Raw genomic sequence first — 115343 nt, 5'->3', positions numbered from 1 at the left:
GGATCAGAGTGCGGCGGTCGATCATCATCGGGCTCCGTTCCGGAGGTTCTCCAAGGAAGAACGATCGTTCTTTCTGCTTCGGTAGAGTGCCGCCCCGCCGCGTGGGAGCGCAAGAGGCGGACGCATCATTTCTGGATGGTCCTGATGGTCAAACGCCCCTGATGTGCGGCGACTTGGTGTGCGTCACCTGTTTGACCGGTGACGCACGGCTGTGCCACAGTCGTCTGGCACGCCCACGGAGGTCGTTGGACCGGAGTGCGCGTGGGATCTCCTGCGAGGCGCAGATCGGTCGCAGGCCGGCACTTCGATACGCGCGGAGGGCTTCACATGGTCAACAGGCGTACGTTCGGCAAGGCTCTCGGCCTGGGTGCCGGTGGCGCCGTCGCCGGAACACTGGTGGGGCCGTCGGGAGCGGCGCATGCCTCGGCCGTGACGGGGCAGCGGGCCGCCGCACCCGCGTCCGCCGCGTCCGCCACCGCGCCCACGGCCGTCGCGTCCGCCGCCGCGCCCGTGGCCGGACCCCGCGGGCACACCGCGTTCCCCCCGCTCAAGAAGGTCAGGGCCGGTCTGCTGGAGATCGGCTACGCCGAGTTGGGGCCGGCCCACGGAGCGCCGGTCATCTGCCTGCACGGCTGGCCGTACGACATCCACAGCTTCGTCGACGTCGCGCCCCTGCTGGCGGCGGAGGGCCACCGAGTGATCGTTCCCTATCTGCGCGGCCACGGCACGACGCGCTTCGTGTCGTCCCGGACCTTCAGGAACGGCCAGCAGTCGGCCCTCGCCCTCGACGTCATCGCCCTGATGGACGCGCTGGGGCTGGAGAAGGCGGTGCTCGCCGGATTCGACTGGGGAGCCCGGACCGCCGACGTCATCGCGGCGCTGTGGCCCGAGCGCTGCAAGGCCCTGGTGTCGGTGGGCGGCTACCTCGTCATCGATCGTGAGGCGAACCTCCAGCCGCTGGCGCCGGCGACCGAGCACGCCTGGTGGTACCAGTACTACTTCTCCACGGAGCGAGGCCGGATCGCCATGGAGGACAAGGCCAAGCGGCACGACCTGACGCGACTGGTCTGGGACACCGTGTCGCCGACATGGGACTTCGACGACGCCACCTTCGAGCGCACGGCTGCCGCCTTCGGCAACCCCGACTACGCCGCCATCGTGATCCACAACTACCGCTGGCGGCTGAGCCTCGCCGAGGGCGAACGGCGCTACGAGCCGTACGAGAAGCGGCTCGCCGCCCGCCCGGTCATCGCCGTGCCGACGGTGACGCTCGACGCCGAGCGCGACCCGTTCACGGTTCCGGGCGACGGGTCCGCGTACCGGGACAGATTCGCGGGCCCGTACGACCACCGCACTCTGAAGGGCATCGGTCACAACGTGCCGCAGGAGGCACCCGGGGCGTTCGCCCGAGCCGTCATCGACGCGAACCGTCTCTGACAGAGCATCAACTCCGGTACCGAGGAAGCGGGAGGCTGACGATGGAAGACCGCACCACACAGGACAGCGGCTCGGCGATGCGCCACGCGCGGTTCGGCGCGCTGCCCGAGCGGATCGCCTACGAGGACATGGTCGAGGTGAAGGAAGCCTCGCCGAGGGACCCGGCGCGAGGCGCCCATGACCCCGAAGGGGTGCGGAATCTCCTGGCCTGCCTGGCATGGGACCTCGGGCTCTGAAGCGCGCCCTCCTCCGCCGGGAGGGCCGCCGGCCTTCGCGTCGGCGGCGGTGGAGAAAAGGAGTTCGGGCGGCCGCGCGGAGCCTGATATGTTTGCCGCGGCAGTGATCCTTTGTAGAGGAGTTCAGACATGGCGGGTGACGACGACATCTCCGGGTGATACCCGGATGTGATCGACCACCGGCAGGCGCACCCTTGGCGGCGCCGCCGTCGTGGCCATCTTGTCGTCCCCTTTTCCCTGTCTCAGGCGCAGTGCCCTTCGCGCGGCGGTTTCCCCGTGGAGCGCCCTGCCCTCTTTTCCTCACGAGGTCATCCCCATGTCCGACGCTTCCGTCATCTGCTCCCAGCTGTCCTTCTCCTGGCCCGACGACACCCCGGTCTTCGACGGCCTGTCCTTCACCGTCGGCGCCGGCCGTACGGGCCTGGTGGCCCCCAACGGCTCCGGCAAGAGCACCCTGCTGAAGCTGATCGCCGGTGAACTGCGACCCACGACCGGCTCGTTGACCGTGAACGGCACGATCGGCTACCTCCCGCAGACCCTCCCCTTGACCGGTGAGCCGACGGTGGCCGAGGTCCTGGGCGTCGACGCGGTGATCCGCGCCATCGACGCCGTCGAGTCCGGCGACGTGAGTGAGGAGCACTTCACGGCCATCGGCGACGACTGGGACATCGAAGAGCGCACCCGCGCCCAACTCGACCGGCTCGGCCTCGCCCACCTCACTCTCGACCGGACCCTGGACACGCTCAGCGGCGGCCAGATCGTCAGCCTCGGTCTGGCGGCACAGCTGCTCAAGCGCCCCGACGTGCTGCTGCTGGACGAACCGACCAACAACCTCGACCTCGAAGCCCGCCACAAGCTCTACGACGTGCTCGCGGACTGGAACGGCAGCCTGCTGCTCGTGAGCCACGACCGCGCCCTGCTGGACCGCATGGAGCGCATCGCCGAACTCGACCGCGGTGAACTGCGACTGTACGGAGGCGACTTCACCCAGTACGAGCAGGCCGTGCGGGCCGAGCAGGACGTCGCGGAGAAGAACGTACGCAACGCCGAACAGGAGCTGAAGCGGGAGAAGCGCGAGATGCAGCAGGCCCGCGAACGGGCCGAGCGCCGCGCGAGCAACGCCGCCCGCAACCTCAAGAACGCCGGCCTGCCCCGCATCTTCGCCGGGAACATGAAGCGCGGCGCCCAGGAATCCGCCGGCCGGGCGGGCCAGATGCACGCCACCCGCGTCCACGAAGCACAGGCCCGGCTCGACGAGGCGGGACGCGGCCTGCGGGACGAGCAGCGGCTCGTCCTGGAACTGCCCGACACCGACGTCCCCGCCGGACGCACCGTCATCCTGGGCGAGCGGATGCAGATCCGCCACGGCGAGCGGAACCTGTTCGCGGGGGACGGCGTCGACCTCACGATCCGCGGTCCCGAGCGCATCGCGCTCACCGGCCCCAACGGCGCGGGCAAGACCACCCTGTTGCGGCTGATCTCCGGTGAACTCACCCCGGACGGCGGCGACATCAAGCGTGTCGACGGGCGGATCGCCACTCTGTCGCAGCGCCTGGACCTGCTCGACCCCGACCGTACCGTGGCCGAGAACTTCGCGGTGTTCGCCCCGCACCGGCCGGAGGCGGAACGGATGAACCTCCTCGCGCGCTTCCTGTTCCGCGGCCCCCGGGCGCACCTGCCCGTGCGCGTACTCTCCGGCGGCGAACGCCTGCGCGCCACCCTGGCCTGCGTCCTGTGCGCCGAACCGGCCCCGCAGCTGCTGCTGCTGGACGAGCCGACGAACAACCTCGACCTGGTCGGCGCAGGCCAGCTGGAGAGCGCCCTGAAGTGCTACCGCGGCGCGTTCGTGGTGGTCAGCCACGACGAGCGCTTCCTCGAACGGATCGGCGTCGACCGGTGGCTGCGGGTCGCCGACGGTGAACTGGCGGAGACGGGAGCACCGCACGCATGAGGCGCTGACATGTCGACCGTGCCCACGCCCGAGGTGCCGCACCCGGTGGGCTCGGAATCGACCACGTTGGACGGATCACCATGTATCGCCCTGCCCTGCTCGCACACGACCCCGGCTGACGATCCTTGCGAGCATCATGGTCACCCGTCAGGATGGTGACGTGAACCTGGATCATGCCTTTGTGTGCGGCCATCCGGCCCTGGACTTCGCGGCCACGCTCCGGGCACGCCGCACGGTGCGATTCGAGATGTTCGCGGCACCGGACCGCCTGGACGCGTGGTACGTGGAGTCCGGCACGGTCGACTTCGTCTCGCCCGCCCGGCAGGCCGACGTGGGGCGGGCGACGACCGTACGGGAGGCCGTCTACCAGCTGATCACGGCCCGGCGCCTCGGCGCGGACTTCGACGACGAGGCGTTGGCCGTGCTCAACGACGCGGCCCGCAGGGCTCCCGCGGCACCGCAGCTGACCCACTCCGGCCGCTGGACGGCGGCAACGCAGCGAGAAGCGCTGTCCACCGTCGCCCGGCACGCGGTGGAACTGCTGAGCGGCCCGGACGTCCCCCTGCTCAAGGAGTGCGGCAACCCCGAGTGCACGCGCGTCTACATCGACCGTTCACGCGGCAGACGGCGCCAGTGGTGCGGCATGGAGTCCTGCGGTAACAAGATCAAGGCCGCCGCGTACCGCGCCCGCAGGAAGACCGCCGTCGCCTCCGCGTGAGCGCGGTACCTGCAGCCGGCACGACGGAACAGCCCGGCATCCCACGGGATTTCTAGTCGGCCCTGCGCCGGGCCTGCGGCGCGGCGGTCCGCGGGGCGGCTCCGGAGGCGCCGGCACCGAGCCCGTTCAGGAGCGTGTCGACCACCGTGTCGGCGGCCTGCGCGGGGCTGAGGCCGGTCAGCTCGCGTGAGGCGATGTTCATGAGCTGCGGCAGCACCGCGCTCACCCACCCGTCCGGCAGCCCGGAGCGGAGCAGGCCCTCGTCCGTGGCGCGGCGCAGGAAGTCGGTGAGCTCGCGGACCGAGTGCTCGCGCCGTTGGCGGACGGGCTCGTCGGCCAGCATCCGGCTCAGATCGACCGGCCACGTGCGGTTGACGCCGATGATGCCCTCGACATAGCGGTGCAGGGCGACGGTGACCGGGGCCTCGCGCAGCCGGGCGTCCTCGGTGGCCCGCTCGATGGCCGTCAGGCGCGCCTCGTGGATGGCCGCCAGCAACTCCTCGCGCGAGGCGAAGTTCCGGTAGACGGTGCGCCGGTCCACGCCGGCCTCCGCCGCGATGGCGGTGATGCTCACGGCCGGATCGGCGGCCAGCAGTCGTGCACCGGTCGTCATGACTGCTTCCACGTTGCGTGCTGCGTCGGCTCTCACGTCCCAAGGATAGCCAGATCCGTGCGGAAAGACGGACCTGTTGCCACGTATGCGTGCTTGTTAGGGCATGAACCGCTACATTAGTGTGACAGTTAAGTGGTGAGGGAAGTCCTCGGCTACGGACTCGGGAGAACGCACGTGATCACCTACGGCAAGCTCTTCATCGGCGGTACCTGGACGGATCCGAGCGATCCCCAGCTGCTCGACATCCTGTCCCCGCACGACGAGTCGGTCGTCGGCCGCGCCGCCCAGGCCCGGCCGGCCGACGTGGACCGCGCGGTGGCCATCGCCCGCGCCGCCTTCGACGAGGGCACCTGGCCGAACACCCCGCCGGCCGAGCGGATCGCGGTGCTGCGCCGGCTCACCACCCTGCGCGAGGCCCGGGCGGAGGAGATAGCAGCCGTGATCACCGCGGAGAACGGCTCCGCCGGCTGGTTCACCCGCGCCGGGCAGCCGGGCCTGTCCCGGCAGGCCAATGCCTACCTGAAGGCGGCCGAGGAACTGGCATGGGAGGAGGTCCTGACGCCCACCGACCCCGCGGCCACCGTCCGCAGCGTGGTCCGCCGGGAGGCCATCGGGGTCGTCGCGGCCGTCATCCCCTGGAACTCGCCGTTCTCCGCCTCCATGGCGAAGATCGTTCCAGCGCTGCTGGCCGGCAACACGGTCATCCTGAAGGTCTCGCCGGAGAACTCGCTGAGCATGGGCCTGCTGGCCGACCTGCTGTCCGACTGCGGGCTGCCCGAGGGCACGGTCAGCGTGCTGCCGGCCGACCGCGCTACCAGCGAGTACCTGGTCTCCCACCGCGACGTCGACAAGATCGCGTTCACCGGCTCGACCCGCGCCGGGCGCCGGATCGCCTCGATCGCGGGCGAGCAGCTCAAGCGCGTCAGCCTGGAGCTGGGCGGCAAGTCCGCCGCCGTCCTCCTGCCCGGCGCGGACCTGGAGAAGTTCAAGGCGGGCCTGAAGTTCTCCTCTCTGCTCAACAACGGTGAGGCGTGCATCGCGCACACCCGCATCCTCGCGCCGCGCAGCCGCTACGAGGAGGTCGTCACCGCCGTCAAGGAAGTGGTCGAGTCGCTGAAGGTCGGCGACCCGCGGGACCCGGACACGTTCATCGGCCCGATGATCCGCCGTGACCAGCAGCAGCGGGTGCGGGACTACATCGAGCTCGGCATCGAGGAGGGCGCGCGCCTGGTCACCGGCGGCCCCGAGGTGCCGGCCGGCCTGGAGAGGGGCTACTACGTCACCCCGACCGTCTTCGCCGACGTCGACAACTCGATGCGGATCGCCCAGGAGGAGATCTTCGGCCCGGTGCTGGTCGTCATCGCCTATGAGGACGAGGACGACGCCGTGCGCATCGCCAACGACTCCGAGTACGGCCTGTCCGGCGGCGTGTGGTGCGCGGACGAGGGACACGCCCTGGAGATCGCCCGTCGCATACGGACCGGCACCGTCACGATCAACGGCGCATCCGTCGGCTTCGACGGCCCGTTCGGCGGCTTCAAGGCCAGCGGCTTGGGTCGCGAGTACGGCTTCGCCGGGCTGAACACCTACATCGAGTACAAGACCGTCACCATCTGATGGCCCGTCGCGCCGGTGCCGGTGATGCGCGGTAGGCGGCCGTCGCGATCTGGACGAACGACCGGATCAGCGGGTTCGCGTCGCCCTGCTTCCACGCCGCCACCACGCGGCTCGGCGCCATGTCGGTCAGCGGGACCACGGCCAGTCCCCCGGGCAGGTGGTGGCCGAGCGGGGTCATCCCGACCGTACCGTTCCAGAGCACGGCCTGCAGGCACTCCTGTACGAGGCGCACCACGGGACCCTCGCGAGGCTCGCCGCCGTTCCAGTACGAGCGCCAGAGCGGGTCGGTGCCGTCCGGGAACCGGAACCAGCGCCGGCCGGCCAGGTCGGCCAGCCTCAGGCCCTCGCGGCGGGCCAGCGGATCGTCGGCGCGCAGCACCGCGCCCACCGGGTCGGCGCGCAGCTCGTGCACCGTCAGGCCGGCCTCGTCGAACGGGCCGCGGGTCAGGGCGACGTCGACCAGTCCGGCGCGCAACCCACAGGTCGGATCGGTCAGTTCGGTCTCGCGGACGCGGATCTCGACGCCCGGATGCCGCCGACGGTAGGCGGCGGCCAGCCGCCGTGCGCCCGGGTCGGAGCCGTTGGCCAGGATGCCGACGGTGATGGTCGCGGCGCCGGCCGCCGTGGCCACCCGCACGCGCACCTGGTCGGCGTGGTCGAGCAGGGAGCGCGCCGCGTCCAGGAGTGCCGCTCCGGCCGGGGTGAGCGCGACGCCCACGGCGGAGCGGTGCAGCAGGGTGGCGCCGAGGTCGGTCTCCAGGTGCTTGATCGCGCGGCTCAGCGGCGGCTGGCTCATGTGCAGCCGGGCGGCGGCCCGGCCGAAGTGGAGTTCCTCGGCGACGGCCACGAAGTAGCGCAGCGTGCGTAGCTCCATGGCCAGGGACGATACCCGTGCGGCATCGAGACCGCGGAACGGGTCTTGGACGGCCGCGCGGGCCGGGCTGTCGAATCGGAGCATGACCGAAGAACCGATGCCCGACCCCGCCGTGCAGATCGCCGGCACCCAGGAGATCGCCCCCGACCTGCTGGTGATCCCGAACGACCGGGCCCAACTGGTGCCCAACATCGGCGTCATCGGCGGCACCAGGGCCGTCCTGGTCGTCGAGACGGGGATCGGCACCGCCAACGCGGAGCAGGTCCTGGCCCTCGCCTCCGAGGTGGCCAAGGGCCGCCGGCTGTACCTGACCACCACGCACTTCCATCCCGAGCACGCCTTCGGCGCCCAGGCGTTCGCCGGGCACGCCACCTACCTGGTCAACCGCGCCCAGGCCGACGACCTGACGGCGAAGGGGCCGGGATACCTGGAGATGTTCCGGGGCTTCGGCGGGCCGGTCGCCCGCCGCCTCGACGGCGTCCGGGTGCCCACCCCCGATGTGGTCTACGACGGCGGGTACGACCTGGACCTCGGCGGCCGGACCGTACGGCTGCGGCCCACCGGCCGAGGCCACACCAAGGGCGACCAGGCGGTCGAGGTGCCGGACGCCGGCGTGCTGTTCACCGGGGACCTGGCCGAGACCGGGCAGTTCGCCATCTTCCCGTGGTTCCCGCCGTACGACACGGACGTCTCGGGCGTGCGCTGGCTGGCGGTGATGGACCGGCTCGTCGCCACCGGCCCCCGGGTGGTGGTGCCCGGCCACGGCGACCCCGGCGGCCCGCACGTGCTCGCCGGCGTCCGCGACTACCTGCGCGAGCTGCGCGACGAAACCTGGCGGCGGCGGGACTCCGCGATGGGCGAGGACGAGATCGTCGCCGAGGTCCGGGCCCTGCTGATCGAGCGTCATCCCGAGTGGGCCGGACAGGAGTGGATCGAGCCGGGCGTCGGCTGCCTGTGCACCGAACACGCTGCATGACCCACCTGACCGGCCGGGCGACGGGGACGGGAAGGGGCTGCAGGCCAAGGGCATCCGACCGCCTGGCGCACTGGCCGCCGCTGTTCGCGCGCTCGTGCACTCCGCCGGCGTCGTGGCTGCGATGAGCCACCTGCGCAAGCAGGCCCCGCGACTGAGCCTGCAGGAAGCGAAGTCCTACGTCACGACTGTTCGGGACGGCGCAGAACCACCGGAAGAGCTGGCGAGTCCTACCCGGAAAGGGGCGAAATGGCCGCTTCTGTCCATCGAAACGCTGGCCGGCCCGGCCCAGTAGCCCCTGGCTGAGGGGGAGCCGAGTTGCACCTCCGCCACCGCCTCACGGGGTGTGGATGGTGCGCCCGGTCACCTCACGGGGCCGGATGCGGACCCACAGGTCACGCTTGCCCCCGGCCCAGGGCTGTGCGCCGGGCCGGGCGGTCAGGGAACACACCGTGTCCGGGTCGGTGATGTGCTCGGCCGTTCCGGTGACGAGGACGCTCCAGCCGCGGCGGAGTTGCTCGTCGATGTGGTCGGCCTCGAAGGCGAGCTGATTCCCCTCCGCCGGGGCCGCTGCGCCGTCGGCCTCGGTCCGGTAGACGATGGTGCGGCCGTCGACCAGGAAGTTCACGGGCAGGACGACGGGGGCGGAGCCGGCGGCACCCGGGCGGCCGATCCTGCCGATGCCATGGGTGCCGAGCCGCCGCCAGCACTCGTCCTCGGGGAGCTGCGCCAGCAGGGGGTGCGGGCCGGCCACCCGCTGGCCGGGGGCCGCTTCCTGCGGGCCTTCGGCGAGCTCGTCGTACGGCATCTCGAGCGCGGCGGCCAGGCGCATGAGCGCGGTGGGGTCGAAGTCGCCGCTGAAGCTCTCCAGCCGGCCCAGGTAGGCGACGGACATGCCGGCCCGGTGGGCCAGCTCCTCCCGCGTCAGTCCGAGCTGCCGGCGGCGCACGGCACAGCGGGTGGCCACCGTGTCCTCGGGCGGTTCTCCGGGGACCGCCTCGGGGCTGCCGGGGCCCGGCCCGTCGGTGTGCATCTCCCCACCTCCGCGTCGACGCCCGATAGGCGTGTGGCTTTTGTGCCGTCCCCGTCTCCCAGGGGATCAGAGGCCGGGCACGTGTGCCAGCGCTGCGCCGCCGATCGGGACGGCCGGCAACACCGTCACCGGGTAGGCGTCACCCGGTAGGGGAGGGGACGGCATTCAGCCCCGTGAGCCGCTTCCGTACGGGCCGTAGAGGTCGAGCAGCCGGGTGCGGGAGGCGCGCAGCCGGCGGCCGAGGACCTCGACGACATAGGTGAGGAGGGCGTGGTCGAGCTCGTGGTCCCGCTCGCAGAGTTCCAGCACCTCGGCGGCGTCGAACTCCCATGCCTGCACGGTGCCGTTCGCCTCGGCGCCCAGGTGCCACTGGTGCGGCGGGCACAGCCAGGACCATCCCAGCATCCGCCCGGCGCCCAGCGTCTCGACGACCGCGGCACGGCGTCCAGGCACGCGGATGTCGAGGTTGACGCCGCCCGTACGGATGACCCAGAACCGGTCGGCCCGGCCGCCCTCCTCGAAGATCCTCGTACCCGCGGGGAAGGACACCTCGCGGCCGAGCGCCATGAGCCGTTCGCGGGGGCCGTCGGGGACGGCCGCGAAAACGCCTGTGTCCTTCATGGCGTCTCGTCCTTTCTCTCGGCCTGCCCGCCGAGGGCCTCGCGGGGGAAGCTCTTCCAGGACGGTGGTCCGGCGCTGTGCGCGAAGGCCGTACCGTCGTCACGGCGCTCGATCCGGTGGGAGCCGGCCTCGTGCTCCGCACCCCAGCCGTACGGCAGCTCGCCGGCGGACTCCGACTCCGCCGGCCCGACGGCTTCGTCCCGCACCGTCGGGCCGATCACCTACAGCCTGACCACACCCCTGCCCGGCCGCACGCGGAGCAGGCCGGGCGGGTTGCGCCCGGCCAGGCCGGCGCCGACGTCCGCACGCGGTGAGTGAGCACGCTCTACTGGTGGGGTACCACCGCCACCGGGCATGCGGCCCGGTGCAGAGCCGTGTGGCTGACCCGGCCCAGGTGCAGGCCGAGCCCGTCCTGCCGCCGGGTGGCACCGAGGACCAGCAGGTCGGCGTCCCCGGCCTGCCCGAGCAGCGCCCGGTGCGCCGAACCCTCCACCACCGTACGGACAACGGAAACCTTCGAGCGCTCGGTGACGGCCTCCTCCAGGACGTCGTCCAAGACGGCACGCGCCTGCTCCTCGTACGCCAGGGGGCCGGCGTCCAGCACGCTCAGGACGTCCGTGGGCTGCTGAGGGCTGCGCCAGGCCCGTACGGCCTCCACTTCGCACCCGCGCGTCCCGGCCTCGCGCAGGGCGAAGCGCACGGCGGTGACGGCCTCGTCCGCCTCGCCCACACCGACGACGATCCGGCGGCTCATGCCCTTGATGTTGCGCTCCTCGCCGCGCACGACGACGACCGGGCACCAGGCCCGTCCCGCCACCGCCAGACTCACCGAGCCCAGCAGGAACTCCTTCACGGCCCCTCGCCCGGAGCAGCCGGTCACCACGGCCACCGCGCTGTGCGACTCCTCCAGGAGCGCTTCCACGGCGTCGTAGGGCACGGTGACCGCGTGCACCTGCACGTCGGGGAAGAGCCGCCGGGCGCGCTGCTCGGACGAGACGACGATGTGCTGGGCCGTGACCTCTTCGGCCGGTCGTTCAGCGGTGAACGAAGGCACCGCCCCTTCGTAGCGCTCCCACAGGGAGGCGTGGACCACGCGCAGGGGAATCCGGCAGCGGGCTGCTTCCTCCGCGGCCCAGTCCAGAGCGGCGAGGCTGCCGTCGGAACCGTCGACCCCCACGACCAGGGGATGCTCCATCGTGCTCACCGCCTCACCGCGCCTCACCGCCTCAGCGGTGCTCCGGACCGGTTGTCGGCCCGTTCCGTTGCCGCGGCCTCTGTCTCTTGCCTCTGCCTCTGCCTCCACGATCTCTCACCGTCTCCTTCGTGGCGCGTCAGGGCCTGTCCGGCGCCGGGAGTCCTCCGGAGTGCGGACACTGATTCCACTGAGGAAGATGAGGCGGAAGATGCTGCTGCGACACGGAAGCGGGACACGGTCATGGGCACGGACCCGGGAGACGAGGCCGGCCCTTGCCAGGTGAGCCCCGACAGCGATCTGGGCCGGCGCGTCGCCGGGCGCCGGCAGGAACTGGGCCTGACCCGGGACGACGTCGCCGGCCGCGCCAGGATGGATCCCGGCTATCTGGAGTACGTGGAGTCGCAGGCGGGAGCGGTCTCGCTGGAGGCGCTCACCGGGCTGGCGGACGCTCTCGGGTTGACGGTGTCCGACCTGCTGGGCGCGGGCACCGAGCGGCCTCCCGGGAAGGGCCCCCTGGCGCGCGGCCCGGTTCTGGAACAACTGCCGCCGGCGGAGTGCGAGGAGAAGCTGGCGGCGGGCGGCGTCGGGCGGGTGGTGTTCTCCACCCCGGCGGGTCCGGAGGCCGTGCCCGTCAACTTCCGGCTCGTCGACGACGCGATCGTCTTCCGGACGACTGCCGGTGGAACCCTTGCCGGTGCCGTCGGCAGTGACGTCGCCTTCGAGGTCGACCGGATCGACGACGCGCGCAGCGAGGGATGGAGCATCCTGGCCAGGGGCGTGGCCCAACCGGTCGTCGACCCGGAGGAACAACGGCGCCTGCGGGACACCGCCGACCCGCATCCTTGGGCGGGCGGCGGGCGGGACACCTGGGTACGCATCCCGCTCGGCACGGTCACCGGGCGCCGCATCCGCAGCGGTCTGTAGCCACGCCGTAGCGTTGGGCGACTCACAGGAGGCGATGGTGGCCGACAGCGACCGTCCGCAGCGCTTGCCGCGCCCGGTGTACGAGCGGGAACTGCTGCGGCTCCAAGTGGAGCTGGTCAAGCTCCAGGAATGGGTGCGGGCCGAGGGGCGCCGGGTCGTCGTCGTCTTCGAAGGGCGCGACGCGGCCGGCAAAGGCAGCGCGATCAAGCGGGTCACCGAGCACCTGAACCCACGCGTCGCCCGGATCGCCGCACTGCCTGTCCCGACCGAGCGGGAACGTACTCAGTGGTACTTCCAGCGCTACGTCGCCCACCTGCCCGCTGCGGGTGAGATCGTCCTGTTCGACCGCAGCTGGTACAACCGCGCCGGGGTCGAGCACGTCATGGGCTTCTGCACCGAGGAGGAGCACCGGCGCTTCCTCGACCAGTGCCCCGTCTTCGAACGGCTCCTGGTGGACGACGGGATCCTGCTGCGCAAGTACTGGTTCTCGGTGAGCGATACCGTGCAGGAACAGAGGTTCCGCAACCGTCTGGGGGACCCGACGCGCCGCTGGAAGCTGTCGGCGATGGACCTGGAGTCGATCACCCATTGGGAGGAGTACTCCCGGGCGAAGGACGAGATGTTCACGCACACCGATACTCCCGAGGCACCCTGGTACGTGGTCGAGAGCGACGACAAGCGTGCGGCCCGCATCAACATGATCGCCCACCTGTTGTCGACGGTGCCGTACCACGACGTTCCCGAGCCCCCTCTCGAACTGCCGCCCCGCCCGCTGTCCACCGGATACCGGCGGCCTCCCCGGGACCGGCAGACCCATGTGCCCGATCACGCGGCCGACCTCACCCGGTAGACGCTGTCGCGGCGTGGGATTCGGCGGTGGTCTTCAGGTCGCGCAGCCACGCTTCGAGGCCCTGCCGCAGGATCTCGGTCGCGGCGGGGACGTTCGCGTCGACCTGAGGGCCGGTGTGGGTCTCCTCCGTGCTCACGCGGATGCCGTTCCCGACCTTGGTGAAGTTCCAGACGTGGACGCCGTCGATGTGCAGTCCCTCGCCGACCGCGGGGCCGGTCCAGCGGATGCAGGAGCCGGGTTCGACCTGGCGGACGGTCGAGGTGATGTCCAGGCTGGTGGCGGGGGTGTGGGGGTTGGGGGGTACCGGCGTCGTCCAGTGGAACGCGGAGCCCGGACGGAACGGGCCGTGGTCGAGGCGTTCCGCGGTCGTGACGGCAGCCTGCCAGGACGGCCAGCGCTCGACGTCGGTCTGCACCTTCCAGACGGTGCGCAGCGGCGCGTGGATCACGGTCTGCGTTCTGTAGCGCACGCGCGCGTCGGGATCCACCCCCTTCCCCCGGCAGGTGAGGGACGGGCTGGGGTGGTGGGCGGTGGCCTCGGCGGGCACGGCGGCGGTGCCGAGGGCTGTGAGCGAGACCGGGACGGCCAACAGAGCGGCGCGGATGCTGGTGCTGCGGATGCCTGGCACGGCGGATCTCCTTGTCGGTCGGTGGGCGAGCGTGGTCCGGTGGGTGGGCGTCACAGATCAAGCGAGGGTCTCTCGTCTTCTCCGTGCTGACGAGGACGCGGAGTTGCGTCGAACGGATTGCGTCGAACCGGTCATCTTGTGACGGGCAGCGTGCCTTTCTCCGCCTCCCGGGGAAGTCAGTGCGAGCGCAGAGCACAGAGCGCCGAGTGCAGAGCGCCGAGCACGAGCAGAGAGGGACCCGGCATGAGCGATGACTTCGTCCTGGACGTCACCAGGATCCGTGACGAGGCGAGGCGCAAGATGGAGGCGGGCCCCGTCACCGGCACCTATGGCGTCGACAAGGAACAGGTCATCGGCATCCTGAACGACGTGATCGCCACAGAGGTGGTGTGCTGGCTGCGCTACACCCGTCACGCCATTTCGGCGACCGGCATCGACCGGGCACAGGTGGCGGCGGAATTCACCGAGCACGCCGCGCAGGAGATGCAGCACGCCATGCGGGCGGCCGAAAGGGTCTCGCAACTGGGCGGCGAACCCGACTTCGACCCGGCGACCCTGGTGCAGCGGGCCCATACCGACTACACGACCCCGTCCCCGAACGACCTGACGACGATGCTCGAACACAATCTGCTCGCCGAACGGATCGTCATCTCCAGCTATCAGGAGATCGTCCGTTGGCTGTCGGACCGCGACCCCACCACGCGCCGCCTGCTGGAGTCGATCCTTGAGGAGGAAGAGGAGCACGCCGACGATCTCCTCGACCTGATCGGCAGCTAGGCCCCAGGCCCCGCCGTCAGGCGGCCGGCGCGCCCGGGAGCCGTTGGACGGCGACCATGGCGGCGTCGTCGCCGAGGGATCCGCCGCAGTGGGCCAGGAGGTCCTCGCACAGATGCCGCAGGAGGGCCTGGGGCCCGTGCCCCGACCAGGCCGCCATCCGTTCGGACAACGGGTAGAACGACCCGCTGTCGTCGCGAGCCTCGATGACGCCGTCCGTGTACAGCAGCACGACGTCGCCGGGCTCGAACCCGTAGGACTCCACGGCGATGTCGGCAGGGGCGAACTCGGCGAGGCCCAGCGGAGGCGCGGGCTGACTCACCTTCAGCGGGGTGACCCGGCCGTCGCGCAGCAGCAGGGGTGGGGGATGCCCGCAGCTGACCAGGTGCAGGGACGGCTCGATGTCGGGGACGTCCAGCACGGCCGCGGTGACGAACGTCTCCCCCTGCTCGGCGTGCTCGTCCCGCGACGTGCCGGGGACACCCAGGTCGGAGGAGACGGCTCCTTCCAGGTCGGCGACCAGGACCGGCAGCTCGGCCTGCCGGTGCGCGGCGGCCCGGAAGGCCCCGAGGACGAGCGCGGCGTCACCGATGGCCTCCAGGCCCTTGCCGCGTACGTCGCCGATGACGAGCCGGGTGCCGTGGGCGGTGCGGGTGACGGCGTACAGGTCGCCGCCGATCTGCGCCTCGGCCTCGGCGGCGAGGTAGACCGAGGCGATGCGCAGGGGGCCGATCTGCTGCGGGAGCGCCCGCAGGAGCACCCCTTGGGTCGCCTCGGCCACCGATCTGAGCTGCGTCATTTCCTTCTCGTGCCGCTCGCGGTGGTGGGCGAAGAGGGTCACGATCGCCGAGATCAGGATCAGGGCGGTGATCTGGAGGGTGTGGTTGAGGTCGGTGAGGCTGGTGCGGGCGAGGGCGACGACGGACTGGGCCGCAACGGCCACCACGCCGACGAATCCCGTCATCCGCGGGCCGCCGAACGATGCCGTGATGGCGGGCGCGGCGACGAGGAAGGGGCCGAGGTGCACCTCGGGCGGGGCCAGGATGTCGACCACGGTGACGACCAGGATGAGGAGAAGCGGTACCGCCACCAGGGCACGGCTTCGCTGCCGGGGCCGTCGGTGAGCCCCGGGGAGTCGCCGAGGGTCCATGGTCCTTGCTTACACCACGTATGAGCGGAAAACGTGCCGCCATGCCCGGGACCGGGCCCCACCCGGCCACCGGCGTTCGAACGGACCACGATGCCGTCGCCCACGAACACCCGGCCGGCGCCGGGGGCGTCTGTAGCCTGTTGTCGTTGCGCCCGGGGCCGAAGGGGTGGGGATGACGGAGATCCGCGGCGAGTTGATCCGTGCGGTGCCGGATCTGCTGAAGGCGCAGGCGGCACGAGGGGGAGGCAAGACCGCCTTCCAGGACGCGTGCCGGAGCGTCACGTACCAGGAGCTGGACGAGCGGACCTGCCGGCTGGCGGGCCACCTGGTGCGGCTGGGGGTGCGGAGGGGCGACCGGGTGGCGCTCCTGCTGGGCAACCGGGTGGAGACGGCGGAGAGTTTCCTCGCGGTGCTGCGGGCGGGAGCGGTAGGGGTTCCGCTCGATCCCGGGGCCGCGGACGCCGAGCTCGCGTACTTCCTCGACGACAGCGGGGCGGTCGCGGTGGTCACGGAGGAGACGTTGCTGCCACGGGTCTCCCGTCTGGCGGCCGTACGGCCACGGTTACGGGCGCGGGTCCTGGTGGCCGGCACGGACACCATGCCGGACGGAGCGACCGCGGGCACGCACGTCTTCGAACGGCTCGCTGCGTCGGATCCGGGATGCGCGCCCCGGGACGACCTCGGCCTGGACGAACCGGCCTGGATCCTCTACACCTCGGGCACCACCGGGCGGAGCAAGGGCGTGGTCTCCAGCCAGCGCACCGCGCTGTGGTCCGTGGCGGCGGCCTACGCACCGTTGTGGGGTCTGGAGCCGCAGGACCGGCTGCTGTGGCCGCTGCCGATGTTCCACGCCTACGCCCATTCATTGTGCCTGCTGGGCGTGGTGGCGGTGGGCGCGGGCGCGTACCTGCTCGACCGGGGTGCGAGCGTCGCGCAGGTCCTCGCCGAACAGCGGTTCACCGTCGTCGCCGGTGTGCCCGCCACCTATCGCCTGCTCACGAGCGCGGTCCGCGAAGGCTCCCGGCCGACGGCCGGCATACGTCTGTGCGTCACCGCGGGCGCGCCGTGTCCCCCGGAGCTGCGGGCGGAGGTCGAGGAGCTGCTCGGGGCACCGCTGCTCGACGGCTACGGCAGCACCGAGACCTGCGGGAAGATCACGGTCGACCGGCTCGACGGCTCCGGCGGCGCCGGCAGCGGCGGTCTGCCGGTGCCCGGCGTCGAGGTGCGGCTGACCGATCCGTCCGGCGACGACGTCGCCGAGGGGGACGAGGGGGAGATCCGGGTCCGCGGCCCGAACCTGATGCTCGGGTATCACGGCCGCCCGGACGAGACAGCGCGGGTGTTCGAGGACGGCTGGTACCGCACGGGGGATCTCGGCCGTCGCGGCCGGCACGGCGGTCTGCGCGTCACCGGCCGCGTCAAGGAACTGATCATCCGTGGCGGCGAGAACATCAACCCGGTCGAGGTCGAGCACGTGCTGCTCGCCTGCCCCGGCGTCGTGGACGCGGCCGTCGTGGGCAGGCCGCACGACGTGCTCGGTGAGGTGCCGGTCGCTTTCGTGGTCGCCGACCCGCGGCTCGGGATCGACACCGACGGGGTACGCGCCGCATGCCGGGAGCAGCTGTCGGACTTCAAGGTGCCCGACGAGGTGTACGGGACCGACTCCGTGCCCCGCACCCCCTCCGGCAAGACCGACCGTCCCGCGCTGGCCCGGCACCTGGCCGAACGGCTCGGGTCGGCGCGCGAGGCCACCGTGTCCGCCCTGCGCCGGCGCCTGGCGGCACTGGCCCCGGCCGGGCGGTACGACGCCGTGCTGCGTCTCGTCCTGGCCGCGGCGGCGCACGCGAGCGGCGCGCCGGAGCAGGACCTGGAACCGACCCGGCCCTTCACCGCTTGGGGGATCACCTCCCTCGGGGGTGTACTGCTGCGTGACCGGCTGGGCACGGCCACCGGCCTGGAGCTGCCCGCCACCCTCGTGTTCGACCACCCGACGCCCGCCGCCGTGGCGGATTTCCTGCTGGCCGGGCTCCTCGGTGGCGTGGCGGCCCCGGACGGCCGTCGGGGCGGCGGCAGGGCGCGTACGCCCTCGGCGGAGCCGGTGGCCCTCGTCGCGATGGCCTGCCGGTATCCGGGCCATGTGACCTCACCCGAGGACCTGTGGCGGCTCGTCGCGAACGGGATCGACGCGACCTCGGACGCCCCCGGCGACCGCGGCTGGGACCTGCCCGGCCTCTTCGACCCCGACCCCGACCGGCTCGGTGCGTCCGTCACCCGCCGCGGCGGCTTCCTGCGCGGCGCGGCCGACTTCGACGCGGCCTTCTTCGGGATGTCCCCGCGGGAGGCACTGGCCACCGACCCGCAGCAGCGGATCCTGCTGGAGACCACCTGGGAGGTCCTGGAGCGGGCCGGCATCGACCCGACGGCCCTGCGCGGCAGCGACACCGGCGTCTTCGTCGGCGTGATGCACGACGACTACGCCGGCCGTCTGCTGCACCGCGGCCCGCACGAGCTGGAGGCGCACCTCGCGCTGGGCTCGGCGGGCAGCGTGGCCTCGGGCCGTATCGCCTACGCCCTGGACCTGCGCGGGCCCGCCGTCACCGTGGACACCGCCTGCTCGTCGTCGCTGGTGGCGATGCACTCGGCGGCACAGGCACTGCGGTCCGGCGAGTGCTCGCTGGCCGTGGCCGGGGGCGTCACGGTGATGGCCACCGCGGCGCCGTTCGTCGCGTTCAGCAGGTTGCGCGGCCTGGCGCCGGACGGCCGGTGCAAACCGTTCTCGGCCGCGGCCGACGGAACGGGCTGGGCCGAGGGCGCGGGAGTGGTCCTGCTGGAGCGGCTGTCCGACGCCCGGCGCAACGGTCGTACGGTGCTGGCCGTGCTCCGTGGCTCGGCCGTCGGTTCCGACGGCGCGTCCAACGGCCTGACCGCACCGAGCGGCCCGGCCCAGCAGGAGGTGATCCGTCAGGCCCTGGCCGCCGCCGGGCTGTCCCCGGCCGACATCGACATGGTCGAGACGCACGGCACCGGTACCGCCCTCGGCGACCCCGTCGAGGCCCGGGCGCTGCAGGCCGCGTACGGGCGGGAGCGGCCCGGCGGCCGGCCGCTGTGGCTCGGGGCGCTCAAGTCCAACATCGGGCACACCCAGGCCGCGGCCGGGGTCGGCAGTGTCATCAAGACGGTCCTGGCGATGCGGCACGGACGGCTGCCGCGCATGCTGCACTGCGAGGAGCCGTCACCGCACGTGGACTGGTCGTCAAGCGCCGTACGGCTCCTGACGCGGGAGGAGGAGTGGCACCCGGCCCGGCCCGGCGGCCCGCGCCGGGCCGGGGTCTCCGCGTTCGGTATCGGCGGGACCAACGCCCACGTCATTCTGGAAGAGGCGCTTGAGGAGCCCGCTGGGGAAACGGTTCCGGAAAGGGAGACCCCCCGGCCGTGGAGGGCGGGGCCACCCCTGCTGCTGTCGGGCGCGGATCCGCGGGCCCTGCGCGCGCAGGCCGGGCAGGTGGCGTCCCTGCTGCGGGGGCAGCCGCGGCTGTCCCCGCTGGACGTCGCGTTCTCCCTGGCCACGACCCGGGCGGCGCTCACGCACCGGGCGGCTGTGACCGCGGGGGACCGCGCGGCGCTGCTGAACGCTCTGGACGCGTGGGCGGTCACCGGTCACGGACCCGCAAGCACCGTGGTGAGGCCGGGCGCGCCTGCCGGGCGTCCGGCACTGCTGTTCTCCGGCCAGGGCGCGCAACGGCCGGGCATGGGACGGGAACTGCACGGTACGTTCCCCGGCTTCGCGGCCGCCTTCGACGCCCTGTGCGAACGCTTCGACGGCACCGGCGGTTTCGAGCGGCCCCTGCGCACCGTGCTGTGGGCCGACGAGAGCACCGGCGCCGCCGCCCTGCTGGACAGGACCGACTTCGCGCAGGCGGGACTGTTCGTCTACGAAGTGGCGCTGTTCCGGCTGCTGGAGTCCTGGGGAGTGCGGCCGGACGCCGTGGCCGGGCACTCCGTGGGCGAGCTGGCGGCGGCTCACGTCGCGGGCGTCCTGTCGGAGCCGGAAGCCGTGGAGCTGGTCGCGGCCCGGGGGCGGCTGATGCGGCAACTTCCCGGTCACGGGGCCATGGTGGCCCTGGAGGCCACCGAGGACGAGGCGGCAGAGGGGCTGGCGGACCTGGCCGGTCCGGCCGATGCGGCGCAGCGCGTGGCGATCGCGGCGGTGAACGGTCCCCGGTCGGTCGTCGTCTCCGGGGAGGAGGACGCCGTGCGCACCGTCGCCGCCCGGTTCGCCGCGCGCGGACGCCGCGCCACGCGGCTGCGGGCCGGCCATGCCTTCCACTCACCGCTGATGGCACCGATGCTCGCCGAGTTCGGCCGCATTGCCTCGGGCATGACCTACGGGAAGCCGCGCATCCCGGTGATGTCGACCGTGACCGGGCGCCAGGCCGAGGGGGACGATCTGTGCTCGGCGGCGTACTGGGTGCGCCACGCCCGTGAAGCCGTACGGTTCGCGGACGCGGTGCAACGCCTCGTGAACGACGAGCGGGTGACCGCCTGCGTGGAGGTCGGCCCGGACGCGCAGCTCACGGCGGCCGCCATGGGCGGCGTCGTGGGGGAGCGCGAGGGTCTGGTGTGCGTGCCCACCGCGCGGGCCGGTGCGTCGGAGGCGGAAGCGATCCTGGCCGCGCTCGGCAGGCTGCACGTGCACGGCCTGCCGGTGGACTGGCGACGTGTGTACGCGGGCAGTGGCGCGCGGCGGGTGGACCTGCCGACCTACCCCTTCCAGCGGCAGCGCTACTGGCTGGAGGACACCGGTGCCGCCACCTCGGCCGGCAAGGACCATCCCCTGCTGACCGGCACGACGACCACGGTGCCCGGCACGCAGCGCCTGCTGTGCACCGGTCACCTCTCCCTCGCCGCCCAGCCCTGGCTGCGCGACCACGTCATCGCCGGACAGGTGCTCGTACCCGCCGCCGCGTTCGCCGAGATGGTGATCCACGCGGGTGACGCGTGCGGGCTGGAGGTCGGCGAGGACTTCGCGCTGCTGGCCCCGCTGCCGCTGTCGCCCTCCGGTGCCGGCGACGGGGTGCAGGTGCAGGTGGTCCTCGGTGAACCGGACGCTTCCGGCCGTCGTACCGCGGACGTCCATTCCCGGCCGGGGGAGTCGGGCCCGCTGGGCACCTGGACGCACCACGCGACCGGGCGGCTCGGCCCGGCCACCGCACAGGGAAGCCATGACTCCGGCGCCTCCGCGTGGCCGCCCCCGGGTGCCGTGCCCGTGGACCTCGCGGGTGTCTACGATCGCCTGACCGACGCCGGTCACGCGTACGGGCCTGCGTTCCGGGGCGTCACGGCCGTCTGGCGGGGGCCGGACGAGGAGGTGTTCGCCGAGGTACGGCTGACCGGGGCGACGAGCGCCGACGCCGGCCGGTACGGCCTTCACCCCGCCCTGCTGGACGCCGCGCTGCACGCGGCACTGCTCGCCGCGCCGGCCGCCGGCCCCGCCCGGATGCCCTTCGCCTGGCGCGGCATGCGCCTGTACGCCGTCGGTGCCACGGCGCTGCGCGTACGCATCCGCACCACCGGGCCGGACACCGTCGCCGTGGACCTCGCCGACCCCGCCGGCAGGCCGGTGGCCCGGGTGGACTCCTTGACGACCCGGCCCGTACCGGAATCCACCGGCGCCGCGGCCACGGAAGGGAGCGCTGCCGGGGGCCTGTTCGGCCTGCGGTGGACCGCGGTTCCGGCCGACGGCGACGGGCCGCTCCTGTCCGTGGCGGACCCCGACGACCTCGGCCTGCGCTCCGTGCTCCCCGGGCCGCCGGCCGGGAAGGGGAACGACGCCCCCGGGCCGGTGGTGGTCTCCCTGTCCTGCCTCTCCCCGGGCGCCGACCCGGCCGCGGACACCCATGCCCTCACCGCGCGTGCCCTGGCCGTGCTCCAGACCCACCTGTCCGCCCCGGTTGCGCCGGGTTCGCGGCTCGTCGTGGTGACCCGTGGCGCCACCTCCGCCGTGCCGGACCTGCCGGCCGCCGCACTGTGGGGCCTGGTGCGTTCCGCACAGGCGGAGCATCCCGGGCACCTCACGCTCGTGGACACCGACGGCCGGCCCGAGTCGCTGCGCCTGCTGCCGGCCGCCGTCGCCACCGGCGAACCCCAACTCTCCCTCGCAGAGGGCGCCGTGCGCGTTCCCCGGCTGGCCGGCACCGACACCCCGCGGGGCGGTTCTCCGGTGGAGGGTACGGTCCTGGTGACGGGCGGCACCGGAGCCCTCGGCGGCCTGCTGGCCCGGCACCTGGTCACCCGGCACGAGGTCCGCCACCTCGTTCTCGTCAGCCGTCACGGCCTCCGGTCGCCGGCCGCGCGGCGGCTGGGGGCAGAGCTCCGGGAGTCCGGCGCCCGCGTGGACGTGATCGCCTGCGATGCCGCCGACCGCGCCCGGCTGGCCGCCGTGATGAAGACGTACGCGCACGGGCTGAGCGCCGTCGTCCATGCCGCCGGGGTCCTGGACGACGGCGTGCTGGAGGCCCTGACACCCGGGCGACTGGCCGCGGTGCTGCGGCCGAAGGCGGACGCCGCCTGGAACCTGCATGAGCTGACGAAGCATCTGCCCCTGTCCCACTTCGTCCTGTTCTCCTCGGCCGCCGGCGTGCTGGGCACCGCGGGCCAGGCCAACTACGCCGCCGCGAACACCTTCCTGGACGCGCTCGCCCACCACCGCGCCGCCCTCGGCCTGCCGGCGCTCTCGCTCGTCTGGGGCCCGTGGGCGGGCGGGGAGGGAATGGCGGCACGCACCCTGGCCCCCGGCCGGGCCGTGGACGGCGTGCTGCGCCCCGTCTCTCCCGCGCAGGGCCTGGCGTTGTTCGACGCCGCGCTGGGCAGCGGCGAACCGGTGCTCGCCCCCTTGCTGCTGGACCGTTCCCGGCGGGCGGGCACCGCCGGGCAACCGGTGCCACTGCCCCTGCGCGGACTGCTGCGTACGGCCCGCCCGTCAGCCGGGGCCACGTCCGGGGCGGCCGACGACCCGGGGATCGCGGCCGGGGCCTGGCGCGAGCGGCTCGCCGCGCTGCCCGTACCCGAGCGGGCACCGGCCCTGCTCGATCTCGTCCGCCAGGAAGTCGCCACCGTGCTCGGCCATGCCGGCGCGTCCGCCGTGGCCCCCGACCGCCCCTTCACCGAGCTGGGCTTCGACTCCCTGACCGGGGTACTGCTGCGCAACCGTCTCCGTGCGCTCACCGGCCTGCAGCTGCCCGCCACCGTGGTGTTCGACCGGCCCAGCGCTGCGGAGCTGACCGGCCACCTCATCGGGGAACTGGGCGAAGTCCCCGGCGAAGACGCCCCCGCCACCGGGCCCGCCGCCCCGCGGGGAACGGCACGGCCGTCGCAGACCCTCGCCTCCCTCTACCGGCGCGTGTGCGAGACCGGCGACGTCGTGTCGGCGATGCACATGCTGGTGACCGCCTCGCTCGCCCTGCCCGTCTTCGAACGCGCCGAGAGCGCCCGGCACGCGCTCGCGCCCCTTCAGCTGGCCGAAGGCACCGCCGGGCCCGCGCTCGTGTGCTTCCCCGGCTTCTTCCCCGCTCTCGGCAGACCCTGGCACGCCACGCTGTCCTCCGCCTTCGGCGGCGAACGGGACGTCCTGGAGCTCCAGCATCCCGGCGTCCACCACGGGGACGCTGTACCCCGGGACTGGCAGACCCTCGTGGACCTGCACGCCGACACCGTGCGCAAGCACCTCGGCGACCGCCCCTACGCCGTCCTCGGCTCCTCGATGGGCGGCTGCCCCGCGCACTCGGTGGCCGCACGCCTCGCGGCAACCGGCACGCCACCGCTCGGCCTGGTCCTCATCGACAGCTACCACGTCACCCCGGACCTGGAGAACGAGCCGTGGCTGCTCGCCCTGCCCGCCCGCATCCCCTGGCAGATGGGCGAGCCGTTCGACACCGCCGTGGAGGACATGTCCATGGCCGTCCTCGGCGCCTACACCCGTATCGCCCGCGGCTGGCAGCCGGAACCGGCAGACGTCCCCACCCTGTTGGTCCGCGCCACCGAACCGCTGCCACAGCCACCGGTCCACTGCGGGCCCGAGATGCCGGCCGGGCGGAAACGAGCGTCCTGGCCGGTGCCGCACACCACCGTGGACGTCCCCGGCCACCACTGGAGCATGACCGAGGAGCACGCGCCCACGACGGCGGAGGCCATCAGGGCATGGCTCCGCACACGACGCGCGGCCACCGGCGACGCCCGGGCGTGATGCGGCGCCATGCGTCATACCGGCGGCATGCGTCGTACTTGCGGCAGGTGCGAAGATCGCGCCGTGGACCCTGCGCACACGCACGACGAACCCGCACGGCCGGCCGGCGCCCCGGTGCGCGCCGGCATTCCCGAGCACGGGCGGATCCCCAAGTACTACGCGGTCAAGGCGCGCGTCGCCGTCCTCCTCGACGAGCTGGGGGAGGGGGCCTGCTGCCCACCGAGCGCGAGCTGGCCGTGCGCTTCGAAGTGTCGCGGGAGACCGTGCGGCAGGCCCTGCGGGAGCTGCTGCTGGAGGGACGGTTGCGCCGGATGGGGCGGGGGACGGTGGTCGCCGGGCCCAAGCTGGACCAGCCGCTGTCCCTGGCCGGCTACACCGAGGGCGTGCGTCGCCAGGGCCGGCGCCCGGGACGCAGCCTCATCGGGCTGGACCGGCTCGCCTGTCCGGCCGCACTCGCCCCCGACCTCGGCGTGGCGGCGGGGGACCCCGTGTGGCACTTGGAGCGGGTGCTGCTCGCCGACGACGAGCGGGTGGGGCTGGAGAGCACGTACGTGGCGGTCGAGCGGGCGCCGGGGCTGGACACCGGGTTCGAGCCGGACTCGTCCTTCTACACGTATCTGCGCGAGCGCCTCGGCATCGGCTTCGGGGACGCGGACGAACGGCTGGAGACCGTTCTCGCCACGCCCCCCGAGGCGCTGCTGATCGGTACGCCGCCCGCCCTGCCGATGCTGCTGATCCACCGGGTGTCGCGGGATACGGAGGGAAGGCCGCTGGAGCGCGTGCGCTCGCTCTACAGAGGCGACCGGTTCTCCTTCACCACGCACCTGCGCGGCGCGGAGGGCTGAGCCGGGGCTGCGTGACGAGCCGCGTCGGCCGATGTCACGGGAAGATAACGGGTCTAGTCCAGGATCGGCGGCTCGTTTGCCGCCGGTTCGTCGTTCGGCCGCCCTCGCGTCACCCCGTTTGACGAGTGTTCGACTCATGCGAGTCATCGTCATCGGAGCGGGCGTGCTGGGAACCCTGCACGCCTGGCAAGCAGTTCAGCGCGGCCACGAGGTCGTGCACATCGAGCGTGAGCGGGAGGCCAGGGGTGCGTCCGTCCGCATTTTCGGCCTGATCTGGGTGAGCGGCCGGGCCGCGGGCGAGGAGCTGGAGACGGCCCTGCGGGCCCGGACCCTGTGGGAGGAGATCGCAGCCGCCGTACCGGGCCTCGGATTCCGCGCCAACGGTTCCCTGACCGCCGTCACCACCGAGGCGGAACTGGCCGTCGCCCGCGCGGGACCGACGTCGACAAGAACCTCCCTTCCTACGTCGCCGCGTAGACGGCCACCGGCAGCTGACGTGGGCGGGGCGTCAGCTGCCCGACGGGGCGGCGAGGTCGGTGGGCACCGCCCGACGCCCGGTGGCCGCCGAGCGCTCCACCGCGTCCAGCAGGCCCTGCCGGTGCGCCGCGTGGGCGAAGTCGGGGACGTGGGCCGAACCGGTGGCGAGGTCGGTGCCGAGGGCGGCGTAGAGGGCGCCGACCTGGTGGGCCGGTGTGCCCCGCAGGGGGGCCAGGGCGGGTACGCCGTGGTAGTGCTCCGGCACCGGCAGTTCCTCCAGCACGTCGGCCCGGCCCCGGGCGCCCCGTACCGTGAGGCGGGCCTGCTGGAGATGGCCCGAGTCACCGGCGACCACCAGGTCGCCCCCGGTGCCGTTGATCTCCCAGTGGAAGTTCGTGGCCCGGGACAGGCCGCCCCGGAAGTGCACCGAGGCCACCGCGCCCGACTCCAGCACCCCGGCCACCGCCACCTGGTCCGGGGCCGTCATCCGGGCCGGCCGCCCCGTCCCCTCCTCCCGTACGACCGGCCGCCGCACGGCCGTGGTGGCGGACAACTCGGCGAACTCACCGAGCACCATGGTCACGGCGTCGATCGTGTGGCCGAACGGGATGGTCAGCATGGTGCCGCCGTTGGCCCGGTCCAGCAGATACGCGCCGGCCGGCTCGAACACCGGGCCCCAGCGCCGGCCCGAGGCCACCAGGCTGGTGGAGAGGACCTCGCCCACGTAGCCGTCGGCGACCAGGTCCCGCACGTACCGGACGGCCGGCGCACTGCGGGCCTGCAACCCCACGAAGGTGCGCACCCCCGCCGCAGCGGCCGCGTCCGCCAACTCCCGCGCCTCGGCGGCCCCGTTGCCCAGCGGCCACTCCGACAGGACCGCCTTGCCGGCCGCAAGCGCCGCCAGCACCACCTCCCGGTGCAGCGGCACCCGCACACTGACCACCACCAGGTCCACCTCCGGCGAGGCGACCAGGGGCGCGGCGTCCCCGAAGACCAGCGGTACGTCGTGGGCCGCGCCTGCCGCCTGCGCCGAGGCGGCGCTGCCGGCCGCAAGGGCGCGCACCTCGAAGCCGGGCAGCCTACGCAGCGCCGGAAGATGGGACTGCGCAGCCCAGCCGCCACGGGCGGAGAGGCCCACGATGCCCACGCGCACGGGCGGAGCAGAGGTCATGGTGGTGTTCGTCATGCCCGGAACGTACGAGGAGCGGGGTGGTCACCCGCAAGGGCCCTTACTATCCAAAGGGAACCATTGCTGTTCAATGGCCTCATGAGCCGTCACGACATCTACGCGCTGCTCTGCCCGGGCCGTGCCGTCTTCGAACTGCTGGCCAACAAGTGGACGGGCCTGGCCGTCACCGCCCTCGCCGACGGCCCGCGCCGCTTCGGCGAACTGCGGCGCAAGCTCGAAGGCGTCAGCCCCAAGGTGCTGACCGCCACCCTGCGCCGGCTGGAGGACAACGGCCTGGTCCTGCGCACCGTCCACGCCGAGGTCCCGCCCCGCGTCGAATACGAACTCACCGCACTCGGCCGGGGCGCCCTGGAGCCCCTGGCCCACCTGCGGAGCTGGGTGCGGGCCCATGTGGACGACTTCGGACCGGCGGTCCGGTAGGGGCCCGGCGTTCGGGACCGCTCTCACCTGCTCTCACCGGTCTCCAGATCGTGACGGGTTCAAGCGGTCGGCCAGGAACGCGAGGATCTCGTCCCTGGCCTGCAGCGTGGGATGTCCCTCCTCGTCGACGAGGTGGGCGGTGACGACGCTGTGGGGACACCCGACGACGTCACGGAAGAACGGCGGCGGGTCGGTGTTGGCGGAACCGCCCGGAAGGACGCGGCCGTCGAAGGCGTCGCCGAGGAGCGCCTGGTAGGCGGCGAAGCGCCGGCCGGTGCACCAGCGGTCGTCGTCGAAGCGGTAGGCGAGCACCTTCAGTCCGTCGCGCACGATGCGGTCCCGGACGGCGCGCGCGTCCTCGTCGCCGATTTCGAGCCCGGCCGGGTCGTCCAGCGGCAGCGACGGGTGGTTGACCACCGGCGCGATGACCGCTGGTTCGAGCGCCATGGTGAGGGCGAAGTTGCCGGTGAAGCACAGTCCGATCGCCCCGACCCCCGGGCCGCCGCATTCGGCGTGGGCCTGGCGCGCGAGCCCGTGCAGCCACGCCGTGGCGGGGCTGGTGCCGCCCCCGGCGAACGCACGGAACTCCGTACTGACGCACGCGCGACGGGCGACCTCCTCACCGCCCTCGGCCGTCGGATAGGCGCCGTCGGTCCCGAAGAGCGAGGGGAGGTAGACGGTGAAGCCCGCATCCCGCACCCACCGCGCCAGCCGGAGGACGTCGGGGCTGATGCCGGGCATCTCCGGCATCAGGACGACGGCCGGCCCGGAACCCGCGGCGTACACCGTCTTCACCACCCCGTACACGTCCACGTGCCGGCGGGAGAAGTCCGTGATCGCGTCGTCAAGGCGTCCGTTGGAAGCACTCATGGTGACAGCGTGGCCCGATGTCCCGCGCACGGTGAGAGGCCAGGTCGCCATGGACGAGGGTAATCTCGCCACAGGCCGGGTGGTGAGGAGGTGAGCGTGAGCGCGCTACGGGTCGGTGTCCTGGCCTATCCGGGCTGCTTCGCGTCCGAAGTGTTCGGCGTACCCGACCTTTTGACGATGGCCATGCACGTTGCCGGCCCGGACCGGGCCGGATACGAGGTGTCGATCGTCTCGCCCCGCCGCCGCGTCGCCGCCTCGGGCGGGACGGCGTTGGCCGTCTCTCCCCTGCGCACCGTCGACGTCCTCGTCGTGCCCGGGTTCGAGCTCCCGCCGGGGCTGGACGTGGACGCCAAACTCGCCGCCCTCGCCCCCGAGATCGCGGCGGTGCGCTCCCACGCCGCTGCGGGCCACGGCGTGGTCTCGATCTGCATCGGTGCGTTCCTGCTCGCCGAGGCGGGGCTTCTCAGCCGGCGCCGGGCCACGACGTCATGGCTCCACGCGGAGGAACTGGCCCGACGCTGTCCGGACACCGACGTCCGGGCCGACCGTCTGGTCGTTACCGACCAGGGGGTGACGACGACGGCCGCCTTCAGCGCCATGTACGACTTCGCGCTGGAACTCATCCGCCGGCACAGCGGTGCCTGCGTGGCACGGACGACCGCGCGCGTGGCGCTCGTCGACGATGCGCGGGCGTCCCAGACCCCGTACGTCGACCCGCGACTTCTTCCGCAGCCCGGGAACGACTTCTCCCAGAGGGTCATGCGGCGGCTCGACCAGAGTCTGACCGCCCGGTACGACCTCGCCGCGTTGTCGGACACGTTCAACGTCAGCACGCGGACGCTGCTGCGGCGCTTCGCGGACGAGACCGGCCGGAGCCCGCTGGAGTACCTGCAGTCGTCGCGCGTGCGTCGCGCCCGTCACCTCCTGGAGACCACGGACCGGACCGTCGCGAGCATCGCCGCGGCGGTCGGGTACAAGGACCCCGGAACGTTCGCCGCGCTCTTCGCCCGGCACACCGGACGGCGCCCGAGGGACTACCGCGCCACCTTCCGGCGCGGTACCGGCTGATCGCCGGCGGCCGATTTCCGGCGCCCGTGTCGTGTGATGGTGGCGTGTGCCGCCTCCGCCGCCAGGAGTCCGGCCGCGATCAACACGGCGCCGACCGGTCCGAGCCGGTGCGCACCGCACCACGTCATCCCGGCCTGCCCGACCAGAGGCGCGGCCGAGACGCCGACGTAGACCGTTGCCGAGGCCAGGCCGGTGAGCAAGGGGGCGGCTGCCGGGGCGGTGGTGATCAGGCGGTGGGTCTGCGGCGCCAGGAGTGCCCATCCGCATGCGCCCCACACGAGGATCGCCACGACGGCGGAGGGCAGGTGTGCGCTCGTCCACGGCAGCAGGGCGAAGTCGACGGCCACCACGGTGATGGCGGTGTTGATGATGCGGCGGCTGCCGAAGCGGTCGATCAGGCTTCCCGAGCCGAGCGTTCCGGCGGTGGCCGCCAGGCCCCATACGAACAGGAGGGCCGCAAGGGTGGTGCCGCTGCCGCCGGTCGCGCGGTCGAGGCTCTCACCGATGAACGAGTAGACGGTGTACAGACCGGTGTAGACGAGGAGGGTGGTGAGCAGGGTCAGGCCGATGCGGCGATCGGCGAGCGGGGCGATGCGGGTGCGCAGCGGGACCGCCGGGGGCATGGGCACCGGGGGCAGGAACAGGGCGGTTCCCACGGCGGCGAGCACGCCGAGGACGGAGACGAACACCATGGTGGCGCGCCAGTTGCCCGTGAGGCTGCCGATGGCAGTACCGACGGGGGAGCCGAGGGCGGTGGCGGCGCTGAGGCCGGTCATGACGACGGCGATGGCGCGGCCCCGGCGCTCCGCCGGCGCGAGCGCCGCGGCCGCGGCGACGGCGGCAGGGGTGATCATGGCGCCGCCCAGTCCGGCGAGCGCCCGGCCGGCCAGGGCCACGCCGAAGACCGGGACGAAGGCCGTCACGAGGTTGCCCGCGGTGAAGACGACGAACCCGGTGAGGAACAGCGTGCGGCGCGGCCAGCGGGTGGTGGACGCGGCCATGACGGGGCCGAGGACGGCGTAGGTGAGGGCGTACGCCGTGAGCAGCCAGCCTGCGGTGCCGAGGGGGACGCCGAGGGAGTCCGCCGCGTCCGGCAGGATGCCGGCGATGACGAAGCTGTCGGTGCCGATGGCGAACATGCCGGCGGCGAGGACGGCGAGGGATCTGTACACGGGAGAGGAACCTCCAGGTGATGTAACAGAAATAGTTACGACAATGCTCCGAAGAGAGGCCGGTCCGTGAGGACCGGCCGATGGGGCGCGACGAGGGGCCGCGCTGCGGGGCCGCCCGTTCAGGCGACCGTCCGTCTGAGGACGTCCGCCACGGTGACGGCCGACAGCTCGGCCTTCATCGACTCCTCCGCGCGGCCGTACGCCTCCCGCAACACCGGCGGGATGCCGCGGCCGACGGGGCACAACTGGTTCGGGGGGGCCGGGTGCAGGGCGATGAGGGGTTCGGGCTCGACGGCCAGGTAGACGTCCCTGAGGGTGATCGACTCCGGAGGGCGGGTCAGCTTCCAGCCCGCACCCTGTCCGCGCTGGGAGACCACCAGCCCGGCTTCGCGCAGGCTGCCGAGAATGCGGCGGATCACGACGGGGTTGGTGTTGACGCTGTCGGCGATCTGGTCGGACGTCACGATGCCGTCGGGCCGCCGGGGACAGACCAGCGCCATCCAGGTCAGTGCGTGCGTGGCCACGGTCACGCGACTGCTGACGCTCATGGAACCTCCCCCTGTCCGAAGCGGCCGAGGCCCCTGTCGAAACCGATTCTGTTACAACGGGGGATCGGTGTCCAGTCCTGTCCTGGGCGGGGCGTAGCCGCGGGAGTGGACGAGGTCGTGGGTGAGCCGGGTGAAGGCTTGGGCGGCTGCGCTCCGGTAGGAGCCTTCGCGGCGGAGGAGGGCGACGGTGCGGGTGGGCAGGGGTGGGTCGAGGGGGACGGGGGTGAGGTGGGGGTGGTCGTGGGTGATGGCGTCGGGCAGGACCGTGGCCAGGGGTGTGCGTCGGACGATTTCGGTGAGGGCCTGGATGGAGTTGGCCTCGACCGCGATGCGGGGGGCGACCCGTTGCCCGGAGAAGTAGGCGTCGATGTGGCCACGGGTGGCGAAGTCGCTGCTGAGCAACGCCAGTTGGCGGTCCTTCAAGGCCCGGGCCGGTAGGGGTTCCGGCGGTGTGCGGGTGGGGTGGGTGCCGGTGACGAGGCTGAGGGATTCGGTGAACAGCGATGTGGCGGCGATGCCGGGCGGGTGGGGGCCGGCGAAGGCGATGCCGAGGTCGAGGTCGTCGGCGAGCAGGGCCGCTTCGATGCGGTCCTGGGTCAGCTCCGCCAGGGTCAGGCCGATGCCGGGGTGACGGGCGTGGAGCTCGGCGGTGAGCGGGCCGACGAGGTAGGCGGTGAACGTGGGGGTGACGCCCAGGCGCAGGTGGCCGTGGGAGAGGTCCTGGACGTCGTGGACGGCGCGTTCGGCGGCCGCCAGGTCGCGCAGGGCGCGCCGGGCGTGGTCGGTGTAGACGGCCCCGGCGTCGGTGAGCCGCACCGTACGGCCGGTGCGGTCCAGAAGCTGCACGCCGAGGGTGCGTTCGAGCTGTTTGATCTGCTGGGACAGGGTGGGCTGGGAGATGTGCAGGTCCTCGGCGGCGCGGGTGAAGTTGCCGTGTTCGGCGACGGCGAGCAGGTAGCGCAGGTGACGCAGTTCGAGAGCGGCCATGGGAGCGACTATAGATGTCATCGATAGAAAGAATGGGTAGCAGCTCTTGGACGCTATAGGTGCAGGTCGTGCATGGTGGATCCCGTCGGCCCCGAGAGGCCCGGCAGCTACCGAAGGGAGTGACCCATGCGAGACCTCGCCCAGGGCGTCGCGCGTTTCCAGGAGGACGTCTTCCCGGCCAAGGAGGGACTCTTCGCCCACCTGGCCGCGCACCACGCGCCGCACACGCTGTTCATCGGCTGTTCGGACGCCCGGGTGGTGCCGGAGCTGATCACCCAGGGCGAGCCGGGTGAGCTCTTCGTCGTCCGCACCGCAGGCAACCTCGTCCCCGCCTACACCCCCGGCGCCAACGGGGTGACGGCGAGCATCGAGTACGCCGTCGCCGTGCTCGGCGTGACCGACATCGTCGTCTGCGGGCACTCCGCCTGCGGTGCGATGACCGCCCTGGCCGAAGGCCACGACCTCAGGGGCGCGCCGGTGGTCGCCGACTGGCTGCGGCACGCGGACGCCGCCCTGGCGCGTACGACCGGCACGGAAGCCGGTCCGCAGAAGGTGGGGGCCCTGGTGCGCCAGAACGTGTACGCGCAGCTGACGAACCTGACCACCCATCCCTGTGTCGCCCGGGCCCTGGCGGAGAAGAAGGTGACGCTGCACGGCTGGGTCTTCGACATCGGCACCGGTCGCGTCGAAGCGCTCGACGTCTCCGGCACGGCCACCGCCCTGGCCTCCTGACCGAGGCCCGGCACACCCCCGGCCCCGGGCCCTGTCCCCGCCACGGGGGTCACTGACCACCACCCCACGATCCCGCCGTGTCCGCGTCGTCCGTTCTTCCCGTTCTTCCCGCGGACCGGCACCCCCCCCAGAAAAGGAGCCCTTCCCATGGTGCACGCCCAGTTCGACCCCACCGCCCGTGAGGCCCTGGCCGTCCAGGCCGTCGACGCCAAGACCCGCAAGAACCTCTCCTGGCAGCAGATCGCCGACGCCTCCGGCCTGTCGGTCGCCTTCACCACCGCCGCCGTCCTCGGCCAGCACCCCCTGCCCGAGAAGTCCGCCCAGGCCGTGGCCGAGCTGCTGGGCCTGGACGAGGACGCCGCCCTGCTGCTGCAGACCATCCCCACCCGCGGCTCCATCCCCGGAGGCATCCCCACCGACCCGACGATCTACCGCTTCCACGAGATGCTCCAGGTCTACGGCACCACCCTCAAGGCCCTGGTCCACGAGCAGTTCGGTGACGGCATCATCTCCGCGATCAACTTCAAGCTGGACGTGAAGAAGGTCGCCGACCCCGAGGGCGGCGAGCGCGCCGTCATCACCCTGGACGGCAAGTACCTGCCGACCAAGCCGTTCTGACCCGATCGGGGCGGGCCGCACCGGCCCGCCCCGTCCCGTTCCCCGAGGAGGTTTTCCATGGACTTCGTCCAGCGCACCATCGACATCGCCCGGCAGAACGTCGCCGAGGGCGGCCGCCCGTTCGCGACCGTCATCGTCAAGGACGGGAAGATCCTGGCCGAGAGCCCGAACAAGGTCGCCCAGACGGGTGACCCCACCGCCCACGCGGAGATCCTCGCCATCCGCGAGGCGTGCACGACGCTGGGCACCGAGCACCTGACCGGCACCACCATCTACGTGCTCGCCCACCCCTGCCCCATGTGCCTGGGGTCGCTGTACTACTGCTCGCCGGACGAGGTCGTCTTCCTCACGACCCGCGACGCCTACGAGCCCCACTACGTCGACGACCGCAAGTACTTCGAGCTGGACACCTTCTACGACGAGTTCGCCAAGAACTGGGACGAGCGCCGGCTGCCCATGCGTCACGAGCCGCGCGAGGACGCGGTCGAGGTGTACCGGTTCTGGCAGGAGCGCAACGGGGGCGAGCGCCGGGTGGCCGGCGCCCCGACTGCCCCCTGACCCCGCCGGGGCCCGTCCCCGCGCGGTCAGGCGACCACGGTGAGCAGGGACTGCTCCGCGAGCCAGCGTGCGCAGTCCGCCGCCGCGGCCGGTACGGCCGGCTCGTCCCCGGGCTCCGCCCCGGCCACCCCCTCCAGCCACCCGCCCACGCCGGACGGGAAGGCCCGGACGGCCCCGTGCGTGGCCACGTGCAGCCACTGGCCCTCGGGCAGCCACAGCAGGGGCGCCGCCGAACGGACCCGGACCCGGGAGGGGGCATCAGTGGCCGGTGCCGGTGCCGGTGCCGGTGCCGGTGCCGTGTCCGGTGCCGCGCCCCTCATGCCCAGGGCGGATGCGCGGGCCAGGACCCGGGCGTCGCCGTGGTCCGGCCCGAGCCCCGCGAACTCCCGGTACCGTGCGGGCCAGTCCGCGGGCATCTCGCCGCGCGGGCCGCACGGCAGGGCCAGCCCCGTGGTGGCGTTGTCGAAGCTCCCCGTATAGGACGCGATGTTGATGGACAGGGACGGCTCGGGCGACTCGCCTACGTGCCAGATCCCGCTGCGCCAGAAGAAGCACTGGCCCGCGCTCGCGGAGAGCCTGGTCCCCAGCGGCAGGACCTCGTGGGGGTCGAGTTCCGGCAGGTAGTGTTCCAGGGTTCCCTGCAGCGGCTCCTCGTCCCTGCGCAGCCGGGTGCCGGACGGTATCCAGTCGTCCCCGCTCCACATGTGCATGAACTTGCTGCCGGCCAGGACCAGGTGCAGATTGCTGCAGCCCTCCCGGTGGATGCCGCCCGGGGTGGCGCCGTAGTGGCCGTAGAACATCTCGCTCTCGACGTCGCCGCAGGGGAGCCCGAAGCCCGCCAGCCGGGGAGCCAGGCCCTCCAGCAGGACTTCGTAGAGCCGGCGGTGGTGCTGCTGCAGGCCCCGGGCGTAGAAGAGGACGGCCGAGGTGCCGGCGCCGGTCACCCTCGCCAGCCACTTCTCCCGTTCGTGGTCGGTCCGTTGCGCACCCGGCCAGTCGTCGGGCTTCCACAGCAGTGCTCCGTCGCAGATCACCTTCACCAGGTCGTCGGCGTCCCTGGCGGCCTCCGCGCGGGCCGCGGCGACCCCTGCCTCCCAGACCAGTGCCGCGTCCAGTGCGGCGAAGTCCCAGGGGAGAACGGTCCAGTCCGCCCCTGGGTCGGCGACCACCGGGTCGGTGATCGACTGCCGCTGGGTGACGTGCATGATGTGCGGTCCTTCCTGTCGGGGGCGTGCGGTCGTGGTCAGCGCAGGGACAGCGCCGTACGGAGCGTGGTGAACAGCTCGGTCTGGTCGGTGAGGCCGAGGACGCGGTGGGCCTGCGGGCCCTGGGCCGCGATGCGCACCTGCACACCGCTGTGCTCCTGGCCCTCGTCGCCCGCGTGGGTGCCGTAACTGACCTTCATCAGACCGCCCTCGTCGGTGACGAGGGTCGACGACAGACCGGCGGGCCTGGCCTCCAGCGGGACGATCTGGCTGCTGTGGCCGTGGTCGGCGGTGGTGACGACCAGGGTGTCGGGGTGCTCGGCCGCGTAGTCGCGTGCCACCTTCACGGCCCGGTCGAACGCGGCGGTCTCGCCGATCTGGCCGCACGGGTCGGCGTCGTGGTCCATCTTGTCGATGGAGGCGCCCTCGACCTGGAGGAAGAAGCCCTTCTTCCCGTCCTTCCCCGCCCCCTTCGGCCGCTCCAGCAGCTGGAGCGCCTTGCGGGTCATGGCCTCCAGGCTCGGTGTGCCGGCGGGGCGCCCGGGGTTCGAGGTGAGGCACCGCTGGGGGGCGGTGCCGCCCTGGGCCGCGGGCTTGCCGGTCCACTCCACGGGGAGGGCCTCCGGCGCGAACAGGCCGAGCACGGGCCGGCCGGGTCGGGCCGCGGCCAGCTCCCGGGCGTCGGTGACGACCTGGTGGCCCCGCCGGCGTGCCTGGTCGGTGACGGTCCTGCCCCGGTCCCGTCCCTCGGTGACGGTCTGGTCGAAGCGCTGCTTCCCGCCGCCGAGCAGGACGTCGACGTCGTGGGCCACGCTCTGCTCGGCGACGGATCCCGCACCGCCGCGGCCCAGGGCGTCGCCCGGGCAGTCACGCATGTCCGCGGGACCCTGGCAGGCGCGGTCGGAGACGTGCGAGACGAGCGCGGCAGGGGTGGCGTCGGTGAGTTCGGCGGTGGTGACGCTGCCGGTCGCGAGGCCGTTCCGCTGGGCCAGTTCCAGGAGCGTGGAGAGCGGGCGGTCGGTGTCGGGGGTCTTGGAGAGCCGGCCGTTGACCGTCTTGTGGCCGGTGGCCCAGCCGGTCGCGCTGGCGGCGGAGTCGGTGACGTAGTCCGGTGTGCCGTCCTTGTGGACCGAGTACGTCGTGTAGGCGCCGGTCATGGGGAAGCGGTCCATGTGGAGCCGGCCGGCGGCACCGACGGTGTAGTCGCGGGCGAGGGTGATCTCGGAGTCCCCCATGCCGTCGCCGATCAGCAGGATGACGTTGCGTGCGGCGGCGCCGGTCACGGCGGGTGATGCGGGTCCGGCGGAGGACGAGGCGGCGGCGCCCGCGGGGACGGCCGCGCAGGCCACGAGGAGCGCGGCGGCGCCGAGAGCGCGGGGGCGGGACGGGCGCTTGCCGAGTACCCATATTTTCACGGTGCTCAAACTCCCTCTTCTTGCCGAGTTTATGCAGGTGCATGTCGTATGCAACTGTTGTCAAGTGGCGATCATCTGCCATCCGATGGCAGGGGTCCCGGGGGTCGTGGCGGAGTGCGGCCATGCCTGCTGATCAGGACGTTGACCGGGCCGGACGGGTGCGACGGGGCGGAATACCGGAAGGGGCACTGCTGATTTCCGGTCAATTAATCATTCGGCAAAGTGTTCTTGTGTTCTTGTCGATCTAGAATTGAAACCAGTGGCGAGAGTTACTCGGGGGAAGCCAGGCGAAGGGAGAGACATGGGTAGCGTGTCCGTCGACGAGGCGTCGCCGGAGGGGCTGTGCCGGGCGTCCGGGCGGGAACGAACCGTACGGATCCTCCTCGCGGCGGACAAGGACGTGTTCCGGAACGGACTGTGCGTGCTGCTCTCGCAGATTCCCGGCGCCGAGGTCGTCGGAGAGGCCACCGACCGTGACGACCTCCTGCGGAAATCCGCGTTGCTTGTGCCCGACGTCCTCGTGGCCAGTGCCTCGCTGCTGACCGCCCATGACGTCCAGGCGGTCTGCCTGCTGACCGGCGGCATCGCCGGCGGAATCGTCATGGTGGCCGAGTTCGACACCGACGAGTTGCTGCGCGAGGCGCTGGCGGCCGGGGTGCGCGGCTATCTCCCGCTCGACTCCCCGCGCAGCGATTTCCACGCCGCCGTCCGGGCCGTCGTGGACGGCGGTGCCTTTCTGCCGACCCACATCACCCGCAGGCTCTTCGGGAATTTCCGCCTCGTGCCGCGCCGCTCGGACGAGCCGGCGGAGCTGCGCACGCTCAGCCGGCGCGAGCGGCAGGTCCTGCTGCTCATCGGCGGCGGCCGGAACAACCGTGAGATCGCCCGCAACCTCTCCCTGAGCGAGGCGACCGTCAAGAGTCATGTCTCGCGCATCCTCGCCAAGTTGAACCTGCGGGACCGGGTGCACGTCGCCCAGCTGGTGTGGCGGCTCGGGCTCGACGTCCAGGGGGCCGCCCAGCAGCCCTGAGCGGCTCACGACCGGCCCTTGAAGCTCTCCAGCAACTCGCCGTACACCCGCCGGAACGTGATGCTGAATTTGTCCGCTGCCGTATGCACTTGGGAATGGAGATCCAGGGGTGCCTCGACGGGCCGCTGATTCTCCACGATCGGGTGGTCCTCCTCGAATACCTGTCGTTCGTAGGCGAGCACATCGGCGAGTCCGGCGCCCCCCGCGGCGGCTGCGGCGTCCACGCCGACCAACCAGAACTGTCGCACTCGCAATCCGTCCGCGGTGAGCGGAGTGGCCATCTGTGCCACGAGACGCCGGCCGCCGGAAGGCGAGGAGACTCTGATGGAAGCAAACATCGGAAGGGTGATGTGGTAATCGAGCCGGTGGCTGAACTCTGCCGCGAATTCGTCCGGGACACTCTCGGACCCCAGCGAGGAGGACCAGCCCAGTTGCCAGCCGTCACGGGTTATCCGATACGCATCGACCACCTGGGAGACATCGCCCATGGTATCGGCGTGCACAAAGGGGAAATGGGCCTTGTCCCGGAAATTCTCGGTGAGTTGTCGCATTCCGCAGTTCAGGGTGTACGGCTCGCCCGCGGCCAGCTGCCAGGTGTCATCGACACCGGCGGGGAGTCCGGGGGCGGGAAGAAAAGGTTCCGCCAAGCAGCTCCACACCAGACCATAGGCCGTACGGGCCGGATAGGTCCGCAGGGCGGCGTGCGGACGGCTCTTGCCCGGCAGCAGCGAGGGCACGCGCGTGCACCGCCCGCTCCCCTCGGCGAACAGCCAGCCGTGGTACGGGCACTCCAGTGCGCCGTCGCGCGTCCTGCCCAGTCGCAGCGCCACGCCGCGGTGCGGGCAGAAGCCCTCCGCGACCGTGACGTTCCGCCCGTCGCCGTAGACCACCAGCTCCTCGCCCAGGAGGGCGCCGCCGACGACACCGTCCTTGAGGTCGGCGACCCGGGCGACCGGGAACCACATGTGCCGCAGCATTTCGTATTCGACCGGATCCATCGTCACACCTCATCCGTTGACCAAGGAGAGTTCACACACCATGGAAATCCTCGAGACGCACCGCGCCCTGCTGAGCAGGCTGCTGCCCGACGACCGGCCGACCGACCTGACGGTCTATCAGGGACAGTTCCACCAGGTGGTCATCGGTGCGGAGCGCGTCGTCTGCTTCGCCCGCACCGACGCGGCGGCCGAGCGGCTTCCCGACCGGGCGGAGCGCCTGCGCACCCTCGCCGGTCTCGGCCTCGGCTTCCGCACCCCCGAGCCGCTGGAGGAGGGCGCCGCCACGGGTCCGGGCGAGCCGGCGTACCTGGTGCTCAGCCGCATCCCCGGCGCCCCCCTGGAGGAAGAGGACCTCAAGAGCCCCGAGGTGGCCGAGGCGGTCGCCGCCCAGTACGCCGCGCTGCTGGCGGGGCTGGCCGCGGCCGGCGGCGACACGGCGTGCGCCGTGCTCCCGCACGCCCCCGAAGGGGAGTGGCGGGAGTTCGCGGACGGCGTCCGGGCGGAGCTGTTCCCGCTCATGAACGACGCCGGCCGCGAGCGGGCCGAGCGGGAGCTCGCCGCCCTCGACGGCCTTCCTCACCTCACCTCCGCCGTGGTCCACGGTGACCTCGGCGGGGAGAACGTGCTGTGGGAGACCGTCGACGGGCTGCCGCGGCTCAGCGGAGTGGTCGACTGGGACGAGGTCACCCTCGGTGACCAGGCCGAGGACCTCGCCGCGATCGGTGCCAGCTACGGCGAGGAGCTGCTCGGCCGGGTGCTCGCCCTCGGCGGCGGGGCCCAGGGCGGCGACGTGACCGGCCGGATCACCGCGATCCGCGGCACCTTCGCCCTGCAGCAGGCCCTCTACGCGCAGCGCGACGGTGACGAGGAGGAGCTGGCCGACGGGCTGACCGGCTACCGCTGAGCACATGCCGCCCGCTCCTGTGCCGTGACCCTCTCCTCCCACCACCGCCTGCCGCTCTCGGGCAGGGCGGACAGCGGGTCGTAGAAGGGGTGGCGGCGGGTGAGGGCCTCGGGGTCGTCGAGTTCGAGCCGGGTGCGGTAGTTCTTCGTCCAGTACGAGATGCCGCGTTCCCGGTCGTACTCGACGGCCTGGTGCACCCAGCGCTTGCCCACGTACGGCACGTCGCAGACGATCCGTGGCGTGGCGTAGCCGGGGAGGTAGCCCATGATGGCGAGCTGCAGTTCCTGTGCCTCGGCCAGGGTGGTCCGCCAGTGCTCGGCGCCGGGCACCATGTCGCACATGTAGAAGTAGTAGGGCAGGATGCCGGCTTCGCCCTGCAGGGCGAAGCACAGGTCGAGCAGGTCGTCGGCCGTGTCGTTGACCGACCGCATCAGCACCCCCTGGTTGCGCACGTCGCGCACCCCGGCCGCCAGCAGCGCACCGGTGGCCTCGGCCACCAGGGGGGTGACGGAGCGGACGTGGTTGGCGTGGGTGTGCACCGCCAGGTGCACACCCCGCCCGGCGGCCGTGCGGGCGACCCGCTCCATCCCGGCCACGACCTTCGGCTGGAGCCAGTGCTGCGGCAGCCCGACGAGCGCCTTGGTGGCCAGCCGGATGTCGCGCACGGTGTCTATCTCCAGCAGGCGGCCGAGGAACGACTCCAGCTGGGGCCAGGGCACATTGGCCACGTCCCCGCCGGAGACCACCACGTCGCGTACGCCCGGGGTGCGGCGCAGGTGGTCGAGGATCGCCTCCTGCCGGTCGGCCGGCCGCAGCCGCAGCCGCTGTTTGCCGACGGCCGGGGTGGAGCCGCCCACGAGGTCCATGCGGGTGCAGTGCCCGCAGTACTGCGGGCAGGTGGAGACCAGCTCGGCCAGGACCTTCGTCGGGTAGCGGCTGGTCAGCCCCTCGACGACCCACATCTCGGCCTCGTGCAGCGAGTCCCGCGAGGACATCGGGTGGCTGGGCCACCGCGGATCGCGGTCGGAACGGACCGGGATCATGTAGCGGCGCACGGGGTCGCTGCAGAAGGCGTCGGTGAAGTCGTCCGCGTCCGCCGCGGTCAGCGGCGCCATGGTGTTGAGCATCTGCGGGGTGACCAGCATGGCCATCGTCGCGTGGCGCTCCTGGTCCTCCGCCAGGTCGGCGTAGAACTTCTCGTCGAGGCCGTCGCCGAGCACGGCCCGCAACTGGCGGGCGTTCTTCACGCAGTGGGCCCGCTGCCACTGGGGGTCCCGCCACTGGGCGGCGGTGACGTCCCGCCAGCCCGGCAGCCGCCGCCAGTCGGGTTCGGTGAGCTCCTGGCGCCGGTAGACGTAGGGCTGGGCCGGGGGCCGGGTGGTGGCTGGGGTGTTCACCGGCGTTCTCCTTCGCTTCCTTCGATGAGCAGGGCCAGCTCGCGCGGGCTCGCGTGGTCGAACACGTCGCGGAAGGTCAGCTCGGCCCCCGTCTCGCGGTACAGCTGCGAGATGAGCCGGGTGACGGTCAGGGAGTCCCCGCCCAGCACGAAGAGGGAGTCGTCGGGGCCGCACGGGCAGCCCAGGGTCCGTCCGCACAACTCGGCGATGCGCGAGGCCAGCTCGGATGCGCCGCCGTCGTCCTGCCCGGTTCCGTCCTGCCCGTCCCTCTCCTGCCCGGCGTCGGGTGACGGCCCGCTGTCGGGTGACGGCCCGGCGGCGGGTGACGGCGCGGCGTCGAGGGAGGCGCGCAGGGCCGTCCGGTCGACCTTGCCGGTGCGCAGCAGCGGCAGCGCGGCCACGGCGGTGATCCGGTGCGGCAGCAGGGCCCGCGACAGCCGGCGCGCGCAGTGCTCGGCGACCTCCTGCTCGGTGGCGGGCCCGGTCTCGGACGGCACGTACGCGCCGAGGAGACGCGGCTGTCCGCGGTCCTGGCCGACGGTGACGACGGCGGCCGCGGCGACCCCGGGGCAGGAGGTGATGGCCCGTTCCACCTCCGCGGGCTCCACCCGGACCCCGCGGATCTTCAGCTGCCGGTCGGCCCGGCCCGCGTGGGCCAGTGCACCGCCGGGCAGTTCGCGCACCAGGTCACCGGTCCGGTAGCGGCGTGCGCCGCCCCCGTCCGGTTCCGGCAGGAAGGCGGCCGCGGTCAGATCCGGCCGGTCCGCGTACCCCCAGGACACGCCCGGGCCGCCGATCCACAGCTCGGCCACCCCTCCCGTGCGGGCCGTCAGGGCCTGGCGGACGTGCGGCAGCGGATGTCCGATGGGCACGGGATCGTCGTCGCCCAGCGCCCGCCCCGCCGCGCCTCCGATGTCCGCGGCGTGTGTGACCATCACCGTCTCGGTCTGCCCGTAGGTGTTGAGCAGCCGGACGCCGTCCGGCACCCGCTCGGACCACCGCCGCACGGCCCGGGCCTGGGCCGCCTCGCCGCCGATGACCACCAGCCGCAGGCTCGGCGGCAGCGGCTCGTCGCCCGACGCCAGGTGGTCCACGAGCTCGTTCCACATGGCCGTGGACAGGTCCACCACGGTCACCCCGTGCTCCCGCACGAGCGCGAGCAGGGCCGGGACCGAGCGCGCTTCGACCCTGTCGTCGACGACGAGGGCGGCGCCGCGGACGAGCGCGGGGTAGATCTCCTCACCGCTGGTGTCCCAGAGCAGGGAGGTCCAGTGCAGCACCCGGTCGGCGGGGCCGATGTCGAACAGGTCGGCGAGCGAGGCGGTGGCGGCGGCCACGGCGCGGTGCGGCACGAGGACGGCCTTGGGGGCGCCGGTCGAACCGGAGGTGAACATGGCGTAGGCCAGGTCGCCGGGCGACGGCGCCCGCCCGGACGTCCCGCCCGGCTCCGGGCCGGGGTGGTCGGCCGGTATCGCGGGGACGCCGGGGAAGGACAGCCCCGCCAGCGGCTCGGCCCGGCCCAGCACGGCCGCCGGTGAGATCCGGGCGACGAGGTCGCGAAGCCGCTCCGGCGGCTCGGCGGGATCGAGGGGGACGTAGGCGGCGCCCGCGCGCAGCACCGCCAGGGGGCAGGTGACGGCCTGCCAGGAGCGGTCGGCGAGCACGGCGACGCGGTGGCCCGCGCCGAGCCCGCGCCCGCGCAGCACCCGGGCCAGCCGCTCGACGTGGGCGTCGAGCTCGCGGTGGCTGATGACGCCCTCGCGGGTGATGAGGGCGGGCGCGTCCGGGGTGCGCCGCGCGGTGCGCGCGAGCAGTTCGGGAACGGTGGGGGAGCCGGTCCCGACGAGGGGGCCGGTGCCCACGGCTGCGGCCCTCATCAGCGGCGGGCGCTGAGCGGGCGCAGGTCGGTCCAGACCGTCTCGATGCGGTCCAGGCACTCCTGACGCGTGCCGGTGGTGCCCTCGGGCCGCCAGCCGTCGGGCAGGGGCGTGTCCAGGGGCCACAGGGAGAACTGTTCCTCGTCGTTGACGACGACCTGGTGCGCGGTGGTTGCGGGGGCGTTCTCGCTCATCGTGCGGGCTCCTTGCGGGAGAGGGGGGCGGGGGAGTGCGGGGCCTCGCACAGGAGGTTCCGCAGGCCGGCGAGGAAGTCGTCGGCCAGGTGGCGGGCGGTGGCCGCCGTGAACAGGTCGGTGCTGTACTCCAGGAATCCGCTCAACCGGTCGCCGTCGCGGCCCAGTTCCAGTTCGAGGTCGAACTTGCTGGTGCCGGCGGGGACGTCCCAGGCGGTGGCCTGCAGGTCGTCGAGGGCGAGGGCCTGCTCCTCGAAGTCCTGGAAGCTGAACATCACCTGGAACAGCGGGGTGCGCGAGAGGTCCCTGGGGGGCCGCAGTTCGTCCACCACGTGCTCGAAGGGCACGTGGCCGTCCTCGTAGGCGGCCAGGGCCTGTTCCCGCACGTGGCCCAGCAGCGCGGCGGGGGCCGGTTCGCCCGACAGGTCCAGGCGCAGGACCACCGTGTTGGTGAAGAGCCCGATCAGGGCCTCCTCCGCCGCACCCGAGCGGCCGGCCACGGGCGTGCCGACGCTCAGGTCGGGTCCGCAGCCGTTTTGGCGCAGCGTCGTCGCGAACACGGCGAGCAGCAGCATGAACAGGGTGACCCGGTGGCGGCCGGCGGCCGTCCGGGCGGCCGTCAGCAGCTCCGCGGGCACGGTCAGCGGCACCCGGTCGCCGCGGCCCGACCGTACCGGCGGCCGGGCGTGGTCGGTGCGCAGCCCGAGCGGCGCGGCGCCGGCCAGCCGCTCGTGCCAGCGTGCCAGTGCGGCCCGGCTGCGGGCGTCGCCGGCCTGCGCGGCGCGGTCGGCGACGACGTCGGCGTACTGCCGCTCCAACGGCGGCAGGGCCGTCCCGGGCGGCCGTCCGGCGCGGGCCGCCCGGTACAGGGCGGCCAGTTCCTCACCGAGGACGGCGAGGGAGAGGCCGTCGCAGAAGAGGTGGTGCACCGCACAGACCAGGACGTGGTCGTCCGGGCCGAGCCGGACGAGCAGGGTCCGCAGCGGGTCCTCGCTCGCCAGGTCGAACGGCCGCAGGGCGAAGGCGGCCACCTCCGCGGGGGCGTCCTGGGGGCGGTGTCCGAGGTCCAGGCGCCGCGGGCGGACCGGGCGCGCCGGGCCGACGATCTGCCGGGGCTCGCCGTCGACCAGGTCGACGCGTGAGCGCAGGGTCTGCTGGCGGCGGACCAGCGCCTCCAGGGCGCGTTCCAGGGCGGGGACGTCCAGCGGGCCACGCAACCGCTGCGCGAACGGCTGGATGTACGCGTCGGACGGCCCGTCGAGCTGTTCGAGGAACCACAGGCTGTGCTGCGCGGAGGAGAGCGGGGCGATCATCTCCGCGGTGGCCGGCTCGGTCATGCGGCGGCCCATTCCAGGACGGCCATCGCGCCCGCCGCCTTCATCCGGGCCTGCGTCCACGCCAGCGAGGACTTTCCGTCCAGCACGTCGCCGGAGACCTCCTCGCCGCGGTGGGCGGGCAGGTCGTGCAGGAGGACGGCACCGGGCCAGCGGTCCATCAGGGCCGTGTCCACGTGGAACGGGCGGAAGGCGTCCCGCCAGGACGCGTCGGCCTTGCTGGTGCCGGTCGTCTGCCACCGGGAGGTGTAGACGGCGTCCACCGTGCCCTCCACCGCCGCCAGGTCGTGGACCTGGATGACGGACCCCCCGCCGCGCTCCGCGGCGGCCGAGGCCGCGGCCAGCACGGGAGCGGGCAGTCCGTACCCGCGGGGGCAGGCGAACACGGTGCGGCAGCCGCGCTGCCGGCTCAGTGCGTGGGCCAGGGCGACGGCGGTGTTGTTGCCCTCGCCGACGTAGAGCACACGCGCGCCGTCGAGCGGGCCGAAGTGATGCGTCAGGGTGGCCAGGTCGGCCAGGCCCTGGGTGGGGTGTTCCTCGGCGGACATGGCGTTGACGACGGGCAGTTCGCCGTCCCCGGACAGGTCTTCGAGCTCGTGCACCGGGCCCGCGGTGCGGACGACGAGCAGGTCGAGCATGCCGGCGAGCATGCGGCCGGTGTCGGCGGCCGACTCCCCGGTGTTGGTCTGCAGGTCCGCCGGCCCGAACGTCACCGGCTGGGCGCCCAGCCGGATGGCGCCGGTGGTGAAGGCCGTCCTGGTGCGGGTGGAGGTCCTGGTGAACAGCAGCCCGGCCAGCAGGCCCGCCAGCGGCCGGTCGTGGGCGTTGCGGTCCGTGTACAGGTCGATGGTGCGGCGGACGATGCACCCCATGGCGGCGTCGTCGAGGTCGGTCAGCGAGTACAGGCCGCGGCGGCTCATCGGTCCTCCCCGATCAGGTCGATGCGGGTGCCGAGTCCGTCGGCGGTGGCCCGCGCGAACACCCGTGCCAGCAGCCCGACGTCCAGGACCGCCATGCCGAACGGGTTGCTGACGACCACCCCCCGCTCGGGGCGCCGGGCGGGCACGGCTCCGGTGAGGACGTCGCCGAGGGTGCCGCGCACCACCGTGGCACCGCCCGTCCGTCCGTCGGCGCCGGGCGGCAGGACCCGGCCCTCGGCCATCAGCCGGCCCAGGACGCGGCGCGGGTTCTCCCGCACCAGGGTGACGTCGTCGACGTACACCGCCTCCGCCCGGTCGAAGACCTCCGGCAGCAGGTCGTCCAGGGACACGTGGGCGACGAAGCTGCCGGGCCGCAGGGAGGCCGCGCCCAGGTAGCCCGTGTCGGAGACGGTCACCGTGATCACCACCGGGCTCGCCGCCGCGGCCCGCTCGGCGCGCTCGTGCGCGCTGACGGTGAACGGCAGGCCGCGCTCGCGGACCCAGTCGGCGAAGGCCGCGGTGCGCTCCGGGAGCAGGTCGTGGACGTGCAGGGCGCGGACGGCGGGGAAGTAGCGCGCCAGCAGCTCGGCGTGGGTGCGGGCCTGCGCCCCGCAGCCGATCAGGGTCACCTCCTCGAAGGAGCCCGGGCCGAGGTGGCGCAGGCTCGACATGGTGTAGGCGGCCGTGCGCAGGGCCGACAGGTAGGCGGCCTCGGCCAGGACGACGGGCCGGGCCGTCTCAGGGTCGAAGAGGAAACCGCAGCCGCCCGCCCGGTCCCTGCCCTGGGCGGGGTTGGAGGTCGCGGCGTTGATCAGCTTCATGCCGTACGCCGTGCCGTCGGGGCCGCCCACGGCGCCGAGCATGGCGATCGACCGGCAGTAGGCGCCCTGGGAGTTGGTCCAGGGCAGGTAGCCCTCTGCGGGCAGTTCGGTGCGTCCGGCGGCGTGGGCCCGCAGAACCGACTCGACGGCCTCCACCGGGTCGATGCTCGCGGCGCAGGCCCGCACGGCCGCCCGGTCCAGGAACAGCAGCCCTTCCGGCGGCGTGGTGAGAGTGCGGGCGGTGGCCGTCCCGGGCGTGGGCCGGGCCGGTACGTGAGAGGTCATTCCGTGGTGCCCTTCTCTGGTCACTTGTCCTTCTCGGGTCAGTGGTCGGTGGACAAATGGCCGGCGATCAGGTGCAGCAGCGCTTCGTCCGCACCGCCGGCCAGTGCGCCGGCCCGGGCGTCCCGCCACGCGCGCTCGACGGGACCGCCGTCCAGATAGCCCTCGCCGCCGTACACGCGCAGCTGGGCCTCCGCGGCGTCGCGCTCCAGGCGGGTGGCCCGCAGCTTGGCGATGCTCGCCTGCCGCAGCGCGGGCCGGTCCTCGTCGAGCAGTTGGAAGACGGCACCGGTGTACTCCTCCACCAGGGCCAGTTCGGCGTCGAGCTCGGCCAGTGCGAAGGCGATCGCCTGGTGCTCGGCGAGCGGCCGGCCGAGCACGCCGCGCCCCCGGGCGCGGGCCAGCGCCCCGGCCAGGGCCCGCTCGGCCCGGGAGGTGGCGACCGCGGCCAGGAAGGCGCGCTCCCGCGTGAACACCCGTGTCAGCCACTCGTAGCCGGAGCCGGGCTCGCCCAGCGCGTACTCCCGCGGCACCCGGACCCCGGCCAGGTCCAGACCGCCGTGGTCGCAGGCGCGGTTGCCGAGCTTGGCGGAGTACCGCTCCCGGCGCACCCCGGGCAGGTCCGTCGGCACCACGACGAGCGCCAGCGAGTCGAGGCCGGAGGCAGCCGTGTCCGGCGTGGTCAGGTGGCAGAGCACCACGGCGAAGTCGGCGACGGAACCGTGGGTGATGAACGCCTTGCGGCCGTCGAGCACGAGGTCGTCGCCGTCCGGCACGGCCGTGGTGCGCACGGCCGCCAGGTCCGATCCACCGCCCGGCTCCGTCGCCGCCAGGGCCGCCACCAGCTCACCGCGCACGGCGGGACGCACGAAGTCCTCGACGACGCGCCCGGATCCGGCCGCGACGAGCAGCGGCAGCACGATGTCGGTCTGCACGGACAGGCTCATGGCGGGCGATCCGGACGCGACCCTGCCCAGCTCCCGGGCCCAGACGTACGAGTAACCCAGGTCCAGGCCGAGTCCGCCGTGCTCCACGGGCAGCGTCAGGCCCAGCAGGCCCTCCTCGCCGAGCGTCCGGTACAGGTCGTGCACGGGCATGGCGCCCTCGCGCTCCCAGTCCTCGACCGCGGCGCACTCCCGCTCCAGGACGGACCGTACGGACGTGCGGAACAGTTCGTGATGCCGGGTCAGCCTCATGCGGCGCCTCCGGTCACCGCGCGGGTGACCTTGTCGAGGGCGAGCAGATACTGCTCGGCCCATGCCTGCACGGTCGGGCGGCGGAACAGGGACGGCCGGTACGTGACGGTCAGCGCCTGCCGTGCCCCGCCGCCGGAGAGGCTGAACGCGAGGTCCAGCTTGCTCTGCCGCTCGGCCGGGTCCTCCTCCACCCACCGGAAGCCCAGCGAGGGATCGGGGCCGGCGGACCCGGCGAAGTCCTGCACCGCGAGCGAGACCCGCACCAGCGGCATCCGGGTGCCGTCGCGGGCCGCCCCGAGCAGGCTCACCAGGCGGTCGAACGGATAGGTCTGGCAGTCCAGCACCTCCGCGGCCTCCTCGCGCACCCGGGCCAGCAGCTCCCGCACGTCCCGCACGCCGCCCAGCCGGACGCGGGCCACCGCCGTGTTGACGAACAGGCCCACCGTCCGCTCGTCCTCGGGCCGTACCCGACCGGCCATCGGCACGGCGACCAGCACGTCGTCCGCACCGCTGATCCGGTGCAGCAGGACGCCCAGTGCCGCCAGCCCCAGCGTGAGACGGGTGTGGCCGCCCTCGGCGCCGGCCCGGGCCAGGGCCGTGGCCAGCCCGTCCGGCAGCTCCAGCGCCACGTCGTCGCCGTCGGCGTGCGCGTCGACCGGTACGGGATCCGTGGGCAGCGGCAGCGTCTCGGGCCGGCCCGCGAAGCGGCGGGCGACCCGCTCGGCCAGGGCCGGCCAGCGCGCCGACTCCACCTCGCGCTCCCAGCGCACGTGGTCGGAGAAACGGTGCTGCGAGGGTTCCGGACCGCTCTCACCCGCGGCGGCACGGCGGTAGGCGTCGAGGAAGTCGTCCAGCAGGATGCCCAGGCTCCACCCGTCGCAGACGATGTGGTGCACCACCAGTTCGAGCCGGTACCGGGACGCGGCGGTGCGCACCAGCACGACCCGCGACAGCGGCCCGGACTCCAGCGGCAGGGGGGTGCCGCGCAGCAGCCGGACCCGCTCGTGGAGCACCCGCCGGCCCGCCTCCTCCGGCAGCGTCGTCGCGTCCAGAAAGCTGAACTCGGTCAGCGGCTCGCTCTCGACGACCTGGACCGGTTCGGCGTCCTGACCGTGCCGCCCCTCCGGCTGCTCGAACCTGACGCGCAGCGCCTCGTGCCGCGCGACCACCCGGGTCCAGGCGGTGCGGGCCAGGGCGGGCTCGAACCGGCCCTCCACCTCGAACGAGGCGGTGACCAGGTGGTCGAGGCGCCCGGGGTCCACGTCGTGCAGCAGCCGGACGCGGCGCTGCGCGGCGGAGAGCGGGAAGCTCCGCTGCCCCTCGCCCGCCGTGCCGGGCGCCTCCCGCCGGTCCGTCGCCGCGGGCCCGGCCTCCGCCGTGTCGCCCGTGTCCGCGAGATGACCGGCGAGTTCCTGTGCCGTGGGGTGGTCGAGCACCGCGGTCGCCGGCACGCGCCGGCCCAGCGCCCGGCTCAGCCTCCCCGCCACCCGCACGGCCAGCAGGGAATTCCCGCCGAGCGCGAAGAAGTTCGCCCGTGCGGGCACCTCGGGGACGTCCAGGACCTCCCGCAGCACCGCCGTCGCGGTCCCCAGCAGATCGCCGGTCACCGGTGCCGAGGTCATCGGCCACCTCCTTCCGCCGTCGCACGGCTCGTGCCCAGCGCCCGTTCCAGGTCGCCGGAGAGATCGCCCAGGAGCTGCCCACGCTGCTCCCGGAGGTAGAAGTGACCGCCCGGATATCCGCGCCGGGCGCAGCCTGCGGAGGTCAGCTCCGCCCAGCCCGTCCAGGCGCCCTCCGGCATCGCCGGGTCCTGCACCCCGCCGAGCACCACGAACGGCGTGCCGAGCGGGGGCAGCTCGCGGTACGCATAGGTGTCGTGCAGCAGCAGGTCACCGCGGAGCGGGCGCAGCACCATCTCCCGCCACTCCGGGTCGTCGAGCAGCTCGCCCAGCCCGTCCCGGTCGAGGCGGCGCATGTACTCCAGCAGCTCGTCCGTCGTGCGCGGCGCCCTGGCCACACGCGGCATCCGCTGCGGCGCGACGTGCGCGGACACCGCGAACAGCACCGGGTCCGGCAGCCCGCGCCGGCGCAGCTCCCGCAGGAGCTCGAACCCGGTCAGCGCGCCCATGCTGTGGCCGAACACCGCCAGCGGCCGGTGCGCCAGGCCGCCCAGTGAGTCGGCGATCAGCGACACCAGCGCGGCCCAGTCGGTGACCGGCTCCTCCTCGAACCGCTCCTCGCGGCCCGGCAGCCGTACGGCCACCGGCTCGAAGCCCGCCAGGCGGTGGTGCTCCCAGCCGGCGAACGACAGGGCGCCGGCGCCCGCGTGGGGCAGGCACAGCAGCACCGGCCCCGCGCCCTCGCGCCAGGTGCCCGCACAGGGCCGCAGCCACCGCGGGTCCGTGCCCGGGGGAACGCTCATGCCTGCTCACCCGCCTTCGAGGCGGGCGTGGTGCCGGCCAGTTCGGTGAGCGCGGCCCGCCACAGCGCCGCGGGCTCCTTCAGGACGCTCTCCGGCAGGTCCCAGGCCACGAGCCGCAGACGCAGCCCGTCCGGGCCCGCCACCACCGTGAACTGCACCGCTCCGGACATCGCCGGGTCCGGGGCGGTGGGGCTGTCGTGCCCGGTGATGCCCCCGGGCCCCGCTTCGTGCTCCGCGCTCTCCACCGCGACCACGAAGGAGCCGGTCAGTGGCGCGCGCCGGCCGGGCCACCGGCCCGCCAGCTCGGGGCAGTGCGCCAGCACCGCTGCCGACCAGTGCGTGAACGGCTGGGCGCGGCGGGCCCATTCGCCGATGGCGGAACGCAGCGCGTCCGGCCCGCCGTCGCCCGCGGCCACCAGCAGCGGCGCCACATCGGAGAGGTTGGCCACGGCATCCCCGGTCCTTTGCCCGCCGGTGCCCCGCTCTCGGGCGGGCTGCGGCCGGCCCTGCCGGGGCAGGCACACGGGCACCGTCCGCAGGCCCAGCCAGCGGTGCACGGCCAGGGCGGCCGCCGCCACCAGCCGGGGCTCCCACTCCCCGGCCGCGCCCGGGGGGAGCGCCGACGCCGGCAGCTCGCCCAGTTCCAGCTCGGTGACGGTGCCGTCGTGGGTCACCAGGGGGCCGAGCCGCCGCTGCGCCTCGCGCTCGGCGTCCCCGAAGGCGCTCACATGCGGCACCGGGGCCATCCGGCGGGCCTGCGCGGCGAGCGCCGCGAGCTGCTCGGCGAGCGGGGGCGCGGGCGGGGGAGCATCGGCCAGCCCCAGCCCGGCGGCGAGTTCGGCGGTGATCCGGCGCAGCGCCGGCCCGTCGACGAGCAGGTGGCGCACGGCCAGCAGCAGCCGCGGGCCCGTGGGCAGCCGCAGCAGTGCCGCGGCGACCGGCAGCCCGTGCCGCAGCCCGGTGCGGGCGGCCAGCAGGGGACGCACGGAGTCGGCGAGCGCGCTCGACTCGCCGTCGACGACGGGCAGGTCGAAACGGGTCACCCGGACCTCGCGCAGGGCGGGCCGCGCCCCGGTGACGTCCAGCCGGGCCCGCAGCAGGGGATGGCGCCCGATCACCTCGGCGAGGGCCGTGCGCACCGCCTCCGGCGCGGTGTCCGGCGGCAGCCCCAGATCGAGCACCGCGTGGTCGCCGGTGTCCTCGGTGTCCCCGCCCAGGAGGGCGAGTTCGGTGGCCGGCGGCAGCACGAGGAGCGGACCGCGCCCGTCCGCCAGCTCGTGGCGGGGCGCGGGCAGGAGGACGGGGGCCGTGACGGCCGCGGCCGGGGCGGCGGCCGGGGCCGGGGCGCCCACGGCACCCGTCGTCGCCCGCGCGGCCAGCGCGCGCACGGTACGCGCCTGCAGCAGGTCGGCGGCGCGCACGGTCACCCCCTGCTCCCGCAGCAGGGCCACCACCCGGAAGGCGAGCAGCGAGGAGCCGCCGCGGGCGAAGAAGTCGTCGTCCGCGTGGACCACGGGCAGCCCGAGGACCTGCGCCCACGCGGAGGCGATCGCCGTCTCCACGGGGCCGTCCGGCGCGTCGCCCCCGCCGCCCGCGTCGTAGCCGGCGACCAGTTCGAGCAGGGCGTCGCGGTCCACCTTGCCGTTGCCCGTCAGCGGTACCGCCGGGACCGGGGCGATCACGTGCGGGACCATGTAGGCGGGCAGCCGTTCCGCCAGCTCGGCACGCACCCGCTCCGGGGTCCGGTCCTCGGCGACGTAGCCGCACACGAGCTGCGTCGCCGGCTCGGTGCGCAGCACCACCGCGCAGCCGGTGACGCCCGGCACGGTGGCCAGCGCCGCCTGCACCTCCTCCAGCTCGATCCGGTACCCGGAGACCTTCACCTGGCTGTCGGTGCGGCCCTGGAACTCCAGCACCCACGCGCCGTCGTGCTCGACCAGCCTGGCCAGGTCCCCGGTCCGGTAGAGCCGTTCCGGCTCCCCCCGGCCGGTGACGGCCTCGTGGAAGGCGCGCCGGGTGGCCTCGTCCGAGCAGTAGCGCCGGGCCAGCCCCGCCCCGGCCAGGTGCAGTTCGCCGGTGATGTGGGGCGGGCACAGGGCTCCGTGCTCGTCGAGCACGTACGCCCGGTAGTTGGGCAGCGGCACCCCGATCGGGACCTGGCCCTCGGTCGTGGCGGGGTCGACGAGGAACTCCGTCGCGTTGACGGTCGCCTCGGTGGGCCCGTAGATGGTGTTGAGGCGGGCGGGCGAGTCCACCACGCGGTGCCACTGGTGCGTCTGGTGGAAGAAGTACGTCTCCCCGCCGACGACGATCCACCGCAGCGCGGGCAGCGCCGCCCGGCCCCGGCGGGCGGCCACCTCCAGCAGCTGCAGCCAGTGCGGGGTGACGATGTCGAGGTGGGTGATCCGCTCGGCGGCCAGCCAGTCCAGGAACTCGCCGCCCTCGCGCTGCACGTCCTCGGGGACCACCACCAGACACGCGCCGGTCGCCCAGGCCGGGAAGATCTGCTGGACCGACGGGTCGAAGGTCAGCGGCGCGGTCTGGGCCAGCCGGTCGTGCGGCACGACTTCGTGCCGCTCGACGTACCAGGCGCAGAAGTTCAGCAGGGCCGCCTCGTCGGTCATCACGCCCTTGGGCGTACCGGTGCTGCCGGAGGTGTAGATGACGTACGACGTCCGCCGCGGCGCCGGGGCGAGCGGGGCGGGAAGCGCTCCCTCCGCGGGGGCGGCGGGGTCCGCGGCCACCCAGCCGGGCGGTGCGGCCTCCGGCCCGCCGGTGCGGATCCGCACCCGCAGCCCGCCGCCGACGGCTCCCAGCTCCGCGGCCGCCCGGGCGTCGGCGACGAGGGCGACGGCCCCCGAGTCGGCCAGGACGAACTCCTGCCGTACGGCGGGCCCGTCGGGCGCCAGCGGCAGGTAGGCGCAGCCCGCCTTGAGGGCGGCGAGCAGGGCGGCGTAGTCCGCGAGGCGGCGGGTCGCGGCGACGGCGACGGTGTCCCCCTCGCGGACGCCGTGCCGGGCCAGCAGCGCGGCGAGGACGTCGGCCTCGGCGTGCAGCCGCCGGTAGGTCCAGGTGCCGTCGACGGCCTGCACGGCGGGGGCGTCGGGCCGGCGGGCGGCGGCCTCCTCCAGGCGGTGCACCAGGGCCGGACCGTCCGGCCGCGGGCAGGTGCTGTCGTTGAAGTCCCGCCAGGCGGCCCGCTCGTCCGGGCTCAGCTGGGCGTCCTGGAGCAGGCCGGGTGCGGCCGGGGCGTGCGGGGTGGTGGTCACGGGTGCGGTGGTCCTTCCTGCGGGGGTCACGACAGGTCCTGGGCGGCAAGCCGGTCCAGCGCGCGCCGGACCTCCCGGGCGAGCAGGCCGGCGGTGGCGCCGTCGACCTCACCGGGGTCGTACTCCAAGCGGCAGTGGAAGCCGGACCCCGTCGGCGCGGTGCCCTCGTGGCACACGAGCGCGAGCGGCTCCGAACCGGTCTCCCGCCACCACGTCCCCTCCGCCACGCGCCGCAGCGGCGCGTCTCCGGCCGGGGCGTCCGGGTAGTTCTGGAAGACGAAGCCCGCGGCGGGGTCCCGCACCGCCGCCGGCAGTCCGGCGGTCACGCGGTCGGGGTCGGCGGCGTCCTGCGCCAGCACGGCCGCCAGGCCCGCGTGCAGCCGCGCCAGACGCTCGCGCGGGCCGCCGGAGAGGTCGACGGGGACGGGCAGCGTCCGGGCCAGGCAGGCCACCGCCCCTTCGATGCCCGGCAGTTCGAGGTTGCGCCCCGAGGACACCACGCCGACGGGGAACGCGTTCTGCCGGAACACCGTGCCCAGTGCCTCCGCGTAGGCCAGGAGGTACCCGGCGCTCGGCGCGCAGCCGGCCGCCGTCACGGCCGTGCGCAGGGCCGCGTCCGTGCCGGGCGCCACGGCCCACTCCACGTGGGCGCGGTCACCGGGCTCGCGGCGGCCGCGCGGCAGGGCCAGAGGCTCCACCGCACGCAGGGCGGCCAGCCATTCCTCCGGCGGCCCGGGCGGGGCCGGCCGCGCGAAGCGCCGGGCCAGCTCCCGCCAGGGCAGCGGCGGCGCCGGCAGCGGCCGGAACCGCCCCGAGCGCAGCTGCGCGTACAGCGTTTCGAACTCCTGCTGCAGCAGCTCCCAGGACCAGCCGTCGGAGATCACGTGGTGCAGCGTCCACGTCAGCACGAAGCCGTCCGGCCCCAGGTCGAACGCGGCGACCCGCAGCAGGGGAGGGACGGACACATCGAAGCCCTCGCGCAGTGCCGCGTCGGCGTGCGCCCTCACCACCGCCCGGCGCTCCGCCACGTCCCCGGCAGCCGGCCGGTGCACCTCCAGCGGAACGCTCACATGCTCGGCCGTCCGCCCGCGGAAGCCGTCCGCGGTGAGCTCCACGGCGGTCCGCAGCACCTCGTGGCGCTCGGCCAGCAGGTCCAGCGCGCCGCGCAGCGCCCCGGCGTCGAACTCCTCGGCGTACTCGTGGGTTTCCTGTACGAGGCCGAGCTGTGGGGTGCGCTCGGCCAGCAGTGTTGCCACCGCCAGCCGGCGCTGTGCGGGCAGCAGCGGGAGCGGGCCGTCGGCGGCGGGGAGGCCGTCGGCGTCCGCGGTGCCCACCGGTGTCGCGGGGGCGGGCCGGGCGGTCCCGGCGCGGTCCAGGTGGTGGGCCAGCCTGCGCGGGGTCGGGTGGGCGAAGACGTCCATCGGCTGGAGGGACAGGCCCGCCGTGGCGCACGCCTGGCGCAGCCTGATCGTGGCGATGGAGTCGCCGCCGCTGCGGAAGAAGTCGTCGTCGGGGCCGAGGCCGTCGCGGCCGAGCACCTGGCGCCACAGTGTCACCAGCCGTCGGCACGTGGCGGTCACCGGCTGTCCGGCCGTCGCCGCGTCGTCGTCCGCCGTGTCCGCGAAGTCGTGCACCATTTCGGTGCACGCCCGGCGGTCCGCCTTGCCGTTGGCGGTGCGGGGCAGGGTGTCCACCAGGAGCAGCCGGGACGGGACCATGGCGGCGGGCAGCTCCCGGGCGAGGGCCGCCCGCAGGCCGGCGCCGGTGACCGGCTCCCGGGCGACCACGGCGGCGGCCAGTTTGTGGCGCCCCCGGCCGTCGTCGAGCACCACCGCGACGGCATCGGCGACCCGCGGATCGGCGCGCAGCGCCCGCTCCACGGCCGGGAGTTCCATGCGTACCCCGTGCACCTTGACCTGGTCGTCGCGGCGGCCGGTGAACACCAGCTCGCCGCCGGCGGTGCGCCGCACCAGGTCGCCGGTGCGGTACCAGCGCCCGTCGGGGCGGGTGACGAACCGTTCCCCGGTCAGGGCGGGATCGCCGAGGTAGCCGCGGGCGAGGCCGATCCCGCCGAGGAAGAGCTCCCCGTCGGCCTCGACGGGGCAGGGGTGGCCGTCGGCGTCGAGCACCAGCGCGCGCAGACCGGGCAGCGGGCGGCCGATGGGCGGCGACCCGCCCGTCACCGGGCCGGTCACCTCGTGGCTGGTGGCGTCGACGGTCACCTCGGTGGGCCCGTAGACGTTGAACAGCCGGTGCCCCTGCTGCCAGGGCCGCCACTGGTTGACCCGGGTGGCGGGCAGCACCTCGCCGGCCAGCAGCACGGCCTGCAGCCGGGGCAGGACCCGCTCGCCCTCCGCGATGCGCCGGGCGCAGTGCTCCACGACCGGTGCCCACAGGGAGGGTACGGAGTCCCAGTGCGTGACGCCCTGCCCGGCCAGCCAGTCGTACAGCAGCGCGCCGTCCACCCGCACCGCGTCGGGCACGGGCAGCAGCGTCGCACCGGCCGCCCAGGCGGAGAAGATCTGCTGGACCGAGGCGTCGAAGTGCAAGGAGGCGTTCTGCGTGACCTTGCTGTCCGGGCCGATGCCCGTCGTGTGCTCCACCCAGCGCGCCAGGTTCACCGCGCCGCGGTGCTCGACGAGGACGCCCTTGGGGGCGCCCGTGGAGCCCGAGGTGAAGACGGCGTACGCCACGTCGTCCGGCCGCGGAGGCCCCAGCGGCTCCGGCCCGGCCTCCGGCAGCGCGCCGAATTCCGCGAGGGCGCCGGTGGCGAGCCCGGCGCGCTGGAAGGGCAGGGCACGGTCGGTGAGCAGCACCGGCACCCCGGACAGCCCGAGCCCGGCCCAGCCCTCCGCATCGGTCACCACCGCCGCGAGACCGGCCCGCCGGGCGATCTCCCGCAGCCGCGGCGCCGGGGCGGACGGGTCGAGCGGTACGTACGCGCCGCCCGCGGCGAGCACCCCGAGCAGGGCCGGGTAGACCGGCAGGGTGCGGTGGGCGACCACGCCGACGCGCAGTTCGTCGCCGGCGGGCAGCGCGGCGGCCCAGGCGGCCACGCGGGCCGCGCCGCGGGCCAGTTCGCGGTAGGACAGCTCCTGGCCGCCGACGCGCACCGCGACGGCGTCCGGTGTCCGCTCCGCTTGGTCGAGGACCAGGCGGACCAGGGTCGTCTCGCAGTCCCAGGAGGGCCCTGGGCCCGCCAGGACGGCGGGGGAGGACCTCCGCTCGTCTTCGGTGCGCAGGTCCCAGGTGGTGAAGTCCAGATCCGTCATCGGTCGCTCCCTGGCCGGGTCAGCAGTGGTCGGTCGGCGGACGCGTCCGGCGGTGCGGCGCCGCTCCCGGCGGGCGGCGCGTCCCCCTCGCGCAGGCCGCGGCCGACGAGGGCGTAGCAGGCGAGGACGAGCAGGACGCCCTCGAACACCAGGAGGGTGTGCCGGGAGCCGAATCGGTCCAGCAGCGCGCCGGTGAGGGCGTAGCCGAGCGGCAGGCTGCTCTGCGAGAGGAAGGTCATGAAGCCCTCCACCCTGCCGAGCTGGTCGTCGCGGACCTGGCTCATCAGGTACTTCATCTGGATCACGTTCAGCACCGCGACCTGCCCGGCCACCAGGCCCCACACCGCGCCGATGCCCCAGGGCGGCAGGCCGAGCAGCAGCAGCGGGAACAGTGCGGCGGTCAGCCAGTGCTTGCCGACGACCGCCGTCCGCAGCCCCAGCCGCGACTCGACGCGCGGCGCGAGCGCCGCGCCGAGCAGGCTGCCGACGCCGGCCGCGGTGAAGACGGTGCCCACCTGGAACCCGGACGCGCCGCTGTCCTTGGCGAGCACGATCAGCAGCAGTCCGATGCCGGCGAACAGGAAGTCGCCGACGGCGGTGAGCACGGTCAGGGTGCGCACCAGCGGCAGCCGTGCGGTGATGCGCATGCCCGCCGTCAGCTCGCGCCGCCAGTGCAGCGGCGGCGGCGTGCCGTCGGGGCCGAGCCGGGAGCGGATCGCCAGGATGGCCAGGGTGATGGCCACGAACGACAGCGCGTCGAGGAAGAACGGCGCGGCCGGGCTCATCGACTCGAACATCAGGCCCGCCAGGGGCGGGGCGAGGAGCGCCGAGGTGCCCCAGATCGTCTCGCTCTGGCTCGCCGCCTCGCCCAGTTTGTGCCGTCCGGTGATGCCCGGCAGCGCTGCCGTGTTGGCGATGCGATAGGTGGTGGAGGCCAGGCTGTTGACGAACGCCACGACGTACAGCTGCGGCAGGCTCAGCCCGTCCGCCAGGTACGCGAAGGGCACCGTGACGATCGAGGCCATGCTCAGCAGGGACGCCCCGACCATGAGGACGCGCCGTGAGACGCGGTCCACGAGCATGCCGATCGGCAGGCTCAGCAGCAGCGGCGGGATCGCCTCCACGCTGCCCACGAGGCCCGCCTGGAGGGGGGAGGAGGTGAGCATGAGCACGATCAGCGGCAGGGCCACGGCGGTGACCTCGTCACCGATGGCGCTGAGCATCGTGCCGCCCCACCACAGCCGGAAGTCCCGGTTCTGGCGCAGCCGGGAGGGCTTTCCGGCGGCCGTGTCCTCGGTGGCCCGGTAGCTCACCCGGCCTCACCCCGTGACGGCGGCCCGGCCAGCTCTTCGGAGATCGCCTCCAGTCCCCGCAGCAGATCGCCCTCCGGGCAGGAGAAGCCGATCCGCATCCGGTCCGGGTGGCCGAAGCAGCTGCCGGGGACGGCCAGTACGCCGTGCCGCGCCAGCAGCCGCTCGCACAGCTCCGTGGTGTCGGTGACGCCGCGGAACCGGGGGAAGGCCGTGACCCCGCCCCGCGGCACCGGGCACTCCACCGCCCCGTCCGTTCTCCGCGCCCACTCCAGCAGCAGGTCGCGGCCCCGCCGGGCCCCGGCCAGGCGGGGGGCGATCAGCGTGTCCGCGTGCTCCACGGCGACCGCCGCCAGCAGCTCGGTCAGCGGGGACAGGCTCAGCGTGAGGTAGTCGCGCATGCGCACCAGCCCGGGGGCCAGTTCCGCGGGCAGCACGCACCAGCCGACCCGCAGCCCGGGCAGCCCGTACGCCTTGGACAGGGTGCCGAACGACAGGCACCGGCCGATGTCCCGCGAGGGGTCCGGCAGCGGCGGGTGGTCGTAGACCAGGTCGGTGAGGGCGCCGTCCCACAGCAGCGTCGCGCCGCTCGCCTCGACGAGTTCCAGCAGCTCCGTACGGCCCGCCGGGTCCACACAGGCCCCCGTCGGATTGTGCGGGAAGTTCACCACCACCAGCCGGGTGCGGGCGGAGAGCACCGCCCGCAGGTCCGCGAGGTCCGGCACGAAGCCGTTCTCCGGCCGCAGCGGCCAGGGCCGCAGCACCGCGCCCACCGAGGCGGCCAGGGCCGACAGCGAGTGGTACGCCGGGTCCGGCACCACCACCTCGTCCCCGGGCCGGACCAGCGCGTTGAGCGCGAGGAACAGCGCCTCGCTGGAGCCGTGCGTGGTCATCACCACCTGGCCCGGCCCCGGGTGCACCCGGGCCGCGACGGCCGCGCGCAGCCGCTCCGCGCCCAGCGCCGGGCCGTCGCGGAACATCAGCGCGTCCAGCTCCCCGTCGCGCAGCCCGGGGTCGAGCGCGCGCAGGTCGCCCAGCGTGTAGTTGTGCACCCCGCTGCTGCTGATGTCGGTCTCCGCCTGGAAGTACCGCTCGCGCAGCCAGTCCTCCAGCGCGGCGGCCGGCACGTTCAGGGGGCCGCTCATTGCGCCGCCCCCAGCACCCGGGACTCGGCGCTGGACCGCACCACCCGCGAACGGCGCAGGTCACAGGTGACGTTGATGCGCTTCAGCCAGCGGTCGCGGCCGTCGTAGCGCGGCTGGAAGGAACGCCTGCCGTGCACCGCCCGGCGGTTGTCGATGAACGCCACGTCGCCGGGGCCGAGCACCACGTCGTACAACGCGGCGTCCACGCGCTCCCGCAGCCGCTCCAGGGCCCGGGCCGCCTCGTCGTCGCCGGCGACCGGGCCGCTGAAGTCGCTGTCGACGCGCAGCTGGGGGGCGGCGCGGTGGCCGGTGAGGATCGGCACCGGCACCGGGGCGCGCACCGCCCGGGCGATCTCCTCGAACTCCGGGGCGGACGGGCGCGGCGCGGAGTTGTTGACGGGAAGGTGCGAGTCGTCCGGGCGGATGAGGAAGCGGTCCTGGAAGAGCAGGTCGATCGTCTCCTGGTCCAGGTCGTCCAGGGGCGCCCCCGCCAGGGTCGTGGCCACGCCGTCGGGGTTGCGCAGCGAGAACAGGCCCACGTAGTCGGCCCGGTAGGGGGAGAAGGCGTCCTCGGTGTGCCAGCCCAGCTCCTGCCGGCTGCTGGAGCTGACGAGGCTGTGCTCCGCGCCCCGGGTCGGCAGGACGTCGGTGACCACCCGCCCGTCCTGCTGGGTCGCCCAGCCGAAGACGTCGCCGAGCATGCTCGCGTAGAGCACCAGCAGGAAGGCGAAGGGCCGGGAGCCCGGCGTACGGGCGTGGCGCCAGTGCCCGGGAGTGGGCCCCAGCAGCGCGTCGTCGACGACGTTGCCGCGCAGCAGCAGCGCGTGCGGGCGCTCGTCCAGCCGCGCCCGGCCGAGGAACGTCCGTATCCGCCTGGGCAGCTCGTGGGCGATGACGGGGGCGTCGGCCAGGAAGGCGGCGGCGTCGGAGCCGGGGTAGTCGCGGGCGCACGCGGCCGCCAGCGCCAGGGCGTCGGCCGCCTCCCGGGCGGACAGCGACAGCTCGCCGTGCCGTCCGGGAGGCTCGCCTCCCGCGGGCGACGGAGCCCTGCCGTCGTGTGTCGTGGGGGATACGGTCATCGCGGTACGTCCTCCTCGGATGGCGCGGTGCGGGCCGCCGCCTCGGCGGTGCTCCCGGTGGTCCCGGTGTGTCCGGCGGCCCCGGCCCGGAAGCCGGGGCAGGCGGCGCCCGTCCGGTGCCGCAGCCGGCCGGCGTCGGCGGGCAGGCCGATCCGGTCGAGCCAGGCGGGGTGGTAGACGGTGGGGGCGTAGTTGTCGCCCAGGTCGGGGCAGAGGCACAGCGCGTGCCGCACCTCGGGGTGGCGGTAGAGGTAGTCGAGCGCGCCGGCCAGCACCGCGCCGCTGGAGCCGCCCACCGCGATCCCGGTGTCCTCCCGCAGCGTGTGGCAGCAGGCGACGGCCCGCCGCTCCTCCACCAGCAGGACCGCGTCGCAGTCGGTGTCGTCCAGGAACGCCGACCGCCGGCTGGCGCCGATCCCGGTGAGCGCCCGCGGGCGGGGCACCCCTCCGAAGACCGTCGAGCCCCGCACGTCCACCGCGACGATCCGCAGGTCCGGCCGGGCGCGCCGGAAGTAGCGGGAGAGCCCGGCCAGCGTGCCGCCGGTGGACACCCCCGCGAACAGCGCCTGCGCGCTCGCGCCGGCCTGCGCGTCGAGCTCCGGGGCGGTCCACGACTCGTGGACGCGCCAGTTGGCTTCGTTCTCGTACTGGTTGGGCCACACGGCGTGCGGCAGGTCCCGCACCAGCTCCCGCACCCGCGCGAGCCTGTCCTGCAGGTGGGTGGCGGCGTCGTCCGGGGTCTTGACCCAGTCCAGCTCGCCGCCGTTGTCCTCGATCGTCTTCTGGATCACCGGCGACTGCCGCTGGTCCACGACGGCGATGAACCGCAGCCCCAGGTCCCGGCAGATCGCCGACAGCGCGAGCCCGAGATTGCCCGAGGTCGACTCGACGACGGTGGCGCCCGGCACGGTGAGCTCGCCCGCCACCGACCGGATGAGGCTCAGCGCCGTCCGGCCCTTGACGGACCGCCAGGGCGAGTGTCCCTCCAGCTTGAGGGTGATGGTGCGGGGGATGCCGGCGATCTCGGTGCGCACCGTACGGACCGGTACGACCGGGTAGTCGGCGACGGCGCGGCGTACGTAGTCGAGCACGGGGTTGGTGGGATCGGTGGTGGCCGCGGTGACCGGCGGCGGTATGGGTGACAACTCCTCGCCCTCGTCTCAGTCCTGTGAATCCCGTCAGTGCCGTCGGTGCCGTTCAGTCCCCCAGATCCGGCGGGAGGTCCGGATCGGCGAGCAGCCCCAGGAGCACGGCCTCCCACCGGTTGCGGATGCGGGTCGTGCGTGCGCGGTCGAAGCGCTGCGGCTGGTGCTCGAAGACACCCACCAGCCCCTGCGGGGTGTCGAACACCTCCAGCAGCAGGCCGAACTTGGCGCTGCCGTTGAACCCCGGCTCCACGGGCGTCACCTCGACGCCCTCCAGATGCAGCGGTGTCCGCGTGTCCAAGTAGGAGAAGGCGACGTCGGCGGCCAGGGCCTTGCCGTGGGAGCGGCGCCCGCCCAGCTCGTCGACGATCGCGTCGAAGGAGACCTGGGCGTGGTCCAGGACCCGCCGCCAGGCCGCCCCGACGGAGGCGACCGCCTGCCGGGCCGTGCCCCCGTGGTGCCTGCGGACCCGCAGCGGCACGTGATTGATGAACAGTCCCACGAGCTCCGCGACCCGCTGGTCGTCCCGGCCCGCCAGCTCCACGCCGATCAGCTGCTCGGCGGGCCCTTCGGCGGTGACGGCCAGCGCGAACGCGGTCAGCGTCAGGACGAACGGGCTCACCCCGAGGGCGGCCGCCACGTCCCTCAGCCGAGCCGACAGCTCCGCGCCCAGCGGCACGGCCCGGCTCTCGCCCCGCCGCGTGTCGCCCGCGCCGGCCACCGCCGGAGCTTCGGGCAGCCCGGCCAGCTCCTGGCGCCAGAAGTCGAGATGGGGCCGGTAGGCGCCGGCCGCGACGCGCTCGCTCTCCCAGCACGTGTAGTCGGTGAAGGAGAGCCCGGGCAGCTCCGGCCGCCCGCCCTCGCCGGTGGCGTGCAGCCGGTAGAGGGCGCCGAGGTCCCGCCACAGCACGTCGAACGACCAGCCGTCCACGACCAGGTGATGCGCGGTGAACAGGAACAGCCACTCCTCGTCGGCCACCCGCGCCAGCACCGTCTCCACCAACGGGCCGTCCAGGTCGAACACCCGCCGCGCGGCGGCGCCGAGCAGCTCGCGCACCCCCGCCTCGTCCGCGCCGCGCACATCGGCCCGGCGCAGGCCCACCGGCTCCGCGGCCACCACCAGCTCGGGATGCTCCCCGCCCACGACCCGCGTGCGCAGCGCGCCGTGCCGCAGCAGCAGCTCCTCCAGCGCGGCTTCGAAGGCACGCTCGTCCAGCGGCCCGCGCAGCCGGAACGCCTCCGGCACGGTGTAGGCGGCGGTGCCCGGCCACAGCTGCTCGTCGACCCACACGCGACGCTGCGCGGCGGACAACGGCGCCCGGTCCAGGCCCCGGGGCCGCAGGCCGTCACCGCCCGCCGGGCCCTGCGCGGGCACGCCGTCGGGCAGGGCCGCGGCCAGGTCCCGCAGCACCGGGTGACGCAGGAACAGCGTCAGCGGCACCCGCACCCCCAGCTCGCTGCGGACCCGTGCGGACAGCGTGGCGACGAGCAGCGAATGACCGCCCAGCGCGAAGAAGTTGTCGTCCGGGCCCACCTCGGCGACGCCGAGCAGCTCCCGCCAGATGCCGGCCAGCACCCGCTCGGTGCGGCCGTCGAGCCCCGCGCCGGCACCCTCGTGCGGGCGTTCCGTCTCCCGCGCGGGCCCGGCGGACGCCGGGTCGGGCAGTGCCGCGCGGTCCAGCTTGCCGTTGACCGTCAGCGGCAGAGCGGCGAGGGTGACGACCGACGCCGGCACCATGTAGCCGGGCAGCCGCCCGGCCAGGGCCTCGCGCAGCCCCGCATCGACGCCGTGCGGGCCCGCGTCCGTGACCGCGTAGGCGACCAGGTGCGCCGCCTCCGGGCTCTCGGCCCGCCGGACCACCGCCACGGCCGCGCTGACCCCCGGCTGCTCGCACAGCACACCCTCGATCTCGCCCAGCTCGATGCGGTGCCCCCGCAACTGCACCTGGAAGTCGCTGCGCCCCTGGAAGTCCAGCAGCCCCTCCGCCGTGAACCGGCCCAGGTCGCCGGTGCGGTACATGCGCGCGCCGGGCGGCCCGTACGGGTCGGGCAGGAACCGCTCGGCGGTCAGGGCCGGACGGCCCAGGTAGCCGCGGGCGACCGGGTCGCCGGAGACGTAGAGCTCACCGGTGACGCCCCACGGCACCGCCCGGAGCGCCTCGTCGAGGACGTACACCCGGGTGTTGGGGAAGGGCCGGCCGATGGGCAGCCGGTCGGTGCCGGTGCGGCCGCGGCAGTCGAAGTCCGTCATCTCCACCGTGGTCTCGGTGGGGCCGTACATGTTGCGCAGCTCGGCGCCGAGCAGCTCCAGGCAGCGGCGCGCGGTCTCCACCGGCAGCGTCTCGCCGCTCGTCATCACCTGGCGCAGGCTCGGGCAGCGGCCCGGGCCCTCCAGGGTCTCCAGGAGGACGTGCAGCATGCTGGGCACGAAGTGGACGACCGTCACCCGCTCCCGTTCGATCACCTCGACGAGATGGTCCGGGTCCGCGTGCCGCCCGGGCTCGGCCACCACGAGCGTGGCTCCCGTGCACAGCGCCCAGAACACCTCGCGGACGGAGACGTCGAAGGACAGCGGCGACTTCAGCAGCAGCCGGTCCTCGCCGGTGAGCGCGAACGCCTCCTGCAGCCGCGCCAGGTAGTTGACGACGCTGTGGTGTTCGACCATCACGCCCTTGGGGCGCCCGGTGGAGCCCGAGGTGTAGATGACGTAGGCCAGGTCGCAGGGGCGTGGGAGCGGCCCGGGCGCGGTCGTGGGCAGCTCCCGCGACGCGTCGGGGCCGTCGACGAGGAACAGCGCGGGGGCCGCGTCCGCCAGCGAGTCCGCGAGGGCGCGCTGGGTGACGACGAGCCGGGCGCCGCTGTCGGCGATCAGCCGGGCGATGCGCCCGGGCGGGTTGTCGGGCTCGACCGGCACGTACCCCCCGCCGGCCTTGAGCACGCCGAGCACCGCGGTGAGCACCTCCGTGCTGCGCCGCAGACACACCACCACCGGGGTGTTCGCGCCGACGCCGCGCTTGCGCAGGGCGTGGGCCAGCCGCGAGGAACGCTCGTCCAGCTCGGCGTAGCTCAGGCTGTCGCCGCCCGCCCCTGAGGTGACGGCGGTGCGGTGCGGGGTCAGCCGGGCCTGGCGGGCGAACAGCCCCGTCACGGTCCCGTCCGCGGGCAGCGGCCGCGCGGGGCCCGTGCCCAGCTGCAGCACCTCGCGCCGCTGACCGGCGGGCAGCAGGGGCAGCTCGCCCACCGCGGTCCCGGGCGCCTGGGCCGCAGCCGACAACAGGGTCGCGAGCTGGCCGGTCCACCGCCGCACCGACTCCGCCGCGAAGACGTCGGTGCTGAACTCCACGCTGACAGGCAGCCCCTCCTCGCCCGGCGGGCGGAAGGTGAACAGCGCGTCGCTCTGCGCGGAGCCGTCGTCCGTCTCCAGGGGCCGCGCGGTCAGCCCCGGGAAGGCGGGGATGTCCGGGAAGTCGTCGTACAGGGCGATCACCTGGAAGACCGGGGTGCGGCGGGCGTCCCGCGGGACGCCCAGCTTCTCCACCACGCGGGCGAACGGGGCCGCGGAGTGCTCCATCGCCCCCAGCAGGCTCTCCGCGGCCCGCTCCACCACGGTGGTGAAGGGCGTGCCGGGGCCGACCTGCCAGCGCAGGGCCACCGAGTTCAGGCACAGCCCCACGAGGTCGTCGACCTCGGCGTCGAACCGGCCGGCGACGGCGCTGCCGATCACCGTGTCGCGATGGCCGCCGCTGCGGTGCAGGAGCGCGCTCAGCCCGGCCAGCAGGATCACGAACGGCGTCGTGCGGTGGCGTGCGGCCAGGCGCCGTACGGCGTCGGCGGCCTCAGGCCCCAGGTCCAGCCGCAGGGTGGCGCCGCGGCCGGTGCGCTGCGCGGGCCGGGGGCGGTCCAGCGGCAGCGTCACCTCCTCGGGGGCGCCGCGCAACGCGGTGGTGAAGTGGGCGAGGTGGCGGTCGGTGACGCCCTCGCGCTCGTTGCGGCGCTCGATCTCCAGGTAGCGCTCGTAGCCGACGCGGGGCGGCTCCGGCGCCTCCCGCCCCGCGGTACGGGCGCCGTAGTGGGTGGCGAGGTCGCTCAGGATCAGCTCGGTCGACCAGCCGTCGGCCACGATGTGGTGGAGCACGACGACCAGCAGATGGGCCGGGGGCACGGCGGGTCCGCCGGCCGTCAGCGGAACGAGCACCGGCCGGAAGAGCGGACCGGCGGCGAGGTCCAGGCCGGCGATCTCCTCGCGCGCCACCCGCTCCAGCACCCGGTCGACGTCCCCGTCCGGCTCGGGCGGGGCCGGCCGCAGCCGCAGTGCCGCGGCGGGCACCTCGGCGCGCACCGGTGTGCCGTCGCGTTCGGGAAAGCACGAGCGCAGCGAGTCGTGCCGGGCGACGACCGCGTCCATCGCCCAGGCCATGGCCTCGGCATCCAGCTCGCCCGTCAGGTGCAGCGCGAGCGTGATCGCGTACTCGGCGGGGGAGTCCGTCATCTGCGCCAGCAGCCACATGCGGTGCTGGGCGGCGGACAGCTCACCCTCCGGGACGTCGGAGGAGACGCTTGCGGTGTCCTCCGGTCCCGGGCCGCGCAGGGCCGCGGCCAGGAGCGCCGGGGTCTGGTGCTCGAAGACGAGACGGACGCCCAGGCCCGGGTCGAAGGCCGAGCGGAGCTTGGCGACGAGACGGGTCGCGTGCAGCGAATTGCCGCCCCGGGCGAAGAAGTTGTCGTCCGGGCCGATCCGGGTGCCGCCCAGGACGTCCGTCATCGCCTCCAGCACGGTCCGCAGCACCGGGTCCCCGGCCGCCCGGGGGCCCGGTTCGTCCGCCGCCGGCGGGGGCGGGACGGCGAGCCCGGCCAGCGCCGTCCGGTCGATCTTCCCGTTGGGGGACAGCGGCAGCGCGGCGATCCGCTGGAGCCGGGCCGGCACCAGGGGGGCCGGCAGGCGCCGCGCGAGGAAGTCGCGCAGTGCCCCGGGCTCGGCCCGCTCGCCGGTGAAGAAGCCGGTCAGCGCGGCCTGTTCGCCCTCTCCCGTCACGACGACCGCGGCGTTGCCGACCTCCGCGAAGGCGTTCATCGCGGCCTCGATCTCGCCCGGTTCGATCCGCCGCCCGTGCAGCTTGACCTGGTGGTCGATGCGCCCCAGTAGCAGCAGGTCACCGTCATCCACCAGCCGGCCCAGGTCCCCGGTGCGGTACAGCCGGCTGCCGGGCGGGCCGAACGGGTCGGGAACGAACCGCTCGGCGGTCAGCGCCGCCCGGCCGTGGTAGCCCCGGGTGACGCTGGCGCCGCCGAGGAAGACCTCGCCCTCCGCGCCCGCGGGCACCGGACGCATCCGCTCGTCGAGCACGTGGCAGGTGGCGCCCGCCATCGGACGGCCGACGAGCACGGGGCCGTCCGCCAGGTCGCGCGGGGCCGCCCACCAGGTGGAGTCGACCGACACCTCCGTCGCCCCGTAGAGGTTCACGAGCTCGCACGGCAGCCGCCGGTGCACGGCCTCCACGAGGGCCGGGTCCAGCGCCTCCCCGCTCACGAAGATCCGCCGCAGTCCGGCACACCGCCGCGGGTCGAGCCCGTCGGCGAACGCCCGCAGCAGGGAGGGAACCATGTGCAGGGAAGTGACCTGCTGTTCCTCGATGAGCTCGCTCAGATGGCGGGCGTCGGTGTGGCTGCCGGAAAGCGGCAGTACGGTGGCGCCTCCGGAGAGAAGGGGCAGGAATATCTCGTAGACGGAGACGTCGAAGGAGAGCGACGTCGCCTGCAGCATTCGGTCCCCGGGACCCATCGGGAAGTGGTGCAGCATGCCGCGCAGATAACTGACGATGCCCCGGTGCTCGACCATGACGCCCTTCGGCAGTCCGGTCGACCCCGAGGTGTAGACGACGTACGCCAGGTGCTCCGGCCGGGGCGCGGGCGCCGGCGGGGTGAGCGGGTGGTGCGCGAAGGAACTCTCGCTGCCGTCGACCTCGATCACCCAGGGCCCCTGCCCGTCCCCGCCCGGGACGCGGTCGCGCAGGGCCCCGCGCACCAGGACCACGCCGGCCCCGGAGTCGTCCAGCATGTGCCGGACGCGCGCCGCCGGGTAGGAGGGATCGACGGGCACGAAGGCCCCGCCGGCCTTGAGCACCGCGAGCAGGGCGACGACCAGCTCCGGGTCGCGCTCCAGCATCACGGCGACCGGCGTCTGACTGCCCACCCCGCGGGCCCGCAGCTCGTGCGCGAGCCGGGTGCTGCGCTGCTCCAACTGCGCGTAGCTCAGGCTCTTCCCGTCGTGGACGACCGCGACGGCACCGGGCGTCGCGGTCGCCTGCGCGGTGACGAGCCCGGACAACGTCCCCGGGTCCCCGCCGGCCGGACCGTCCGCGGCCGAGGACGCCGGTGCGCGGAACCCGTCGCGGAACTCGTCGGGCAACTCGTCCCGGAATTCCTCGCGCTCCTCGGGGTCCTCGCGGAATGGTGCGCCGATTCCGCTGGTGCCGGAACGGGCGGTGCGTGTTGTTTCCGGTAATTCCCGTGCGTGGTCCGCCGGGGAATCCGGCGTGGAAGTGTGGCGTACGGCGTCCATATAGGGAGGCTCCCCAATGATCTCGTCGTGCGGCGGCGAAATCAATGATGAAGTCCCGGGAACCGGCGATCAATTGTCCTTTCGGACCGTTGGTACATACATCCGGGGGTGACCGGACGGCGCCCCGGCCGGGGGATGCGGACCCCTACCGTGGTAGCGGTGGCCATGCGACCGGGGCAGCAGGAAGGGTGGGCTGGGTGCGCGGCGGCGAAGGCCCGCAAGAAGTAGGCCGCGCCGCCGCCGGCTGCAGGCCGGTGACGCCGGGACGGTCAGCCGATGAGGGGGGCGAGCGAGGTGTAGTCGTAGCCCTGGCCGTCGATGGCCTCGATCAGGTGGGGCAGGGCCGTCGCGTCCACGGTGGAGGGGTCGGCCGTGCTCGTGCGGCCGACGTGCATGAGGACGATGGCGCCCGGGGTCAGGGCCTCCATGACGCGGGCGATGACGGTATCGGTGGTGGCCCCGGCGGCGGCGCCCTTCCAGCCCACGGTGTCCACCGTCCAGCGGACGCAGACGTACCCCTCGGCGTTCACCTCGTCGGTGCACTGCCGGTCGACCGCGCCGAACGGAAAGCGGAACAAGGGGGCGGGAGCCCGCCCGATGGCCCTTTCGATGGACCGGTCCGCCGCACGGAGTTCCCGTACGCGTTCGTCGTGCGTGAGCTTGGGGAATTCGGGGTGGGTCAGGGAGTGGTTGCCCACCGGGTACGCGCGGCCGATGCGGCGGGCCGCTTCGGCGTGGTCCGAGGCGAAGCGGCCGGTCATGAAGAACGTCGCGGGCAGTGCGTGCGCCTCAAGGGCTGCCAGCACCTTGTCGACGCCGTCCGGGCTGCTGCCGCAGTCGAAGGTCAGCGCCACCTTCTTCTCGCTGATCGGCAGCCTGGCGAAATCCTGCCCGGCCAGCGGTCCGGTCACGGGCGGCCGGCCCTTCGCGGCCCCGGGCAGCGCCGAATCCTTCCCGTGGCCGAAGGCCGGACCGGCGGCACCTGCCGCCGCCACCGCCCCGGCGGCAGCCGCCAGGCGCAGGAGCCCCCGCCTGGTCGGCCCACCGCCGGGTGAGCCGGCGGGCTTCCGCCGTCCGTGGCCGGCAATGCGACGCATTGACCTCGCGCTTTCAGCAGAGTGCGACGTCTGCTCATGATCAAAAAGCAGGAGCGCTCCTCCGACCTGGGAGGATCGGGTATTCCGATGAATCTACTTGCCTCAAGCTGGGGGCACTTGTCAGGTGATGGAGCCCGGGGTGTCTCCGCGATGCTCCCAGGCTGGGCGGAACGGCCCATGGATCTCAGGTGAGAGCGAGGAGCACTTCGTCGATCTCACCGCCGCGTGCTTGGCCGAATCCCCTGCCATGCCCGGTGATCACAAAGCCACACTTTTCCAGTACGCGGATCGAGCCTGCGTTATCGGCTGCTGCGTGGGCATGCAACGGCCGGGTTCTGACGAGATCGACCAGCACCGTGAGCGCCGCTGTGGCGATGCCGCGGCCCCAGTGATTTCGGCCGATCCAGTAGGTGACCTCGCGTTCGTTCGGCGGCCCGTACACCGCAGCATGGCCGACCACCTCATCGTCGGCGAGCACAGTACGCATCAGGACATCGGGGTTGGAACGGATCCTGGCCCAGTAGCTGTCGAAGAGCGCCCTGTCGTAGTGGTACTTCCTGGTGACCGCGGCCACGTGTTGCGCCTCGGGATCAGAGAGGTGCTCCCAAAATGTGGGCAGATCACTATCGAGTACTTCGCGGAGGGAGATCATTTCGGTGGTGGCTCCTGCGGCTGGTCGAGGACGTGGTACTTCGTCGAGTGCGGCGTCCGATAGCTGATCAAATTCAGTGAGTGTACTCCTGGCCTGGGAGGATGACACGTGTCGAAGGCTCTGTCCGCAGCAGGAAGTAGGCGCGCTCCAGGTGAAGAAGAGTTGTGGGTGCTATCCGTCTGTCCTTGTCGAGGGCAACGGCCGCGGGGTGGTCTCGCAGGCCGGGGCGGCGCTGCTGGTCGGGACGGTCCGCAAGCCCGGGCTGGACGGTGCGATATCGGCGGCATCGGCGCCGTGGCGCAAGGGCCCGGCAACGCAGGCTCCAACACCGCAAGCGATCACATCGAAACCACCCGGCTCGCCCTGGCCCAACTCCCCACCCACCTGCGGCGGGGACGGCAGACCCTGATCCGCACCGACTCCGCCGGCGGCACCCACGCCTTCCTCGACTGGCTCACCGCCGCCGGGCACGCTGCGAGGACCGCATCCGAAACACCCGCGACACCGGCCTGGGCCACCAACCCGCACCGCCACCGGAGAGCGGAACCCGGCGCCCACCCTGCGCGACAACCGGGCCCTCACCCTGCCCCACCACCAGAAAGCCGTCATCCGCACAAGCAAAAGTCCCTGTCAGCGAACCGACGAGGACTCATGAACGGTCGAGGTTGATCCGCCTTTCGCGCAGGAGGAGCCGACGGGAACGCCCCAGAGCTGCCCTCAGGTGTGCACGGGCATGCAGCCGCCACTCGAACGAGGAGGGAGAAACGATCCCCGCGTCGTCGGAAGAGCGCGGGGCACCGGCCCGGCATCCAACTCCCGCCCGGTACCGCCCTGTAGCGTGCCGTGTGATCCTTTTCCCGAAGTCATCGCGGTGGGCCGTCCGTGTGCTGTCCGCCCTCGTGACGGCGGTCCTGGCCGCGGGTACGACAGTCGGCCCCGCTGCCGGACAGGACGAGCCCCTGGACCCGCCGCACGCCCTCTACGGCTCCGAGAACCGCACGATGCGCACACAACGGCACGTGGTCGCCCTGACGTTCAACGCCGCCTGGCACGACGCGGGGATCGACGCGGTGCTGAACGAGCTGCACCGGCGCCACGTTCCGGCGGCCTTCTTCCTGACCGGTGACTTCGCCGAACGGCATCCGGCCGTCGCCCGGTCCCTCGCGGCGGCCGGGCACGGCATCGGCAACCACTCCTACAGCCACCCGCACTTCGAAACCCTGACACCGGGGGAGCGCGCGGTGGAGGTGCTGAAGGCCGACCGCGCGATCCGGTCCGCGACCGGCGTGGAGCCACTGCCGTTCTTCCGCTTCCCCTACGGGGACACCGCCCCCCAGCGGATCGCCGAGGTCAACGCCCTCGGCTTCGCCGACATCGAGTACACCGCGGACACCAAGGGCTACCTCGGCACGGGGGGCGGCATGTCCGTGCAGAAGGCCGTCCGGCGGGCGCTGGACGCGCTGCGGCCCGGGGCGATCCTGCAGATGCACGTCGGCATGCCGGACGGACAGGACTCCGTGCTCGACGCGCAGGCACTGCCCGTGCTCATCGACGCCCTCCACGCGCGCGGCTACGGGATCACCGACCTGCGCGACGTCCTCCGCCCTTCCGACGGCCGGTCCTAGCGGCGGTGCGCGCCCCGCCGACTCGTGCGATGCGGGCGCGGCCCGGACCATGGCAGTGTGGACGGGAACCCGGTCTTCGGCGGAGCCGAGCCGGTGGACGTGCTCGACGTGGCGCCCACGGCCCGGACGGCGGTGGCGTGGCTGCCGCCGCAGGAGTTGTGGCCGGCGATCCAGGACATCCGCTGGGAGCACGATCCGCAGGTACGGCGGTGGCCGCCGCACGTGAACCTGCTGTTCGGCTTCGTACCGGAGGAGGAATTCGCGCGGGCCGTGCCGCTGCTGTCCGCCGGGGCGGCGGACAGCGCGGCGTTCACGGCGCGTCTGGCCGGCGTGCGGTACTTCCGGCACCGGCACCACGCGACGGTGTGGCTCGATCCGGCAGCGGCGGGCCCGGCACCGTGGGCCCGCCTCCACCGGGCGCTGGGGCAGCCGTTCCCGCTGTGCCGTGGGCGCGACCGCCGCTTCACCCCGCACCTGTCCCTCGGCCGTACTCAGGACCCGCAGCCCCTGGCCGCCGAGTGCGCCGTCCGGCTCGGCTCCCTGTCGGCCGTGGTCAAGGAGGTGGTCCTGCTCTCCCGGCGCGGCGAGGAGCCCATGCGGCCCCGGGCCGTGATCACGCTGGGCACGGGCGAGGTGCGCCGGCTGCCGGAGGGCTAGCGGGCGAGGGCCTTGACGGCGGCTTCGGCGGCCTTGGCGATGAGCGTGTCGTCCGGTTTCGCGTCCTTGGTCGTGCGGCTGGAGAAGACGGCGATGACGATCGGGGCGGCCTTGGGGGGCCAGAGGACGGCGATGTCGTTGCGCGCGCCGTAGCCCCCCGATCCCGTCTTGTCGCCCACCTCCCAGCCGCGCGGGACGCCGGCGCGGATGAGCTTGTCACCCGTGGTGTTCCGCTTGAGCCAGTCGGTCAGGAGCGCCCGCTTGTCCGGGGCGAGGGCATCGCCGAGGACGAATGCGCGCAGGTCGGTGGCCATGGCGCGCGGGGTGCTGGTGTCCCGGGGGTCGCCGGGGGTGGCTTCGCTCAGGTCGGTTTCGTACCGGTCGGCCCGGGTGACGCGGTCGCCGACCGCGACGAGGGCGTCCTGCAGGCCCTTGGGGCCACCGAGTTCGTCGAAGAGGAGGTTGGCCGCGCCGTTGTCGCTGTAGCGGACGGCGGCGTCGCACAGTTCGCGCAGGGTCATGCCGCTGTCGACGTGCTGGGCGGTGACCGGCGAGTGGCCGACCGGAACGTCGCTGCTGTACCGCACGTGCCGGTCGAGCTGCTGGAGCGTGTTCTTCTTCAGCATGGCGGCGGCAAGGAACGCCTTGCAGACGGAGGCGTAGGCGAAACGCTCGTCGGGCCGGTGGGCGACGGTCCGGCCGCTGCCGGTGTCGACGGCGAAGACGCCCAGCCGGGCCTCGTACGCCGTCTCCAGCTCACCGAACGCGCGCTCGGCGTTCTGGCCGGCGCCACGCGATGCGGTGGGCGGCGCGGAGGCGGGAGTGGCGGTCCGGCACCCGGTGAGGGGAACGACTGCGAGCCCGGTCAGGGCGGCGAGGACGGAGCGCCTCGTGGGGGATGCGTTCATGGCGTGATGGCCTTTCGGATCGGCGGTCGGCTGAGGTCGGCTGGGGTCGGTGGTGGTCGCGGTGGTCGGTGACGGCCCGGCGGTGGCCGGTCAGGAACGGCCGGCCGGCACGGCGGCCAGCACGTCGTGGACGAGGGGTACGGCGGAGGCGCTGCCGCTGAGGCCGCCTTCCACGACGGCGGCGACGGCGACGCCGTCCCGGTGCGCGGCGACCCAGCCGTTGTTGGGGGCCTGCTCGGAGACCTCGGCGGTACCGGTCTTCGCACCGACGTCGCCGGGCAGGTCCGCCAGGCCCTTGGCGGTGCCGTCGGTGACCGTGGCGCGCATCAGTGTGCGGAGCCGGTCGACCACGTCCTTGGGGAGCGGCGTGGTGGTGGCGGTCGTGCCGCGGGTGCCGGGGAGGAGGGTGGGCCGGCGGAACGTGCCGGAGACCGCTGTCGCGGTGACGGACGCCATGGTCAGCGGGTTGCCCAGGACCTTGCCCTGCCCGATCATCGCCGCGGCCTTGTCGGTCTGGTCGCGCGGTGCGGGGGCCGCCCCGTCGAAGGAGGGGATGCCGATGTTCCAGTCGTGGCCCACGCCGAAGTACTTCTTGGCCACGTCGCCCAGTTCCCGGTCACCGAGCCTGTCGCGCAGGCTGATGAAGGCGGTGTTGCACGACTCGGTGAAGTCCTTGGCGAAGGTGGCGCCCCGGTGCTCGGCCAGCTCCATGTTGTGGAACTGCTTGCCGACCGTCAGGTACTTGGGGCAGTCGACGACGGTGCCCGGCGTGACGGCGTTCTTGAGCAGCAGTGCGCTGCTGGTGACGATCTTCCAGGTGGAGCCGGGCGCGTAGGTGCCGGAGACGGCACGGTTGAAGCCGGAGGACGGGGAGTTCGCCACGGCGAGGATCTCCCCGGTGCCGGCCCGCAGGGCGACGAGGGCGGCGTTCTTCCCCCGGCTCCTGGCGGCGAGGGCCTTCTCGGCGGCCGCCTGCCACGCCGGGTCGATGGTGGTGCGCACGGGCCCGTCGCCGGCCCGGGCGGGTGCGGTGCCGAAGGTGGCCTCCGTGCCCTTGCTCTCTCCCGAGACGCGGTCGACGAGCCGGATGGCTCCCCGGGGGCCGCCTCCGGCAGCCCTGCCGAGTTGGGCGACGACGGGTCCCAGGGAGGGGTACGTGCTGCCGGACAGGGGTGCGCCCCGGCGGTCGGTGGCCTCGACCGTGCCGGTGCTCCCGCGTTCCAGACGGAACTTGTCGGTGCTGTTGAGCTTCGGGTGGACGAGGGAGAGGGTCCAGTCCACCTTCCACGTCCCGTCCTGCCCTCTGCGCAGCGGGAGCTTCGAGGTGTAGGTCCAGGTTCCCAGGCCGGTGACGGGCATCTTCGCGGTGAAGGGCACGGTGACCGTGCCGGCCTGTGCGGTGGTGGCCGTCGCGGCCGTGAGGGCGGGTTCGCGGATCTCAAGGCCGGCGGTGAAGTTCCGCAGTGTGCTCTCGGCCTGCCGGGGGCTGGTGGTGCGGCTCCCGGCCTCCTTCATCCTGCCGGCCGCCCAGTCGGCCAGGAACGCCCGTGCCTGGGCCGTGGCCGCGGGATCGGAGGGCGTCGCCCCGGAGGCGAAGGGCCCCCACCCGGCGGCGTACGCCCCGCCGGTCGCCGCGGCGAGCGTGCCCGTGGCCGCGAGGGCCAGGCGGGCCGCACGGGGGCGCCGCCCGGGGCGTGCGGCGGTGTGCGAAGGACCGGAGACCGGGGGAACCGGGGCGCGGCGCCCGGAGCGCCGGTGAGAGGGAAGGAAAGGCATGCCCCGAGAAGAGCAGCACCCCGGCCCGCCCGTCCAAGATCGATATCGATATCCGATCGATCAACCTGCGATATAGTCCCTGCTCGTGGACCTGATACGCCACCTCCAGTGCTTCGTGGCTGTTGCAGAAGAGTCACATTTCGGCCGGGCCGCCCAGCGTCTGGGCATGGCCCAGCCGCCCTTGTCGCAGCGCATCCAGCGCCTGGAGCGCGAGCTGGGAGTGCGCCTGTTCGAGCGCACCAGCCGGCAGGTCACGATCACCAAAGGCGGCACCCTGCTCCTGGACGAGGCCCGCGAGATCCTGGCCCGCTCCGAGGCGCTGACGGCGACGGCCCGCCGCATCCGGGAGGGCCGCAGCGGGCTGCTGCGCGCCGCCCTGCCGCCCGACCTCGCCGGCGACACCATCGCCGCGATCCTGGCCGGCTTCCAGCGGCAGCACGGCGGGGTGGAACTGGAGCTGCACGAACTGCCCACGGCCGACCAGCTCGCCGGGCTCGCCTCGCACGACCTGGACGTGGGGCTCGTACGTCACCCCTGCGACGTCGCCGGGCTGGAGCTCGGCCCCGTCCTGCGCCACGAGCTGGGCGTGCTGCTGCCCCGGCACGCCCCGGCCGCCCGCGCCGGAACGGTTCCGCTGGCCGCCCTCACCGGATACGACCTGATCCTCTTCCCCCGCACCCAGGCCCCGGCCGTGCACGACGACCTGCTGACCACCTGCGCCCGGCACGGCTACACCCCCGCCGCGGTCCGCCACGGGCAGGGCCCCAGCTTCACCCGCGGCCTGATCCTCTCCTCCCGCGCCGTCGCCTTCGGCCCGCGGGACGCCGGCCCCACCCAGGACCCGGACATCACCTGGCGCCCGCTGACCGGCGCCCCGCTGGCCCTGCGGCACTCCGCCGCCTGGCCCAAGGGGCGCGGTGACGCCGCCGCCCTGGCCTTCGCCGACACCGTCACCGACGCCCTCGCCGTCACGGCCGCAGCCGACGGCGACCTGCCCCCCAGCCCCCTGCACCTGCGCCCGACGGCGGAGTACTGGATATGACCGAGACCAAGGCCCGTACCCGCAGCCGCGTCCGCGCCGCCTTCGCCGAGGCCGGTGTCACCGGCTGGCTGCACGCCGTCGACATCGACTCCGGAGCCCAGATCGACGCGGGCGCCGACCAGCCGGTCGTCACCGCCAGCGTGCACAAGCTCTGCCTGCTCGTGGCCCTTCACCAGCAGGCGGAGGCCGGCCTGCTGGACCTCTCCGAGCAGACCGTGTGCCCGCCGCACGGCCGCACACCCGGCCCCACCGGACTCGCCGCCATGCTGGACGAGACCCGCCTGTCCCTGCGCGACGCCGCCTACCTGATGATGGCCGTCAGCGACAACACGGCCGCCGACCTCCTCCTCGACCGCGTCGGCCTGGACGCCGTCAACCACACCACCCGGCGCCTGGGCCTCACCCGCACCCACGCGGTTCACACCTTCGGCGCATTCCTCGCCCTCCTCAAGGAAGACACCGGCCCCGGCGGCCCCCAGGCGCTGGCCGACCCCCGCGTCGTCGCCGGGCTGCGCGTGCTCGACCCCGCCGCCACGAACCGCAGCACCCCACGCGACATGACCCGCCTGCTCGGCGCGATCTGGCGGGACGAGGCGTGTGCCCCCGAACACGCCGCCGCGATGCGCCGGCTGATGGGGCTGCAGGTCTGGCCCCACCGCCTGGCCTCCGGTTTCCCCTTCGACGACGTCCACGTCGCCGGCAAGACCGGCAGCCTGCCCACCGTCCGCAACGAAGTCGGGGTCGTCGAGTACCCGGACGGCGGGCGTTACGCCGTGGCGGTGTTCACCCGAGCCGCCAGCCCCGCCGCCGTCCTTCCGCCGGCCGACGCCGTCATCGGCACCGCCGCCCGCATCGCCGTCGACGCACTCCGCGCCCGCCTCGACTGACGCGGCCGCGCTCGCCGTCGGTCAGCCCCCGTCCCGCCGGCGCCGAGTGTCAGCCGGTGGTGGCCGCTCGCGCACGCCACCACTCCACCGTTGCCCCGACCTGCTCGTCGACGGGCGTGGCCCGTACGGCGAACGCGGCTTCGTAGGCGCTCGAATCGACGACGAACGGCCGGTCGAACTGGTAGCGGATCTCCTTCAGTTCGCGGATCAGCGGGGAGAACACCGACGCGACGCCCAGCACGGCCGGCGACAGCCGGCGCACCGCGACGGGCCCCGTTCCCGACCGGGCCGCAAGGCGGTCGACCATCTGCCGGGTGGACAGCGCGGGCTCCGTCGGAACGTGCCAGGGGCGCCCCCAGGCCCGTTCCTCGCCCGCGACCTCGACCAGAGCCCTGGCCACATCGGGCAGATAGGTCCAGCTGTGCGGCGCGTCCGGATCCCCGAGCACGGAGACCGGCTTGCCGCGCAGCAGCCGGGGCACGGCCCGTGCGGCGAGGTGCCCGCCGTCGGTCACGCCGGGCCCGAAGAAGTCCGAGGCCCGCACCTCGACCGCCCTGATGCGGCCCTGCTCGTGCAGCTTCCGCGCCTGCTCCCACGCGGCGGCGCGCACCCGCCCCTTGCGGCCGGTCGCCGCGAGCGGCAGCTCCTCGGTCAGGGGGCCGTCCACCGGACCGTAGCCGTAGAGGTTGCCCAGCATCACCAGGACGGCCCCGGTCGCCTCGGCCGCCGCGCAGACCGACGAGGCCAGTGGCTGCCATGCGTTCGCCCAGCGGTGGTAGGGCGGCGCGGCGCAGTGGTGGATCGCGGTCGCGCCCCGCACGGCCGCGGTCAGCCGCTCGCTGTCCGACGCGTCGCACGCGACGTGCTCGATGCCGGGTTCCGGGCTGCGGCCCGACGTGGTGACGACCCGTACGGAATGGCCCGCTCCGGCAAGCAGCCGGGCGGTGGCCGCTCCGGCGGGCCCGAATCCTATGACGACATGAAGGTTCACGCGTCGCAACGATACGGCCCCGCGACCGGCCCGGCCCCGGCCGTGCGCCCCGCCTTCCGGAATACCCCTGGGGGGTATATGGTTCTTCACGTCAGGAGACGCCGGGAGCCACCCCGGACCCCCTGTGCAAGCCACCGCATACGTCCTGAAGGAAGCAACCATGACCTCCCCGACGAACGGCATCACCACCGTCTACAAGGTGACCGGCATGACCTGCAGCCACTGCGAGGGCTCGGTCGCTCAGGAGCTCTCCGTGATCGCCGGAGTGACGTCCGTCCAGGCCGTGGCCGCCACCGGCCTGGTCACCGTGGCCTCCGCCGGCCCGCTGGACGACGAGGCCGTGCGCGCCGCCGTGGACGAGGCGGGCTACGAGCTCGCCGGCCGCGCCTGAGACCCGACCCATACCCCCTCCCGGTATTCCGCGCCGGCCGTGCCGCTCCCCTGATAGGGACGCCGCACGGCCCGGCCCTCCCCCCTGGAGCCACCCCATGACCAGCATCGCCCCCGAGCAGGCCGCGGTCCCCGCCGCGCCCGCCTCCGAAGTCGAGCTCTCCATAGGCGGCATGACCTGCGCCTCGTGCGCCGCCCGCATCGAGAAGAAGCTCAACCGCATGGACGGCGTCACGGCGACGGTCAACTTCGCCACCGAGAAGGCGAAGGTCGCCTACGGGCCGGGCACCGAGGTCGCCGACCTCGTCGCCACCGTCGAAAAGACCGGCTACACGGCACAGGAGCCGGCCCGGCCGGCCGCCCGGGACGAGACGACCGCCCCGGGTGACGGCCCGGAGGACGACGAGGCCGGGGCGCTCCGGCAGCGACTGCTGGTGTCGCTGCTCCTCTCCCTGCCGGTGGTGCTCATGGCGATGGTGCCGCCGCTGCAGTTCGACAACTGGCAGTGGCTGTCCCTGACGCTGGCCGCCCCGGTCGTGGTGTGGGGCGCCCTGCCCTTCCACCGGGCGGCGTGGACCAACGCCCGGCACGGTGCCGCGACCATGGACACGCTGGTGTCCATCGGCACGCTCGCCGCACTCGGCTGGTCGCTGTGGGCCCTCTTCTTCGGCCACGCGGGCATGCCGGGCATGCGCCACGGCTTCGACTTCGCGATCTCCCGGGCGGACGGCTCCTCCTCCATCTACCTGGAGGCCGCCGCCGGCGTGACCACGTTCATCCTCGCCGGCCGCTACCTGGAGGCGAAGTCCAAGCGCAAGGCCGGCGCCGCCCTGCGCGCCCTGTTCGAACTGGGCGCCAAGGACGTGACCGTGCTGCGCGGCGGACGCGAAGTGCGCATCCCCGTGGGGGAGCTGGCGGTCGGCGACCGCTTCGTCGTACGGCCCGGCGAGAAGATCGCCACCGACGGCACCGTCGTCGAGGGCAGCTCAGCCGTCGACGCCTCCATGCTCACCGGCGAGTCCGTGCCCGTGGACGTCACCCGCGGCGACGCGGTCACCGGCGCGACCGTCAACACCTCCGGCCGCCTGGTCGTACAGGTCACCCGCGTCGGCGCCGACACCCAGCTCGCCCGCATGGCCCGGCTCGTGGAGGACGCCCAGAACGGCAAGGCCGCCGTGCAGCGCCTGGCCGACCGCATCTCCGGCGTGTTCGTCCCCGTCGTCCTGCTCATCGCCCTCGGCACGCTGCTCACGTGGCTGTTCGTGACCGGCGACGCCACCGCCGCGTTCACCGCCGCCGTGGCCGTCCTCATCATCGCCTGCCCCTGTGCCCTGGGCCTGGCCACGCCCACCGCCCTCATGGTCGGCACCGGCCGCGGCGCCCAGCTGGGCATCCTCATCAAGGGCCCCGAGGTGCTGGAGTCCACGCGCCGCGTCGACACTGTCGTCCTGGACAAGACCGGCACCGTCACCACCGGCAAGATGGCCCTCCACGAGGTCGTCACCGCCCCCGGCGTCACCGAGCAGGAGCTGCTGCGGCTGGCCGGCGCGCTGGAGCACGCCTCCGAGCACCCCGTCGCCCGCGCCGTCGCCGACGGCGCCGCCGCCCGCACCGGCGCCCTGCCCACCCCCGAGACCTTCGAGAACGTCGCCGGCCTGGGCGTACAGGGCGTCGTCGAAGGACACGCGGTCATCGTCGGCCGGGAGAAGCTCCTGGCGGAGTGGTTCATCGAGCTGCCCGCCCCCCTCGCGGCCGCCAAGGCCGCCGCCGAGGACCAGGGGCGCACCGCCGTGGCCGTCGCCTGGGACGGAGAGGCCCGCGGCGTCCTCACCGTCGCCGACGCCGTCAAGGACACCAGCGCCCGCGCCGTCGCCGAGCTGCGCCGCCTGGGCCTGACGCCCGTCCTGCTGACCGGTGACAACAAGGCCGTCGCCGAGGCCGTCGCCCGCGAGGTGGGCATCGACGAGGTCATCGCCGAGGTCCTTCCGCAGGACAAGGTCGACGTCGTCACCCGCCTGCAGGCCGAGGGCCGTACGGTCGCCATGGTCGGCGACGGCGTCAACGACGCCGCCGCCCTGGCCACCGCCGACCTCGGCCTGGCGATGGGCACCGGCACCGACGCCGCCATCGAGGCCGGCGACCTCACCCTCGTCCGCGGCGACCTCCTCGTGGCCGCCGACGCCATCCGCCTCTCCCGCCGCACCCTGGGCACCATCAAGGGCAACCTCTTCTGGGCCTTCGGCTACAACATCGCCGCCCTTCCCCTCGCGGCGGCCGGCATGCTCAACCCGATGATCGCCGGTGCGGCGATGGCCTTCTCCTCCGTCTTCGTCGTCACCAACAGCCTGCGGCTCCGGCGCTTCACCTAGGCCGGCGCCCCGTTACGCCCACTGAGGGGGCCCCGGCCGGAGCCGGGGCCCCTCCGGGCGTGCCGCCCACGCTCACCCGGCCCTCACGGCCTCCACCGCGCTGCTTCCCAGAAGGTCGTGGAGAAGCGGAGCGGTGGGCAGGGCCTCGTGCAGGTAGACCCGTTCCCGGCGCTGCTCCACGGCGGCGAGCAGGGTGCGGAAGGTCGCCCTCGCGTCCTCCACCCGGCCGGCGTGGTGCTGGGCCTGGCCGAGCAGGCCCAGGTGCAGCGGGTGGCGCAGGTACGTTTTGCAGTCGCCCAGTTCGCCCAGCGACGCCTGCATCAGGGACAGGCCGTCGTCCTCGCGACCCGAGAAGGCCAGGCCCCACCCTTCGAGCAGGCCGAGCATGGCCTTCCAGTAGCGCAGACCGTGTTCGCCCGCCAGGCGGGCGCCCTCGGCGCCGGCGGCCCGCGCCGTGGCCGCGTCACCCTCCCACGCGGCCAGAACGGCGTCCACGTACAGGGCGAAGGACCGGTCGGAGGGCCTGCTCTCGAACGCGGTCAGGTGCAACAGCTCCTGCCGGCGCTTCCCCGCGGTCTGCTGGTCGCCCAGGAGCCAGTGGGTGAAGGCGTCGTAGGAACGGCACGAGACGCGCGGGTCGTGCTGGAAGGTGCGCGCCAGCGAATGGCCCTCACCGGCGAAGCGGTCCGCCATCGCGACACCGTGCTCCAGCTGGGCGAGCGCCTGGGGCAGGCGGCCGCGGACGTGCAGGACGATCCCCTCACCGTAGGCCGCCCCCAGCACCGCCACGGGATCGCCCGTCCGGTGCGCGATCTCCCACAACAGGCCGGAGAACGTGCGGGAGGCGTCGTAGCGGCCGGTGACCAGGAACGCCGCGCACAGGGCCCACAGCACGGACGGGTCCTCGGGGGCACGCGTGGCCGCGCTGAGGTTCCGGCCGCGGGCGAGGTGGGACTCGGCCTCGGGGTGGCCGTAGCCGCGGGTGGTGGCCAGCACCTGGCCGAGCTGGATGTGCAGCCGCTGTTCCAGGCGCACGGTCGACGGATCGTCGCAGGGCAGGAGGGCGACCCGGTGCAGGGCCCGGCGCAGCCACGTCTCGACCCGCTCGTACGCCCAGTGCTGCTCGGCGTGTTCGGCCGCGCGCAGCAGCCGGGGGAGTGCCTGCCGGGAGGGAACCGCACCCATGGCGTGCCAGGTGTGGTGGGCGACCCGCTCGGTCTCCTCGTCCCCGGCACCCGCGTGACCGCGGGCGTCGCACAGCGCCGCGGCGACCGTGGCGTGCAGGCGTTGCCGCTCCTCGCGCGCGAGGCCGTCGGTGAGCGTCTCCTGGACCAGGGCGTGGGTGAAGTGGAGCCTGCCGGGGCGCTGCGGGTCCTCGCCGAGCAGCCCGGCGGCGATCGCCGTCTCCACCGCGGTGGCCACGCCCTCGCCTGCGGCCGCGGTGCTGTGCAGCAGGTCGGTGTCGATCTCCGTGCCGATGACGGCGCACCGCTGCAGCACGCGGAGCACGGACTCGGGCAGCGTGGCGAACCGCTGGTGCAGCGTCTCGCGCACGCCCGTCGGCACCCGGGTCAGGAGGACCTCCACCGCGTCGGGGCGGTGCAGGCCGCGGGCGTCGCCGAAGAGGGAGAGCAGCTGCATGACGAAGTACGGGTTGCCCTGGCTGCGTCGGTGCAGCACGTCGATCACCTCGGGGTGCGCACCGGGCCCGGTCTGGGCCTCGACCAGGGCGGCGACGGCCTGCCGGGACAGCCCGCCCAGCCGCAGGGTCTCGCTGCCGGGGCCGCGGAGGATCTCGGAGAGCGTCCGGCGCAGCGCGGGGTCGGCGTCGACCTCGAAGTCGCGGGCGGTCAGCACGATCCCCAGCGGGTGGCTCTGGCGGCGGACGCTCAGGAGCCGGAGCAGTTCCAGCGAGTCGGCGTCGGCCCAGTGCAGGTCCTCCAGGAGCAGCAGGAGGGGATGCCGCCCGGCCAGGGCGAGCAGGACTTCGCAGACCGCGTCGTGGCGGAGGAACCGGGCCCGGCCCCAGTCGGTCTCGGGGACCGCTCCGGCGCCGGGTACGGCCGAGCGCTCGGGCAGCAGGGGGGCGAGCAGGGCGCCGAACGGCTCCGCCGCGCGGCGGAAGTCGTCCGGGCGGGTGGTGGAGAGCCGTCGCAGGACCTGGGTCCACAGCCAGTAGGGCGGGACGCTCTCCCCGGGGAAGGAGTGGCCCCAGACCATCTCCAGGGAGGTGCTGTCCGGGCCCGCAGCGGTGTCTTCCAGCCGTGCGGCGAGTTCCAGGAGCAGCCGGGTCTTGCCGACGCCGGCCGGGCCCAGGATGCCGGCCACGTGCCCGTGACCGGCGAGCGCGCACGCCGCCGTGGTCGTCAGGCCGTGCAGTTCCCGGCTGCGCCCGGTGAACGGCGAGCTCACGGCCGGCCGCGCGGCCGGGCCGGACGTCGCGGTGACGTCGTCCTCGGCGGCCTGCTCCGCCCCGGCGCACTCCCGGCTGCGGCCGCTGCGTCCCGGCCGCAGCCCGGCCTCGCCCGCGCCACCGGACGCACCGGCCGCGCCCGCGCGCCGCGCCGCGTCGTCGTCCGTCCCGGTGGTCACGGCCGGCCCGGCGGGCTGCCGGTGTCCGGGGTGCGGTGCCGCGGTGGGGCCGCCCGCCTCCGGCTCCTGGCGCAGGATGGCGGTCCTGATCCGGCGGAGCTCGGCGGTGGTGTCCACGCCGAACTTCTCGGACAGGTGGCCGCGGGTCCGTTCGTAGACCTCCAGGGCTTCGGCCTGCCGCCCCAGCCGCGACAGCGCGGTCATCAGATGACCGACGAGGCGTTCGCGCGCGGGATGCCGGCGGACCTCCGCGTCCAGGTCCGCAGCCACCTCCGCCGCCCCTCCGAGGGCCAGCCCGGCCTCCGCCCGCGATTCCAGTGCGGTGAGCCGGACCTGTTCCAGCCGCGTGCTTTCGTCGTACAGCGTCGGATGGTTGTCGAACTCCGCGTACGGCGTGCCCTGCCACAGGGCCAGTGCCGAGGCGAGCCGGTCCAGCGCGGCGGCGGGGTCGCCGCGTTCCTGAAGCCGCCGGCCGTCGGTCACCAGGCGTTCGAAGCGGCAGACGTCGACGTGTTCGGGGTCGAGCTCCAGGACGTAGCCGTGCGCGCGGTGGCGCAGGACCGGGGAGCGGCCCGGCCCGGCCAGCGGATCCAGGACGCGCCGCAGACGGGAAAGGTGGCTCTGGAGACCGGCGACGGCCTGCCGTGGCGGGTTCTCGCCCCAGAGCTCCTCGACGAGCAGCTCCGTCGGCACGACGCGACCCAGACGTATCAGCAGCAGGGCGAGCAAGGCCCGTTGGCGTTGCGGACCGAGCGGGAGGGTGCTTCCGCCGTGACGCACCGACATGGGGCCCAGGACGCTCAGCAGCGGCTCGGCGGGGCCGGTGGCCTGCGGCGCAGCCGTGGGCGGCGGGGCTGGGGCCGGGGGTGTGGGCATGTGGTCCCCTACCGGTCTGGGGCGCGTGGCGAGGTGTGCCGGGCGGCCGGCGCCGCGCGGTCGGCCCGCCCAAGTCGGGATCTTGACATGCGGATTGGCGTGATCAAAGCGTTTCTTCAGCCACCTGCAAGCGGATGGCAAGCATTCCGCAAGGATTTTTCGGCAACGGCGGCGGGAAACCGCCTTTCCGCCGCCGGAAGGGAAGGGCCCGCCGTGTTCCGGCCAGGCTCCCGCAAGGGGCACGGCACAAGATGTCCGGTACAGGAGGCCGCCACTGAACGGGGGGACACGTGTGCCCGTACCCGGAAGTGAGCCAGGACCCGGCCCGCCGTCGTGGAGGCGGGCCGAGGGAGGGGGAGGGGGACACATGAGAGGGACCACTCTGTCCGGCCGGCCGGCCGGCGACGCTCCGCACCGCATCCGCACGTCGGCCGCCGGCGCCGTGCCCGCTGCGATCACCGCGTTCGGCACCATGACCGTACGGTTGCCGGGAGGGCCGTTACGGCTCGGGCCGCCACGCCGGCGCGCCGTGCTCGCGCTGTTGCTCATCAACGCCGGCAAGACCGTGCCGGTTCCGTCGATGATCCGGAGCATCTGGGAATCCGGACCACCGGACCACGCGGTCGCCACCCTGAGGTCGTACGTGTCCCGGTTGCGCGGGTCGGTCGCCACCCGGCCGCTGCACGGCGGGGCGGTGTTCCGGCTGGAGTACTGCTCGCCGGGATACGTGCTGCACGCGGCCCCGGACCACGTCGACGTCATGAGGTTCGAGCGGACGGTCGAACAGGGGCTGCTCGCCCAGCGGCACGGCGAGCCGCCCGAGACGTTCGCCCTGTTGTCCGAGGCGCTGCGCCTGTGGACCGCGCCGCCCTTCGAAGACCTCGTGGGCTACGAATTCGCCGCCCAGGAGGCGGCGCGACTGGACAACCTCCGGCTGGCCGCGGTGGAGGCGCGGGCCGAGGCGGCCTTCGCCCTGGGGCGCAGCGAGGAAGTCCTGGGCGAACTGGAGACCGAAGCCGCGCGCCATCCCCTGCGCGAACGGCTCGTGTGCCAGCTGATGCGCGCCCAGTACCGCAACGGCAGGCAGGCCGACGCGCTGCGCCAGTTCGAGCACACACGGCAGTACCTCGCGGACGAACTCGGCGCGGACGCCAGCCCGGAGCTGCGGCGGGTCCACGAGGAGATCCTCCGCCACGATCCGTCGCTCACCGGCCCCGTGTCCTCCTGGCGCGCGCCCGGCCGGCCGCCGGCGACCGCCCGGTCCGCCGAGCGGCCCGCACCCCCCGGTGAGCCGGTCCCCGCGGCCGGGCCGTGCGGCCCTTGGGGCGAGCCCGCCGGCGGTGACCCCGCTCCGCTCGCCGGGCGCCGGAACGAACTGCGGCGCCTGCTGGCGGCAGTGGAGGCCGGCCACCGCGGCGACGGACGCACCGTGCTCGTCGTGGGGGAGGCCGGCGTGGGCAAGACCAGGCTCGTCCGGGAATTCGGACGCCGGTGCAGGGAAGCCGGTACCGACGTGATCACCGTGCACTGTCCGCGGCGCGAGGACACTCCCCCCTACTGGCCCTGGATCCAGGCGCTGCGCCAGGCCGCGGCCCGCCGACCGGACGCCATGGCAGCCCTGCCGGACGACACCCGGCGGCTGCTCGCGTCCCTGGCGCCCGAGCCGGCCCCGGAACGGGCCGCGGGCGCGGCGCCGCAGCCGGCCGGGCCGGGCCGGTTCGAGGTCCACGACGCCGTGAGCCAGGCGCTGCTGGAACTGGCCCGCCGTCCCCTGGCGCTGGTGCTGGAGGACGTCCAGTGGGCCGACGCCGCCTCGCTCTCCCTGCTGCCCTTCCTCACCGGCCAGTCGGCCCAGTCGCGGCTCCTGCTCGTCGTCACCTCCCGGGCCTTCGGCCTCGCCGACGACCCCGCCCTCCGGACGACACGGGCGGTGGTGCTCCAGCTGCACAACGCCGAGGAGATACGGCTGGGGGTACTCGCCCCGCCGGACACCCAACGCATCGTCACGGCAGCCCGCGGTGAAGACGTCAGCCCCGACCTGTGCGCCGCACTCCACGAACGCTCCGGAGGCAACCCCTACTTCCTGCGGGGCCTGCTGGAAGCGCTCCCGGACACAGCGACGGCCGACGACGTGCACGCACTGGTGCCCGCGATGGTGCGGGAAGTGATCATCGAGCGGCTGTCCGGGCTTCCGGCGGACGTGCTCGCGGAGCTCGACGCATGCGCCGGCCGCGGCCCGGACGGCCCCCACGACCCGGCGGAGGACCGGCAGCTGCGCGGCTGGGTGCCGACCGAGGCCACCCGCAGGGCCGTACGCGGCGGCCTGCTGGCGGTGGAGGGAACGCCTCCGGGACGCGTCGCCTTCGTGCACCCGCTCGTCCGGGACGTCGTGCGCCAGGAACTGCTCCCCACCGGGCCCGGCCACCGCGGCGCCTGCTCGTCGGCCGCCACCGGCACCGACTGCTGCGCAACCGGCGACCTGACGCACGGCCGGGCGCGCCGCGCCGCCCTGCAGGCGGTGCCGCCGCTCCCGTGATCGCACACCCGGCCTTGCGGGCCGCTTGACGTTCCGCTCGTGCTCCGCGTCACCGGAGCACAACGCCCGGCTGCCAGACTGCCTGCGATCCGGCAGCCGTACGCCTCATCGTGTGCCACTCCGCCGAAGGAGTCCTCCCCATGCCCCTCTCCCCGAAGGTACCGACGCCCGGTCCGGACAGGACGGCCCAGTGGGTCCTGACCGACCGCGACCGACTGCTGCACCCCAACCTGCCGGGCACCCGCACGGACCGCACCGTCATGGTCGCGGGCCGCGGGTGCTACGTCCGCGACAGCGAGGGAAGGGAGTACCTGGACGCCGCAGCGGTGCTCGGCGTGGTGCAGGTGGGTCACGCCCGGACCGAGATCGTGGAGGCCGCCGCCGCCCAGATGGCCACGCTGGAGTACTTCCACCTCTGGGAGTCCATGAGCAACGACAAGGCGATCGAGCTGTCCGCACGGCTCGCCGCTCTCGCACCGCCCGGTCTGGAACGCGTGTTCTTCACCAGCGGCGGAGCGGAGGGCAACGAGATCGCCCTGCGCATGGCCCGGTTCTTCCACCACCGCAAGGGGCAGTCCGACCGGACCTGGATCCTGGCGCGGAAGACCGCCTACCACGGCATCGCCTACGGCGCCGGCAGCGTCTCGGGGCTGCCGGTGTACCACGAGGGCTTCGGCCCCACCCTGCCGCACGTGCACCACCTGACGGCCCCGGACCCGTACCAGGCCGCCGCGCACGGCGGCGAGGACGTCACCGAACACTGCCTGCGAGAACTGCGGGAGACCATCGAACGGATCGGGCCCGACCGGATCGCGGCGATGATCGGCGAACCCGTCATGGCCGTCGGCGGAGCCGTCATACCGCCGCCGGACTACTGGCCGCGCGTCGCGGAAATGCTGCGGTCCCACGGCATCCTGCTGATCCTCGACGAAGTCGTGACGGCCTACGGCCGGACCGGGCACTGGTTCGCCGCCGAACACTTCGGCGTCACGCCGGACATCCTGGTGACCGCCAAGGGACTCACGTCCGGCTACATCCCCCACGGCGCCGTGCTCGTCACCGAGGAGGTGGCGGACACGGTGAGCGCTTCCACCGGCTTCCCCATCGGCTTCACGTACACCGGGCACCCCACCGCCTGCGCGGTCGCGCTCGCCAACCTGGACATCATCGAACGGGAGAAGCTGCTGGACAACGCCACGACGATCGGTGGACACCTCGCCGACAGGCTGGCACCGCTGAAGGACCTGCCCGTCGTGGGCGACGTCCGCCAGACCGGCCTGATGCTCGGCATCGAGCTCGTCGCGGACAAGACGGACCGGACCCCGCTGCCCGCCGGCACGGCCGCGGTGGCACAGGCCCTCAAGGAGGACGAGGGCATCATCCTGCGCGGCAACCCGCGCTCCCTCCTGATCAATCCACCCCTGGTGATGGACCGCGGGACCGCGGACCGGCTGGCCGACGGGCTGCACGCGGTCCTCGAACGCGTCGGCCCCGACGGCCGCATCCGGCGTTAGGACTTCGCATGTCACTCCTGGACCTCACCCCGGACGAACTGCTGACGACCACCCGGTCCGTGCGCAAGCGGCTGGACCTGACCCGCCCCGTACCACTGGAACTCGTCAAGGAATGCCTCCGCATCGCCCTGCAGGCCCCGTCCGGAAGCAACCGGCAGACCTGGCACTGGATCGTCGTGACCGACGCGGCACAGCGAGCCGCGATCGGCCGGTACTACCGGCAGGCCGTGCACACGTACCAGCAGTCCGAGGGCGCCTGCGGCTCCCTGTTCCCCGAGGACCCCCAACGCCACGCCGTCCAGAGGCGCGTGGGCAGCAGCGTCGCCCACCTGGGCGAGCACCTGGGCGAGGTGCCCGTCCACGTGATCCCCTGCCTGGATGCGAGCCGGGCACCGGAGTACAACGAGGCGGGCAGATGGGGGTCGGTCATCCAGGCCGCGTGGAGCTACATGCTCGCCGCCCGCGCACGCAGCCTGGGGACCGCCTGGACCACCCTGCACCTGATGTACGAGAAGGAGATCGCCGCACTGCTCGGCATCCCCGAGGGCGTGATGCAGGTGGCGCTGATCCCGACGGCGTACTCCCTCGGCACGGATTTCAGGCCCGCGCCCCGACAGCCGCTCGACGAAGTGCTGCACGTCGACACGTGGTGAGGCCCCGGCGCTTCCGCCCCGGCCGGTCACCCGCATGAGGAGCAGAGACCGATGAACACCGACCACGTGCCCCTGCCGACCCGCCGGCTCGGCGCCCTGGAGGTTCCCGCCCAGGGCCTGGGCTGCCTGAGCATGACCTCCTTCTACGGGCGGGCGGACCCCGCCGAGGCGGTCGCCACCGTCCACCGCGCCCTCGACCAGGGGATCACGCTCCTGGACACGGCGGACGTCCAGGGCCTCGGCGAGGGCGAGCGACTGCTCGGGAAGGCCGTCGCCGGCCGGCGGGACCAGGTGCTGATCTCCACCAAGGTCGGTCTGGAACGCGACCGCAACGGGGAGTTCCTGGGAGTCCGCGGCGACCGGGCCTACATCCGGGACCGCTGCCACGGCTCGCTGCGCCGCCTCGGCGTCGGCCACCTCGACTTCTACGTCAAGCACTGGGCGGCCCCCGGGGAACGCATCGAGGAGGCGGTCGGCGCCCTGGCGGAGCTCGTCGCCGAGGGGAAGGTGCGCCACCTGTGCCTGTCCGAGGTCTCCGCCGGCACCATCCGCCGTGCCCACGCCGTGCACCCGATCACCGCCGTGCAGAGCGAGTGGTCGCTGTGGAGCCGGGGCATCGAAGGCGAGGTGCTGACGGCCTGCCGGGAACTGGGCATCGGCATCATCGCCTCCTGCCCCCTCGGCCGGGGCTTCCTGACCGGCCGGATCACCTCGACCGCCGACCTCGGTCCCCCCGCGGACTTCCGGCACGGCCTGCCGCGGTTCGCCGGACCCCACCTCGCGCGCAACCTCGCGGCCGTGGAGGCGCTGCGGCCGCTGGCCGCGCGGCGCGGCCTCACCGTCGCCCAGCTCGCTCTGGCCTGGCTGCACCACCAGGGCGACGACGTCGTGCCCATACCGGGCACCGGCCGCCGCGACCACCTGGACGAGAACCTCGCCGCCGCGCGCGTCGAACTGTCCGCCGGGGAACGCGCGGCCGTGGAGGCCGCGGTGCCGGCGACGGCCGTCCACGGCGAGCGGTACCCGCCCTTCCTGATGCAACTCGTCGACAACTGACGTCCCCGAAGCCGCCCCCGGCACTCCTGGAGAGCGTGAACGCGCATGAGATTCCTGCAACGTGACCTCGAAGCCTGCGAAGAGCTCCTGCCGGGCCTGGCCGGCCGCCTCGCCGAGGTGCCCTTCGACCGGCTGGAGTCCCCCCGAAGCCCCGCCATTCCGCTGTTCAAGGAGTACGGCGGCACCAATCTCCTGGTGCCCCGCGCCTACGGCGGGACCGGCGCCTCCGCCCTCGAAGCCGTCAGGGTCATCCGCGCGCTGGCATCGCTCGCACCGTCCCTGGCCGTGGCGACCGCGATGCACCACTTCTCCGTCGGCATGCTCTTCGCCGTCGGCCCCCTCTACGAGAGCACCACCAGCCTCCACACGTCCGTCCTCGACGTGGTCGCGAAGAACCGCTCCCTGATCGCCTCGGGCTATGCGGAGGGCCGCTCCGGCCGCGGCATCCTCAGCCCCACCGTCGAGGCCAGGAAGACGCCGGGCGGCTACCTCGTCACCGGCTCGAAGAAGCCCTGCAGCCTCTCACGGTCCATGGACCTCCTGACGGCCAGCGTCGCACTGCGCGGGGACGACGGGAGCACCGAGATGGGGCTGCTGGTGCTCCCCGCCGACCGGCCGGGCATCTCCGTCCACGAGTTCTGGTCGACGTTCCCGCTGGTCGCCGCCGAGAGCGACGAGGTCCGCCTCACCGACGTGTTCGTCGAGGAGGACCACATCCTCCGGACGCCACCGAACGCCGCACAGAAGCTCGACGAGCTCAACGAAGCAGGCGTGATCTGGTTCCAGATGATCGTCGCCGCCTCGTACACCGGCGTCGCCAGCGCACTCGTCGACCTGGTCCTGCGCGAACAGCGGGGCTCGGCGGCAGAACGGGCCCAGCTGTGCCTCCTCGTCGAGAGCGCGGCGTACCTGGTGGAAGGGGTCGCCCGCCGGATCATGGACGACGACCTGGGCAACGACTGCGCCGCGGCCTCCCTCTTCACCCGGTTCTCCGTGCAGGACCTGATCACCAGGGCCGTCGCCCAGGCGGTGGAGATGCTGGGCGGCATGGCCTACATCTCCTCCCCGAAGATCGCCTACCTGGCGTCCGCCGCACAGGCCGTCGTCTTCCACCCCCCGTCGCGGATCAGCATGAGCGAGGCGGTCGTCGACTACTACACGGGCAAGCCCCTGTTCTTCTCCTGACACGACGTTCTTCTCCTGACACGACAAGGAAGTGGTGCGATCCATGGCGGGAATCGTCGATTTCGAGATCTCGTTGCCGTCGTCACGGGTCACCGTCCAGCAGATGGCCGCGAAGTCCGGCCTGCCGGAAGAGGAGGTGCGCGCAGTCACCACGTGCGACAGCATCCCGGTGCTCGGAGCCGGCGAGCGGGAATGGGAACTCGCCCTGCGGGCCGCCCGGACGGTGCTGGACCGCACCCGGGTCCCGCCGTCCGCCGTCCGGACCGTGATCTACGCCGGTTCCGGCGAATGGGACGTCCCCTTCTGGACGCCGGCGGCCAAGGTCGCCCACGAGCTCGGGATCGAGCGGGCGTACTGCTTCGAGCTGGCCAACTACTGCAACGCCGTGACGGCCGCGGTGCAGATCGCCTGCGACCGGCTCGACCGGCGGCCCGACGAGTACGCGCTCGTGCTCATCGGCGACCGGGTGAGCACGATGCTGGACTACGGCGCCCCCGAGGCCAAGGAGCTCTTCAACAACGGGGACGCAGGAGGGGCCCTCCTGCTGTCGGCCTCCGGCCGGACGGCCGGGGTCCTCGGGTCGGCGATGTGCACCGACCCGAGCTGGTCCGACTACTACACCGGCGTCCGCGAGGGCGAGAAGGTGGTCATCCGGCGCAACGGGCACCGGGACGGCCTGGGCGACGCCTACATCGAGACCTTCACCGCGCTCACCGAGGACGTCCTCGCCTCGGTCGGCCGGGACATCACCGACGTCGCCTACCTGCTCGTCACCCACGGCGACCGGCGGATCCACGAACGCCTGCTGCGGGAACTGGGGCTGCCCGAGACCAAGAGCGTGTTCAACTACCACCGGCTGGGGCACATGGGCAACGCGGACACCCTGATCGCCATGCAGGACCTGATCGCCACGAACCGCCTCGCACGCGGTGACCTGGTCCTGCACGCCACCAGCGCCCTGGGCTTCAGCTGGGGGGTCATGGCCATGGAGTACGCCGGCCCCTGACGCACCGGGTCACGGGACGACGGACGGGGTCACGTCGAATAGTCGGCGTTGAGCCGGACGTACCCCTCCGTCAGGTCGCAGCCGTACACGGTGAAGACGCCGTCCGCGACGCCCAGATCGACGCCGATGACGACGTCGCCGCCCCGCATCTGCTCGGCGACGGCGGCCCGGACGTCGTCCTCGTCCCGTGCGCCGTGCCGGCCGGGCGGGTACACGGCCACGTCGCCGAAGCGGATGACGACCCGGTCCTGGTCGATGTCGGTGTCGTCGGAGCACTTGCCGACCGCCATGGCCACACGGCCCCAGTTGGGGTCGCAGCCGTGCACCGCGGTCTTCACCAGGGGCGAGTTGACGACGGCCTTGCCGACGCGCTTGGCCTGGGCGGCGTCACGCGCCCCGGTCACGCGCACCTCGATGAGCTTGCCCGCGCCCTCGCCGTCGCGGGCGATGTCCTTGACGAGCTGCAGCGCGACCTCGTGGAGGGCCTCCTCGAACTCCGCGGGGTCCACCGGGCCGGCGAGCCCGTTGGCGAACAGCGCCGCCGTGTCGCTGGTGGAGGTGTCGGTGTCGATGCTGACCGCGTTGAAGGTCCGGTCCATGACCCGGCGGAAGACACGGTCCTGTTCGCCGGGGTCCAGCCGGGCGTCCGTGGCGAAGAAGGTCAGCAAGGTGGCCATGTCGGGCTCGATCATGCCGACCCCCTTGGCGATGCCGGTGATCGTGGCCCGGCCGACCCGCGCGGTGGCCGTCTTGGGCCGGGTGTCCGTGGTCATGATGGCCCGCGCCGCCCGGTCCAAACCCCCCTCGGGAAACGGCGGGGACAGCGTCTTGAGGTGGTCCCGGATGCCCGCCATCGGGTACTGCCGGCCGATCACCCCCGTGGAGGCGATGAGCAGTTCGTCCTCGGCCAGGCCCAGCGCCTGCGCCACGGTGGCGCGCACCTCACGCGCGTTGCGCTCGCCCTCGGCGCCGGTGGCGACGTTGGCATTGCGGGCCAGCACCACGACCCCCCGGGCCGCGCGGCCGGCGGCCGCCGTGCGGCTCAGCGTCACGCTGGGGCCGGCGAAGCGGGAGCGGGTGAACACCGCGCTCGCCACGGCCGGCACGGTGGAGACCAGGACGGTGAAGTCGTCCCGTCCGTCGTCCGCCAGTCCCACCGGTGCGGTGTGCACCGCGAACCCCCGCGGTTCACGAGCTGCGCCATCTGTCATGACTATTCGCCTCTCCGCATAAAGATACCGGCTTCCAGCTTGGCAGACCGCCTGCCGGGTACGCCAGTGGGCCGCCTCCCGGCGGCCCGGCGAAGCCCCCTTGTGGCTCAGTGGCGCGGCACGAAGTCGACGACGTCCCCGGCCCGTTCCCCTCCGGACAGCTGCCCGTTCCGGTCGGTGCGGATGTAGACCCGGTGCAGCCACCGGTCCTTGCCGTCCCAGCGCGGGGTGAACGGAGTACGGGCGTGGGTGGTGCGGAAGTTGTCCACGATCAGCACGTCGCCGGGGACCAGGCGCACCGACTCGCGCACCTCGTCGAGCGCCTTCGACAGCACGGCGACGGCTTCGACGTCGGCCGGGTCCCGCGGGGCGAGCAGCTCGCGGTCGTAGCCGAGGAACGGGTCCTGCGGATCGCCGTAGAGCGGCTTGACGTCGGCGATGGCCCCGGGGTCCTCGACGCCGCCGCGGAAGGCGACGTCCACGCAGCAGGGCAGGGGCCGGTCGAAGAGGTGCGCGCGCACGTCGTCGGGCACGAGGGGGAGCGCCTTGCGGATCGAGCCCACGAGGGTGGCCGCCTTGCGCTCGTGGTCGGCCCGGGAGCAGGCGAGCATCACGTAGTTCGGCTGGCGCACGTGGTACGCCATCTCCGTGTGGAACTCCAGCAGGGTCTCCGAGGTCTCGGAGGAGAGGTGGTGGGCCCCGGGCGAGGGGTAGACGTCGTGGTACACGGAGGCGGAGCGCAGCTCCCGGTAGCCGGTGTGCAGGCCCAGGCGGCGGCCGACGACCGCCAGCATGGCCTCCATGGTGAGCAGCGGCCGGTCCGCCGGCGCGGGCGTGCTGTCGGGGGTGGCCGGCAGGGCGTCGTCGTCCTCCACCGGCAGTCCGCGCAGCAGCAGGTAGCCGGCCTGGTTGCCGTCGGCGTTGAAGGCGTCCAGCGCCTGCCCCAGGGGCTCGGGCAGCGCGGCCGCGGCGGTGTGCGCGGCGTCCAGGAAGCCGTGCAGGTCCCTCCGGGGGATCCGGGGCAGCTCCGCGGCCAGCGCGAGCAGTTCCGTGGAGTGGGGCGAGCAGTGCAACACGGTCACGAGGACTTCCTTTCTCGGGTGTGTGCGCGGGCGTACTGGTACAGGAGCTCGGCGCCGATCTCGGTGGCGAGGATGGAGGTGATGCCGCCGTGGTCGTAGAGCGGTGAGACCTCCATGACGTCGAAGCCCACCGGGTTCAGGTCACCGATCGTGCGCAGCAGGGCGAGCACTTCGCGTGAGGTGGGTCCGCCCGGGGCGGGGGTGCCGGTGCCGGGGGCGAACGCCGGGTCGACGACGTCGATGTCCACCGACACGTAGACCGGTGCGTCGCCGACGCGGTCCCGCACCAGTTCTGCGGTGGCCGCGGGGCCGAGTGCGCAGAACGCGTCGGCGGTGACGATCCGCACCCCGTGCCCGCGGGCGTAGTCCAGCGAGTCGGGCCGGGGGTTGTGGCCCCTGATCCCGATCTGCAGCATGCGCTGCGGATCGACGAGCTTCTCCTCGATGGCGTGCCGGAAGGGGGTGCCGTGGTGGTACTCGCCGCCGTAGAAGGCCGGGTTGGTGTCGGAGTGCGCGTCCAGGTGCAGGACGGCGACCGGCCCGTGCTTCGCGGCGACGGCACGCAGGGCGGCGAGGGTCAGCGAGTGGTCGCCGCCGATCATCAGGAAGGCGTCGTTGTCGGACAGCAGTGCGCCGAGCCGCTCCTGGGCGGTGTCCATCGCGATGTGCATGTTGAACGGGGTGAGGTCGATGTCCCCGGCGTCGACGCAGTCGATCAGGTCGAAGGTGCCGGGCCCGCGGTCGATGCCCACGCCGTGGATGAGCCCGGACTCGTTGCGTACGGCGCGCGGGCCGAAGCGGGCGCCCGGCCGGTAGCTGGTGCCGCCGTCGTAGGGGGCGCCGACGACCACGACGTCCTTGCCCCGTGGCGACGGGTCGTGGGGAAGGCGCATGAACGTGGGGATCTGCGCGTAGCGGGGTGAGACGGTGGTGTCGATGCGTTCCACGGTGTGGTCCTCCGTGTGGTGCGGACCGGCGGCCCGGCCGCGGGACGGTCCATGGCGGTCACGTGCGGCGTTCGTCGAGGACCGGACGGGGGAGGGACGCCAGCCGGCCGGCGACCAGCTCCACCACCGCGTCGGTCGCCACGTCGTCCGGGTGCCGGCCGTCGACGACGACCTGGTCGAACAGTTCCCGGACGACGAGGTGCTTGGCACGGTGCACGCGGTCCGGCGGGACACCGGCGTCCGTCAGCAGCCGGGTGAACGACGAGGTGGTGCCCGATCCCTCGTGCACGCCGAGCTTGGGGCGGACGACGACCTCGTGGGGCAGGACGTCGCCCATGGCGGCGCGCAGGACCCATTTGTCCTGCCCGTACCGGCGCTTCAGGCCGGCCTCCAGCGACACCAGGACGTCGAGGACGTCGCGGTCCCAGTAGGGGTGGGTGGACCAGTGGCCGCCGACGCCCGAGAGGACCGGCGTCATCTCGTTGAGCCCGTCGAACGTGTCCATGTCGTGGCAGACGGCCGTGTCCAGGGCCGGCAGCCGGTCCTCACGGTGCATGCCGCCCAGGGGGATGTCGGCCCCGTAGCCGGTGAGGATGCGCCGGCCCGTGCCGCCCACGCGCAAGTACAGCGCGGTCAGCGGCAGCAGGTACTCGACGACGTCGGGATCGAGGCATTCGGCCGCCCAGACCGTGTGCGGCAGCCGGCGCAGCAGCTCGGCCGTCGGGATGGTGATCTCCCGGTGCGCGGAGCCGATGTGCCGGGCGACGACGCGGGCCTGAGGGAACTCGTCGGCCTCGTCCGTGCCCATCGAGACGGTGTCGACCGGCGCGGCCGACCGGCGGGCGGCCAGCGCGGCGACGGAGGAGGAGTCGATGCCGCCGGAGAGCACCACCAGGGGGGTGTCCCGGCCCGTGCGGACCCGTACCGCGTCCGCCAGGGCCCGGCGCACGGCCTCGACCGCCTCCTCCTCCCGCATGATCCGGCGGGCCTGCGGCGGCGCCCAGGTGCGGTGGGTGACGCAGTGCCCGGTGGCCACCTCGACGTCCAGCACCGTGCCGGCCGGGACCTGGTGGGTGCCGGGCAGCCGGCGGACCGGCCGGCCGGCGAGGGACCGCCCCGCGGGGGCGGTCCGCAGCGCCTTGGCCTCCGTCGCCGCCAGCACACGGCCGGGGGCGGCGGAAGCGTAGAGGGGCAGCGAGCCCGCGTGATCGGTGGCCAGGACGGCCCGCCCCGGGGCGGCGAGCAGCGCGGCGAACCGCCCGTTGAGCAGCCGGAACGCATGCACGTCGTAGACGTCGAAGAGGGCGAGGACGAGAGCCGCGTCGCTGCCCGGCACGGTGCTGCCGGGCAGCAGCCCGAGCAGTTCCTCCTGGTTGTACAGCTCCCCGGCGAGCACCAGGGTCCGGCCCTGGGCGTGGGCGTGGGCACCGTCCGGCGCCCCGGAGTGCAGGAGGACGGTGCACAGGCTCTGGTCGGCCGTGCGCTCCTTCAGCGTGGCCCGGGAGGCCAGGGACGCGAAGACCGGCTCCAGCGGCCGGCCACCGTCCTGATGGATCTCGGCGAGGAAGCCGACGGCGGCGGGAAGGGTCTGCACCATGATCAGATGCTCAGGGCGCCGAAACCGCCGGTCTGGAAGTCGTAGTTCACCGGCACCTCGATCAGGAACGGCCGCCCGAGCCCCGCGCCCTTGCGCAGGGCCGCCACCAGCTCCTCCCGGCTCGCGGCCCGGGCGGCCTCGACGCCGTTGGCACGGGCGAGCGCGGTGAAGTCGACACCGGTGAACTTCACCGCCGGGTCGTGCGAACGGTGATGACCCATGTTCTGGTACAGCTCGATCAGACCGTTGGCGTCGTTGTTGACGACGACGGTGACGATGGGCAGGTTGAGCCGGGCGATGGTCTCCAGGTCGGCGCTGTTGGAGTGGAAGCCCCCGTCGCCCGCGATGAGGAACGTCGGCTGGCCGGGCCGGGCGAGCTGGGCGCCCATTGCGGCCGGGATGCCGTAGCCGAAGCTGGAGCAGCCGGCGGACGTGAGGAAGCCGAACGGCTGGTCGGCCCGCGCGAAGAGCACTCCGTAGTGCCGGAAGAAGCCGATGTCGGAGACGATGGTGCCCTCGCCCTCCGCGGCGGTCTCCGCCATGACGGTGTTCATGGCGTCGATCACCTGATGGACCCGCAGACCGTCGTCGTAGTGGCGGGGGTCGGCCAGGAATTCGGCGATCCGCTCCCGCAGCGGGGTGATGTCGTGCGGGGTCTTCGCGGCGAGGCCGGCCGTCTGCCCGTCGAGGTGCTCGACGAAGGCCAGGACGTCGGTGACCACGTCGACGTCCGGGCGGTAGACCCGCGGAATCGGGTTGGCCGTGGGCGAGACGCGGACCGTCGTCTTCTCCCCGCCGTGCCGCCACATCGACGGCCGCAGGTCCTCCGCGTAGTCGTAGCCGAGCGTGAGGATGAGGTCCGCCGGGCCGAACAGGGTCTCCAGGGCGGGGAAGGACAGGATGCCGTCCATGTAGCCGGTGACGGCGCCGTAGTTCAGCTCGTGGCCGTGGGGCAGCACGCCCTTGGCGATGTACGTGGTGATGACGGGCAGCCTCAGCCGCTCGGCCAGCGCGCGGATCGCGGGCACGGCCCCGGAACGGATCGCGGCGGCGCCCACCACCAGGACGGGGTGCTGCGCCGCCTTGAGCAGCTCCGCGGCCTTCCCCGCGGCCTCCTGCCAGCCGTCCTCGACCACGCCCAGCGGCTTGGCCGGGGTCCTGGCCCCGGGGTGCGGCAGGGAGGTGTCGATCTCACTGCCGAGCAGGTCGACGGGCAGGGAGATGAAGCTGGGCCCGACCGGCTCGGTCATCGCCGCGGCCACCGCCGAGTCCACCAGGTCGGTCACCTCGTCGGGGCGCTGGAGCTCGACCGCGTACTTGGTCATCGGCCGCATGATCGACACCGAGTCCAGGCACTGGTGGGTGTCGTTGGGGAAGATGTCGTGCGACTCGGACTGCGCCGCCAGCGCGATGACCGGTGACCGGTCGAGAACGGAGGTGGCGACACCCGTGGACAGGTTCGTCATTCCGGGGCCCAGCGTGGCCCAGCACGCCTGGGGACGGCCGCTGATGCGGGCCAGCACGTCCGCCGCGACGCCGGCGGTGAACTCGTGGCGGGTCAGCACGAAGTCGATGCCCTCCGCCTCGTCGAAGAGGATCGACGCGGCCTCGCGGCCGACCACCCCGAACACGGTGCGCACCCCGTGGTCGTGGAGGCGGCGCAACAGGGCGTGGGCGGTCGTCGGGTTGGTGCTCGGGCCGGTGGAGACGCGGGACATGGCAGCTCCTCTGCACAGGAACGGTGCGCGATCGCGCCGGGCGCCCACGGGACGCGCGGGCGGCGCAGGCCGAAGGACTGTTCGGCCGGTGCCGCCCACTGTGCCGGAGGTGCCTTGCAGGGGAGTGGACGGATTCCTTGTGCGCGTTGTGCGCGTTGTGCCGCCCCTCGCGCTCGGGTGCCCGCGGCGGAGCGACGACGGGGAACGGGCGCCCGGCTACCAGGTGACGGGGAGCCGGTGCACGCCGTAGACGTTGGACGCGGTGCGCAGCGGTACGTCCTCGGGCGGGACGGCCAGGCGCAGGCCCGGGAAGCGGGTGAGCAGGGCGGGGAAGGCGACGCGCATCTCGACGCGGGCGAGTTGCTGGCCCAGGCACTGGTGGGGGCCGTGGCCGAAGGCCAGGTGGCCGGTGGCCCTGCGGTGGACGTCGAGGGTGTCGGGGTCGGAAAAGCGCGCCGGGTCGCGGTTGGCGGCCTGGTGGGAGAGGGTGACCGTTTCCCCGGCCTTGATGAGGTGGCCGTCGATGTCGACGTCCTCCAGGGCGGCCCGGATGCCGGGGTCGGCGATGGTCAGGTAGCGCAGCAGCTCCTCGACGGCCTGGTCGGCCAGGCCGGGGTCGTCGCGCAGGGCGGCGAGCTGGCCGGGGTTGCTCAGCAGGGCGAAGGTGCCGTGGGCGAGCATGTTGGCGGTGGTGTCGAGGCCGGCGCCGAGCAGGAAGGCTCCCAGGCCCGCGAGTTCGGCGTCGGTGAGGTCGCCGTCGTGCGTCAGGTCGCTGAGCACGTCGTCGGTGGGCGCGGCCCGTTTGGCCTGGACCAGGCCGTGGATGATGTCCTGGATCGCGGTGTAGGCGGCCGCCTGCTCCTTCGGGGACCGGCTCCTGTCGGTCACGGTGAGCACGTGACGCTGGAAGACGTCGCGGCCGGCGGCCGGCACGCCCAGCAGTTCGCAGATCATCAGGGCGGGGACGGGCTGGGCGAACGCCTCCACGAGGTCGGCCGGCGGGCCCTGTCGCTCCATGGCGTCGAGGCAGTCGTTCGTGAACTGTTCGACGCGCACGGTGAGTTCGCGCATCCGGCGGACGGTGAACTTGCCCATGAGCAGGCGCCGGTAGCGGGTGTGCCCGGGTGCGTCGATGCCGCTCATGTCGCCGGGCAGCGCGGGCGGCAGGCTGCCCGGGCCGCCGGGGTGGGGCACGTGCAGCAGCTCGTACCGGGAGCTGAAGCGGGGGTCGGCCAGGATCGCACGGACGGTGGCGTAGCCGGTGGCCAGCCAGCCCACGTGGCCGTCGGGGTAGCGCATCCGCGTGAGCGGCCGCTGCCTGCGGATCTTCGCCAGCTCGGCGGGCGGGTCGAAGGGGCGGCCGGCGGTGCGGTCCAGCGGCAGCGCGGGCAGGGGCTCGTGGTGTAACGCCGGGTGCTCGGACATGGGTCCTCCTGAATGTCGTGCCGTACGGAGCAGAGGTGGTGGTGAGGAACGGCGTGCTACCGGCGCGTGCCGCGGGCGAAGGCGGTGCGCGCCCACAGGTAGCCGGCCAGGGTGAGCGCGAGGCACCAGGCCACGGCGAGGGGGCCGCTGGTGCCGATCGGGGTGCCCGTCAGCAGGCCGCGCAACGTCTCGATGACGGGCGTGAAGGGCTGGTACTCGGCGAACCACCGCAGTCCGGCCGGCATGGACTCCGGCGGGACGACCGCACTGCCGAGGAAGGGCAGGAACTGCACGGGCAGGGGCAGATTGCTGGCCGACTCCGGGGTCCTGGTCACCAGGCCGACGGCGGCCGCCGGCCAGGCGAGGGCCAGGGTGAGCAGGGTCAGCAGGCCGGCCGCGGCGAGCCACTCCGTCGGCGTCGCGCCGGGCCGGAAGCCCATGAGCACGGCGACGCACGTCACCAGCGCGATGCTCGCCATCGTCTGGATCACCCCACCGGCGACGTGGCCGGTGAGGAACGCGGCCCGGGAGACCGCCATCGTCCGGAACCGGTTGACGATTCCCTCGGTCATGTCGACGCAGACGCTCACCGCGACGCTCACCGCCCCGGAGGTCGCGGCCATCAGGATGATGCCGGGCGCGAGGTAGTCGACGTACTCGCCGTCGCCCTTCGCGTGCGGCGTGCCGGCGATGCCGGTGCCGAGGGCGCCCCCGAAGGCGTAGGTGACCAACAGCAGCATCAGGACGGGTGCGACCACGACGGAGAGTGTCATGGAGGGGTAGCGCCGGGCGTGCTTGAGGTTGCGGCGCAGCATCGTCAGCGAGTCGCCGACGGCGTGGGAGAGCGTGCTCATCGGACGCCGGCCGCCTGGGGGCCGGACCGGCCGGTGAGGGCGAGGAAGACGTCGTCGAGGTCGGGTGTGTGCAGGGTGAGCGTCTGCGCCTCGACCGACGCGCCCTCCAGGGCGTCGAGGACGGCCCGCAGGGTCGGGACGGTGCCGTCGCCGGGGATCCGCAGTGTCAGCGCCTCGGTGTCCGGGGACCCGATGCCGTCGAAGAGGGCGGCCGCGCAGGCGAGTTGCCCGGGGTCGCCGAACCGGAGGCGGATGTGGCCGCCGGGCATGCGGCCCTTGAGTTCCCCGGCCGTGCCCTCGGCGACGATCCTGCCGTGGTCGAGGACGGCGATGCGGTCGGCGAGCCGGTCGGCTTCTTCCAGGTACTGGGTGGTCAGCAGGACCGTCACGCCGTCGTCGGCGACGAGGCCGCGGACGATGTCCCACACGGTGCGGCGACTGCGCGGGTCGAGGCCGGTGGTGGGTTCGTCGAGGAAGAGGACGCGGGGGTCGCCCATGAGGGTCATCGCCAGGTCGAGCTTGCGGCGCATGCCGCCGGAGAAGGCGCCGGCCGGCTTCCCGGCCGCCTCGGCCAGTTCGAAGCGGTGCAGCAGCCCGGTGGCGCGTCGCCGGCCCTCGCGGCGGGGCAGGCGGTGCAGATCCGCCATGAGGAGCAGGTTCTCCTCGGCGGTGAGCAGGTTGTCGACCGCGGCGAACTGGCCGGTGACGCCGATCGCGGCGCGTACGCCGTCCGGGTCGTGGGCCACGTCGTGCCCGGCGACGCGGAGCGCGCCGGCGTCGGCGGGGAGGAGGGTGGAGAGGATCTGCACGGTGGTGGTCTTGCCGGCGCCGTTGGCGCCGAGCAGGGCGAAGACCGTTCCTTCGGGGATGTGCAGGTCGATGCCGTCGAGCACCGTCTTCTCCCCGTAGGACTTCCGTAAGCCGGTGGCCTGGATCGCGGTCATGGCTCGCTTCCGTGGTGGAGTGGCGGTGGGGGGTCAGGGGCGGCGGACGGTGATGTCGCCGAAGGCGGTACGGGCCCGGACCTCGACGGTCTCCCTGGAGTCCCCGGGGCCGTCGGCGGGCGTCAGTTCGCTGTGCACGGTGCCGAAGCGGGTGTTCACGTCGAGCCAGGCGGCGGTGGACTCCGGGACGCCGATGTCGAGGTCCCCGGCCGAGGTCTGGACGGTGACCTTGCCGCGCGTCACCTCGCCGATGCGGATGCCGCCGTTGGCCGAGCGGGCGTCGACCCCGGCGCGGGCCACGCCGACGGAGATGCGGCCGTTGGAGGCGTGGGCCCGCAGGTCGCCGGCGACCTCGCCGATCCTCGTCTCGCCGTTGCCGTTCTTGACCGTCGCCGTGCCGCCGAGCTCACCGATGTCGACCCGGCCCGCCCCGGTGATCTCGGCGTCGCCCCGCGCCCGGGCCAGGCGGATGTCGCCGAGGCCGGTCCGGAGCACGACCGCTCCGGCCTCGCCGACCTGGATGTCACCGGCGGAGGTCTTCAGCCGGCAGTCGCCCAGCGGTCCCTCGCAGATGAAGTCGGCCAGGGGCGAGGTGCCGTGCACCTCCGAGCCGGCCGGCAGCTCGATGCTCACGCGCAGCGATCCGGGCTTGCCGAACAGCGAGCGCTTCCGGGGGCCCTTGACCGTCAGCTTCCCGTTGGCGTACGTGACGTCGGTCTGCTCCGCGGCCCGCACGTCGGCCTCGTCCGCGCTGTTGCCCGGCAGGACTTCCACGACGGTGTCGGCGCGCTTGCCCGCACTGATCCGGGCCGTGGCGACGTCGAACTCGAGCGTGACGGTGATGGGCTGGGGCGTGTCGAAAACAGGCATGGCTGCACCGTCCTCATGGCTGTGGTGGGTGAAGCCCGCGGCTGCCGCGGGCGGGAAGGGGTGCGGGACGCCGGGGCGGCTAGCGGACCCAGCCGGTGAAGCCCTGCCGGCCCGGGTGGCGCGGCCGGCCGGCCGGACGGGCCTGACCGGCCGGTTCCAGGGCCGCGGCGGCGGCCCGTACGAGCCACGCGTTGACCGACAGGCCCTCGCGGGCCGCGGCGTCCTCGACCCGGGACTTCAGGTGGGCGGGGAGCCGGAAGTTGATGCGCGCCGTGCCGCCGTCCTCGCCGTCGACGGGGGCCGGCGGGAGCGGCGCAGGGGCGGCGTCCTCCGGCGCGCCCGCCGTGTCCGTCCCCGGCTCGTGGCCGGGCGGCGGCGTCACCACGAACTCGGGGTCGAGTCCGCGCAGTCGCACGTCGACCGAGCCCGGTGCCAGGTCGCGGGTGACCTCGTCCATGGCGGCGGAGAGCGCGTTGAGCAGCGTGAGCCGGACGGCGGACTCCAGGGGCACGGCGAGTCGCTCGGCCACGGCGCGGGACTGCTCGTCACCCGCCTCGGCGGCGGCAGTGAACTCCCGGCGGAGGGAGTCGACATAGGGCGTCAGTTCCATGGTGTCATCATGGCGCCAAGATGGCGCCATGGCAAGGGACTTTTTGGCGCCATGTGGCGCCGCCCCCGGCCCGTTTGGGATTCCCCTAGACCTCGCCCGCTACGGCTCCGGAGCGTGGCCTTTGCACCGAAACTGGGGTCGAACCGCCTCTGGCCGCGGACGGTCGAGCCGACCGCAGGTGCCGCGGGCATGTGTGCTGCTTCTTTGTTCTAGGTGTGGGTGGGTGGAGCGCAATATGGTCGAGTCCGGGCTCAACGGGACGGGGAACCAGACTGGTTCGGGGGGTTCGGCGGGGCCCGTCGACGCCGTAGCCGTCGTCGGCCTTGCGTGCCGGCTGCCGGGAGCCGCCGATCCGGCCGCCTTCTGGCGGCTGCTCAGCGAGGGCGCGGACGCGATCACCGACGTCCCCCCGGACCGGTGGGACGCGGCGGCGACGGCCGACGCCGACCCGTCCGAGCCCGGCCGGACGGACATCCGCCGGGGCGGGTTCCTCGACCGCATCGGCCACTTCGACGCCGCGTTCTTCGGGCTCTCGCCCAAGGAGGCCGCGGCCATGGACCCGCAGCAGCGGCTCGTGCTGGAACTGGCCTGGGAAGCGCTGGAGGACGCGCACACGCGCCCCGCCACGCTGCGCTCCACCCGGACCGGAGTGTTCGTCGGCGCGATCTGGGACGACTACGCGACCCTCCACTACCGCTCCGGCCTGACGGCGATCTCCCCGCACACCGTCACGGGGCTGCACCGCAGCATCATCGCCAACCGGGTGTCGTACTTCCTCGGCCTGAACGGCCCCAGCCTCACCGTCGACTCCGGCCAGTCCTCCTCCCTGGTCTCGGTCCACCTGGCCTGCGAAAGCCTCCGCAAGGGCGAATCGACGATCGCGCTCGCGGGCGGGGTGAACCTCAACATCGTCCCGGAAAGCACCCTGGGCGCCGCCAAGTTCGGCGGCCTGTCCCCCGACGGCCGGTGCTTCACCTTCGACGCCCGCGCCAACGGCTACGTCCGCGGCGAGGGCGGCGGCATCGTCGTCCTCAAGCCGCTGGACCGGGCCGTCGCGGACGGCGACCGCATCTACTGCGTCATCCGCGGCAGCGCGGTCAACAACGACGGCGGCGGCGAGGGCCTGACCGTGCCCCTGCAGGCCGGGCAGGAACAGGTGCTCCGGCTCGCCTACGAACGGGCCGGCGTCGACCCCGCCCACGTCGGCTATGTGGAACTGCACGGCACCGGCACCAAGGTCGGCGACCCGATCGAGGCGGCCGCCCTCGGCGCGGTGCTCGGCACGGGACGCGACCCCGGACAGCCGCTGCGGGTCGGCTCGGCCAAGACCAACGTGGGCCACCTGGAAGGCGCCGCCGGCATCACCGGCCTGCTCAAGACCGCACTGGCCCTACGCCACCGCGAACTGCCCGCCAGCCTGAACTACGAGACCCCGAACCCGGCCATCCCGCTGACCCGGCTGAACCTCCGGGTGCACACCGAACACAGCGAGTGGAACGACCGGAACGCCGGCCCACTGCTCGCCGGCGTCAGCTCGTTCGGCATGGGCGGCACCAACTGCCACATCGTGCTGTCGGAACACCGCACCGCGACGGCCGAGCCGGCCCCCACCACTGCCACGACGCTGCCGGACACCGCGCCGACGCCGTGGCCGCTGTCCGCCAAGACCGCGTCCGGCCTGCGCGCCCAGGCCGCCGCCCTGCTCTCGCACGCCGAAGCACACCCGGGCCTCGCCCTGCCCGACGTCGGCTACTCGCTGGCCACCGGCCGCACGGCCTTCGACCACCGGGCCGTCGTCGTCGGCGAGGACCGCGCCGACTTCCTGCGCGCCCTGCGCGAGCTGACCACCGGCGGCATCGACGCCGCACTGACCACGGGCCGCGTCGGCCCGGGCGGCCGGATCGCCTTCCTCTTCTCGGGCCAGGGCAGCCAGCGGGCCGGAATGGGCCGCGAACTGTCCGCGACCTTCCCGGCCTTCGCCGCCGCACTGGTCGAGGTGTGCACACACCTCGACCCCCTGCTGCCCAGGCCGCTGCGCGAGGTCATGTTCGCGCCCGAGGACTCCGAGGAGTCGGCCTCCCTCGACCAGACCCTCTACACGCAGACCTCGCTCTTCGCCGTCGAGGTCGCGCTGTTCCGGCTCCTGGAGAGCTGGGGCATCGCCCCCGACCTGCTGATGGGCCACTCCATCGGCGAACTGGCCGCCGCCCACGTGGCCGGCGTCCTCTCGCTCGCCGACGCCTGCGCACTGGTCGCCGCCCGCGGCCGGCTGATGCAGGCGCTGCCCACCGGCGGCGCCATGATCGCGGTACAGAGCACCGAGGAGGAGGTGCGCGCGCTCATCGGCGACCGCGAGGACCGCGTGAGCATCGCCGCACTGAACGGCCCGGACTCCGTCGTCGTCTCCGGCGACGAGGACCTCGTCACCGAAATCGCCGACGCCTGCACGGCCCTGGGCCGCAAGACCAGCCGCCTGCGGGTCAGCCACGCCTTCCACTCCCCGCACATGGAACCCATGCTCGCGGAGTTCCGCCGCGTGGCCGAGGACCTGACGTTCCACACCCCGCGCATCCCCGTCGTCTCCAACGTGACCGGCCGGCTGTCCGAGGAGTACGAGGGGTGCACGCCCGAGTACTGGGTCCGCCACGTCCGTGACGCGGTCCGTTTCGCCGACGGTGTCGCCCGCCTCGCCGAGCAGGGCGTCAGCACCTACCTTGAACTCGGCCCCGGCGGCGTGCTCACCTCCCTGGCCCGCACCTGCACGGACGGCGAAGCCGCCCGGTTCGTCCCCGCCCTGCGGGCCCGCCGCCCCGAAGCGCAGGCCCTGCTGGCGGCGGTCTCGGCCCTGCACGTCCACGGCGTGGAGCCGGACTGGCACGCTCTCTTCGAGGGGCGCGGCGGGAGCCCTGCGCGGAAGGTACCGCTGCCCACCTACGCATTCGAGCGGCAGCGGCACTGGCTGGACGACACCACGCACCCTGTTGCCACCGCCGGGTCGCCGGCCGTCCCGCAGCCGGCTGCGGTGGCCGGGACCGAGACGGGCACCGAGACCGGTGCCGACGCCGACGCCGCACCCGTGGGCGCACTGGGGCAGCGGCTCGCCGCCCTGCCCGAGCACCAGCGTGCCGAAGCAGCGCTCGACCTGGTCCGCGCGCACATCGCGGCCGTGCTGGGACACGCCGAAGCCCGCCAGGTCGAGACCGAGTGGACGTTCAAGGACCTCGGCTTCGACTCCCTCAGCTCGGTCGAACTGCGCAACCAGCTCACCGAGGCCACCGGACTGCGCCTGCCCAGCGGCCTGCTGTTCGACCACCCGACCCCCGAGGCGCTGGCCCGCCACCTCGGCTCGGAAGCCCTGGGCACGGCCACGACGGGCGTCGCCGCGCCCGGAACGACGGCCGACCCCGACGAGCCGATCGCCATCGTGGCGATGAGCTGCCGCCTCCCGGGCGACGTCCGCTCGCCGGAGGACCTGTGGCGGCTGGTGGCCTCCGGCGGCGACGCCGTCTCCGGATTCCCCACCGACCGCGGCTGGGACGTCGAATCCCTCTACGACCCGGAGCCCGGCACCCCCGGGAAGACCTCGACCCGACAGGGCGGATTCCTCCACGACGCAGCCGCATTCGACGCCGCCTTCTTCGGCATCAGCCCCCGCGAGGCCGCAGCGATCGACCCGCAGCAGCGGCTGGTCCTGGAGACCGCATGGGAAGCCTTCGAACGCGCGGGCATCGACCCGGCCACGCTGCGCGGCAGCCGGGCGGGCGTGTTCATCGGCGCGACGGCACAGGACTACGGCCCCCGGCTGCACGAGCCGGTCGAGGGCATCGAGGGCTACCTGCTGACCGGCACCACGACCAGCGTCGCCTCGGGCCGGGTGGCCTACTCGTTCGGCCTTGAGGGCCCGGCCGTCACCGTGGACACGGCGTGCTCGTCGTCGCTGGTGGCGCTGCACCTCGCGGTGCAGTCGCTGCGGAGCGGCGAGTGCACGATGGCGCTGGCCGGTGGCGTGACCGTGATGTCCAGCCCCGGCATGTTCGTGGAGTTCAGCCGCCAGCGCGGCCTGTCGGCGGACGGCCGCTGCAAGGCGTTCGCGGCCGGCGCGGACGGCACCGGCTGGTCCGAAGGCGTGGCCATGCTGCTCGTCGAGCGGCTGAGCGACGCCGAGCGCAACGGTCACCAGGTGCTGGCGGTCGTGCGCGGCTCCGCCGTGAATCAGGACGGTGCGTCGAACGGTCTGACGGCGCCGAACGGTCCGTCGCAGCAGCGGGTGATCCGTCAGGCCCTGGCCTCCGCCGGCCTTTCGCCGGCCGATGTGGACGCCGTCGAGGCGCACGGCACGGGCACGAAGCTGGGCGACCCGATCGAGGCCGAGGCCCTGATCGCCGCCTACGGGCGGGACCGCGACCACGAACGGCCGCTGTGGCTGGGCTCGCTGAAGTCGAACATCGGTCACACGCAGGCCGCCGCCGGTGTGGCCGGTGTGATCAAGATGGTCATGGCCATGCGGCAGGGCGTACTGCCGCGGACGCTGCACGTGGACGAGCCGACCCCGCACGTGGACTGGTCGGCGAGCGGGGTGCGGCTGCTGACCGAGGCAGTGGAGTGGCCTGCGGACGGCGAGGCTCCGCGCCGGGCGGCGGTGTCCTCGTTCGGGATCAGCGGCACCAACGCCCACACCATCATCGAGTACCTTCCGGCGAGCGGAGAGCCCGTACCCGACCCCGAGCCGTTCGGGGGTCCGGTCCCGTGGGTGCTGTCGGCGAAGAGCGAGACGGCGCTGCGGGAGCAGGCAACACGTCTGCTGTCCTTCATGGACGCCGGGCACGGCGCCGAGGCGGCACCGGCGGACGTGGCGTTCTCGCTGGCCACGACACGGGCCGCGCTGGAGCGCCGGGCGGCGGTCGTCGGCGAGGACCCCGCCGACTTCCGACGAGGGCTGGAGGCCATCGCCTCGGGCACGGTCCCGGCGGGCGGTGACCCCGGGGGCAAGACCGGTTTCCTGTTCTCGGGTCAGGGGTCGCAGCGGCTGGGGATGGGGCGTGAGCTGTATGCGTCGTTCCCGGTGTTCGCGGATGCGTACGACGAGGTGTGTGCGCACCTGGGTGTGGCGCTGGACGTCGAGTCGGAGGAGCTGAACCAGACGGGCGTCACTCAGCCTGCGTTGTTCGCGGTCGAGGTGGCGTTGTTCCGGCTGCTGGAGTCGTGGGGTGTGCGGCCGGATTATGTGGCCGGGCACTCGGTGGGTGAGATTGCTGCGGCTCATGTGGCGGGTGTGCTGTCGCTGGCGGATGCGGCGAAGTTGGTGTCGGCGCGTGCTGCGCTGATGCAGGCGTTGCCTGCGGGCGGGGCGATGGTGGCGGTGCAGGCCACGGAGGACGAGGTCCTGCCGCACCTGACCGATGAGGCCGGCATTGCGGCGATCAACGGTCCGCAGTCGGTGGTCGTTTCCGGTGCAGAGGATGCGGTCGTGAAGATCGCTGAGCACTTCACCCATCAGGGTCGTAAGACGTCGCGGCTGAAAGTCAGTCATGCGTTCCACTCGCCGTTGATGGATCCGATGCTGGAGGAGTTCGCCGAGGTCGTCCGCGGCCTGACGTTCGACGAGCCGCGGATCCCGGTCGTCTCCAACCTCACGGGCCGGCTGGCGGAGTCGTACACGTCGGAGTACTGGGTCCGTCATGTCCGTGAGGCGGTTCGTTTCGCCGACGGCATCCGGACCCTGCACGAGCTGGGTGTGACGACCTTCGTCGAGGTCGGCCCCGGCGGTGTGCTCAGTGGCATGACGCAGAACTGCCTGGACGAGGCCGTCACCGTGCCCGTCCTGCGCGCCGACCGCCCCGAACCGCTGGCGATCGTCACCGCGCTCGGTCAGCTCCACACCCACGGCGTCTCCCTGGACTGGAACGCCTTCTTCCCCCGTGGCAAGCGTGTCGACCTGCCGACTTATGCCTTCCAGCGCGAGCGCTACTGGCTCGATGCGCCGCAAGCAGCCGCCCTCGGCGCCCCGGGTGCCCTGGACGCCGAGTTCTGGGACATCGTCGAGAGCGAGGACCGCGAATCCCTCGGTGCCCTCCTGGGCCTGCCGTCCGCCGAGCTGGACGTGATCGCACCCAGGCTGTCCGACTGGCGTCGGCAGCGGCGTGAGCAGTCCACTGCCGACGGCTGGCGCTACCGCATCTCCTGGCAGCCGCTCGGCGACATCGGCGCCACTCCGTCGGGGACCTGGCTCTTCGCAGTCCCCGAGGAGACCGAGTGGACGGCGGCGATGCGCGCCGGGCTCGCGGAACTCGGCGTCGACCTCGTTCCGCTCGTCGTGCCCGAGGACACCGACCGTCAGGCGCTGACCCACCTGCTCGCCGATGCCGGGCAGGCTGCCGAGGGCATCGTGTTCGCCGCTGCAGGAGGGGACGCGCTCCAGCGTCTCGTGCTGTTCGTCCAGGCCCTCGGCGACGCCGGGATCGAGGCCCCGCTGTGGTGCGTGACCAGCGGCGCGGTGTCGACCGGCGCCTCGGACCCGCTCACCGACCCCCTCGCCGCACAGGTCTGGGGTCTGGGCCGGGTCGTCGCCCTGGAGCAGCCGCAGCGGTGGGGCGGACTCGTCGACATGCCCGCCGAACTCGACCCCCGGTCGTTGGAGCGGCTGGCCGGTCTGCTGACCCAGGCCGACGAGGACCAGCTAGCCGTCCGTGCTTCCGGTGTGTCGGGCCGCCGGCTGGTCCGTGCGCCGCGGAGCGCGGCAGCGGTCGACGCACCGTGGACGCCGCGCGGCACCGTACTCGTGACCGGCGGCACGGGGGCGCTCGGCGGGCACGTCGCCCGCTGGCTCGCCACTGCCGGAGCCGAACACCTGCTGCTCACCAGCCGCCGCGGCCCCGACGCCCCGGGCGCCGCCGCGCTCACGGCGGAGCTTGAGGAACTGGGCGCCCGCGTCACCGTCGCCGCGTGCGACGTGGCCGACCGGACCGCGCTCGCCGGACTGCTCGACCGGCACACCGTGAACGCCGTGGTGCACACCGCGGGCGTACTCGACGACGGCCTGGTCGAATCGCTCACGCCCGAGCGCCTGAACCACGTGCTGCGCCCCAAGGTGGACGCGGCGCTCAACCTGCACGAGCTCACCCGGGACCGTCAGGACGACCTCGACGCCTTCGTGATGTTCTCGTCGATGACCGGCGTCTGGGGCAACGGCGGCCAAGGCGCGTACGGTGCCGCGAACGCCTTCCTCGACGCCCTCGCCGAGCAGCGACGGGCGAACGGTCTGCCCGCGCTGGCCGTCGCGTGGGGCTCGTGGGCCGACGGCGGCATGGCCGACGGCGCCGCCGGCGACCACCTGCGGCGGCGTGGCGTCCGGGCGATCGCGGCACTGCCCGCAATCGCCGTGCTCCACGGCGCGCTGACCCACGGCGAGACCTCCGTGACCGTCGCGGACGTGGACTGGGACCGCTTCGTCCCGGCCTTCGCCGGCACGCGCCCGTGCCCGCTGCTGCAGGGAGTACCCGAGGCCCGCACGGCCCTCGAAGCGCTGGCCGAGGCGGCGCGGAGCACGGCAGTGCCCGCGTCCGCGCTGGTCACCCGCCTCCTGGGCGTCACACCGGGGGAGCAGGAGCGCATCCTGCTGGACCTGGTCCGCGAGCAGGCCGCCGCCGTGCTCGGCCACACCGGCAAGGGGGCCTTCGAGGCCGACCGGACGTTCCGCGAGACCGGCTTCGACTCGCTCACCGCCGTCGAACTGCGCCACAGGCTCAACGCGGCCACCGGCCTCAAGCTGCCCACCACGCTGGTCTTCGACCACCCGACGCCCACCGCACTGGCCCGCCAGCTGCGCGAGGAACTCCTCGGCCGGCACGCGCTCGAAGCGGACGACCCGCAGGCCACGGGCCGCGCGGCCGTCACTGCCGTCCCCACCGACGAGCCCATCGCGATCGTCGGCATGAGCTGCCGGTTCCCCGGCGGTGTCCAGTCGCCGGAGGAGCTGTGGGAGCTGCTGCGATCGGGCCGGGACGCGGTGTCCGGGTTCCCCACCGACCGCGGCTGGGACATCGACTCGCTCTACGACCCGGACCCCGACCGGCCCGGCAGGACGTACGCACGCGAAGGCGGCTTCATCCAGGGCGCCGACCGCTTCGACGCCGCGCTCTTCGGGATCTCGCCGCGCGAGGCCCTGGCGATGGACCCGCAGCAGCGACTGCTGCTGGAGACCGCGTGGGAGGCGTTCGAGCGCGCCGGCATCGCCCCCGCGTCCGTACGCACCAGCCGCACCGGCGTCTTCATCGGCACGAACGGCCAGGACTACGCCAACCAACTGCGCAACGCACCCCGGGAAATCGAGGGGTACGCACTCACCGGCAAGGCGGCCTCGGTGGTGTCCGGCCGCATCTCCTACGCGTTCGGCCTTGAGGGCCCGGCCGTCACCGTGGACACGGCCTGCTCGTCGTCCCTCGTGGCGCTGCACCTCGCAGGCCAGGCGCTGCGCAGCGGCGAGTGCTCGATGGCCCTCGTCGGCGGTGTGACCGTGATGACCACGCCGGACATGTTCGTGGAGTTCAGCCGCCAGCGCGGGCTGTCGCCGGACGGCCGTTGCAAGGCGTTCGCGGCCGGGGCCGACGGCACCGGCTGGGGCGAAGGTGTCGGCCTGCTGCTCGTCGAGCGACTGTCGGACGCCGAGCGCAACGGTCATCAGGTGCTGGCGGTCGTGCGTGGCTCCGCCGTCAATCAGGACGGTGCGTCGAACGGTCTGACGGCGCCGAACGGTCCGTCGCAGCAGCGGGTGATCCGTCAGGCCCTGGCCTCCGCCGGCCTTTCGCCGGCCGATGTGGACGCCGTCGAGGCACACGGTACGGGCACGAAGCTGGGCGACCCGATCGAGGCGCAGGCCCTGCTCGCCACCTACGGCCAGGGCCGGTCCGAGGAGCAGCCGCTGTGGCTGGGCTCGGTCAAGTCGAACATCGGTCACACGCAGGCGGCCGCGGGTGTGGCCGGTGTGATCAAGATGGTCATGGCCATGCGCAACGGCGTGCTCCCGCAGACCCTGCACGTCGACGAGCCGACCTCGCACGTGGACTGGTCGGCGGGCGCGGTGCGGCTGCTGACCGAGACGGTGGAGTGGCCCGCGGGCGACCTTCCGCGCCGGGCGGCGGTGTCCTCGTTCGGGATCAGCGGCACCAACGCCCACACGATCATCGAGGAGGCGCCCGTCGCCCCGGCCGTCGAGCCGGCCGGGGAAGACCGTCCCGCGCCGGTGAGCGGGCCCGTGCCGTGGGTGCTGTCGGCGAAGAGCGAGACGGCGCTGAGGGCGCAGGCGGAGCGCCTGCTGTCCGTCGTGGACGCCGACGTGCCGCTGGCCGACGCCGGATTCTCGACGGCGACGACGCGATCGGTGCTGGAACACCGGGCTGCGGTGGTCGGCACCGACCGGGACGAGCTCCGGGCGGGGCTGGCTGCTCTCGCCGCCGGCGAACCGGCGGCGAACGTCGTGGCCGGGCGTGCCCGCACGGCGGACAAGGTCGGTTTCCTGTTCTCGGGCCAGGGGTCGCAGCGGCTGGGGATGGGCCGTGAGCTGTACGAGGCGTTCCCGGTGTTCGCGGCCGCGTACGACGAGGTGTGCGCACATCTGGATCAGCCGGTCGACGTCGGTTCGGAGGAACTGAACCAGACCGGCATGACCCAGCCTGCCTTGTTCGCGGTCGAGGTGGCGCTGTTCCGGCTGCTGGAGTCGTGGGGTGTGCGGCCCGACTACGTGGCCGGTCACTCCGTGGGTGAGATTGCTGCGGCTCATGTGGCGGGTGTGCTGTCGCTGGAGGACGCGGCGAAGCTGGTGTCGGCCCGTGCCCGGCTGATGCAGGCGCTGCCTGCCGGCGGTGCGATGGTGGCGGTGCAGGCCACCGAGGACGAGGTCCTGCCGCACCTGACCGACGAGGCCGGTATCGCGGCGATCAACGGCCCGCAGTCTGTCGTGATCGCCGGTGTGGAGTCCGTGGCGCTGGAGATAGCCGAGATCTTCAAGGCGCAGGGGCGCAAGACCTCGCGGTTGAAGGTCAGTCACGCGTTCCACTCGCCGCTGATGGACCCGATGCTGGAGGAGTTCGCGGCAGTCGTCCGCGGCCTGACGTTCGACGAGCCGCGGATCCCGGTCGTCTCCAACCTCACCGGCCGGCTGGCGGAGTCGTACACGCCGGACTACTGGGTCCGGCACGTCCGTGAGGCGGTCCGTTTCGCCGACGGTGTGCACACCCTGCACGGCCTGGGCGTGACCACCTTCGTCGAGATCGGCCCCGGCGGTGTCCTCAGCGCGCTCGCCCAGGGCTGCCTGCCCGAGGACGCCGACGCGGCCACCGTGCCCGTCCTGCGCGCCGACCGCCCCGAACCGCAGGCGATCGTCACCGCGTACGCCCAGCTGCACGTCAGCGGCGTCGGAGTGGACTGGCACGCCTTCTTCCCCGGCGCCCGCCGCGTCACCCTGCCCACCTACCCCTTCCAGCGCGAGCGCTACTGGCTCGACGCACCCGCCGCGGTCGGCGACATGCGTGCGGTGGGCCAGGGCGAGGCCGGTCACCCCCTGCTCGGTGCCGCCGTGCCGCTGGCCGACGGTGACGGGCAGCTGCTCACCGGCCGGCTCTCCCTGCACACGCACCCATGGCTCGCCGACCACGCCGTGGACGGAGTCGTCCTCCTGCCGGGCACCGCGTTCGTCGAACTGGCCGTCACCGCGGCCGACGCCGTCGGCTGCGACCTGCTCGACGAACTGACGCTGGAGACCCCGCTGTTCGTGCCCGAGCGCGGCGGCGTCGCCCTGCAGGTGCGCGTCGGTGCCGACGACGGCTCGGGCCGCAGGCCGGTGACCGTGCACTCGCGGATCGACGACGGGGACGAGTACGAGTCCGGCCGGCCCTGGGTCCGGCACGCCTCCGGCACGCTGACCGGCGCCACGGGCCCCGTGGACGGCTCGCTCGCCGCGTGGCCGCCCGCAGGGGCCGAGCCGCTCGACGTCGACGGGTTCTACGGCCGGCTCGCGGGCATGGCGTTCGACTACGGCCCTGCCTTCCAGGGGCTGCGTGCCGCCTGGCGGAGCGGGGACGACTTCTTCGCCGAGGTCGAACTGTCCGGACCGGAGCAGACGGGCGCGGGCGCGTACGGTCTGCACCCGGCGCTGTTCGACGCGGCCCTGCACACCGTGTGGCTGGGTGCGGTCGCACCCGAGGCCGGAACGGGCCACGGGCTGCTGCCGTTCGCCTGGAGCGGCGTGCGCCTGGCCGCCACCGGGGCAGCCGCCCTGCGCGTGAAGGTCTCGCCCGCCGGCACCTCCACGGTGTCGCTGGTCCTGGCCGACGGCACCGGCGAGCCCGTCGCACGGATCGACTCGCTGACCCTGCGTCCGGTCCCCGCCGATCAGCTGCGCAGCGGCTCGGGTGACGGCGACTCGCTCTTCGGCCTGGAATGGACTCCGGCCGGCCTGCCGTCCGTGACGGACGCCATGACGATCGTGACGTACGAGGATCTCGCCGCTCTGCAGGCGCTGGACTCGGTGCCGGACGCCGACGCCGTGGTCGTGCCGTGCCCGGCGGGTGCCGCCGCGGACACGGCCACCCGGGTCCGCGAGGTCACCGACGAGGTCCTGGCGCTGGTGCAGTGGTGGCTGGCCGAGGACCGTCCGGCCCGTCTGGTGCTGGTCACCGGCACGGACGACTTGGCCCAGGCGGCGGTCCGCGGGCTGGTGCGCTCGGCACAGAGCGAGAACCCCGGCCGGATCGTGCTGGTCGGCGCCGACGGCGACGCCGATCTCGGCCGGCTGCTGCCCGGCGTGATCGCCTCCGGTGAGCCGCAGGCCGAGATACGCGCGGGTGAGGTGCGTGTGCCGAGGCTGGCCCGTATCGCCGCCGCGTCGGACGCCGTGTCGGACGCCGTGTCGGACCTTCCCGGCCTCGGCTGCGGCACGGTGCTGCTGACCGGTGCCTCGGGCGGGCTGGGCGCACTGTTCGCCCGGCACCTCGTCTCCGAACACGGTGTGCGCAGCCTGCTGCTGGTCAGCCGCCGCGGCGGGGACGCACCCGGCGCGGCCGGGCTCGCCGCCGAACTGACCGCGCAGGGCGTCGATGTCACCTGGGCCGCCTGCGACGTCGCCGACCGTGACGCCGTCCGTGACCTCCTGGCGGGCCGGCAGGTGTCGGCGATCGTCCACACCGCCGGCGTCCTGGACGACGGCGTCATCGGCTCGCTGACTCCCGAGCGGCTGGACGGCGTGTTCCGCCCCAAGGTCGACGCGGCGCTGAACCTGCACGACCTGGCCGCGGAACTGGCCCCGGACCTGGTCGCGTTCGTGCTCTTCTCGTCGGTGGCGGGCACCCTCGGCACACCGGGACAGGGCAACTACGCCGCCGCCAACACCTTCCTCGACGCTCTCGCCGAGCACCGCCGTGCCCAGGGCCTGCCCGCCACCTCGCTGGCCTGGGGCCTGTGGGCGCAGGACAGCGACAGCGCGATGACCAGCAGCCTCGACCACACCGATCTCGCGCGCATCAAGCGCATGGGTCTGGCCGCGATCCCGTCGGCGGAGGGCCTGCGGATGTTCGACGCCGCCCTCACCACCGGGCGGGCGGCCGTGGTCCCTGTCCGGCTCGACACCTCCGCGTTCCGGGACGGCCAGGGGCAGCCCGTGCCGCCGGTCCTGCGCGGCCTGATCCGGGTCGCACCGGCTCGGCGCACCGTAGCCGCCACGGAGCGGGCGGCATCGTCCACCCTCGGGCAGCGGCTCGCCGGGCTGCCGGAGGCCGAGCGCGAGCAGGCGGTGCTGGACCTGGTGCGTACCGAGGTCGCCGCTGTGCTCGGGCACGCCGATGCCCAATCGGTCGGCGCCGACGACTCGTTCAAGGACATCGGGTTCGACTCGCTGACCGCCGTCGAGCTGCGCAACCGCCTGAACGCGGCCGCCGGCCTGCGCCTCCCGGCCACGTTGATATTCGACTACCCCAATCCGCTCGTCCTCGCCCGTTTCCTCACCACCGAGGCCGTGGGCACCGACGAGGCGGCCGCAGTGACGGCCACCGCCTCCACCGCAGGCGCTGCGGCCGATGAGCCGATCGCGATCGTGGGCATGGCCTGCCGCTATCCCGGTGGCGTGCAGTCGCCGGAAGACCTGTGGCGTCTGGTCGCGTCCGGTGGCGACGCGGTGTCCGGCTTCCCCGA

Annotated in this window: 79 protein-coding genes and 3 pseudogenes (1 of these 82 running past the window's edge); 33 read left to right on the top strand and 49 right to left on the bottom strand. The window is 73.6% G+C overall.

The features are described from left to right. Positions 1–28, bottom strand: partial view of a cupin domain-containing protein gene (locus IE182_RS09420; protein ID WP_229844683.1) — the start only. It extends 506 nt beyond the left edge of the window; only the first 28 of its 534 coding nucleotides appear in the window; the start codon lies at positions 26–28; the stop codon falls past the left edge of the window. Positions 29–327: 299 nt separating this feature from the next. Here IE182_RS09420 and IE182_RS09415 point away from each other — a divergent pair, with 299 nt between their 5' ends. From IE182_RS09415 to IE182_RS09400, 4 genes are all read left to right on the top strand, one after another. Further along, entirely contained in the window at positions 328–1437 is a 1110-nt protein-coding gene (locus tag IE182_RS09415; RefSeq protein WP_190109240.1) for an alpha/beta fold hydrolase, read from the top strand. Between the two features lie 41 nt (positions 1438–1478). After that, positions 1479–1673 (top strand): hypothetical protein, encoded by a 195-nt coding sequence (locus tag IE182_RS09410; protein WP_190109239.1) that lies wholly within the window; start codon positions 1479–1481, stop codon positions 1671–1673. A 316-nt stretch (positions 1674–1989) separates the two neighbouring features. After that, positions 1990–3624 (top strand): ribosomal protection-like ABC-F family protein, encoded by a 1635-nt coding sequence (abc-f, locus tag IE182_RS09405; RefSeq protein ID WP_190109238.1) that lies wholly within the window; start codon positions 1990–1992, stop codon positions 3622–3624. A gap of 160 nt (positions 3625–3784) precedes the next feature. Then, the gene (locus tag IE182_RS09400; protein WP_190109237.1) at positions 3785–4342 is read left to right on the top strand and encodes a CGNR zinc finger domain-containing protein; all 558 of its coding nucleotides are present in this window, start codon (positions 3785–3787) and stop codon (positions 4340–4342) included. A 52-nt stretch (positions 4343–4394) separates the two neighbouring features. On the opposite strand, the gene IE182_RS09395 is transcribed toward IE182_RS09400, so the two are convergent. After that, positions 4395–4937 (bottom strand): TetR/AcrR family transcriptional regulator, encoded by a 543-nt coding sequence (locus IE182_RS09395; protein WP_229844718.1) that lies wholly within the window; start codon positions 4935–4937, stop codon positions 4395–4397. A gap of 192 nt (positions 4938–5129) precedes the next feature. On the opposite strand from IE182_RS09395, the gene IE182_RS09390 reads away from it, so the two are divergent. Then, positions 5130–6572, top strand: a complete 1443-nt coding sequence (locus IE182_RS09390; protein WP_190109446.1) for an aldehyde dehydrogenase — start codon at positions 5130–5132, stop codon at positions 6570–6572. Here IE182_RS09390 and IE182_RS09385 read toward each other — a convergent pair. Continuing rightward, positions 6562–7446: a LysR family transcriptional regulator gene (locus IE182_RS09385; RefSeq protein WP_190109235.1), complete on the bottom strand. Its 885-nt coding sequence runs from the start codon at positions 7444–7446 to the stop codon at positions 6562–6564. The genes IE182_RS09390 and IE182_RS09385 overlap by 11 nt on opposite strands. Before the next feature lie 82 nt (positions 7447–7528). On the opposite strand from IE182_RS09385, the gene IE182_RS09380 reads away from it, so the two are divergent. Further along, positions 7529–8422: an MBL fold metallo-hydrolase gene (locus IE182_RS09380; protein WP_190109234.1), complete on the top strand. Its 894-nt coding sequence runs from the start codon at positions 7529–7531 to the stop codon at positions 8420–8422. 334 nt (positions 8423–8756) lie between these two features. Here the strand turns inward: IE182_RS09380 and IE182_RS09375 are convergent, their stop codons facing one another. From IE182_RS09375 to IE182_RS09360, 4 genes are all read right to left on the bottom strand, one after another. Next, positions 8757–9452, bottom strand: coding sequence for a helix-turn-helix domain-containing protein (locus tag IE182_RS09375; protein ID WP_190109233.1), 696 nt, complete (start codon positions 9450–9452; stop codon positions 8757–8759). 165 nt (positions 9453–9617) lie between these two features. Then, positions 9618–10073 carry a Crp/Fnr family transcriptional regulator gene (locus IE182_RS09370; protein WP_190109232.1) on the bottom strand — a complete coding sequence of 152 codons (456 nt, stop codon included), beginning with the start codon at positions 10071–10073 and terminating at the stop codon, positions 9618–9620. Continuing rightward, entirely contained in the window at positions 10070–10294 is a 225-nt protein-coding gene (locus IE182_RS09365; protein ID WP_308432092.1) for a hypothetical protein, read from the bottom strand. The genes IE182_RS09370 and IE182_RS09365 overlap by 4 nt, the downstream gene beginning before the upstream one ends. 104 nt (positions 10295–10398) lie before the next feature. Continuing rightward, positions 10399–11268 carry a universal stress protein gene (locus IE182_RS09360; RefSeq protein WP_190109445.1) on the bottom strand — a complete coding sequence of 290 codons (870 nt, stop codon included), beginning with the start codon at positions 11266–11268 and terminating at the stop codon, positions 10399–10401. A gap of 279 nt (positions 11269–11547) precedes the next feature. Here IE182_RS09360 and IE182_RS09355 point away from each other — a divergent pair, with 279 nt between their 5' ends. Then, entirely contained in the window at positions 11548–12192 is a 645-nt protein-coding gene (locus tag IE182_RS09355; RefSeq protein ID WP_229844682.1) for a pyridoxamine 5'-phosphate oxidase family protein, read from the top strand. A gap of 34 nt (positions 12193–12226) precedes the next feature. Next, positions 12227–13042: a polyphosphate kinase 2 gene (ppk2, locus tag IE182_RS09350; RefSeq protein ID WP_190109443.1), complete on the top strand. Its 816-nt coding sequence runs from the start codon at positions 12227–12229 to the stop codon at positions 13040–13042. On the opposite strand, the gene IE182_RS09345 is transcribed toward ppk2, so the two are convergent. Beyond that, a complete protein-coding gene (locus IE182_RS09345; RefSeq protein ID WP_190109231.1) occupies positions 13032–13670 on the bottom strand; it encodes an SRPBCC family protein in 639 nt (212 codons plus the stop codon). The genes ppk2 and IE182_RS09345 overlap by 11 nt on opposite strands. A gap of 243 nt (positions 13671–13913) precedes the next feature. Between IE182_RS09345 and IE182_RS09340 the strand changes: the two genes are divergently transcribed. Then, positions 13914–14447 (top strand): ferritin-like domain-containing protein, encoded by a 534-nt coding sequence (locus IE182_RS09340; protein WP_190109230.1) that lies wholly within the window; start codon positions 13914–13916, stop codon positions 14445–14447. Between the two features lie 16 nt (positions 14448–14463). Here IE182_RS09340 and IE182_RS09335 read toward each other — a convergent pair whose 3' ends face one another. After that, positions 14464–15594 (bottom strand): PP2C family protein-serine/threonine phosphatase, encoded by a 1131-nt coding sequence (locus IE182_RS09335; RefSeq protein ID WP_190109229.1) that lies wholly within the window; start codon positions 15592–15594, stop codon positions 14464–14466. Positions 15595–15766: 172 nt separating this feature from the next. Between IE182_RS09335 and IE182_RS09330 the strand changes: the two genes are divergently transcribed. The 3 genes and pseudogenes from IE182_RS09330 to IE182_RS31950 all read left to right on the top strand — a co-directional run. Continuing rightward, positions 15767–23836 (top strand): type I polyketide synthase, encoded by an 8070-nt coding sequence (locus IE182_RS09330; protein ID WP_190109228.1) that lies wholly within the window; start codon positions 15767–15769, stop codon positions 23834–23836. A 27-nt stretch (positions 23837–23863) separates the two neighbouring features. Then, positions 23864–24681 (top strand): annotated as a pseudogene (locus tag IE182_RS09325) (GntR family transcriptional regulator). 136 nt (positions 24682–24817) lie between these two features. Next, positions 24818–25183: pseudogene (locus tag IE182_RS31950) on the top strand (FAD-dependent oxidoreductase); the annotation flags it as partial. A 6-nt stretch (positions 25184–25189) separates the two neighbouring features. Here IE182_RS31950 and IE182_RS09320 read toward each other — a convergent pair. Then, positions 25190–26344 (bottom strand): Gfo/Idh/MocA family protein, encoded by a 1155-nt coding sequence (locus IE182_RS09320; protein WP_229844681.1) that lies wholly within the window; start codon positions 26342–26344, stop codon positions 25190–25192. A gap of 81 nt (positions 26345–26425) precedes the next feature. Here IE182_RS09320 and IE182_RS09315 point away from each other — a divergent pair, with 81 nt between their 5' ends. Continuing rightward, complete coding sequence (locus tag IE182_RS09315; RefSeq protein ID WP_190109227.1) at positions 26426–26767, top strand: winged helix-turn-helix transcriptional regulator; 342 nt, start codon at positions 26426–26428, stop codon at positions 26765–26767. A gap of 33 nt (positions 26768–26800) precedes the next feature. Here the strand turns inward: IE182_RS09315 and IE182_RS09310 are convergent, their stop codons facing one another. Continuing rightward, a complete protein-coding gene (locus IE182_RS09310) occupies positions 26801–27637 on the bottom strand; it encodes a dienelactone hydrolase family protein (RefSeq protein ID WP_190109226.1) in 837 nt (278 codons plus the stop codon). 96 nt (positions 27638–27733) lie between these two features. On the opposite strand from IE182_RS09310, the gene IE182_RS09305 reads away from it, so the two are divergent. Next, positions 27734–28705, top strand: coding sequence for a GlxA family transcriptional regulator (locus tag IE182_RS09305; RefSeq protein WP_190109225.1), 972 nt, complete (start codon positions 27734–27736; stop codon positions 28703–28705). Here IE182_RS09305 and IE182_RS09300 read toward each other — a convergent pair. The 3 genes from IE182_RS09300 to cynR form a co-directional block, all read right to left on the bottom strand. Then, entirely contained in the window at positions 28672–29877 is a 1206-nt protein-coding gene (locus IE182_RS09300) for an MFS transporter (protein ID WP_190109224.1), read from the bottom strand. The genes IE182_RS09305 and IE182_RS09300 overlap by 34 nt on opposite strands. Positions 29878–29996: 119 nt before the next feature. Continuing rightward, positions 29997–30425: an Rrf2 family transcriptional regulator gene (locus IE182_RS09295; protein WP_190109223.1), complete on the bottom strand. Its 429-nt coding sequence runs from the start codon at positions 30423–30425 to the stop codon at positions 29997–29999. 51 nt (positions 30426–30476) lie between these two features. Further along, positions 30477–31412, bottom strand: coding sequence for a transcriptional regulator CynR (cynR, locus tag IE182_RS09290; RefSeq protein ID WP_190109222.1), 936 nt, complete (start codon positions 31410–31412; stop codon positions 30477–30479). Between the two features lie 126 nt (positions 31413–31538). On the opposite strand from cynR, the gene IE182_RS09285 reads away from it, so the two are divergent. The 3 genes from IE182_RS09285 (at position 31539) to IE182_RS09275 (ending at position 33320) form a co-directional block, all read left to right on the top strand. After that, the gene (locus IE182_RS09285; protein ID WP_190109221.1) at positions 31539–32144 is read left to right on the top strand and encodes a carbonic anhydrase; all 606 of its coding nucleotides are present in this window, start codon (positions 31539–31541) and stop codon (positions 32142–32144) included. Between the two features lie 147 nt (positions 32145–32291). After that, a complete protein-coding gene (gene cynS, locus IE182_RS09280) occupies positions 32292–32762 on the top strand; it encodes a cyanase (protein ID WP_190109220.1) in 471 nt (156 codons plus the stop codon). A 57-nt stretch (positions 32763–32819) separates the two neighbouring features. After that, positions 32820–33320: a nucleoside deaminase gene (locus tag IE182_RS09275; protein ID WP_190109219.1), complete on the top strand. Its 501-nt coding sequence runs from the start codon at positions 32820–32822 to the stop codon at positions 33318–33320. A 26-nt stretch (positions 33321–33346) separates the two neighbouring features. On the opposite strand, the gene IE182_RS09270 is transcribed toward IE182_RS09275, so the two are convergent. Both IE182_RS09270 and IE182_RS09265 read right to left on the bottom strand, forming a co-directional pair. Next, positions 33347–34525 (bottom strand): hypothetical protein, encoded by a 1179-nt coding sequence (locus tag IE182_RS09270; protein WP_190109218.1) that lies wholly within the window; start codon positions 34523–34525, stop codon positions 33347–33349. A 38-nt stretch (positions 34526–34563) separates the two neighbouring features. Further along, the gene (locus IE182_RS09265) at positions 34564–35940 is read right to left on the bottom strand and encodes an alkaline phosphatase (protein WP_444544990.1); all 1377 of its coding nucleotides are present in this window, start codon (positions 35938–35940) and stop codon (positions 34564–34566) included. Positions 35941–36241: 301 nt separating this feature from the next. Here IE182_RS09265 and IE182_RS09260 point away from each other — a divergent pair, with 301 nt between their 5' ends. Then, on the top strand, positions 36242–36970 hold the full coding sequence (locus tag IE182_RS09260; RefSeq protein ID WP_190109217.1) for a LuxR C-terminal-related transcriptional regulator: 729 nt from the start codon (positions 36242–36244) through the stop codon (positions 36968–36970). 5 nt (positions 36971–36975) lie between these two features. Here the strand turns inward: IE182_RS09260 and IE182_RS09255 are convergent, their stop codons facing one another. After that, a complete protein-coding gene (locus tag IE182_RS09255) occupies positions 36976–37968 on the bottom strand; it encodes a Rieske 2Fe-2S domain-containing protein (protein ID WP_190109216.1) in 993 nt (330 codons plus the stop codon). 40 nt (positions 37969–38008) lie between these two features. Here IE182_RS09255 and vph point away from each other — a divergent pair, with 40 nt between their 5' ends. After that, entirely contained in the window at positions 38009–38872 is an 864-nt protein-coding gene (gene vph / locus IE182_RS09250) for a viomycin phosphotransferase (protein ID WP_190109215.1), read from the top strand. On the opposite strand, the gene IE182_RS09245 is transcribed toward vph, so the two are convergent. The 18 genes from IE182_RS09245 to IE182_RS09160 form a co-directional block, all read right to left on the bottom strand. Then, a complete protein-coding gene (locus IE182_RS09245) occupies positions 38863–40269 on the bottom strand; it encodes a KamA family radical SAM protein (protein WP_190109214.1) in 1407 nt (468 codons plus the stop codon). The genes vph and IE182_RS09245 overlap by 10 nt on opposite strands. After that, on the bottom strand, positions 40266–42131 hold the full coding sequence (locus tag IE182_RS09240; protein WP_190109213.1) for a non-ribosomal peptide synthetase: 1866 nt from the start codon (positions 42129–42131) through the stop codon (positions 40266–40268). Before IE182_RS09240 ends, IE182_RS09245 begins: the two co-directional genes overlap by 4 nt. A gap of 14 nt (positions 42132–42145) precedes the next feature. Beyond that, positions 42146–42340, bottom strand: coding sequence for an MbtH family protein (locus tag IE182_RS09235; protein ID WP_190109212.1), 195 nt, complete (start codon positions 42338–42340; stop codon positions 42146–42148). After that, positions 42337–43677, bottom strand: a complete 1341-nt coding sequence (locus tag IE182_RS09230) for a condensation domain-containing protein (protein ID WP_190109211.1) — start codon at positions 43675–43677, stop codon at positions 42337–42339. The genes IE182_RS09235 and IE182_RS09230 overlap by 4 nt, the downstream gene beginning before the upstream one ends. Continuing rightward, positions 43674–44594: an ornithine carbamoyltransferase gene (locus IE182_RS09225; protein WP_190109210.1), complete on the bottom strand. Its 921-nt coding sequence runs from the start codon at positions 44592–44594 to the stop codon at positions 43674–43676. The genes IE182_RS09230 and IE182_RS09225 overlap by 4 nt, the downstream gene beginning before the upstream one ends. Then, the gene (locus IE182_RS09220; protein WP_190109209.1) at positions 44591–45700 is read right to left on the bottom strand and encodes an ornithine cyclodeaminase; all 1110 of its coding nucleotides are present in this window, start codon (positions 45698–45700) and stop codon (positions 44591–44593) included. Before IE182_RS09220 ends, IE182_RS09225 begins: the two co-directional genes overlap by 4 nt. Positions 45701–45738: 38 nt before the next feature. Beyond that, complete coding sequence (locus tag IE182_RS09215; RefSeq protein ID WP_190109208.1) at positions 45739–46893, bottom strand: acyl-CoA dehydrogenase family protein; 1155 nt, start codon at positions 46891–46893, stop codon at positions 45739–45741. Further along, entirely contained in the window at positions 46890–48515 is a 1626-nt protein-coding gene (locus IE182_RS09210) for a condensation domain-containing protein (protein ID WP_190109207.1), read from the bottom strand. The genes IE182_RS09215 and IE182_RS09210 overlap by 4 nt, the downstream gene beginning before the upstream one ends. After that, the gene (locus IE182_RS09205; protein ID WP_190109206.1) at positions 48512–49315 is read right to left on the bottom strand and encodes a thioesterase II family protein; all 804 of its coding nucleotides are present in this window, start codon (positions 49313–49315) and stop codon (positions 48512–48514) included. Before IE182_RS09205 ends, IE182_RS09210 begins: the two co-directional genes overlap by 4 nt. Then, positions 49312–52584: an amino acid adenylation domain-containing protein gene (locus IE182_RS09200; RefSeq protein ID WP_190109205.1), complete on the bottom strand. Its 3273-nt coding sequence runs from the start codon at positions 52582–52584 to the stop codon at positions 49312–49314. Before IE182_RS09200 ends, IE182_RS09205 begins: the two co-directional genes overlap by 4 nt. 26 nt (positions 52585–52610) lie before the next feature. Further along, a complete protein-coding gene (locus tag IE182_RS09195; RefSeq protein WP_190109204.1) occupies positions 52611–55856 on the bottom strand; it encodes a non-ribosomal peptide synthetase in 3246 nt (1081 codons plus the stop codon). Continuing rightward, complete coding sequence (locus tag IE182_RS09190) at positions 55853–57169, bottom strand: MFS transporter (RefSeq protein ID WP_190109203.1); 1317 nt, start codon at positions 57167–57169, stop codon at positions 55853–55855. Before IE182_RS09190 ends, IE182_RS09195 begins: the two co-directional genes overlap by 4 nt. Continuing rightward, positions 57166–58311 (bottom strand): capreomycidine synthase, encoded by a 1146-nt coding sequence (vioD, locus tag IE182_RS09185; protein ID WP_190109202.1) that lies wholly within the window; start codon positions 58309–58311, stop codon positions 57166–57168. The genes IE182_RS09190 and vioD overlap by 4 nt, the downstream gene beginning before the upstream one ends. Continuing rightward, complete coding sequence (gene vioC / locus IE182_RS09180; RefSeq protein WP_190109201.1) at positions 58308–59390, bottom strand: arginine beta-hydroxylase, Fe(II)/alpha-ketoglutarate-dependent; 1083 nt, start codon at positions 59388–59390, stop codon at positions 58308–58310. The genes vioD and vioC overlap by 4 nt, the downstream gene beginning before the upstream one ends. After that, the gene (locus IE182_RS09175; protein WP_190109200.1) at positions 59387–60535 is read right to left on the bottom strand and encodes a cysteine synthase family protein; all 1149 of its coding nucleotides are present in this window, start codon (positions 60533–60535) and stop codon (positions 59387–59389) included. Before IE182_RS09175 ends, vioC begins: the two co-directional genes overlap by 4 nt. Before the next feature lie 52 nt (positions 60536–60587). Beyond that, positions 60588–67094: a non-ribosomal peptide synthetase gene (locus tag IE182_RS09170; RefSeq protein ID WP_190109199.1), complete on the bottom strand. Its 6507-nt coding sequence runs from the start codon at positions 67092–67094 to the stop codon at positions 60588–60590. 269 nt (positions 67095–67363) lie between these two features. Continuing rightward, positions 67364–68005 (bottom strand): polysaccharide deacetylase family protein, encoded by a 642-nt coding sequence (locus IE182_RS09165; protein WP_190109198.1) that lies wholly within the window; start codon positions 68003–68005, stop codon positions 67364–67366. A 370-nt stretch (positions 68006–68375) separates the two neighbouring features. Beyond that, positions 68376–68843: a GNAT family N-acetyltransferase gene (locus IE182_RS09160; protein ID WP_190109197.1), complete on the bottom strand. Its 468-nt coding sequence runs from the start codon at positions 68841–68843 to the stop codon at positions 68376–68378. A 300-nt stretch (positions 68844–69143) separates the two neighbouring features. On the opposite strand from IE182_RS09160, the pseudogene IE182_RS31935 reads away from it, so the two are divergent. From IE182_RS31935 to IE182_RS09145, 3 genes and pseudogenes are all read left to right on the top strand, one after another. After that, a pseudogene (locus IE182_RS31935) lies at positions 69144–69299 on the top strand (IS1380 family transposase); the annotation flags it as partial. A 428-nt stretch (positions 69300–69727) separates the two neighbouring features. Next, complete coding sequence (locus IE182_RS09150; RefSeq protein WP_229844680.1) at positions 69728–70468, top strand: polysaccharide deacetylase family protein; 741 nt, start codon at positions 69728–69730, stop codon at positions 70466–70468. 57 nt (positions 70469–70525) lie between these two features. Then, the gene (locus IE182_RS09145) at positions 70526–71125 is read left to right on the top strand and encodes a 2'-5' RNA ligase family protein (RefSeq protein ID WP_190109196.1); all 600 of its coding nucleotides are present in this window, start codon (positions 70526–70528) and stop codon (positions 71123–71125) included. Here the strand turns inward: IE182_RS09145 and bla are convergent. After that, positions 71122–72033: a class A beta-lactamase gene (bla, locus tag IE182_RS09140; RefSeq protein ID WP_190109195.1), complete on the bottom strand. Its 912-nt coding sequence runs from the start codon at positions 72031–72033 to the stop codon at positions 71122–71124. The two genes, IE182_RS09145 and bla, sit on opposite strands and share 4 nt — an antisense overlap. 90 nt (positions 72034–72123) lie before the next feature. Next, on the bottom strand, positions 72124–73809 hold the full coding sequence (locus IE182_RS09135; RefSeq protein WP_190109194.1) for a penicillin-binding transpeptidase domain-containing protein: 1686 nt from the start codon (positions 73807–73809) through the stop codon (positions 72124–72126). 85 nt (positions 73810–73894) lie between these two features. On the opposite strand from IE182_RS09135, the gene IE182_RS09130 reads away from it, so the two are divergent. Further along, positions 73895–74851, top strand: coding sequence for a LysR family transcriptional regulator (locus IE182_RS09130; protein ID WP_190109193.1), 957 nt, complete (start codon positions 73895–73897; stop codon positions 74849–74851). Then, complete coding sequence (locus IE182_RS09125; protein WP_190109192.1) at positions 74848–75738, top strand: serine hydrolase; 891 nt, start codon at positions 74848–74850, stop codon at positions 75736–75738. Before IE182_RS09130 ends, IE182_RS09125 begins: the two co-directional genes overlap by 4 nt. Before the next feature lie 49 nt (positions 75739–75787). On the opposite strand, the gene IE182_RS09120 is transcribed toward IE182_RS09125, so the two are convergent. Next, entirely contained in the window at positions 75788–76729 is a 942-nt protein-coding gene (locus IE182_RS09120) for an NAD-dependent epimerase/dehydratase family protein (protein WP_190109191.1), read from the bottom strand. 160 nt (positions 76730–76889) lie between these two features. On the opposite strand from IE182_RS09120, the gene IE182_RS09115 reads away from it, so the two are divergent. After that, a complete protein-coding gene (locus tag IE182_RS09115) occupies positions 76890–77120 on the top strand; it encodes a heavy-metal-associated domain-containing protein (protein ID WP_190109190.1) in 231 nt (76 codons plus the stop codon). 97 nt (positions 77121–77217) lie between these two features. Then, positions 77218–79488, top strand: a complete 2271-nt coding sequence (locus tag IE182_RS09110; RefSeq protein WP_190109189.1) for a heavy metal translocating P-type ATPase — start codon at positions 77218–77220, stop codon at positions 79486–79488. 72 nt (positions 79489–79560) lie between these two features. Here IE182_RS09110 and IE182_RS09105 read toward each other — a convergent pair whose 3' ends face one another. After that, entirely contained in the window at positions 79561–82956 is a 3396-nt protein-coding gene (locus IE182_RS09105) for an ATP-binding protein (protein ID WP_190109188.1), read from the bottom strand. A gap of 367 nt (positions 82957–83323) precedes the next feature. Here IE182_RS09105 and IE182_RS09100 point away from each other — a divergent pair, with 367 nt between their 5' ends. The 6 genes from IE182_RS09100 to IE182_RS09075 all read left to right on the top strand — a co-directional run bounded on the left by IE182_RS09100 (position 83324) and on the right by IE182_RS09075 (position 90906). Further along, a complete protein-coding gene (locus tag IE182_RS09100; protein ID WP_190109187.1) occupies positions 83324–85492 on the top strand; it encodes an ATP-binding protein in 2169 nt (722 codons plus the stop codon). 140 nt (positions 85493–85632) lie between these two features. Beyond that, a complete protein-coding gene (locus IE182_RS09095) occupies positions 85633–87006 on the top strand; it encodes an aminotransferase family protein (RefSeq protein ID WP_190109186.1) in 1374 nt (457 codons plus the stop codon). Positions 87007–87014: 8 nt separating this feature from the next. After that, positions 87015–87659 carry a nitroreductase family protein gene (locus IE182_RS09090; protein ID WP_190109185.1) on the top strand — a complete coding sequence of 215 codons (645 nt, stop codon included), beginning with the start codon at positions 87015–87017 and terminating at the stop codon, positions 87657–87659. A gap of 51 nt (positions 87660–87710) precedes the next feature. Next, a complete protein-coding gene (locus IE182_RS09085) occupies positions 87711–88715 on the top strand; it encodes an aldo/keto reductase (protein WP_190109184.1) in 1005 nt (334 codons plus the stop codon). Positions 88716–88760: 45 nt separating this feature from the next. Beyond that, positions 88761–89900: an acyl-CoA dehydrogenase family protein gene (locus IE182_RS09080; RefSeq protein WP_190109183.1), complete on the top strand. Its 1140-nt coding sequence runs from the start codon at positions 88761–88763 to the stop codon at positions 89898–89900. A 43-nt stretch (positions 89901–89943) separates the two neighbouring features. Further along, positions 89944–90906 carry a 3-oxoacyl-ACP synthase III family protein gene (locus IE182_RS09075; RefSeq protein WP_190109182.1) on the top strand — a complete coding sequence of 321 codons (963 nt, stop codon included), beginning with the start codon at positions 89944–89946 and terminating at the stop codon, positions 90904–90906. Between the two features lie 29 nt (positions 90907–90935). On the opposite strand, the gene argJ is transcribed toward IE182_RS09075, so the two are convergent. The 10 genes from argJ to IE182_RS09025 form a co-directional block, all read right to left on the bottom strand. Continuing rightward, positions 90936–92117, bottom strand: coding sequence for a bifunctional glutamate N-acetyltransferase/amino-acid acetyltransferase ArgJ (gene argJ / locus IE182_RS09070; protein WP_190109181.1), 1182 nt, complete (start codon positions 92115–92117; stop codon positions 90936–90938). A gap of 107 nt (positions 92118–92224) precedes the next feature. Then, positions 92225–93199 carry a clavaminate synthase Cs1 gene (gene cs1 / locus IE182_RS09065; protein ID WP_190109180.1) on the bottom strand — a complete coding sequence of 325 codons (975 nt, stop codon included), beginning with the start codon at positions 93197–93199 and terminating at the stop codon, positions 92225–92227. Further along, positions 93196–94146, bottom strand: a complete 951-nt coding sequence (gene speB / locus IE182_RS09060; protein ID WP_190109179.1) for an agmatinase — start codon at positions 94144–94146, stop codon at positions 93196–93198. Before speB ends, cs1 begins: the two co-directional genes overlap by 4 nt. A gap of 58 nt (positions 94147–94204) precedes the next feature. Then, positions 94205–95746 (bottom strand): asparagine synthase-related protein, encoded by a 1542-nt coding sequence (locus tag IE182_RS09055; protein WP_373303535.1) that lies wholly within the window; start codon positions 95744–95746, stop codon positions 94205–94207. Next, on the bottom strand, positions 95746–97461 hold the full coding sequence (locus IE182_RS09050; RefSeq protein ID WP_190109177.1) for a thiamine pyrophosphate-binding protein: 1716 nt from the start codon (positions 97459–97461) through the stop codon (positions 95746–95748). The genes IE182_RS09055 and IE182_RS09050 overlap by 1 nt, the downstream gene beginning before the upstream one ends. Positions 97462–97677: 216 nt before the next feature. Then, positions 97678–98886, bottom strand: a complete 1209-nt coding sequence (locus IE182_RS09045; protein ID WP_190109176.1) for a cytochrome P450 — start codon at positions 98884–98886, stop codon at positions 97678–97680. 56 nt (positions 98887–98942) lie between these two features. Continuing rightward, complete coding sequence (locus IE182_RS09040) at positions 98943–99740, bottom strand: ABC transporter permease (protein WP_190109175.1); 798 nt, start codon at positions 99738–99740, stop codon at positions 98943–98945. Further along, positions 99737–100684 carry an ATP-binding cassette domain-containing protein gene (locus IE182_RS09035; protein ID WP_190109174.1) on the bottom strand — a complete coding sequence of 316 codons (948 nt, stop codon included), beginning with the start codon at positions 100682–100684 and terminating at the stop codon, positions 99737–99739. Before IE182_RS09035 ends, IE182_RS09040 begins: the two co-directional genes overlap by 4 nt. 33 nt (positions 100685–100717) lie before the next feature. Further along, on the bottom strand, positions 100718–101554 hold the full coding sequence (locus IE182_RS09030; RefSeq protein ID WP_190109173.1) for a DUF4097 family beta strand repeat-containing protein: 837 nt from the start codon (positions 101552–101554) through the stop codon (positions 100718–100720). Positions 101555–101633: 79 nt separating this feature from the next. Continuing rightward, positions 101634–102164: a hypothetical protein gene (locus IE182_RS09025; protein WP_190109172.1), complete on the bottom strand. Its 531-nt coding sequence runs from the start codon at positions 102162–102164 to the stop codon at positions 101634–101636. 235 nt (positions 102165–102399) lie between these two features. Here IE182_RS09025 and IE182_RS09020 point away from each other — a divergent pair. Then, positions 102400–115343 (top strand): type I polyketide synthase (locus IE182_RS09020; protein WP_190109171.1); only part of this gene is annotated, 12944 nt, incomplete at its 3' end.

Source organism: Streptomyces cinnamoneus (genome assembly GCF_014650495.1).
Taxonomy (GTDB): Bacteria; Actinomycetota; Actinomycetes; order Streptomycetales; family Streptomycetaceae; genus Streptomyces; species Streptomyces cinnamoneus.
The sequence above is the reverse complement of the archived record's forward strand: the minus strand, read 5'-3'. Positions and strand labels throughout refer to the sequence as shown.

What these genes read in the sequence shown, in the direction of transcription:
- IE182_RS09415 (WP_190109240.1), top strand. Translation starts at nt 328, where the DNA reads ATGGTCAACAGGCGTACGTTCGGCAAGGCTCTCGGCCTGGGTGCCGGT.
- IE182_RS09410 (WP_190109239.1), top strand. Translation starts at nt 1,479, where the DNA reads ATGGAAGACCGCACCACACAGGACAGCGGCTCGGCGATGCGCCACGCG.
- abc-f (WP_190109238.1), top strand. Translation starts at nt 1,990, where the DNA reads ATGTCCGACGCTTCCGTCATCTGCTCCCAGCTGTCCTTCTCCTGGCCC.
- IE182_RS09385 (WP_190109235.1), bottom strand. Translation starts at nt 7,446, where the DNA reads ATGGAGCTACGCACGCTGCGCTACTTCGTGGCCGTCGCCGAGGAACTC.
- IE182_RS09380 (WP_190109234.1), top strand. Translation starts at nt 7,529, where the DNA reads ATGACCGAAGAACCGATGCCCGACCCCGCCGTGCAGATCGCCGGCACC.
- IE182_RS09375 (WP_190109233.1), bottom strand. Translation starts at nt 9,452, where the DNA reads ATGCACACCGACGGGCCGGGCCCCGGCAGCCCCGAGGCGGTCCCCGGA.
- IE182_RS09370 (WP_190109232.1), bottom strand. Translation starts at nt 10,073, where the DNA reads ATGAAGGACACAGGCGTTTTCGCGGCCGTCCCCGACGGCCCCCGCGAA.
- IE182_RS09360 (WP_190109445.1), bottom strand. Translation starts at nt 11,268, where the DNA reads ATGGAGCATCCCCTGGTCGTGGGGGTCGACGGTTCCGACGGCAGCCTC.
- ppk2 (WP_190109443.1), top strand. Translation starts at nt 12,227, where the DNA reads ATGGTGGCCGACAGCGACCGTCCGCAGCGCTTGCCGCGCCCGGTGTAC.
- IE182_RS09340 (WP_190109230.1), top strand. Translation starts at nt 13,914, where the DNA reads ATGAGCGATGACTTCGTCCTGGACGTCACCAGGATCCGTGACGAGGCG.
- IE182_RS09335 (WP_190109229.1), bottom strand. Translation starts at nt 15,594, where the DNA reads ATGGACCCTCGGCGACTCCCCGGGGCTCACCGACGGCCCCGGCAGCGA.
- IE182_RS09330 (WP_190109228.1), top strand. Translation starts at nt 15,767, where the DNA reads ATGACGGAGATCCGCGGCGAGTTGATCCGTGCGGTGCCGGATCTGCTG.
- IE182_RS09320 (WP_229844681.1), bottom strand. Translation starts at nt 26,344, where the DNA reads ATGACGAACACCACCATGACCTCTGCTCCGCCCGTGCGCGTGGGCATC.
- IE182_RS09315 (WP_190109227.1), top strand. Translation starts at nt 26,426, where the DNA reads ATGAGCCGTCACGACATCTACGCGCTGCTCTGCCCGGGCCGTGCCGTC.
- IE182_RS09310 (WP_190109226.1), bottom strand. Translation starts at nt 27,637, where the DNA reads ATGAGTGCTTCCAACGGACGCCTTGACGACGCGATCACGGACTTCTCC.
- IE182_RS09295 (WP_190109223.1), bottom strand. Translation starts at nt 30,425, where the DNA reads ATGAGCGTCAGCAGTCGCGTGACCGTGGCCACGCACGCACTGACCTGG.
- cynR (WP_190109222.1), bottom strand. Translation starts at nt 31,412, where the DNA reads ATGGCCGCTCTCGAACTGCGTCACCTGCGCTACCTGCTCGCCGTCGCC.
- IE182_RS09285 (WP_190109221.1), top strand. Translation starts at nt 31,539, where the DNA reads ATGCGAGACCTCGCCCAGGGCGTCGCGCGTTTCCAGGAGGACGTCTTC.
- cynS (WP_190109220.1), top strand. Translation starts at nt 32,292, where the DNA reads ATGGTGCACGCCCAGTTCGACCCCACCGCCCGTGAGGCCCTGGCCGTC.
- IE182_RS09275 (WP_190109219.1), top strand. Translation starts at nt 32,820, where the DNA reads ATGGACTTCGTCCAGCGCACCATCGACATCGCCCGGCAGAACGTCGCC.
- IE182_RS09270 (WP_190109218.1), bottom strand. Translation starts at nt 34,525, where the DNA reads ATGCACGTCACCCAGCGGCAGTCGATCACCGACCCGGTGGTCGCCGAC.
- IE182_RS09260 (WP_190109217.1), top strand. Translation starts at nt 36,242, where the DNA reads ATGGGTAGCGTGTCCGTCGACGAGGCGTCGCCGGAGGGGCTGTGCCGG.
- IE182_RS09255 (WP_190109216.1), bottom strand. Translation starts at nt 37,968, where the DNA reads ATGGATCCGGTCGAATACGAAATGCTGCGGCACATGTGGTTCCCGGTC.
- vph (WP_190109215.1), top strand. Translation starts at nt 38,009, where the DNA reads ATGGAAATCCTCGAGACGCACCGCGCCCTGCTGAGCAGGCTGCTGCCC.
- IE182_RS09235 (WP_190109212.1), bottom strand. Translation starts at nt 42,340, where the DNA reads ATGAGCGAGAACGCCCCCGCAACCACCGCGCACCAGGTCGTCGTCAAC.
- IE182_RS09230 (WP_190109211.1), bottom strand. Translation starts at nt 43,677, where the DNA reads ATGACCGAGCCGGCCACCGCGGAGATGATCGCCCCGCTCTCCTCCGCG.
- IE182_RS09225 (WP_190109210.1), bottom strand. Translation starts at nt 44,594, where the DNA reads ATGAGCCGCCGCGGCCTGTACTCGCTGACCGACCTCGACGACGCCGCC.
- IE182_RS09220 (WP_190109209.1), bottom strand. Translation starts at nt 45,700, where the DNA reads ATGACCTCTCACGTACCGGCCCGGCCCACGCCCGGGACGGCCACCGCC.
- IE182_RS09215 (WP_190109208.1), bottom strand. Translation starts at nt 46,893, where the DNA reads ATGAGGCTGACCCGGCATCACGAACTGTTCCGCACGTCCGTACGGTCC.
- IE182_RS09210 (WP_190109207.1), bottom strand. Translation starts at nt 48,515, where the DNA reads ATGACCTCGGCACCGGTGACCGGCGATCTGCTGGGGACCGCGACGGCG.
- IE182_RS09205 (WP_190109206.1), bottom strand. Translation starts at nt 49,315, where the DNA reads ATGAGCGTTCCCCCGGGCACGGACCCGCGGTGGCTGCGGCCCTGTGCG.
- IE182_RS09195 (WP_190109204.1), bottom strand. Translation starts at nt 55,856, where the DNA reads ATGACGGATCTGGACTTCACCACCTGGGACCTGCGCACCGAAGACGAG.
- vioD (WP_190109202.1), bottom strand. Translation starts at nt 58,311, where the DNA reads ATGAGCGGCCCCCTGAACGTGCCGGCCGCCGCGCTGGAGGACTGGCTG.
- vioC (WP_190109201.1), bottom strand. Translation starts at nt 59,390, where the DNA reads ATGACCGTATCCCCCACGACACACGACGGCAGGGCTCCGTCGCCCGCG.
- IE182_RS09170 (WP_190109199.1), bottom strand. Translation starts at nt 67,094, where the DNA reads ATGGACGCCGTACGCCACACTTCCACGCCGGATTCCCCGGCGGACCAC.
- IE182_RS09160 (WP_190109197.1), bottom strand. Translation starts at nt 68,843, where the DNA reads ATGATCTCCCTCCGCGAAGTACTCGATAGTGATCTGCCCACATTTTGG.
- bla (WP_190109195.1), bottom strand. Translation starts at nt 72,033, where the DNA reads ATGAACGCATCCCCCACGAGGCGCTCCGTCCTCGCCGCCCTGACCGGG.
- IE182_RS09135 (WP_190109194.1), bottom strand. Translation starts at nt 73,809, where the DNA reads ATGCCTTTCCTTCCCTCTCACCGGCGCTCCGGGCGCCGCGCCCCGGTT.
- IE182_RS09125 (WP_190109192.1), top strand. Translation starts at nt 74,848, where the DNA reads ATGACCGAGACCAAGGCCCGTACCCGCAGCCGCGTCCGCGCCGCCTTC.
- IE182_RS09115 (WP_190109190.1), top strand. Translation starts at nt 76,890, where the DNA reads ATGACCTCCCCGACGAACGGCATCACCACCGTCTACAAGGTGACCGGC.
- IE182_RS09110 (WP_190109189.1), top strand. Translation starts at nt 77,218, where the DNA reads ATGACCAGCATCGCCCCCGAGCAGGCCGCGGTCCCCGCCGCGCCCGCC.
- IE182_RS09105 (WP_190109188.1), bottom strand. Translation starts at nt 82,956, where the DNA reads ATGCCCACACCCCCGGCCCCAGCCCCGCCGCCCACGGCTGCGCCGCAG.
- IE182_RS09100 (WP_190109187.1), top strand. Translation starts at nt 83,324, where the DNA reads ATGAGAGGGACCACTCTGTCCGGCCGGCCGGCCGGCGACGCTCCGCAC.
- IE182_RS09095 (WP_190109186.1), top strand. Translation starts at nt 85,633, where the DNA reads ATGCCCCTCTCCCCGAAGGTACCGACGCCCGGTCCGGACAGGACGGCC.
- IE182_RS09090 (WP_190109185.1), top strand. Translation starts at nt 87,015, where the DNA reads ATGTCACTCCTGGACCTCACCCCGGACGAACTGCTGACGACCACCCGG.
- IE182_RS09085 (WP_190109184.1), top strand. Translation starts at nt 87,711, where the DNA reads ATGAACACCGACCACGTGCCCCTGCCGACCCGCCGGCTCGGCGCCCTG.
- IE182_RS09080 (WP_190109183.1), top strand. Translation starts at nt 88,761, where the DNA reads ATGAGATTCCTGCAACGTGACCTCGAAGCCTGCGAAGAGCTCCTGCCG.
- IE182_RS09075 (WP_190109182.1), top strand. Translation starts at nt 89,944, where the DNA reads ATGGCGGGAATCGTCGATTTCGAGATCTCGTTGCCGTCGTCACGGGTC.
- argJ (WP_190109181.1), bottom strand. Translation starts at nt 92,117, where the DNA reads ATGACAGATGGCGCAGCTCGTGAACCGCGGGGGTTCGCGGTGCACACC.
- IE182_RS09050 (WP_190109177.1), bottom strand. Translation starts at nt 97,461, where the DNA reads ATGTCCCGCGTCTCCACCGGCCCGAGCACCAACCCGACGACCGCCCAC.
- IE182_RS09045 (WP_190109176.1), bottom strand. Translation starts at nt 98,886, where the DNA reads ATGTCCGAGCACCCGGCGTTACACCACGAGCCCCTGCCCGCGCTGCCG.
- IE182_RS09040 (WP_190109175.1), bottom strand. Translation starts at nt 99,740, where the DNA reads ATGAGCACGCTCTCCCACGCCGTCGGCGACTCGCTGACGATGCTGCGC.
- IE182_RS09035 (WP_190109174.1), bottom strand. Translation starts at nt 100,684, where the DNA reads ATGACCGCGATCCAGGCCACCGGCTTACGGAAGTCCTACGGGGAGAAG.
- IE182_RS09030 (WP_190109173.1), bottom strand. Translation starts at nt 101,554, where the DNA reads ATGCCTGTTTTCGACACGCCCCAGCCCATCACCGTCACGCTCGAGTTC.
- IE182_RS09025 (WP_190109172.1), bottom strand. Translation starts at nt 102,164, where the DNA reads ATGGAACTGACGCCCTATGTCGACTCCCTCCGCCGGGAGTTCACTGCC.